Genomic DNA, 115343 nt, shown 5'->3' with positions numbered 1-115343 from the left:
TGGGCCGTTCGCTGCTCGACGCTCCCGCCAAGCGCATTCCGGTACGCCGGGAGGGGATCTCGATGATCTTCCAGGACGCGATGAGCAGCCTCGACCCGGTGTGGAGTGTGGGTAGCCAGCTCCTGGCCGTACTGCCGTCGGCGAGGCACGGGTCGCGGCGAGCGCGGCGCGGCATCGCCGAGGAGCGGCTGCGACAGGTCGGGATCACCGATCCGAGGCGCGTCATGGGCGCTCTGCCCGAACAACTCTCGGGCGGCATGCGCCAGCGGGTGATGATGGCGATCGCCCTGGCCGGCGAGCCGGAACTACTCATCGCCGACGAGCCGACCAGTGCGCTCGACGTCACGCTGGCGATCACCGTGATGGAGTTGCTGACCGGTCTGGCCGCCGACGAGGGAGCCGCGCTGGTCTTCATCTCCCACGATCTTCCGCTGTCTCGCAAGTATTGCGACCGGATGCTGGTGATGCGCGCCGGGCGGATCGTCGAGCATCTCGATCCCGAGCACGTCACTGACGCCACCGACCCGTACACCCGCGGGCTGTTCGCGTGCATGCCGACGCTCCAGTCGTGCGACCGTGACCGGCTGCCCACCGTCGACGACCTCACCCGAGCGGAGATAGTCGCATGAGCACCACCATCGAACTGGTCGGAGTCACCAAACGCTACGGCGGGGTGAGCGCACTCGACGGTGTCGACGCACGGTTCGCCTCCGGTGTCGCTACCGGGATCGTCGGCGAAAGTGGTTCGGGCAAATCCACATTGGGTCGGATGATCGTCGGCCTGTCCGAGCCGAGTGCCGGTCTGGTGCTCGTCGACGGCAACGATCTCGCCGATCTGCTGAAGTGGCGGACGCGACGCACGGAGTATCTGCAGACCGTTCAGCTCGTCGCGCAGGACACCACCACGACGTTCGATCCGCGCCACCGCGTGCGCCACGCCGTCCGGCGGCCCGCCGAATTGCTCGGTGGGATGGACCGACGGGCCGCCGACGCCGCGGTGGAGGAGATCGTCGACGAACTCGGCATCGACGCCGAACTCCTCGACCGCTACCCCGATCAGCTCTCCGGCGGTCAGCGCCAACGACTGTCGATCGCGCGGGCACTGGCGGTGCGCCCGGAGATCCTGGTGTGCGACGAGGCCGTCAGTGCACTCGACATCTCCGCGCAGGCGGTGGTGCTGAACCTCCTCAAAGGCTACGTGCGCACCCATTCCCTCGGTCTCGTGTTCATCTCCCACGGCCTGCCGGCGACCGGTTTCCTCACCGAGCAGCTGCTCGTGATGAACGCCGGGACGATCGTCGAATCCGGTTCGACCGCCACGGTTCTGAATCATCCGCAGCACCCGTACACCCAACAACTCGTCGAGTCCTACCGGCGGATCGACATGAGCGCCGCATGATCTCGCTCGTCGCCCCGCCCGGGCATCACCACACACCGCAGAAGTAAAGGAGTAGGCAATGTTTCATCTCGGATGGTTCCTCGGAGACGGATTCGGAATCCACGCGTGGAGTCCCGCCAACGGCGACGGCCCGTGGATCGGCTCCAACGCGACCGACTGGATGCGCCCCGACATCTACATCGACATGGCGCGCAGCCTCGAACGCGCCGGCTTCGACTACATCCTCATCGAGGACACGTCCATGGTCGAGGACTCCTACAAACAGTCCGCGGAGACCTCACTGCGCCGCGGGTTCATGGCACCGAAGAACGACCCGATGCCGCTGGTGCCGTTGATGACCCAGGCCACCCGGCACATCGGGATCATTCCCACCGTGTCGACCATCCAGTATCCGCCGTACCTCGCGGCCCGTGCCTTCACCACCCTCGATCACCTCACCGAGGGCCGCGTCGGCATGAACGTGGTGACCAGCGTGACCGACCGGGTCGCCCAGAACTTCGGATACGAGCGGCATCTCGAGCACGACGAACGCTACGACATGGCGATGGAGTGGATCGACGTCGTCAAGCAGTTGCAGGAGTCGTGGGAGCCCGACGCGGTCATCGCCGACCCGTACCGCGGCGTCTACGCCGATCACACCAAGGTCACGCCGATCGAGTTCGTGGGCAAGTACTTCAAGTGTCGTGGACCGCTGAACACCATTCCCGGCCCGCAGCGCACCACCCCGGTGTGCTCGGCCGGTAGCTCACCCGCCGGCCGCGCGTTGGCCGCAGCTTACGACGACACCCAGATCGCGATCGTCCGCGACGCCGAGGCCGCACGAAAGTACCGCGAGGACATGCGGTCTCGGGTGGCAGCCCTGGGGCGCAATCCCGACGACGTGAAGTTCTTGTTCATCGCCACACCCACCATCGCCGCCTCCGACGCCGAAGCGCAGGAACAGTATGCGGCGTATCAGGCGGCCCGGGCGTCGGACAAGGCGATCGAGTACAACCTGTGGAACATGTCCTACACGTCCGGTGGGCGAATCGATTTCGGCGGGATCGATCCCGACACCAAGATCCGCGACATCGATCTGTCGAAGCAGAACGGTGAGTACACCTCGATCAAGGAACTCTTCGAGGGGCACGAGGACGAGACGCTGCGCGAGGTGGTCGCCAAGAGCCACCAGGTCAAGGACATGGGGCTGATCGGCTCGCCCGCGACGGTCGCGGCGAAGATGGGCGAGATCATGGAAGAGGCCGGCGGCGACGGATTCCTGTTCTATCTGCCGACCACGCGTCACAACTTCGCGTTGGTCGCCGACGGTCTCGCGCCCGAGTTGCGGCGCCGCGGACTGATCCGTGAGGAATACACCGGCTCCACGCTCAAGGAGAATCTGCGCGCGTTCTGAGCCGGTAGGCGGTGGTCCAGCCGCTGTGAGGAGGGAGAGGGAATGGATGTCGGGCAGAACGCGGTCGTGGTCGTTGCCGACGACGAGGCCACCGGCGGCGGTCATCTCGTCGTCGACGCGGGTGAGGCGTCGGCGCAGACACTGATGGGTGTCGGTGCCGTGGGGACCGGCAGCGTCACCGTCGTGGTGACCGATGCACGGTGGCAGCAGATCATGTCCGCCGTGGCCGGTGTCCATTCCCTCGATATCGCCGGGGTCATGATCGATCTCGTGCAGTCGGGGGAAACCGATACCGTGCGCGGCCGGGCCGCGACGATCAGCGCCATCGCCGAAGGCGGGAGCGACGTCCGGTTCTCGACGCACGGCGACGTGAGGGTCCGTCACGGCGAGCGCCACGACGGTCCGTGGTCCGACCGCGCCGCCCTGATCGTCGGTCGCCGACGCTGGAAATCCGATGCGGTGGTTGTGAGCAGGCTCGGCAGTCGCATGTATCCGGGGGAGCCGGCCCGGGGGAGCGAACTCCGCGAGATCGCAGGCGATCTCGGCTGTGACGTGTGCGTCGTCGGCGACGATGCACAGATAGCTGCGGATGACGACGTGGTGGGATCTGCGGTGCACGTCCGGCTTCCGCTGCCGCACGGCGAGTTCCGCGGCATCGGCTTCACCCTGGGCGCCGACCGTGCCGAGCACCTCGCGCTGCTCGCCTGCGGTGCGCGCGCAGACAATGCCGGTCCGATGAGGGTGGTGGTGCACCGCGAATGCCCGATGGCCGACACCTTCGGCGCGCTCACCTGTGACTGTCGCGACCGGCTCGACGCCGCTTTGAACAGCACGATCGCCGGCGACACCGACGTCGTCCTGTACCTGCGCGACGCCGACTGGCGCTCGCTCACCCACACCGTTCGACCAATCTGGAACCCAGACCAAGTGTCTTCCATCCTGCGCCAGCTGGGTGTGTCCGGCGAGCATGGCACGGTCATCACCGAACCAATCAGCCCGCCCGCCTGCCGCTCCGCATAGGTCAACTCTTCCCCGATCGTCCCCCGATCGCGGTGTCGTCTTCCCCCCAATCACGGGGTCGCCTTCCCCCCTACCGCGGTGCTGCCCCTTCCCCCCGGTCGTCCCATCCGATGGTCGAGGTGCCCGAGCCCGCTAGGGCGAGGGCCTCGAGACCCGGTGAGACGAACGGCTTCGCAACGCCCGCGGAACTGACGAAACCAGCATCGGCGCAGGCGGTCTCGAGGCTCGCCGCACGCGGCTCGCACCTCGACCATCGGATGATGGCCCTTCCTCCCGATCGCGGGTCACCTTTCCCTCAATCACGGGGCCGCCTTCCCCCCGATCGCGGCCGCACCCTTCCCCCGATGGTCGAGGTGCGCGAGCCCGCTAGGGCGAGGGCCTCGAGACCCGGTGAGATGAGAGCGCCACTCACCCCAACACCTTCCCCAGTCCCGCACACAGCCAGTCGACATCGGCGGACGAGAACACCAGTGGTGGGCGGATTTTCAGTACGTTCGAGTCCGCGCCGCACACGGAGATCAGGATGCCTTCGCGCCGAAGGTCGTTCACGACACGTCGGGCGAATACGCGGTCCGGGCTGCGGGTGTGCTCGTCAGTGACGATCTCGACGCCGATGTACAGGCCGCTGCCGCGGACGTCACCCACCCTGCCGTCGTCGCGGGTGACGTCGAGGATGCCATCGAGGAGTTCGCCGCCGACGGTGGCTGCGTTCTCGATGAGCTTGTCCTCCTCGATGATGTCGAGCACAGCGGTGGCGGCCGCCGCCGCAACCGGGCTCCCACCAAAGGTGTTGAAGTAGGGGACCGCCGTCGCGAAGGGTGCGAGCACCGTTGACGATGCGGCCATCGCCGCCACCGGAATGCCGTTGCCCATGGGTTTGCCCATGGTGACGAGGTCGGGGACCACCGCGTGCCGGTCGAAGCCCCACATTCCTGCGCCGGTCCGTCCGAATCCGGGCTGCACCTCGTCGGCGATGAACACACCTCCGGCGGCACGGACCGCTGCCACGGCGGGTCCGAGTAGACGGGGGTCGACGAAGATCCCGTCGGAGGAGAACAGCGTGTCGACGATCAGCGCGCTCACCCCGAAGCCGGCGCGCTGTAGATCCGCTGCGGCCGCGGCGACGTTCGCGGCAAAGTACTGCGCCGCATCCACGGGTGAGAGCAGGTGGGTGTCGGGGATGGGCACGGTCCGGACATGCTCGCCGACGCCGATGGTCGAGCTCAGCGACGGAGAGATCTCGGTCACCGCAGCGGTGTTGCCGTGGTAGGCGTTGGCGGTGATGATCACCCCACGTGCCCCCGTGTACTGCGCCGCCACGCGCAGGGCGAGGTCGTTGGCTTCAGAACCGGTGCAACAGAACATGATCTGATCGATCTCGCCGGGCAACGTCTCCAGCAGCCTGATCGAATAGTCGACGATCCCCGAATGCAGGTACCGCGTGTGGGTGTTCAGGGTGCTGATCTGTCTGGCGACGGCGTCGGTGACCCGAGGGTGGGCGTGCCCCACGCAGGCAACGTTGTTGTAGGCGTCGAGATACTCGCGGCCGTCGGCATCGAACAGCCGGGTCCCCAGACCACGGACGAGATGCACCGGATCGTCGTAGAACAGTCGGTAGGCGGGTCCGAGGACTCGCTCGCGGTCGGTGATGAGCTCGGCGATCGTGGGATCGACGGGTTGGGTTCCGTCAAAGCTGTTGGAATCCATGATGTTCGAGTAGCCCACGATCGCCGTGCCTTTCGGGTGTTGGAGTGGATGGTGTTCAGCGTTCGTGGGCCTCTTGCAGGACGACCCGCCCGAGTTGGGAGTATCGGCGCGGAGAGCGGACCCGTAGGATCACCGCCAGCGCTATCCCGCCGATCCCCACGACGCCGACGACGTACGGGATCGCATGGAACACCCAGTCGGTCGACGCGGTACCGGCGGCGAATGACGCGTTCTTGGCGAGTAGATAGATCACGTACAGCATGCCGAGCCCGCCCAGCAGTGGGGCCACCAGCGTTCGGAACCAGTTCGCGGTTTCCGGATGCTGTTTCTGCACATGGAAATACGAGATGACCGCGAACGCGGCGAGTGCCTGGACGATCATGATGGCAGTCGTCCCGAGCAACGCCATCAAACCGTACAGCCCGGTGTAGGGGTCGCGGCCGGTGACAGCGAAGAACACCACGATCACGGTCGCGACTCCGGTCTGGATGAATCCGGCGATGTGCGGTGAGCCGTGCACCGAGTGCGCCGCGCCCAACGTCTTGCGCATGCCGGGGATGACGTCCTCACGGCCGATCGCGTAGATGTAGCGGGCCGCGCAGTTGTGAAAAGCCAAGCCGCACGCGAACGATCCGGTCATCAGCAGGATGTGGAACATGTCGACGGCCCACACTCCGAGGTGCTCACGCACCGGTAGGAAGAAGATCTCGCCGGCCGTGTTCGAATCCTGAGCCAGGGCAACGGCGTTGTCGGGTCCGGTGCCGACGATCGCCAACCACGACACCAGCACGTAGAACACGCCGATGCCGATCACCGAACTGAGCACCGCGATCGGAATGATCTTCTTCGGGTCCTTGGACTCCTCGCCGTACATCGCGCTCGACTCGAAGCCCACCCAGGACCAGAACGCGAAGAACAGTCCGACGCCGGCCGATCCGGCCACGGCGATCGGTGATCCACTGGCGCCGGTGACCGTACCGCTCAGGCTGTGAAAGCCGTTGAGCGGGTTGAGCGATCCCCACGACCAGCCTTGGGGTCCGCCGCCGGTGGCGAGGACCGACACCGCGAGAAGCGTCAGCATGGCGATCTCGGTGATCAGTAGGATGCCGAGCACCTTGGCGGCCAGGTTGATGTCGAAGTAGCTGAGGATGGCGTTCACGGCGAGCATCGCCAACGCCAGGATGATCCACGGGATGTGCACACCGAAGAACGTGTTGAGCAGGTCCTCCCCGAAGAACGAGAAGATGCCCACCAGCGACGCCTCGAACACCATGTACGCCAACGCCGTCAGGAATCCCGCCCCCAACCCGACAATCCGTCCGAGCCCGTGCGAGATGTAGCCGTAGAACGCGCCGGTGGCGGTGATGTGACGTGACATGGCCGCATAGCCGACCGCGAACAGGGTCAACACGATGGTGGCGACCATGTATCCGGCTGGGGCGTAGGCCCCGTTGCCGAATCCGACCGAGATCGGCACGTTGCCGACCATCGCGGTGATCGGTGCGGCGGTCGCGACCGCCATGAACAGCACGCCGACGAGCCCGACGGCGTTGGGTTTGAGTCGCTGGACGGTGCTCGCGTCGGCGGGTGCCGTGGAGGTGGGTGGGGAATCGACGGTGTCGCTCATCGGAGGATCTTTCGCAACTGGCCTGCCTGGTGGCAGGGCGAGGGCTGGGAGTCGAATTGGTCTGGTTAGCGACTGTGATGACCGGACCGATTGGAGGTGTCGTGTACGAGGTCGATCGACACGATCACGAATTATTGGCACAGGGTCCGGCGCTGGTCAAGTGCTGAGATCGCCGCGGCGACAGCATGTGTTACGCGCAGATTGCCGATGTCGGGTTGATGAAACGATCCGGTGAAGTGCTCGCTATTTGGTCTGTTCTCCGGTTGTCGAAGACCGCCTGCTCGCTCATGCTGAGCCGATGCAGGAGGCGACGGCTCAGATGCGCGAGCGGACCGTACTTGCCGACGACTACCGTGCGTTCGCGGTGGCGGCGGCACCGCGGTACGGGTTGGACAGGGCGGATGTGCGGCTGCTCAGCATCAGCGAGAACGGCACCTTTCTTCTTGAGCAGGACGGCCGGCGTCTGGTGATGCGCGTGCACCGACCGGGCTATCACTCGCGTGAGGCCATCGAGTCGGAGCTGGCGTGGATGGCCGCGCTCGCCGAGTCGACGACGATCTCCACACCGGGAGTCGTTGCTGCGCTGGATGGTTCGCTGTTGATGTCGATTCAGCTCGGGGCCGAGCGACGTTTCGTCAGTGCCTTCGAGTTCGTCGAGGGCGTCAACGGTGAGGACCCGACCGCCGACGTCGGTTTCCGGGATCTCGGGGTGATCACCGCCCAGTTGCACGAGCACGTCGAAACCTGGCGAATGCCGCCTGGATTCACCCGATTCCGGTGGGACCTCGACGCCACGCTCGGCCCGCAGGCGCGCTGGGGTGACTGGCGTGCCGCACCGGGTCTCACCCGCGGTCAGCAGGTTCGGATCGGTCACGCGGTCGACACGCTCTCGGCTCGGCTCGATGCCTACGGTATGGGCCGCGACCGTTTCGGGCTCGTGCACGCCGATCTCCGTCTCGCCAACCTCATGGTGCACGACGCAACGATCACCGTCATCGACTTCGACGACTCCGGATGGTGCTGGTATCTCGCCGATCTCGGCGCTGTGGTCTCCTTCGTGGAACACACTCCGCAGGCCGAGACGATGATCGGCGAGTGGGTGTGCGGCTACCGGTCGGTGCGGGCACTCGACGCCGAGCATCGTGCGATGATCCCGACCTTTGTGATGCTGCGCCGCGTCATGCTCACCGCCTGGATCGGCAGTCACCCGGAGGCTGACTCTGCGCTGGCCGCCGGTGCCGACTTCGTTTCGGGCACAGCCGAGATCGCCGACCGTTACTGCCGGGATCGTATGTGGTTGGCCGAGCCGTGCCAGCTGGTATGACGATCGTTTTCTCGAACAACTCTCGCCCGGGTGGCGAGCGAAAGGAGTAGCCGATGTTCGCGCTCGCGGGTAAGTCCGTGGTGGTCACCGGGGCCAGCAAGGGGATCGGGAAAGGGATCGCGTCGGTATTCGCCCGCGCCGACGCGAATGTCGCCGTCGTCGCCCGCAACGCCGAGCAGGTCGCTGCCTGCGCTGCCGAACTCGACCTGCTCGGCACCGGACGAGTGATCGGCGCCGTAACCGACGTGTGCGATCCGGAGTCCTGTACTGCCTTGGCGCGCACGGTGACCGACGCGTTCGGTGGCATCGACGTGGTGTGCGCCAACGCCGGGATCTTTCCGGAAGCGCCGTTGGCGACGATGACCCCGCAGCAACTCGACGAGGTTCTCGACGTCAACGTCAAGGGCACTGTCTACACGGTGCAGTCCTGTTTGGACGGTTTGCGCGCCTCGTCGGCCGGCCGGATCATCCTCACCTCGTCGATCACCGGTCCGCTCACCGGCTTTCCGGGATGGTCGCATTACGGTGCGTCCAAGGCCGCGCAACTCGGTTTCATGCGCACCGCCGCCGTTGAACTCGCCCCGCACGGCATCACCGTCAATGCCGTTCTGCCGGGCAACATCCTGACCGAAGGGCTCGTCGAGATGGGGGAGGACTACATCGCGTCCATGACCCGCAGTATTCCGGCGGGCACCCTCGGCCGTCCTGACGACATCGGTTATCTCGCTGCGTTTCTGGCGACCGACGAGGCCGCGTACATCACCGGTCAGGCGATCAGCGTCGACGGCGGACAGGTGCTGCCCGAAACCCCGGAAGCGGTGCTGCCACTCGACGCTGCGACGTCCTGATGGAGGAGACGAAGGGCGGCCCGGTCGCCGAGGACGTCCGACGGCGCATCCTTGCCATGCTCGGTCGCAGTGAGATCGGGCCGGGCTCGCGGCTCGGGTCCGAACGTGATCTGGCCGAGGCGTTCTCGGTATCGAGGTCGACGCTGCGAAGCGCGCTGCTCACGCTTGCCCAGGCGGGCATCGTCGAACGCCGTCCAGGCCGCAGTGGAGGAATCTTCGTGCGCGCCGGAGTGGTCGAACGCGCCGCGGGAGAGTTGAGCAGCCTCCCCGAGCGGCTACTCACCGGCGGACACACGAGCAGATCGCAGGTGCTGGCCACCGAACGGCGCCCGGCCACCGTGGTCGAGGCGCGGTCACTGGAGATCGGTGAGCGCGACGAGGTCCTCGTCGTGCGACGGTTACGCTTCGCCGACGGTGTTCCGCTGTCGGTCGACACCGCATGTCTCGTCGCCCAGCAGGTGCCCGACCTCCTCGACCAGCCCCTTGGCGGATCCCTGTACTCGCTACTCGAGGAACGCTATGGGTTCCGTCCGACCACCGCATGCGAGACCATCGAGGTGGTGATGGCCAATCCGCGTGAGGCGCAATGGCTGCAGATACCCCGGAATCGGCCGCTGCTTGCAGTCAGCCGGGTCACCCGCGATCAACGTGGGCGTCCGTTCGAGCACGGCAACGACCTGTTCCGCGCCGATCGCGTGCGGCTGGTCGCCGCCACCAACACCGTCCTCGGTCGCGAGAGCCTGGCCGCCGACGGCGTGGTGGAGCGGGTGGTCAGCGTCTAGTCCCCCGATCGCCGGCCAAGCCTTCCCCCCGGATGGTCGGCCCACCCGCCGGATGGTCGGCCCACCCGCCGGCCCGACCTTCCCCCCGATGGTCGAGGTGCGCGAGCCCGCTAGGGCGAGGGCCTCGAGACCCGGTGAGATAATAGGTATCGCAACCACCGCGGGACTGACGAAACCAGCATCGGCGCAGGCGGTCTCGAGGCTCGCCCTAGCGGGCTCGCACCTCGACCATCGATTAGCGGTGACCTTCGAACCCTGACCCCGCCGCCGCCGACTCCACCGGTGCCACCCGCGCTTCCGGCACACCCCACTGCACGAGACGGGGCCGCCAGCGTGGTGCGTTGGTGGCGATGGCGGTCGGTGGGACGAGTTCGCGCAGTACGTGGCGCAGGATCAGGTAGGAGACGACGGCGACGAGGATGGAGAAGACGTTGAGTATCACTCCTTCCTGCACTACATCGGTGAGGGTGAAGTCTTGGTCGGTGACGGTGTTTTTCGACCCGTGCTGGCCGAACGACCCGATCCCGTCGTGCACCGAATGCAGGAGGGCCGCGGTGAGCCATCCGAGGAAGCCGACCTTGGTGATCACCCGCCCGGATCGGTGCGCCGCGAGCCAGATCGCTGCGGCGGCAATACTCGCCCACAGCGGATGCCCGATCTCGGTCAGTGGACGCGTGACCGCTTGCAACAGATGCGAGTTGGTGCCGTTGCCGCCACCCATGTACTGGATCGCCTCGCCGATGCCGAACACCGACCCGCTGATCAGCACCATGAGCACCCCGCGGCGAGGGTCGCCGAATACCGAGCGCGCGAAGATCAACAGGATCAGCGGCACCGCGATCTTGCAGGTTTCCTCGATGGGTCCGGACAACCACAGGTCCACCGCGAAAGGGAGGTGCAGATGCGGCTCGAGGAGCCCCTCGATGGCCGTTGCGACGCCGAGGGCCACCGCCCCCGACACCACGCCGACGACGATCGTCAGAGGGAGTCGATTCAGCTCGGTGAACCGCAGGTGTGGGGCCACAAGCGTGACGATGCCCGTCATCACCAGCACGACGCCGATCGCCGCGGGCCACACCCACCAATGCCCGGAACCCGAATTTCCGATGATTCCGAAACCGACGGCCACCACCATTCCGGCGACGATCCACCAGAACCATTGATGCGTCAGAAAACGCCAGGGGCGCCGATGCCACGCAGGTGGTGAGGATACCGAAGAATCAGGTGCGGATTCGCCGGTCCATCCCATTCCGTCCCAGTGTGCAGTGGTTGATGCGGCACCGTAGGGATACCATCCCGGCGGCGGGACCAGCGAGTTCGTCATGACAGCCTGCTTTCGTCGCACGAGTGAAAGCAATTCTCGCACGCTCGTGCACGATCTGCGGAGGTATTCCCCGAACGAGGGAATAACCAGCACCGGCGGAATTCAGCTATTCGGCAATCGCGACAAGAATGTCTATCTCGTGCAGGTATTCACAATGCCTCGACGTTTCGGTCGACCAGCTCCCGCAGGTTGGTCATCACCCGCCACGTCATCACCGCGCTGATGACGCTGGTGACCTCGATCATGGCCCGGGTGGCAGGGCTGCTGGTGGCGTAACGCTCCCGCAGATGCAGCCGGGTCGCCGACGATCCGTTCGTTGTGACGGGACTCAAGCAGAACGCCCACGTGGTGTCGAAGTCCATGTCACCGGGGGCATCCGCGCCCTGGGAGGACACGACGAGCGCGCGTCCGGGCTCTACCTCGGCCACGCGCAGCGCGATGTCGGGGTGGAGTGTGAATCGGTCCCCGACGGCGACGTCCTGCCATTCCGGATGGATTCGGGTGGCGCCGGTGATCTGGCAGCCGACGAGGTTCTCCAGCCCTTCGAATGAGTAGAAGCCTGCCTTGTTCTGTCCGAGCTGGGCGATCCACGGCCACACCGACGACGGTGGCGCCGCGATGGTGCACGCGCGATCGTTCTGTACCTGCGCGCCCGGGAGCAGGTCGTCACCGGGCAATGCCGCCCGGGCTTCGTCCGCCGTCGCGCCGAGCCGGCGGTGCGCTCCGGTGACCACGACGGCGGCGAGACTTGCAGCGGCAGCCGCAATCGGCGCGAGCAGTGCGGCTGTGGCCGCTCGACGTATCGACATGATGTCTCTCCTGGGTGCGCCGTGCGTCAGATCAGCGCACAGGCTGCGCGAAGGTGATGGTCATCGAGGCCCAGTGCAGCCGGGTGATGGTCCTCATCCACTCATGATGCATCACGAGGCTAGTCGACGATCGCCTTTCCGTACCCGGCCGAAAGTCGGTGATCGCGTCCTCGCCGGCGAGCGCTCACAGCATCGCCGTCCACGGGTAACGGCAACGTCGTTCTCGCCGTTGGTGATTGCCGCATATGGCTTGATGCACCCGCTCTCGGGATCGACGAAGTCTGCGTACGCCGCGTGGCAGGAGACGGCCTATCTGTTCAGGTCACCGGCCAACGCCCGCCGACTGGTGGAGTCCTACACGCGTCCCTCCGTGGGGCAGACCGAGGTGCATGACCTCGACCGGACTGACGAGGACGGCTGAGTGCGTCTGGTCTGGGACCAATCGGCATGGGAAGACTATGTGCACTGGCAATCCGTTGACCGGCGACTACTGACGCGGATCAACACCCTGCTCGACGCGTGCCTGCGCGATGCATTCACCGGCATCGGAAAACCTGAACCGCTGACTCCAGGCCGGTGTGGAATCACCATTCCCACCCTCCAGCGAACTCCCAGCTATCTGACAGCGGGCCGTCCTACCCTGACCCCATGGCGTCACACCGGTGTCGGGGTCTGCTGTCCATTGCGGGGGTCGCAGTGCTGGGGTCGGTGATCGCCGCCTGCGGCTCGCCGGGAACGTCGGGATCGACGTCGTCGTCGGCGGCGTCGGCGGTCGCCCCCACCTATACCGTCAACGTCAACGACGCCGCGGGTGCCACCGGCGGCTACGTGTTCTTCAACGAGGGCACCTCGCCGGCGAGCGCGGTGGTCGGGCAGCGCTCGCACGACGAGCGGCGCGCGAGTTCACGGGTCGTGATCGCCGACAAGAAGGGTCGCGTGGTGTGGTCGCGGACCGCCCCGCCCGGCCAGTCGATGGCCGACCTGCAGGTGCAGCAGTTCCACGGCAAGCCGGTGCTCACCTGGTGGCAGGGCAACCTGGCGTCGGGGCAGAGCGGGGTGGACTACATCGCCGACGAGCACTACCAGATCATCGCGACCATCCCGGCCGGACCGGCCGGCGCCAACATCCACGAATTCCGACTCACCGACAACGGCGAGCATGCATGGATCACCATCTACCAGCCGATCACCGCCGACCTGACCGCGGTCGGCGGCGCCAAGGACGGCACCATGTACGACGCGGTGGTCCAGGAGATCGACGTCGCCACCAAGAAGGTGCTCTTCGATTGGCATGCCTCCCAGCATGTTCCGATCACCGACTCGTTCATCTCGCCCAAGGACACCGTCGACAACTCCGGCGGCATCTACGACCCGTACCACGTCAACGCGATCTCTCTGGCACCCGACGGTCACGTGGTCGTCTCGATGCGCCACACCTCGACCGTCTACAACCTCGACCCCGCCACCGGCGCCATCGTCTGGCAGATCGGCGGGAAACACTCGTCGTTCGCCCTCGGTAAGGGAGTGCAGTTTTCCTTCCAGCACGACGCCGAGATGCCCGACGCCACCACACTTCGGTTGTTCAACAACAACTCCGACGGTCAGACCACCAACGGTGCGTCGAGTATCGAGTGGATTCACCTCGACACCGCCACCCACACCACCACGCTCATCCGCAACCAGACCCACCCGGGCAACGTGCGAGCCACCGCGATGGGCAACGCGCAGATGCTGCCCAACGGCGACGTGTTCGGCAGCTGGGGGACCGGCAATCACATCGCCGAGTTCACCCCGACCGGGCAGATGGTCTACGACGTCACCCTGGCCCCGACGGGCAGCTACCGCGCCTACTACCAACCGTGGACCGGTGAGCCGATCGGCGTGCCCGAGGCTGTCATCGGCCACGACGGCATGACGATCCGCGCCGCCTGGAACGGCGCGACCCGCGTTGTCCAGTGGCGGGTGCTGCACGGCAGCACCGCCGCCAACCTGACACCGCTGGCGACCGCGGCGTGGAACGGCGCGTCGACGCCGATCACGCTGCCGCAGAAAGCTTCCGGCTACTACCAGGTCGAGGCACTCGACTCGGCCGGGAAGGTGATCGGGCGGTCGGTGCCGTTGTCGGCGGAGTGAGGTGATGCGAGGTGTCCTGCAGTGTTGGCGTCTGAATCCGTGTACTTGTGTCGCGTCTACGACCAAGAAGTCATCCGCAGGGCTGCGGCCGCGGTGCGAGACTTGAAACGGGTACGGGCCAAGTTTGGCGGTAGTCGCGGTAACCCGTAGTCTCCGAACCTCATTATCCCCACTTGATGCCACAGACCGGGCATTTACTGTACTTTTCGGGGTAGGCGACCTCAGATCCGCATCCACGGCAGATATACATAGCTCTTACCTTGGTAATAGCCGTCCGAAACATGATCGACCTCCTCATTTCCTGAGTTCCAGATAGTTGGCACGCGATCAGGCGAACCGACTGTATTTTAGTCCTCGTACCAGTGTTTCTTCAGTTTGATCTTGATAGTTCGGTGCCCATGGACGAAATTCACCTGTTCGTGCTACTCAAATTGTCAAGATGTCGCTTGAACGAGCGATTGACGTTGCAGCGCTTGCCCGTGACGGCTCAGGCCACGCAGGAACTGGTCATGCGGGCGCTTGGACCCACTCTGCGACAACCTCTGCCGGTCGAATCACATAACCCGACAGCTCAAAGCCATGGCGGATGCGTTCAACCACCTGAAGAGTGTCATCCTGGTTGATCCGCTCTGCGGTGCTCTTCACGACGCGGTGTCGAGCTTTGTCGACCTGCATGCCGGCGTTGCAGTCGATCGTCTCGACTCCGAAGTCTTCCAAGATGTCCAAGAGTTCATCGATCAGGCTGGCGGTCAACACCCACGGATCTGCTTGCTGCTTGCTGGTTTCCAGCTCCGCTCGGTCGATCAGCGAAGCGAGCTGGCGTGCAAGTGGGCGGAGCAGGCTCTGCGTAACACCCGATTCGGCGGCTACCGCGCGGTCGCGCAAAGCCATCAACGACTGCTCATAATTGCGCTCGACTGTTCCCATACTGGCAGTGAGGGTTTGCTCCACCCGGTCGAATCGCGCGTGGATCTCCGCGAGTGCTTCCTCGACGTTGGGAAGCCGCTCGTCCTGCTGCGACGTCGGTGGTGTCTCCGAGGCCGGTTGCCCTGATGTGCTCGGTACCGCGGCGGGCGTGAACTCTTGGCTCGCATCGGCATCGTGAGTGGGTGACGACGAATCGATCGACTCGGGCTGAAACGGCTCGGAATCAGGAAGCCCATGCCGTCCGTGTGTTCCCGACTCGACCCGTTCATCAGCAGGTTGGGAATCCATTCGATCCATATAGTCGGGGTAGCCGTTCGTTAAGGGGGGTGCGGCCGCCGGCTCCTCGTTGGGTAGGTGATCTCGTCGACTCATTGGACCACGATTTCTTTGCTCTGCTTCCGCAAGAACGTCACGTCCGCTGGCTTGAGGTTTGCCGCCCGCTCCACGACCATCTGCCCGATGAGCTTGCCGTTCGACGCGTCGTGCAACTCTGCCTCAACAGTCTGATCCTCGTTGATGACGAAAACGACGCGCAATGGCGCCTTAGCGGGAAGATCGTAGTCCAACTTGAGCAGCGATTCTCCGAGCACCTTCACGTACTGCAGTTCAGCACCGTTCTCGTCGCCTTCAGTGATCTGGAAGTTGATCTCTCTGGTTGATCCGACGGTGGAGAATGAGCTCGCCTCGATCCGGTTTGGGGCACGCGTCTGCGGCTGCACAACAAGACTGTTGAGCATCTTTGAGCCGTCATCAGCGAGGACCGCGACCCCGAGACCTTGTGCGACCACATCGGAGACGGTGGCCCGCACCGCAGGTGGTGCTCCCGTCTCAGCGGCATTGCGGATCTCCGCCACGATGGCCGCACCAAGAGCGACGGCCTCATCAGGGTGCACGCTCTTGTCTGCGGTGAGCCCAGTCCACTCCTGGACGGAACGTTCTATGATCTTCATCCGAGTGGAGCCACCGACCAGAAGAAGCTTATCGACGTCGGAGTAGGCCAGGCCAGACTGCTCCATCACGTCCTCGAGGATGTAGCGAGTACGAGTGACCAGATCGGCTACTGCGCGTTCGAACTCCTCACGCATGATCGTGATCGACTCAGTGCCGATTCGGATCTTGGCCTTGTCTGCGGTGGAAAGCCGGTGCTTGGCTCCCTCGGCTTGCTCGCGGATGAGGGCCTGCTGACTGTCGTCGCCGTGATCGATCGAGCCGCCGAGTTCGGCGTACCTGGACTCGGCGAGCTTGATGATTTCATTATCGAAGTCGAAACCGCCGAGGTTTCTGTCTCCGGCAGATGCCAAAACGGTGAAGTTGTTGTTCGAGATGTCCATGAGCGTGACGTCGAAGGTTCCGCCACCAAGGTCATACACGAGCACTTTGCCGCTGTAGCCGCCCTTGAGCCCGAAGCTCAGCGCTGCCGCCGTTGGCTCATTGATGACCTGGAGAACGTTGAGACCGGCGATCTCGCCCGCTTGACGGGTGGCCGTCCGTTCCGCATCGCCGAAGTAGGCCGGCACAGTGATCACCACGTCGTTGACGGTCTCACCGAGAAACTCTGAGGCATCGTCGACCAGGAATCGAAGGATGAAGGACGAGATCACCTCTGGGCCATACTGGTCGTCTGTACCATCAGGGATGAACTGGTAGTCGGGACTTCCCATGTGCCGCTTTACATAGCGCACAACATTATTGGGAAGAGACTTTTCCGCGTTCTTTGCCTGTTTGCCGATGGTGACCTCACCATCGTCGAACAAGACTGCCGACGGAGTGGTGTTGTCGCCTTCACGGTTGTGGATGATGGTAGGCAGGCCATCGTTTCCGAGAACCGCGATCGCTGAGTTGGTGGTGCCCAGGTCGATTCCGACAACTTTTCCCATCAGTGACCTGCCATCATGAGAGCGAGCGAGTTCTTCCGTTGAGCACTTTTCCATCTCGGTACGCGGGACTGCCAAATGATGAGACCGGCCGCAACGAGGGAACCGAGGATGAACAACACGCCGAAGCCGGAGAATCCCACGATGATCAGGCCGAGCAAGAACGCGCCGACGATACCGCCCAGCCACATCATGGGCGAATCAGAGACGGTGGTCGGTAGACACCAGACCACGTCGTTCTGCTTGTTCACATACGCAAGAATGTCGGCCGCTGCCTTCTGCACATCGGGGTCTCGAGACAGCTGCTGAGCCTCACTTGCCAAGGTACCGATTGGATGAATCTCTTCTTCCAGGGTGATTGCGTAGGAACCGTCGCGCTGAAGCCTGGGAATGGATTCCGCCTTCTCGAGTAAAGCCATTGCGAGGTAGTAGCGGACGGGTTCGGAGTTTTGATGGTTGGCAAAGACACGTCGATACATGTCGATAGCCTCGTCAAGGAGGTTATTCTGCTGCAGGACCGACCCCTGCGCGAGTGGATAGACGAAGCTGGTGGGGTCGAGCTGGGTGGCCACCTGGTACTCCTTGAGTGCCTTGACCCAGTCCTTGACCTGCTCGTAGACGTTGCCGAGATTGAAGTGGTATTCGGCGTTGTTGATTTCGATTTCGGTCGCTTGCCGCGCCTCGTAAAGAGCATCTTGAACTCGTCCGAGACCAAGATTGGCACGCGAACGCAGGCTCCACGATTCCGCATTGCCACCGAGAACTGTCGTAGCTTCCTTGGCTGCGTAAGCCGCCGAGTGATAGTCGTTGGCGGCCAACGCCGCTCGGGCAGTCGCCACCCAATCAACACCTCCTCCTGCGGTGGCTGGCTGCTGGACAGGTGCACCTGCGGGCACCACTCCCTGCTGTAGGGCACGGTCGTACGCCGCGCGCCGTTCGGGTCCGGAGAGCAGGGCCTCTCGTGCCTCACGCAGGCGTTGCATTTTGGTTTCGGCCTCATGGCGCACATCAATGTTGGGTGAGGACGCTCGTTTGGTCCACTGCCGCGTTGCTTGCCGCGACGCGCTTTCGATCTCAGCTTCACTCGCAGTGCGAGCAACGCCCAAGAGTTCGTAGTAATCGACTTCAACCATGTGGAACGTGCTCTCCAGTTCGTCCGGCATTGTGGTGGTGCGAAGTAGGTCGCCGCGTCGACGCTGCCGCGGCCACATCCGAATGTGGCCCCGACGCAACACATTCAGTGAGTGATCAGACGCTAACACCGACTGTCGTGAAGGCTTGTCGTACGTTCAGACCAACTTGATCGGTGGATGGTCCTTCAGGTTTCCTGCGTGTGGTGGGTCGAGACCGTGCTCGGTTTGCGGTCGATACGCAGCGCTGGCCTGATCGTTCGATTGTTCGGACGAATTTTCCGTACCGAGGCTGTGGTGGTCACGCGCGGCTGTCATTGAGACCGTAAAGTCCGCGGGAGGTGACTGTTTAGGTTCCAAGTCGCCGAGTACCTTGTCACCACCTCTGGAGATGCCGAGAGCAGCGTCGCATGCCGATTGACTACACACATCCCAAGCGAATTGATTATGTGCATCCGGGCCGCACCAAGCGAACAGAGGCGAGCGTGGATCTCCGTACGTCTACTGGCACCGGCGCTGACGAAGGGGACTCCCGTGAATCGGTCGTCCGACGACGCCAGCGGGGCCTACGACCCGACCGCCAGGAGGTAGCCCCGACGGCGGTCTCCGAGCCGCGACCTACCGATCCGGTTATCGGGCGTCTGCCGCTTGCTCCTCCACCCCCAGTAGATACAGGGTTCCTCGCACGGATGCAGTCCTACGATGACCATCTCCGTGGACGGCTCAACGAGATGCTCGCGTTGTCGGGTGCGGCGGTGGACGCCAGGTGGCGAGAGGTGAACGACGCCATCTTCGAGCTTCACGTGTGGGATCCGTCCGCACTCACTATCGAAGTGCTGCGTCTGAACATGATGCGGGAGAAGATTCAGGAGTGGGCGGCTCGTGGCGGCGAGGTGGACATAGCGCTGATCGGGTGGACGAAGGTGCTCGAGTTCGTTGAGCAAATCGAGTCTGTCGAGCGACCCTGTGATCGTGATTGGACCGTCGGACCCATCGAGTTGCAGTATCCCGCAGCCGTGCCCGTCGAGTTCGATCACGTGGCGTCAATGCGCAGAATCGAAGAGATGGTGACCGGTACGGGCGCGGAGGGGCGTGAGGTTGTCCTCAAACTGGCCGATGTGTTCAACGCCCACATCGAGGACTTCGCCCGTCGAAACAAGTGTGAACTCGAGGTAGTCGCCTCAGATGTGAGCAAAGCGATCACATCTCGACAGGGATGGCAGATCGAATGGGCCTTTTTGTGGCCGACCTACTTCGGTCAATTCGGGGTGTACGCCTACAACTCGTGGGTGCAGCAGCTTCCTGGGATCGAATGGCACCTGGCGAAACACATGATAGATACCTGGAAAAGCGGTCATGGGCATGGCTGACCATGTTGAACTCAGCGCGCTCGTGCGATCAGCCGAGCAGACTGCGAGTCGTATGAGAGGGCTCGATCGCCCACTACAGTTTCTCGGAGAGCGCACGCAGAGCCAAGAGGTTCAGCGGTTCGGCAAGTTCGGTCGAATGGAGACGGTCACTCAGCAGGTGCAAGTGCCGGTAACTCTGCCCGGTTGGCAACTCGGAGTCGAACGGATCATGTTGCGGTCCGGTTTGGCTCACTCCGCCGAGCAGATACTTCTCACTCCAGACGGCTTTCTGACCACCGTGCTTGTGGCGACGGACGACCCTGCGAATTTCCGGACTGTCTCTTCTCGCCCGCTGCATGCGGTGCGAGTTGCTCAGAGCATCGGGGCCACGCCTACCTGGGTGACGACCGGCAATAGTGGCGACAAAGCGGACGAAGAAGCCGCCAGGCATGATCCCGGTATCACCGCGGGTGCTGCGGTCCATCTCCTGATGGAGAGACTTTCGAGTCTCGGGTAGGTGAAGGATGAGCGGGCCGTCATCGTCTCAGGCCCGGTAGCGCTGTTCTGCACCCTAGTTCGGACCGTTGAGGGTCGGTGGTGGTGGTCTCGGACTAGACTCGACTCGTGCCGACAATCGATGAAGGTCACCGGATTCTTCGCGACCAATCGGTGCGCCTCAGCGAGGTCGCCGAGCGCGACACGATCGAGTCGGTCACGTTTGACAACTGTGTGCTTCGAGGCCCCGTGGTGATCGCGCTGATCGACGACGTGAGGATTGAGGAATCGGTGATCACCGGCACCGCAGATGGAGTCCTGTGGCCGATCGCGGCCTCCCGCGAGTTACTCATTGGCGCGATCGCGATGAATCGGTGCGTGATCACGCGATGCAGGTTGGAAGGAGTTGGCTTCGCGGTCCGTGAAGACACTCTTGCTCGAGTGCGCCGCGGACTGGGATTCGATGACTAACCCCTTGTCTTGTAAGGACTTTCGTAAGCGGTGTTGTCAGAAAGATGCAGGTTGTCTAACGTGAGCCGCGAAGTGCGGACACCCATTGGCGATCGCGGCCTGGGCCCTACCGTCGGCTGTGGATTCAGGGAACCAAAGTGCTTCAGTGTTTCCTCGCGTGCGTTGGCGCCAGGTTCGTTGGGGTCGGCATTGGGGTCGGGCATTTCCACATTGTGGCATGGTCACAGCCGCCAAGCGGTGCGTAAAGCCCAGGTGTCGGCATCCTCGTCCCAGTAGGGGATTGGCGTGAGGTAGCAGACGATCTCGCCGCGGCCATCATTTCCGATTGCCATCAGTCGGCGGCCGTACTCCGGATGGTCGTCCCACGCTGATGCACAAACGGCCGGCCACTGAATGGCGGCGCGTACGTCCGCAAGTGTCAGCCCACGATGCTTGCTGCGCAGCTTCCGCTCCACCGATGGAGTGGCGGTGACGAGCCCGAGGTGAATTCTCACGAGTAGCGACGTTACCGGAAAAACTGCTGGTCAAAAGGCTGCGGATACGGCAGTGGACGGGCTCAAAACCGCCCATAACACCGGATATGTGCCGCTGAAATTCTTGGCGACCTCGAACCGGGAGACGCCGGACAGTGGCCTAAAAAGCGTTATGGGCGCTTTCGTCGGCAGGAAATGTGAGGAGAATCACACCAGTGCGTGTCTTTTGTTGCAGCCCAAAGAAAGGCAGATCCCGATGCTCGGGTGGGGTCGTGCGTCCGCCGACCTCGTCGACGCACCGAGGTCTGGTCAGCTACCACTCGATATGTCCGAACTGTATTGGTGCGCAGAAGTAGTCGCTTTTATGGCTGTCATTCCGGCCGATGGTGTTATTCGGCAACGAATTCCAGATCGGGCCACTGCGCCAGAGTGGCCTCGATGAGTTGGCGGCGCACGTACCCGATGTCGTCGTCGAGTGTGACGCCGATGGTGTCAAGTCCGTCGGCGATGTCGCCGTAGGTCACCTCCGTCTCCGAATGCGGCGCTAGTAGTAGTAGCGCGCGGTGACGCGTCGTAGTGGATCCACTTGTCGATCACCTTCCCGGCGCGGTCCTTACGTCAGAGGAACGAGCCGAAGAACGCCGAGCCGAGGTCACTGAATACCTTCACGGTTGCTTTGCCCAACTCCTGAACAGCCTCGTCGGGGTGTTTCGCGATGTAGCTGTTGGTCTCGCCGGCGGAATCAGGATCAATGTAGGAGGCTTGCTCCCTCACATATCCCCAGGTGGTCACCGCTGCTCCCGCCAACCAAACGATTCCACTCGCTCGGGAGGCACTTTGAAGGATAGGCTTCGCCGCTGGGTTGCTCCCGAGCTGAGCCGCGATTTTGGCATATGTTGCAACAGCATTCGCGGAAATTGCGCTGCCGACTCCCTGGACAGCGAGACCGGCCACGGCGCCGAAGTTGCCTTTGTAGCCGGCGTCCGCGGCGGCCAGCCCCAGAAGGGCGTGACTCGCACGATGTAGGCCACTAAGAGCCGAGAGGTTGGACAGGATCTCGATTGCGTTGCTGAAACTCTCGCTTCGAAGAATCGAATCCCATTGTGCTATCAAGGAGGAGGTGGAGGAGTAGTCCTTGATGGGCGAATGAATGCCACGCGTCGGATCAATGACTCCGAACCCGTCGTGAATCGTTGTGGCCGTGCTCGCTGCCGAAGCTCCGGTGTAATACGAGAAAGTTGTTGACTGCCCCGGAGCCAAGTTACCGGCGTTGAAAACAATTCCGATTGCGCTATCGGATTCGTCCGTGGTCCCTCGCGCCTGGGTTGCGTTGGAGTAGACGTAAGGATCGTTGTTCGTGAATCCACCGAAGTAGACGACCGCGCGAGGATCGCTGGTGTACAGATAAACAACTGCCGGATGCCCGGTGGCAATGTTGTAGGGATCATTCGCGAGACTTGACGCGCTTACCAAGGAATATCCGTCAGTTTGGTATTGCGCGCCGATAGTGTTGTCAGTGGTATTCGAGCCGCCCTGGTACCTCGTGTTATCGGGATCGAACGACCGCATGTATTTGACGTCTGTTAGGGGTGTATCGGAGACGTTGGTGAGGGTAATTGTTGTCAGATAGCCCTGACTGTTCGGCGGGAAGGAGGTTACCTGAGTGACCTGGACCGTGTCATTGACCGTCCCTGTGAAAGTCGCTGAGAGCTGATCAGGTGTCGAGCTGTCGACCAGAGATACGTTGCTGAGCTTTCCGCCGGAGGATCCATCAAGTTGGGTGAATCCTGCGTTGTTAGTGTTGTTGTAGCCTATTGACCACCGTTCCTCCGGCGTATCCGGGGTGAAAAAGTCGATGATGTCGTCAGTGCCGCTGCCGAAACCGTCGAGATCTGTTGTGAATCCAAGCTTGCCGTCTTGGGGGTGGAACCCGACGGGTGCGGAGTTTGTGCCGAATGACCCGACTGGGCTGACACCGAGCTCGATGAACTTTCCTCCGAGGAAGACTCCGTCGCCGGTGGATTCATGCGTCGCGCGGGTCACTGGCGCGCTTGCTGCCAGGGCTGCGAGCGCTGGCGGAACGGTCGTTCTGCTCGTATCTGGAGTGGCACCTGAGAACGGGGTGGCCGAGGGAGTCGGATGAACTCGGCTGGCGCGTGGAAGCGCGATTGGAACGGGTTCCTGGCTAGTCCGTGTCGACCCAACTGCCGCTGAACTGGGAACTGTCACCGCTACAGTCGCAGGTGTGCGTGTCGACACTCGCGGGGTTTCGCTGGTTGTGGCGGGCGAGGTCACTCGGGAAACCGACGTGGAAGAGGTGACCGAGCTTACTGGTGGCTCGGGGGAGGGGTTTGGTGTCGGGTTTGCTCCTTCACCGGTCGGTTGCTGCTCGTTGTAGTCAGCCGAGCTGTCGTTCGACGCGGCGCCGGCGGGCGTCGAAGAAAGCGAGGCAGGATTCGATGTACTTGCACGCGCGACCCCTGAGCCAGAGGATGAGTCCGGTGAAGCGCTCGTCGAAGACGGCGCGTCCGCATGTGCGGCGCCCGCCCCTAGGAACGCGGCCGCGCCAATGCCGAATGTCAGCGCGCCGGCTCCGCATAATGTTCGAGCATTGAGATCGATCGCCGACGGTCGGCGATGACGTCCGCGAGCTCGACGTGACTGCGACTTGCGATGAGAACTGGAGTGCTGAGCCATTTTTGGACTCCGACGTTGAGGTGACGAGACAACGCGAAAATTATCATTGGCGGTCGGTAAATGATGCTGCAGGAAAGGGTTTTGCGTCCGTTCGGAGGACAGTTTCCACGTCGGTTGTCTCTGTACTCTCCCTTCTCTGCTGTCAACGTCCGTACGTTGGAGTTGGCCGAGCAAGGGCGGACCTTGGGATGAGGCGACACGCTCCGACCAAGCGGTTTGCGTCACGCAGATTGGCCGCCGCGGTGTTTGCGATGTGTCTCGCGTCGAGCGGAGCCGTGGTCGGTGCCGGAGCAGCGCACACGGTCGTCCCCGGTCGGCTGCGGCCAGGATGTGCGTGGCGCACCACTGAGGATCACTGGAACGGCGCGACCCGCGTCAGGTGCTGCACGGCAGCACCGCCGCCAACCTGACACCGCTGACGACCGCGGCGTGGAACGGCGCGTCGACGCCGATCACGCTGCCGCAGAAAGCTTCCGGCTACTACCAGGTCGAGGCACTCGACTCGGCCGGGAAGGTGATCGGGCGGTCGTTGCCGTTGTCGGCGGAGTGAGATCACCCGCTCGTCTGTCCACCTTTTGAGGGACCGATGTCGCATTGTCACCGCCCGTTGCGTCGGGGCCCGTACGGTGGAGTTGATGCGACAAGTGAGAGGCTCCGCATGAGGCGACACGCCACGACCAAGCGATCCACGTCGCGCCGAGTGGCCGCCGCGGTGCTTGCCGTGTGTCTCGCGTCGAGCGGAGCGGCCGTGGTCGGTGCCGGAGCTGCGCACGCGGTCGACCCCGATCGGCTGCGGCCCGGGTGCGTGTGGCGCACGGCTGAGGATCAGGCAAATCATGTGCAGACCTGTAGCTGGCACTCGGAGTCGCTGGGCCGTGAGGTCACCGTTCAGGTACGTCCGTCCGATCAGCAACCCGGCCAGACCGAACGAGGCGTGTACTTCCTCGACGGGCTCGGCTCCACCCCGGCCTACAGCTCGTGGTCGTTGCCGATCGCAGGTGCGGTCCAGAACTACAGTCCCGCAGACAATCTGGTGATGCCGACGGGCGGGTCGGGGGAGTGGATGACCAACTGGCGTACCGCGCCGACCGGTGCCGCGTCCGCGCCGCAGTGGGAGACCTTCCTCAGCTCGGAACTCCCTGCATACCTGTACTCAAATTTCGATGTCGGACAGCACAACAACGCGATCGTCGGGGTGTCGATGTCGGCGGCGCCGGCGATCATCACCGGACTCGACCACCCCGAGACGTTCTCGGTGATGCGCGCCTACTCCGGTTACTACGAGACCGACAACCCGCTCGGTTGGCTTGCGATCCCGCTCATCCAGATCAGCCGATCGGGCATCACCAATGGGCTGTGGGGAATGTGGGGTAACCCGTTGAGCCCCGACAACAACTGGGCGCACAACAGCGTGGCGCGCCGTCTCCTCACCCAGCCCGCCCCACCCCAGACGATCATCGTGTCGACCGGGAACGGCACTCTCTCACCGGCCGAGATCGACGCGCAGAACGCTGCGATGGCCACCATCTGGCGTGAGCATCCCGAACAACTCCCGGCATTCCTGCTCTCCTCGGCCGACGGTGTGCTCGTCGGCGGAGCGCTCGAATCCGCGGCGTTCGGCTCCACCCTGCTGTTGCAGGCAGCGACCACTGCTGTCGGGCTTCCGGTGCGCTACCGCTATTCGAGCGGCGGCCACAACTGGCTCGCATGGGGCGACGACGCACACGCCGACGCGCAGGAGGTCGACGCCGCGCTGGATGCGGCAGCCGCCGGTACCTCAACGACATCGACTCAATCCCCGTCAGTCACACCGACCTCGCCCACCCCGTCCAGTCCGGTGAGCCCGGCCAACGTCGAGCGCGAGCTCTCGTCGTTGCCGACGACGCTTCCCGCACCCGTGCGCGACGCGGTCGACACTGCGGCCACGGCCATCGGGTCGTTGGCTCCGCATCTGGCGCCGGCGTTCACTTCGGCGCATCGCTGAGCCGGTCGGGATCACCAGCGAAGACTGTTATCCGGCAACGAATTCCAGATCCGGCCACTGCGCCAGGATGGCGTCGATGACGCTGCGGCGCAGATACCCGATGTCGTCGTCGAGCGTGACGCCGATGGCGTCGAGGCCGTCGGCGATGTCGCCGTAAGTCACTTCCGCCGCCGAACGCGGCGCGAGAACGTAGTAGTAAGTGCGCTTGGGTGAGGCGCCGTAGTCGATCCACTTGTGGATCACCTGCCCGGGTTCGGATGCGATGCAGCGCCGTTTTGCCCGGCCGCGGACCTTCCACACCAGCACCACGTGGTTGCCCTCGGCGTAAACGTCCTGAGTCGTCTTGCGATCGCCGTCAGCGCAGAACACTCCGATGTAGGGCTTGCCGACGATGGCGTTCTCTTCGGTTGTCGCGTCATGCTTTTCGATCAGAAGGTCGCGCTCGAACTCCGCTTCGGCCGACATGTCGTCGACCGCCGACACCTGCGTGACGAACAGCTTCGACGGGCGAGGCCATCGGTGGACCTCGTGGGTCTGCTCCTCGGACACCTGCTCGTCGGGCAACTCCTCGTCGTCGGGCAGGGTGACGGTCGACAGATCGAAGATGTCGCACAGCTCGCGGACCCGGGCGATCGTCAGCGGCGTGGCCCGCTGTTTCCAGTCGGCGAGGCACGAGCGCGCTTCGTCGACCGTGTCGGGACTGTCGGTCAGCACTACTGCCTCCTGCAGCACGGCCTGCGAGCGGTCCGAGACGTTGGCCGACCCGACTGCCACGAAGGCGTCGGAGTCGTCGGTGGCCTCACAGAGCAGCATCTTGGCGTGCAGATGCGGCAGCGAATACACCCGCACGTCGGCCTTGAGCCACGCCAGCAGCGAATGGGGGTTGGTCGACTTCTGTTCCACGGCCCGGACCGTGGCGTCGACGATGATCGACGACCCGGATCGCAGCGGAAGGTGGGTGTGCGCGTCGGCGCCCACGTGGGCGATGGCCGCGGTCACCGAGTGCTGTCGAGCGGCGATGAGGGGAGTGAGTTGGGTCCACACCGAACCGGTGAGGAGTCGGGCCGTGCGGTTGGTGCCAAGTCCGAGGGTGTCCACGAGGACTCACAGTAGAGGGCCGTCGCCGTGCTCCACCAGAGCGCGGCACCCCTTCGATGGTCGAGTCGATCCCGGCGAGCCGACCCCCTCCGATGGTCGAGGTGTGAGGCGCCCCAGGCGCCGAACCTCGAGACCCCCGCAACCGATCGCTGGACCTACCCCACGACCAGGGTCAGGTACGCAAGGCGACCACATTCTGGGCGTTATGTGCGCCCCCTCCGCCCGGCACATCAATGCCCCAAACCACCCCCCGACCTGCGCCGATCCATTTTGTCAGACCCCGAATGTATGTTCGATTCATGTCCTCCGAGATCCCGCTCGACCGCGACGCTATCGCCGATGCCGTCGGCGTGCCGAGCCCGACGGATCTGTGGCTTGCGGGCGCGCATGACGAGCAGCCGAAGTCGTTCTTGGAGCAAATCCCCGATGATGAGGACCTCTCGAAGACCGATCTGGTCGAGGTCATCGCGCATAGCGCCGCGACGATCTCGGCGGCGCACTACCGGATGCTGCAGGGCATCTCGCTGCTTCATGAGGCGCACGAGGAGGAGTACGGATGCGAGGTCGCCGAGACGACCTCCGGTGAGTCGAGTCTTGCGGAAATCGCCGAGTCGGCGGCGAAGGCGGTCTGCGGAGTCGATCCGCGCGAGCAGTTCGGTCCGGACGGCTTGGACCGGACGGTCGCCGACGTCGGGGCCGTGCTGTCGATGTCTCCGGCCGCCGCCAAAGAGATGATCAAGCTGGCCGAGGCTGCCCGCTATCGGCTGCCGTCGACCGGCGCGATGCTCGGATTCGGTCGAATTGACCTGCAGCGTTTCAAGATTGTCGCTGCTGCGACCGAACTGTGTGATCCGGAGCTGCTTCCGGAGATCGACGTGAAGTTGTCCGACATGATCGGTTCCCGTGATCAGATGTCGACGCAACGGTTCACCAACATGGTCAAGCGGGTGGTCTCCAAGGTCGACCGGTCAGTGTCTCGGCGTCATCGGGAGCGGGCACAATCTGACCGGGGCGTCGCGATCGGGCCCGATCGATTCCGGCCGGGCCAGGCGCGGATGACCGCGCAGTTGCCCACCGCCGACGGCGCTCTGGTCGGCTCGCAACTCGACGCGATGGCCGAGGGCGTCCACAAGGATGACCCGCGCACCAAGAAGCAGCGGCGCGCTGACGCGTTGATCGCCCTGACACAGGGACGCGATCGCCTCGCCTGCGAATGCGAGGACTGCACCGCGGTCGCGGATGACAGCGACAGTGACGACGCACCCGACGAATCAGCAGTGCTCGATGCCGAAGCGCCGCAGAATGATCCGGACACCGATGAGGCGCAAGCTGCAGAACCGGAGCAGCTCGCAGAGCAAGAACAAACCCCAGAGGAAGCGCACACGGAGTGCACCTGCGAGTGCGCCGACCATCGCCACGAGCCGGCGGGCCCTCGAGGGACGATCTTCGTTGTGGCAAACGAGTCGACGCTGGCCGGCGAGGACGACGATGACGCGCTCATCGACGGATATGGTCCGATCGACGCCGACTCCGTCCGTCAACTCGCCGAGGCAGAGTTCACCCGCAAGGTCGGGATCTCACGGGAGTCGGCGCTCAAGGGCATCGACGGGCTGAAGTATCGACCGGGTAAGCGTCTGCAGGCCTTCATCCGGGTGGGTGAGCTGTGCTGTACGTGGCCGGGCTGCAACGAGCCGGTCTGGAAGACCGATCTCGACCACAGCGAGCCGTTCGACCATCAACACCCCGAGCGTGGTGGTCCGACCGAAGCGTGGAACATCAAGCCACTATGCCGTTTTCACCATCGGATGAAGACCTTCGGCCGGTGGCGAGACTTCCAGGACACCATGATGACCGCGATGTTCCAGTCACCGACCGGGCATTGGTTTGTCGGCAACGCCTTCCGCGGTGTCGACATGTTCCCCGGGCTGAAGGGTGCCCACAAACTGAGGTACCTCAAGAACAAACCACCCGATCATCCCGCCCGCAAAGCGATCGACGCGCGCCACGCCAAGGCACGCGCCGCGGATCAGCGTGCCCTAAAGCGTTGGGACGACGCGCATCCGCCACCGTTCTGACTCGTGCGGCGTGACGGCCGCGATGTTCGGAGCACAGAGCCCGTCGGAGACGTCGGGTTCTGTGTGGACGTCGTCACCTGTCGACGTCCGTCTGGATTGCCACCGCGTTCGGCGTCGGCAAGCCGTTCAAGCCCAGCCCTCAGGCCGACGCCACTTCCGCCGACCCGCTGACCTTCCGCCCCGCCTGCGCGCGAATCGCCTTGCGGGTGGTGGCCGGAACTGTGGTGCGCGCGTTGGCGATGGCGCCGTCGATGAGCGCGGCGAGGTAGGGGACGACGCTGTATCCCTCGGACAACGATTCCCATTGCCCGAAGACACGTGCCGCCGACGGGTGGGCGTCCATAACTGCGTCGGTGAACTCCGGTGCGGGCATGTGATCGCCGCGGCGCACTCGTGCCTCGCCGTTCCACTGCAGTTCCGAGGAGATGACGAACCACGTCGTGCGCCACAACCCGAAGGCTTCGTCGTCGTCGAATCCCAGGTCGTAGCAGGCGGATAGGAAGTTCTCGGCCTGGGACAGTGAGGGAATGCCGACGCTGGTGCCCTCGTGCAGCACGTCGGAGATCCACGGGATGTCACTCAGCTTGTCGTAGAGGTCCACCGACTGGCTCAGCAGTCGCTCACGCGGGGGACCCGAGTAGCGCGACCACACGACGCGCTGGACGACTTCACCGAGCACCATTGTGAGCAGGGCGCTCTTGTTGGGCACGTAGTAGTACACGGCCATGGGTCGCAGGTGTAGCTCGGCGGCGAGGTGGCGCATGTTGAGGGCGTCGACCCCGCCCTCGTTGAGAATGCGGATCGCCACGTCCACGATGTGCTGCCGTCGTTCGATGTTCGCGCCGTCCATCTTTGCCATTCTTAACGACGCTTCGGTCAATAGCGAGTAGGACCAAGGTCCCGATACTGTTCATTTGACTAAGGAAATACATATCAACCTGCAACTATCTCGGACGAATCCAGTCGGTATCGCACAGAGGCTCATGCGGAAGCGCGAAACAAATTCTCCGGAATGAATTCGACCACTTTCTCGATACTCGCAACCGCTGAATGATGATACTGGCGAGCACGATCCGAGAACTACGAGACGTCCAGCTCGTGGATCGGCGGCGTGACACCAGAGATCGGAACCGCAGAAGGGGTGCTGGTTACGTTCGCCCGACTCACTGCGCCATCGATCAATGCAGCAATGTGCGGTGCAATGGAGTACGTCTCGCGCAATTCGACCCACTGCTCCAAGAAATGTGCAGCCAAGGGGCGATCGGTCAATTCCTCGGTGGTGAAGTCTGGTGCCGTGCTCTCACCGGGTTGCGCGCTGTGGGTTTGTGCGCTGCTCATCAACTCCGAGGATACGAGGAACCAGATGGAGCGCCAGAGCCCGAATGACTCGACGGCGTCGAGGCCCAATTCGTGACAGGCCACCAAGAACTGTTCTGCTTGTTCGGGGCTCGGATGTGTCGGCTGGGCGCCGGCGGCCAGCAGGTCGGGAATCCACGTGATCGACGACAGTCGCGTGTACAGGTCCATCGACTGGCTCAGCAGTCGTGTCTGCGGCGGCCCGCAATAGGTGCCGCTCTCGAGACGGTCGAGGGTCTCGGTGAGCACCATCGTCAGGAGTGCACTCTTGTTGGGGACGTAGTAGTAGAGCGTCATCGGTCGGAGGTGGAGGTGGGCGGCGAGGCCGCGCATGTTCAGAGACTCGACGCCGCCGTCATCGAGGATGTCGATCGCTGCTTTGACGATCTGGTGGATCCGTGACTGATGAGTTAATGGCTCCACGATCCGATTCTGGACCAGCGCCATTCGATCTGCCAGTTATGGTCGATTCCCAATCGGTCGACGGTCGATCGCCTCGATCACCCGCTGCACCAGGCTGAAACTGCCGGGCCACATGTCGATGGTGCTGAGTTCGTCGACGTCGAACCACTTGAACGCCGACGCTTCGTCGGCGCTCCCGGGTCGCAGGGACACGCCCGTCGGCATCGTTGCCGCATAACAGGTGCTGACGGCGTGCTTGCGGGGATCGCTGCCGAATGGATGGATGGGCGCGGGCTGATCGTGCGCGAGCCCGAGCCTCGGTGGGAACCACTCGCTGACAACGGGATACCGCAACACATCGAAGTCGATAGCCGCTGCGGCGTCGGCCTCGGAGTCGTAGGTGAACGTGTCGTACGCGTGGCGGATAAGGCCGGCGCGTAATGTCTCACCGAATCGGACTCGTCCACCGACCTGACACCACACGTGGGTGGTGCGGTCGGGGTCGGGGAACGGGCGACTGATGAGCCCGACGCGCAGCACCTCGCCAGTGGCGGGATCGAGCTCCACCGGAAAGAAGTCGACGCAGCAGATCGGCATCGAGCGCTGGATGGCGTTCCATGTTTCGGGGGACAACCAGCCGTCGGTGGCTTCTGCGTCGGTCCTGTCGATCATGTGCCGACTGTATCTGCGTCCGAACTGAACTTGGCTGTGCGGGTTGTGCCGGAATTGCCGTCAACGCCTATCCTTACGCCCAGAAGTTCAGCGGCGCTGTCGAGTTACGACACCGGAAGCGGTAGCCGTTCGGGGTATCACCATCTACGGCGGGATAGAAAATGATCGAGAACACCGTGAACAGTGCAGGTCCACTCGACCGGGGTGCGACGACCTACATCGCCGGCCACCGCGGGCTGGTGGGATCGGCGCTGTGGCGTTTGTTCGAGGCGGAGGGGTTCTCCGATCTGGTGGGTCGCACGAGTAGTGAACTCGACCTGACCGATCGAAGTGCGGTCTTCGACTTCTTCGAGGAGGTTCGACCCCATACCGTCATCCTCGCCGCAGCCAAGGTCGGCGGCATCCTCGCCAACAGCACCTACCCCGTCGACTTCCTTTCCCAGAACCTGCAGGTTCAGACCAATGTGCTCGATGCGGCAGTGCAACAGCAGGTTCCGCATCTGTTGTTCTTGGGTTCATCGTGTATCTATACCAAGTTCTCCGATCAGTCCGTTCGTTGAGGGCTCGCTGTTGACGGGGCGCAGATCGTCGAGTAGGAACGTTGCCTCCCCGCGGCGCTGAGACAAGAATCACGATGTATCGAAATCCGTTAGCCATGTAAAGAGTTCTGTTCACGAGCTGGGTGCTGGGCTCAAATATTGTGAATCTCAAATTCATCTAACAGAAATGTCGACCAAGTGGACTACGCAGAAGATGAAGTGTTGTAGTCCGTTCGGGTGAATTTCTTTGCATGGGTCTTGGGACCATTGTTTCATCCGGATTTCATGCGGTAACAACGGTGTGTGCTGGGCTCCTCGTGGTAGGTATGCGCAGCTAGAGTTACCTAGCAGAATCGCTGTGCAACAACAGGATTAAGGTAATAGCTCGCATCGTCCCACTCGGAGTGCGAGATGCTCATCACACACACCTCGCAGGCGTGGTTAAGCCTCCAAATTGTGTAGAACCTGAGAGCAAGCTATCTTTTTCGTACATGTCCGAACCGGACATGACGCTGTTGCAAGAAATCGAGATCACTTTGCAGGGACGTCGGTGTCTGGGGATGGGCTACGTGCCTACGGTCGTCCCCGTTCAACACGACGGGAGGTGCGCACTGTGGGTACTGTGAGCGCGTTCGGTTGGACTCTTCGGGGGAAGTTGTGACCGCTAATCGCGATCTGAGGATCGGTCGTCGGCCGCTGGCGGCGGACGACGATAGTGACGTCCGCACGCCACAGTCGTGGGTGCTCGGCTACCTGCGTACTGTCGCCTGGGGTGACTTTGCCATCGTGGTTGCGTCGATTGTGGTAGCGCAGCTAGTGCGATTCGGCTCCGACGATCCCCTGGAAGCCAACGGCGAGTTGGGAATTCCCGCTGCATTCGTCTCAGTGGTGCTGGCAGTGGCATGGTTGGCAGCGCTTCGCGTGTTCCACACACTCGATCGCCGGGTCATCGGGTCGGGACCCGACGAGTACAGCCGGGTCGTCACCGCGTGCCTGTCGGTGTTCGGCGTGCTGGCCATGGTGGACCTCTTGTTCCGGCTCAACATCGCCCGCGGCTTCCTCCTGATTGCGTTGCCGTTGGGCACGGTCAGCCTTGTCTCGGCGCGCTGGTACTGGCGGAAGCGGCTCACACGTCAACGCCAACGGGCACGCCACTTGGAGAAGCTCCTCGTGGTCGGTTCGGTCGGTGCGTCCGCCCCCTTGGTCAAGAGGCTGTTGAACACACCCACTCTGGGCTACGACGTGATGGGTGTGTGTTTGCCGCCCAGCAGGAGGGGCACGCCCGAAGAACTGCGCATCGACGACCGCCACGTTCCGGTGTTCGGCGACTTCGACGACGTGACTTCGGCGGTCAAACACACCGGCGCGACCACCGTCGCGGTGACCTCCACCGAAGCGCTGGGACACCAAGCGATGCAAGACTTGTCGTGGGACCTCGAAGGCATGAATGTCGAGATGCTGGTCTCGCCCGGGGTCACCGACGTGGCTGGCCCGCGCATGATGGTCCGTCCAGTCGCCGGCCTGCCGTTGCTCCATATCGACAAGCCCCGGTACGAGGGTGCCAACCGGTTCCGAAAGGCTGCACTCGACAGAGCGGGGGCACTCACCGCGCTGGTGATGCTTGCTCCGATCATGTTCGCCGTCGCCATCGCCATCAAAGTCGATTCCTCCGGCCCGATCTTCTACCGGGCTGTCCGCATCGGGCTGAACAACAAACCGTTCGAGATGTGGAAGTTCCGCTCGATGGTGCAGGACGCCGACAAGCGCAAGCACGAGCTGGCGCACCTCGACGAGGGAGCGGGCGTGCTGTTCAAGATGCGCGACGATCCACGCGTGACGCGGGTGGGCCAGTTCATCCGGCGGTACAGCCTCGACGAGCTCCCGCAACTCTTCAATGTCGTGGCGGGAAGTATGAGCCTTGTCGGACCTCGTCCGCCATTGCCGGATGAGGTGGAGAAGTACGACGGGCGAGTCGCACGCCGGATGTTGGTGAAGCCGGGCATCACCGGCCTCTGGCAAGTCTCCGGTCGATCCGACCTCTCGTGGGAAGAATCTGTGCGGCTCGACCTTTCGTACGTCGAGAACTGGTCGATCATGCAAGACCTAGTCATCCTGTGGCGTACCGCCAAGGCCGTGCTGGCGAAAGAAGGAGCATACTGATGCGGATGGTTGTGTTGGGCCTCGGGTACCTGGGCGCCACCCATGCAGCGTGCATGGCCGAGCTTGGGCACGAGGTACTCGGAGTCGAGGTGGTACCGGAGAAGCGCGACAGCCTCGCTCGAGGTGAAGTCCCCTTTTACGAACCCGAGCTACCGGAGCTGCTGAAGAAGCACATCGACTCCGGCAGGTTGCGGGTCACCGGCTCGTACACTGAAGCAGCCGACTTCGCTGATGTCTTCTTCGTCGCAGTCGGCACGCCCCAGAAGAAGGGTGAATACAGCGCGGATCTGCGCTACGTAGACGCAGCGGTCGAGGAACTCGTCCCGCTGCTGACGCGAGACGCCCTGATTCTGGGCAAGTCGACGGTGCCGGTGGGAACAGCCCAACGGCTCGGTGAGCGTGCAGACGAGCTGGCCAAGGACCTTGAGGTCGAGATCGCCTGGAACCCCGAGTTCCTGAGAGAGGGATACGCGGTCAAGGACACCCTGAACCCTGATCGCGTTGTGCTCGGGCAGTTCAGCGGTGGGCAAGCCGAGACCGTATGTAGGGAGATATATGCACCGATCCTCGACGCCGGCATTCCTTTCATCGTTACCGATCCTCCGACTGCGGAGCTGGTGAAGACTTCCGCCAATGCGTTCTTGGCGACCAAGATCTCGTTCATCAACGCAATCGCAGAGGTGTGCGACGCGGCCAACGCTGATGTGACTGCCGTAGCCGATGCAATCGGATATGACGCGAGGATTGGTCGGAAGTTCCTCAATGCGGGTTTAGGCTTCGGGGGTGGCTGCCTTCCGAAGGATATTAGGGCATTCATGGCTAGAGCGGGCGAATTAGGAGCGGCCGAAGCGCTGAGCTTTCTCCGGGAAGTTGATTCAGTAAACATGAGACGCCGAACGAGAATGGTGGAACTAGCACGCGAAACCTGCAAAGGATCGTTGATCGGTGCACGTATTGCAGTCCTGGGGGCTGCCTTCAAACCTGAATCAGACGATGTGCGCGACTCCCCCGCGCTGAACGTGGCTGGACAGCTTCAGCTACAAGGAGCCGACATTACCGTCTACGATCCCAAAGCAATACGAAATTCGCGGCTCATATATCCAACGCTCGATTATGCGGAGAGTGTCGACGAAGCGTGTTACAAGGCTGACTTGACTATGGTCCTGACCGAATGGAAAGAATTCATGGACCTAGACCCAATCCACTTATCCGAAATTGTAACTAGGAAGAGCATTATCGACGGCCGCTATTGCCTCCAACCCGCAAACTGGCGAGCCGCTGGCTGGGAATACAGCGTCTGATTGCGAACCAGTACAGCGCCAAGCAGCAATATTCAGGAGAACCGCACGTGAGACCAAGGGCTAAGTTTTCAAGCGCAATAGACAGATCTCGTGCATATATGTGGAGATTTCGCCGGGGAGCCCAGATTGGCCACGCGGTAAGAATATCTCGAAAAGTGCGAATCCACAGACCGAATCCTGGTACACAGATCGAGATCAGTGACCGTGTCAGGCTGTACAAGCAGGTAGAAATATACATGGATGCCACGGGCGCGAAACTAATAATTGGAAAGAACACATTCTTGAATCGCCGCACCGAGATATGCTGTCGGGATCAGGTTGTTATTGGTGACAACTGTGCAATCTCGTGGGATGTGGTGATCACCGACACCGACTACCACAATATCGAGGGTGCTGCGCCATCGACTTCGCCGGTATCGATCGGCCACAAAGTTTGGGTCGGCGCGAGGGCGATGATCCTGAAAGGCGTAGAAATAGGAGACGGCGCAGTTATAGCAGCAGGCTCGGTCGTGACAAGAAGCATCCCGGCAGGCGCATTAGTGGCGGGGGCTCCAGCAAAGATTGTTAGGCAACAAGTATCCTGGAGCACCTAACGATGCCCGAGAAATCAAGAATACATGAATCTGGACCGAGCTATGGCTGACAGGGAAAACCCATTGGTCTATTTGGCAGCTTTGCTGTATGGGTATCCGTACTGGGCGCTAACCAGGTTGAGCCCACGCACTGCGGAGATAGTAGACTATGAATCTAAGCGGTGGGCCCACTGCCTGGGATGGCATTCTTTAGCAGGCTCTCAACCGGTAGTCCGCCTAAGCGTTCTGGCCATCAAACTGCCTGAATACCGAAGCCTTTTAGAATTTAGGATTCGGCACTTTCCTTTTCCGGTGCGGATGCTCTGCAAGATGATATGGAGGGGGGAAGCAACCCTTGACATCTACTGTGGATCTATTGACAAAGGGCTATTCATTCAACACGGATTTGCTACAACAATCACCGCCGAGTCGGTAGGAAGGGATTGTTGGATTAACCAACAAGTGACAATCGGCCATAACAGACACGGCCTCCCAAGAATCGGTGACAACGTCTCGATCGGCGCCGGCGCAGTCGTGGTGGGCCCGATCAGCATCGGGGATAACGTTAAGATAGGTGTGAATGCGACGATCGTGAAAGATGTAGCACCAGGTCAGACAATGGTTGCGCCGCACGCAGTCAACCTGGAGCGCATGGCGGAACCTCAATGGCAGTCCCAGAGCGTTCAAGACCACGGCCATGTCGACCAATAACGCGAACGTCGGCGGCGATGCGTCGAGGCGCTTCATCGCGAACACAGGATGGCTGTCAATAGGCGCAGTAGTCGCTCGACTGGCGCCGATGGTACTTCTGTACCTCGTACTATTGAAGACCCCCACCTCCGCGTACGGGCAATTTGCTATGGCAACTGCAATAGCCGCTATCGCAATCCTCGTGGCAGAAGGCGGCGTGACTCTCACCCTTACCTCAATCTCCGAGATTTCCGAGTCAAACGAGCGCGCGTTGGCGCACTACGCGTTGGTTCGCGGAACGATCGTGTATGTACTTACCCTGGCGATTGCCGCATGCTTTTCGGTTCGATCTGACCTTAGGAGCGTTCCGCTATACACAGCTGCGCTCGGCGCCGCAATACCAGTAACCGGCCTAGCATCAGTGTGTATTGCGCGAATGCAAAGAAGGGGAAGATTCCTTCAGCTGACCGCCTACCAGGCAGTAGGTTCCCTTGCAAGTACGCTTATGGGACTCGCTACTTACCTCGCAACTAGCGGATCTGGTATCGGAGCACTGCTAGTCCAGAGCTCATTCGCAAACCTAATATACTACGGGATCCTGTTGTCCACGAAAGACCGAATAGTCCCGACAAGGCGTACACAGGCCTCCGGCGAAGTTCTGAAGGCGCTGAAGAGTTCCCTGCTTGGCAACTTGGTCGGGACAGTGGGCCGTCGAGCAGATGATCTATTCATAGGCTTGGTTCTGGGGCCAGCCCCTCTGGCTCAATACGCCGTCGGTTATCGCGTGCTAACCACAATCACGGAAACTATGCTTCATCCCGCAGACAGAGCTTCGACCGCGGCCGTGGCATTAGCGGCGAAGGGCTCTTCGCACGAAGCGGGCATTGAGCTCAAGAAGAACCAGCGGAAGGTGATGGCCATTGCGGCGCCCATATTCGCTGCAGCAGGGCTTCTTTCGTATATTCTCATACCCAAATTGATTGGTGCCACTTGGCAGCAGGCTGCGAGCTGCTCTTTGATTCTCTGCTTAGCTGGCGCAGTTCAGAGTACCTATTGGTTAACTTACACTGGCCTATTTAGAATAGTAGGGCACCGCTTTGCTCTGATGTATCAATCAATTCTGGTGCCAATACTCCTTACACCAACATTAGTTGGAACGTTGGCTGGTCCAATCGGCTGCTCATGGGGTTACTTACTGGGCGCATGTGGAGGTTGGGTTCTAGCGTCGATCTGCCGGCGGCGAATCAGGCCAAGTCACATATATTCAAATGCAAGCCAACTAGCGGAAAGGTAAGCGGAAACAGGTGAAATATGTATTTGTATCCAACGCCGAAGTAGTGTGGGGCGCCGAGTATAGTATGCTGGCACTTGCTAAAGAAATGGCAACACAAGGCCTGAACGTCGGGCTAGTGGTCCCGGCAAGAAACTATTCATTGATTGCCGCATGGACAGAGAACATCGGCTCAGATATAACCAAGGTAGAAATCGGAGACCGGCGCGGCCGCACAAGATTGGGACGCACACTCTCCTTCATTCCTGCATTGCTTCGGCAACCAAAAGATCGAGTTGACATTCTCTTCGATATCGACCTGCTTCTGGTAGCAGCCGTACTTAAACCCTACTATTGCCTGCGTCGATCGTCAGTAGTTCTCGACCTCCATACGAAGACAGACTCAGTTAAAGGTGCCAAACTCATTCGTCTGTTGAGCCGCAGCACCGACGGATGTATCGCGGTCAGCAATTTCGTAACAGACCAAGTGTCTCGTAGCATACGAACCGAAGTGATATATAGGCCGATTAATATTTCAATTAAGGACAATTATCTTCCGATACCAGAGATTCCAACTGTCGGACTGATAGGGCGAGTCGACCGTATCAAGAACCTCGAGTTCGCGCTAGAAGCGCTGGCTATGGTCGATACACCAATCAAAGTGACAATGCGCGGAGGACCGTCTACGGAAGATGATCAGTATCTGGTCGCGGTGCTGGGCAAGGCAAGACAGTTGCTAGGACAGAACTTCTGCTACGACGGGGTCCTCGAGCGTGACAAAGTCTTCGATGGCATTGATTTCATGCTCTTGGCGAATGGCCAAGAACCTAGCGGCAGAGTAGTGGGCGAAAGTCAGCTCGCAGGACTGACAGCAATTGTTCCCGACTCGGGCGGCGCAGCGGAGTTCGTTCGAAGCGGCGTAACAGGATACACATACCGACACATGGACCGATTAGACTGCGCTGAGGTAATTAGCAAAGCTATCCAAGGTGAGAGAAGCGGGAGCGGCGTGCGGGTGGCAGCGCGTCGGTTCGCAGCGGACTCCTACAACGCCTCTATCCAGGGAATGAAGTACGCCAACGCGATCACCCTATTGGTGAACAGAGGCTTTCATGCTTGACGGAAGCAACTGTGGACAGGAGCCTGCCAACGTTTGGCGTCATACCGCTTCAGTTGCGCTTGCGCGAGAAGCCATAAGAAGATATCGCTGTGGCGCACCTGTAGGTATCACGTGGCTGAACCACTGGTCGGTGCAACGTACGAATTGGGAAGCCGTCAGGAGCTTGCACTTTATAGGACTCGATGGCACTCTGCTCCAGCTGATTGCGTTCGCTCTTGGGCATAGGGTTCGGCGAACCTCAGCTGACCTGTTCATTCCAGAGCTGTTGCGGGAGTTTGGTCCGTCTAGGATGGCCATAGTCGGTGGCAAGCCGGGAGTTGCAGAACGCGCGAGTGGGCTCATCGATGCCGAGGTTGTGTTCTGTTGTGATGGTTATGGGCAACTGGCGGCGCTACGAAGTAATCCTGCAGTTTTGCACAAAGAGAGGCCTGACATAGTAATCGTCGCCTTGGGGGCCGAGCTCCAGGATTTGGTTCTGGTTGAGCTGATGAGGAACGCGCCCGAAGCGATATGGATAACCGCCGGAGGTTATCTTGATCAGCTATGTGTCAACGAGAACTACTTCCCGCGGTGGGTTCACCGATTTAGACTGGGTTGGGCGTTGCGAATCATGCGTGAACCAAGACGGCTGGTCGGGAGGTATACATTGGCGGTCGTCAGGCTTGCATTTGTACTACACAATATCGAGCGTAATATCTTCTCATTAGCAGTTGTGCCTGGTGAGTCGTCCTTTGCGGGAGAAGCCTGGAGTCGATGATGAGAGTATTGCAGGTTGTGACTCAACTGGAGCCGGCCGGTGCTCAGAAGCTCGCTGCGTGGATAGGCAGCGCTTTTGAATGTAACAATCTGGACGTCTCAACTATATTCATTTACGAGAAGTCTTCAGCGGATTTCTTTCCGGATCCAGAGATAGTATCTGAGGGCCGACCTGGCGGCCTAATAGGTGCTGTTGGCATGGCTATTAGACTGAGAAGAATAATTGCAAAGCACGCTCCAGATATTATTCTCGCTCATACGCATTACTCGATACTGCTATGTGGGCTGGTGTCCGTCGGTACGAGGTCGAAGGTGGTTGCCGTGCATCATTGGCCTATCAATCGATATCCTTTCGTGTGCAGATTATGGGTGAAGGCTCGGAGGACCTTCGCTACTAATTCGCATAGCGTGTTCGTAGCCGAGTCGATAGCGACCTCAGTGGGTCAGCGTGACCACGTGATCCCCAATCCAGTCGTTCGTGCTAACTCGAATGTAATATCAAGGACGATATCCGGTGATGCCGATATCTTAGTGGTAGCTCGTCATGCTGAGGAGAAGGCAGTGGATACAGTGTTGAGGTCAATGCTGTATCTCCCGGATCGGCGGCTGACACTTGCCGGTTGGGGTCCAGACACAGCCAAGCTAAAGTCATTAGCGTGTGATCTCCAAATCAATGATAGGGTAACGTTCCTTGGTCGAGTTTCTTCGAGTGAGGTATCTCTGTTACTAGACAGCTGTAGATGTATGGTTCTTGCTTCTCGTTGGGAAGCAATGCCGATGGTTATTCTAGAAGCAATCGCCTCAGAAAGCGATATTGTAGTCTCGGATATTCCGGCGCATATTCCGTTCATTATGGGCGATGCAGCACTTGGATTCACGTGTGATGACCCGCTCGACTTGGCTCGCGCGGTCCAGGAGATCGATTCGGCAGCTGTTCGCGACCGGCTGATGCGCGGGCGATCTGAAGTAGCCGAACGTCAGTCTCCCGAGAGGGTTTCTGCCTCATGGTTGCAAGTTTTGTTTGGAGTGGGGTGATGGAAAGCGTTATGTCGTCGGCAATCCGTCAGGCCGTTCGGCCAGGCACTGACCTTCGCTGGTCGAATTTAAATTGGTATGCTTTCTCTGCTGTAGTTGTTGTCGTTACCCTTGTCCTCTTCCTGAGATGGCCAATTGTTACGTCTATCTTAGTTCTATGCGCGGGAGCGCTCCTTGTTTCCTTATTCTCTCCGTTGGTGGCGATAACTGCTACGATATTTTGGTCGACTTTTGCTCTTCCGAGCTCCACTCCAATGTATTTGAATGTGGCCGGAGTTAGCATACACATCTATCAATTGCTCGCGCTATGGGCTATTGCCCTCTACTTGTTGCGTCTAACGGTAGGTTCGCGGCATCTGGCTGTAGCACATGGAAGGTTCGATGGTGCGTCTAGGTTCGCTTTGATTCTGCTATTGGGAACGGTAGCCTTTTGTATCGCAAAGGGTCTTCTTGCTGGCGCTGCCATCGGTGTCATCGCGGAAGACTCAAGAACGTTCATCAATTTAATTCTTGGCGCCGCAGTTTGCTGGGTTAGCGTAGCTACAAAGCACGGGGTCCGCGCCTGTTTCTTGACTATTCGGCTATCGCTCGTTGGTTCAGCGATAATGACGTTTGCTGCGGTACTCGGATGGATTAATCTGGCGGGCAGAAGCGAGACTGCGCGCCTTTACACAACTAGCGGCGGGGACTTGTCATTCGCTTCTGCAGATAGTCTGAGGTACTTGACTGCGGCGACAGCGCCCGCCCTGATTTATTGCTGCTGTGTTGTCGTGGGGCTTATCGTTGGGGTGCGGTTGGGGCTACTTTCGATCATGGCTTTCGTGTGTTCGGTGTTCATCTGCTTCATGAGTTATTCGCGATATCAATTGCTAGCAGTTGTCGCCGCGTCGGTCATTGGACTCGTGTGTCTCGTGGCGCGTGAGGGCATCGTTTCCGGAAGCAGAAGAATATTTATGATTCTCGCCGTGGCGATCGGCGTTATTTTGTTGTCTTGGGTAGCTTTACGGGTTACCTCAAGTGTTGGAACTGTTTCGCAGCGCATAAGTGACACAATTGGTGCGTATGGCTCGAGAGTGGTGGGGGGCCTGTCTTCGTCGAGTATTGATCTGGACTCGTCGGCTCAAGATCGTGTGATCGAAGACCGGTACTTGATTGAGCAGTTCGTTGATGCGCCTGTCCTCGGCCACGGATTTGGTTTTGCATATCGACCACGAATAGGGGCCTCGGGGCAATTCTCTGCTAGCGATCTGGGGCAGTACTATGCTCACAACTTCTATCTCTGGTCGGCGTGTAAAGGAGGCCTAGCGCTTCTCGGGTCATTCACGGTGGTCGCTTCTATCGGAGTTGCGCGCACGGTGCGGTTTGTCCGGCATGTGGCTCAGTCGTGCTGTTTGTTGGGGGTGTACGCGGGTTTGCTGGTCTGCTTAGTCTTCGCACCATTGCTGGCCTCGGCGCCGAGTGGTCTCATCGTTGGAGCAGTTCTAGCATCTGGCCTGTTTGCGCCGAGGATCTTCGCAACGGATGAGTTAGCTGTGTGGTCGGATGAGTTTGTTCCTGCGAAGCAGCAGGTTGCAAACAGGGGTGCATCGTGATGCGCGCTCTGTGGAACTTGTTTCGGGGCGCATCGTCAGCTCCCTCAGACAGTGGTGCTTTGCGGCTTGCAGTCTTTGCTCCTGCACCAGCTGGCGGGCACCCAGAGTACGTGGACAAACTTCTCGACGGTGTGGTCGACGCTGGCGCCGATTTCGAGATCTATTGGCCAATGCGTGCAGATTGCAGTGTGGTTCCGCGTAGCTCCAGGGTGAACGTAGTTCGTGGATCTCTGCCTATGATGGATCTCAGTCTGGCGGATGGCAGTCAAGTCGTTCTATTTCTCAAGAGATTAAATATATTTCAGCGTCATGATGCCGCCTTCGTAAGATGGTGCTATCGATACCGGCCATATATTGTATTGGTGGAGGAACATCAGCGATTTACCCTCTGGATGATGGTTTGTTTCCTTCGGTTTTTCGGATGCAAAGTGGTGATGCATTTGCACAACACACGTCGTCATTCTTTTGCCGATTCACTCGGTGATCGTGTTGATGAGGTACTGCTCGGCGTTGCCTTGAGAAGATGCGATGCGGTGGTGGTGCATGATCAACGCTCGGCGAATATCGTTTCGAGCCGTTACCGCGCTCCGCATTGTTCAATCGTGCCCCATGGCGTCGACTCAAGGAAATTTGCGGAGTTGCGTCCGCGTGATCTGCGTTCGGTCTTGTTTTTTGGTGAGTATCGCAAGAATAAGGGGCTGGCGGTGCTTGTGGATGCGATGTGCCGTCTCTCCGACGAATCCTTTGATTGTGAGTTGATTGTAGCTGGTCGGGTTCTCCAGGAGGACCGCGATGAAGTTGTCGACCTGCTGAGTCGCGTTTCGTCGGTTCGCTGGATTGATCGGTTTATAGAAGACTCGGAGCTCGATGATTTGTTCTCGGGTTGCGGTGCAGTCGTGTTGCCGTATGTAGACTTCGAAGCTCAGAGTGGAATCCTTCATCTCGCGATTGCGTATGGTTTGCCGGTCGTAGTCTCCGACGTGGGCGGCATGCGCGGAGTCGTCGAGGCGTCGGATATTGGCTTAGTAGTCGGTGCCGCCGACGCGTCGGCTTTGAGTGCTGCTATACGGCAGGTCTTGTCCCCGGAAGTGAATGCGCGTTGTCGGTCTGCGGCTCGTATGCTTGCAGGCCAGTTGAGTTGGGCCAATGCGGGGCGCTCAATCTCTTCTCTCTGCGTTTCTTGCTGTTCGAAAGAAGGTTAAGGTCATGCAAACGCAATCCGCTGCCGAATCGGCGTCAGTCGCGAAAGGTGCGTCTACACGCTTTTCGACCGCGCGTGCGCTCCTGGCGACAAACTGGTGGATCGTCTTAGGGTGCTGTCTCATATTCGCCGCTACGGCTGTCGTATGGGACTTGAATCAAGTGCCGTTGTATAGGGCGACTGCTTCTTCCTATGTTACTGCTGGTTCTGGGGATGACAGTCAGAGTGCCTATCAAGGTTCGTTGGCGTCGCAGCAGAGGGTGGCTTCGTACGCGAAGCTAGTTTCTTCGGATTCCGTAGTTTCTCTCGCGCTCAAGCAATCAGGGTTGGCTCTGGATCCTGCGACGGCGAAAGCGGCGCTCTCGAGTGAGGCGGTTCCGCAGACCGTGCTTCTGAACGTATCGGCGGAACTTGCTTCTCCTTCGGAAGCCGCAGAGTTGGCCAATTCCGCTAGTCGTGCGCTGAGTGACTATGTACGCAGAATCGAAGTCCCGAGCGGGGGTGGAGCGCCTTTGGCGAAGTTGAGCCTGGTAAATCCCGCTGTGGTGCCTGATGGTCCGGTTTACCCCCGAACGCCGCTAAATATAGTTCTGGGTGTGTTAGTTGGATTGGTCGTTGGGTTGGTTTTGTCTTTTGTACGGTCGAGATTGGATCATCGCGTTCGGTCATTGGAAGCTGTCAGGGATCGAATCGAGGGGCCACTTATTGGACTAGTGCCGCTCGATCCCGATTTGTCGAGTAGAGGCCCCATTGATCTTTCTAGAACGTCGACTCAGGGTGGGGAGGCATTCCGAAAAATTCGGACAAACCTAGCTTTCGTGGGTGTGGATTCAGGGATGCAGGTTATCTCTGTCACGAGCGCTGGTCAGGGAGATGGTAAGACCTCGACTGCAATTCATCTAGCCGCATCTCTCGCCGAAGTTGGGAAGAATGTTCTGCTGATGGAGTGTGATCTGCGTCGGCCTGTGGTGGGAGAACGTCTTGGTCTTGTCACTTCGATTGGCATCACGTCCTGCATTTCGGATGGCGTGAAAGTGAGTGATTGTATCCAGGGGTCGGGCTTGTCCGGGCTTGATGTTCTCCTTGCGGGTGCAGTGCCTCCTAATCCGGCTGAATTTCTGTCCTCCGACCTGTTGGGATCGCTGATAGGTAAGCTTCGCTCTGATTACGAATACGTGATAATTGATTCGGCTCCTATCGCTCCGGTCGCAGATGGCATTCTGGCGTCGCGTTGGGCGGATGGTGTTTTGTTTGTGGTAAGGGAGGGCGTGACGCGCGATTCCGTGTTGTCGGAGGCCATCTCGGAGGTCGAGGTTGCGAATATTTGCATTCGAGGTTGGATTATGAATGGGGCTTCTGGGACGAGAACGTCGTACGGCTATTACTGACATGTGTGAGCTATCCTGATAGCGTTAACCATGCTTTGATTTCTGGCTGCTACGAGACGAAAGTCGGAGGTCTAGCGTGTGCGCCGAAGCGACTGGTGCGATTGTAGTGCGCCGGGTTATTTTCGATCTTGGTCACTGGGTGCGCTGGTGAGTCTGATGTTTCTTGATTCTTCGGGGTGGTCAGCCGGCATCCACGTGCATCTGATTCTTGCGGGCCCGATATTCAGGGTGTCGGCCCCCACCAAGCTACGGAGATCCGAGTTCGTTATAACTTTAGTCCTCGTCCCACATGCGGTAGCACTTCTCGAGATGGTCGACAGACGGCTCGGCCTTTTCGTGCAATTCACTTCGGTTGGCGACGTGCCTACAGGTGGTGAGTTTCCGGGGATGGCTGCGCTTCAGAGTGGGGGCTCATGGCGCCGCCCCTGCGGGCGGATCGGGAGTCCTGTACTTCAGCTGGGACTCGCTCAGCCCTCCGGGCGTGTGGAGAGCTATCGCGGTGGTCTGGGACGACGCTTTGGTCTTGCTTGTGACTGCTTTGTCAACCCAGCCTGCTTCAGCACCCTCGTCCCTGATCTACGCCCTCCTGAGTCGATACATCTGCGGGTGCGCACCAGCTTGAGTTGCTTATCTATCCTTGCGACCGCGATAGCGCGGGCGATGGTGGCCTTGCGAGTCCGCTCCTGGGGTGGCGCATGACTACCGTCCCGACTGACGACCGGTACGACTTCCCGCTCAACGACGCACAGAAAACGTTGCTGCAGCGGCAATCCGCGGTACCGAGCGTTCCGCTGAACGTCGCGAACTACGTAGTTCTCGAAGGTCGACTTGATGCAGCTCGATTCCTGGATGCACTGCGCGACGAGGTCCGTGTCGGTCGTGCAGCGCAGATCACCCTGCGTACATATGCTTTCGGCACGAGCGGGGTGTACGACCCGACACTGCACGATTTCGTCGAGGACATCGACCTCCGGAACGAGGAAGATCCGTTCGGCAGTGCGCTGGATATGATGCGCGAGGACGTGTGCAAACCTGTCGATCCATTCGTCGACAGACTCGCTCGCGGGATTCTGTTCGAGCTCAGCAGCACCCGATTCGTGCTTTTCCAACGGACGCACCACATCGTCACGGACGGGCTCGGTGCAGTCAACTACATGATCCGCGGGCTTGCAAGAATCGGTGAGATCCTCGACGGCTCTCCCGATGTCAGCGTTCCAACCATTCCCGACCTGCGCGCCCCCGCTCGCGCCGACGCAGGCTACCGCGCCTCACGTCGGTTCAAGACCGACCGCGACTACTGGCGCGCCATGCTCGACGGTGTTGGCGGCGGTACACCGTCCCCGTCGGTGAGGGTTGGGCCTCCGTCCGCGATCAATCGGAGGGTGTCGGCGTCGATTCCTGCGGCGACGATGGCCACGTTGCGATGTGCTGCGGAGGAGCGCACCACCACACTCCCAGCGCTCATCGCGACCACACTGGCCGCTTACTTCGCTCGCACCACCGACAGTGATGACGTCGTTATCGATCTCGCGGTCGCTGCGAGAACTGTCGCTGCTCTACGGAATACCCCGCTGCCGACACTGAACTTCGTGCCCGTGCGGACCGGGGTGGGTTCGGCGACGGCCGTTGGCGATGCACTGCGCTCCACGCAAAGCGCGCTCATGGGCGCACTGCGGCATCAGCGCTACCGGCGCGACGACATCGTCGCCGACCACGGCAGCCCCATCACCGGACCCGTACTCAACATCATGATGTTCGAGCGGAAGATCCAGTTCGGAGAGGTCACCGCCACCTTCCACTCGCTGACCACCGGACCCGTCGACGACCTGTCGCTCAACATCTATCCCGACACCGACGGCGACCCGAGCGTGGACGGTTCGCTCGTCGTCGAACTCGAAGCGAACCCGAATCGGTACGACGACGCTGACGTCGTCGAGCATCATCGGCAGATCGTCGCGCTGGTGGGGGAGGTGGCGTCGGCGTTGGTCAACGGTGGGGAGGTGGCTGTCGACGATCTGCCGATGGTGGTGGAGGAGCCGGCTGCGGTGTCGACGCCGGGCCGGCCGCGGGTGTTGACGGAGATTCTCGATGAGACCATCGAGCGGTTCGGTGATCGGATTGCCGTCGACGGCGGAGCGTGTGGCGAAGACGCGTTGACGTTCGCTGAACTCGATGAGCGGGCAACGGAGTTCGCCGAAGAGTTGCGCGGGTATGGGGCGCGCCCGGGGGAGACCGTGGCGATCACGCTGCCGCGCGGGGTTGAACAGGTGGTTGCGTGGTGGGCGGTTGCGCGGAGTGGGGCGGCGATACTGCTTGTTGATCCTTCGCTCATGCGGGTGCGGGTGGAGACGATCCTGCGGGTGGCGGGGCCGGTGTGTGTGGTGTCGGAGGAGGGAGTGAAGTTTGGTGGTGGGCTGCGGGGGTCTCGAGGCTCGGCGCCTGGGGGCGCCTCGCACCTCGACCATCGATCAAAGAGCGCCGACCAGCGGGGCGATGGTGTCGGCGATTCGGCGGGTTCCAGCGGTGGGCTGCGGCGGTCTCGAGGCTCGGCGCCTGGGGGCGCCTCGCACCTCGACCACCGGATAGAGGGTGTCGGGGACAAGCCGGGGGTGGACGACGTGGCGTATGTGGTGTTCACGTCGGGGACGACGGGGGAGCCCAAAGGTATTGCGGTACCGCATCGGGGACTGGCGAACCTGATTCGGGATGCGGAGTCGCTGCTCGACGACGGGAACGGGCCGGGACGGCTGGCGGCGGTGGCGTCACCGGCCTTCGACATCGCGCACTTCGAGATGCTCGCCTGCGCGGGACTCGGCTACACCCTGGTGCCGATTCCGTCGATCGACGCCGGCCTCGGCGCAGCACTCGTCGAGAACGCCGTCACCCACCTGTACGCCACCCCGTCGCTCATCGCGCGCATCCCCACCCATCAACTGCCGTGGGTGGTCGGCACCATCGGTGAAACACTGCCGCCGGCTGTCGCGAATCAGGTCTCGCCACAACGCATCCTGCGCAACACCTACGGGCCGGCCGAGGCCACGCTGTACGCGACCGTCGCCACCTTGGACGCACCGATCCCCACCGACCGGCCCACCCCGATCGGCGCCGCCGTCGACGGGATGGCCGCCTACCTCCTCGACCACCGGCTCCGCCCACAACCGACCGGGATGATCGGCGAAATCTATCTCGCAGGAGCGCAACTCGCGCTCGGATACCTCGGCCGCACCGATCTCACCGCCGCCCGATTCGTTGCCTGCCCCTGGCAACCCGGCACCCGCATGTACCGCACTGGCGACCTCGCCCGCATCGACCCCACCACCGGTCTCCTCGAATTCCACGGCCGCAACGACGACCAGATCTCCGTCCACGGCGTCCGCATCGAACCCGCCGAAATCGAACGCACCGCCGCCGATGTCGACGGCGTCGACGCAGCCGTCGCCATCGCCGTCCACAACACACAGGGCACCACCATCGACGTCGCGATCACCACCGACACCGACGACCCCACCGCCCTCGCCGCCACCGTGCGCCAGCACCTCTTCGCAACACTGCCGTCGATGATGTGGCCACGCCGCGTGGTCGCCGTCGACGAACTCCCGCTCGGCACCACCGGCAAACTCGATCGACGAGCCGTCGCCAACCTCCTCGCGCAGATCCCGATCACACCGATCGCCTACGAGCCACCCACCGACGCTGACGAAACTCTGGTCGCCGCAACCGTATCCGCTGTGCTGGACGTCGACGAGCCGTCGATGCTCGCCTCCGTCATTGACCTCGGCGGAACGTCGCTGTCGGTGATGGAGATCGTCGGACGCCTCGCCACCGCCACCGGCCGCGTCCTCACCATCGCCGACATCACCGCGGCCACCACACTGCGCGACATCGCCGCCCGACTCGCCGCCGCACCGACACACACCGCCCCCGCACTCACCCCGCAGACCACCCGCGACCACTACCGACCCACCCGCCCCCAACAAGAACTCTGGCTCGCACACCGCCTGAACCCCGCCGACGCCGCCTACCACCTGCCCGTCCACCTCGAGTTCGCGCCGGCGATCACCACGTCCGTGCTGACCGCAGCGCTCACCGACGTCGCCACCCGGCACGAGGCGCTGCGCACCGTCTTCGACGCCGCCGACGACGGAACAGCCACCGCGCGAGTCCTTTCCGCCGCACACCTCGCCGACCATCTACCCGTAACCACCGCACCCCTCGACGAGCCCGGCATCCACGCCGCAGCCACCGCGCCGTTCGACCTCAGCGCCGGCCCCGCCTGGCGAGCCACCATCGACGACTCCGGCGACGCCATCTCGGTGGTCCTCGTCGCCCACCACATCGCCGTCGACGGCGCCTCCCTCCCCATCCTCGTCACCGACTTCCTCACCGCCGTCGACGCCCGCCGCGACGGCCACGCACCCAGCTGGCCCAGCCCGGCAGCCCCGTTCAGCGCGTCGATCACCCCCGACCCCACCGACACGACTGCAGCGCAGAACTTCTGGAGCACCCACCTCGACGGCGCACCCGACCGATCGGCACTGCCCGAACCCGCGCGGCCCGGGCCCGTGAGCTATAGCCACCGCCACCTCGACACCACCTCTCGTGAACGCCTCGCGCAGACCGCCGCAGCAGCCGGCGGCACCGTCACAGCCTTGATGCGGGTCACGCTGGCCGCCGTACTCGCCCGGGTTACCGGGCTCGACGACGTCGTGCTGTCCCTGCCGACCAGCGGCCGCGCCACCACCGCCGACCTCGGTCGCGTCGGCATGTTCGTGCGCACCCTGCCCCTACGACACACCGGCACCCTCGACCAGCGGCTCGGCGAAGCGCTGACGCGCACCGACGCCACACTCGCCGAGGCGGTACGTCACGCCGACGCCGCACCCGCCGGTCTGGCCGACGTACTCGTCACCACAGCCGTCACACTCCCGGACGTCTCCGACACCACCGGCACCCTGCTTCGCACCGTCCGCCCCCTCGATACCGGATTCGCCCAGACCGCACTTCAATTCGCCATCACCGACACCACCGACGGCATCGACATCCGGATGACCGTCGACGAGCACCGCGTCGACCCGGCCGGCGCAGCACTACTCCTCGACGCGTTCGTCGAGGCCGTCACCCAGCTCGCCGACGCGACCGCCGACACGGTGATCGGGCAGCAGCTACCGCCGGTCGCCGCTGCCGAACCGACTCCGCGACGCACCCCCACCCTCGACCCTATCCGCGCACTCATCCCGCACACCCGGAGCACCCCGCACGCCATCGCCGTGACCGACACACGCGGCGACCTCACCTACAGCCAACTCGCCGCCCGCGCTCGCACGCTCGCAATCACGTTGCTGCGCACCGGGGTCCGCGACGGCGATTGCGTCGCCCTGCAGATGGGCCGATCGTCGGACACCATCATCGCAATGGTCGCCGTCCTGATGGCCGGCGCCGCCTACGTCCCCATCGACCCCGACCACCCGCAGTCACGCATCGACGAACTCCTTGACGCCGCAACCCCCGTCGCGATCATCGGTGACGACCTGCACGTCGAAGCCCGCGGTCCCTCGACCAGTGCCGACCATCGCGCGCCCGGCGAGGCGTACGTCATCTTCACCTCCGGCTCCACCGGAACACCCAAGGGCGTCAGCGTCAGCCGCGACAACCTCGCCACCATGCTCGGCGCCACCCTCGACGCGGTCGGCGCCGGACCCACCGACGTGTGGAGCTGGGCGCACTCCTACGCCTTCGACTTCTCCGTGTGGGAGATCTTCGGGGCGTTGGCCTCCGGCGGACGCATCGCCGTGCTCGACCGCACCACCGTCCGCGACCCACGCCTACTCCTCGACGCCCTCGCCACCCACGGCGTCACCATCTTGTCGCAGACTCCCACCGCCTTCGCCCGGCTCACCGACCCCGAGATCGTCGGCGACGACGGCGATCTGCCGGCATTGCGGACCGTCGTCTTCGGCGGCGAAGCCCTCCACCCCACCGCGCTACATGATTGGGCGGCAACCCATTCCGGCACACGCCTGATCAACATGTACGGCATCACCGAGACCACCGTGCATCTCACCGCCGCCGACGTCGACACCACCGACGCCCGCAGCATCATCGGCACACCGCTTGACGGCGTGCACCTCTCGGTCCGCGACGCCCGTGGACGCCGCGTCCCCGCCGGCGGGCGCGGCGAACTGTACGTCTCCGGGCGGCAGGTCTCCCGCGGCTACCTCAACGCGGCCGCGGCGACCGCCACCCGCTTCGTCGCCGACCCCGAACAGACCGGCGCACGCATGTACCGCACCGGCGACCTCGTGCGCATCCTGCCCGACGGCCGCCTCGCCTACCTCGGCCGCACCGACGACCAGATCCAGCTGCGCGGCCACCGCATCGAACCCGCCGAGATCGCCGCCGTCCTGCGCCGACTACCCGGCGTCACCGATGCGCGCGTCCTCGTCGAACCCGGCAATCGTGCCGGCGACGAACGGCTCGTCGCCGCGGTCACCGGCCCTGACTCGTTGGACGAGGCCGTCCTCCGCACCGAGTGCGCCGCCCAGCTCCCCGCCTATGCGGTGCCGTCGCGCATCGGCGTCGTCGCCTCGTGGCCCGTCACCGACACCGGGAAACTCGACCGCGCATCGCTCCTCACGGCGATCACCGCCACAGCCGCACCCACACGACCGCTCACCGACGCCGAACAGCAGGTCGCCGCGGTGATCGAAGAGGTCATCGGCGTCGACGTAGTGGACGCCGACGCCAACTTCTTTGCCCTGGGCGGCAACTCGCTGTCGGCGGCGCGGCTGGCCGCCAAACTCAGCGGACCGCAGCGGTGGGTCACCGTCGGCGACGTGTTCGCCCATCCGACGGTGTCGGCGCTCACCACGCTGATGGCTCGGCCCGGTGAGGTGGCGGTGGGTGAGCCGCTGGCGCAACTCTCTGCGGCACAACGGGCGCTGTGGATCCTCAACCGCGTCGAACCATCCGCGGCCTATCATCTCGCCGTGCGAATCCGGTTGACCGGCAGCGCCGGTCGGGGAGTGCTCGCGACTGCGCTGCGTGACGTCGCCGATCGGCATGAGGCGTTGCGGACGATCTACCCCGAGGTCGACGGGGAGCCTGTGCCACGGGTGCTTTCGGCGGAAGAGATCACGCCGATCACCGACCTGGATGAGCGCCCGGCGGTGCGCACCCCGTTCGACCTGAGCATCGACTGTGGCTGGCGGGCCGTGATCTCCGCGGACGGCGCCGAGCTGGTCCTGGTGGCCCACCACATCGTCGTCGACGGATGGTCGGTGCCGGTGCTGGTCACCGACTTCCTGCACGCCCTCGACGCCCGACGCGACGGCGTGGCACCGCAGTGGCCCGAGCCGCAACCGCTTTTGGCCGCGCGACGTGTGCCGGCCGACGCCGACTACTGGACCACCCACCTCGCCGGTGCCCCCACCACACTCGCACTGCCCGAGCCGCCCGACCCGCACCCCACCGGGCTGACCGCCGGACCGGCGGTGGTGGAGCACTCGACGCTCGACGCGGCCACCGCCGCCGCCCTGGCACAGCGGGCCGCCGACGCCGGAACCACCGTGTACGCGCTGCTCTGGGTGGCGCTCGCCGCCACCCTCGCCGAGATCACCGGCACCGACGACACCGTCATCGGCATCCCCGTCGCCGGCCGCGACGACCCGGCCACCCATGGCCTGGTCGGGATGCTCGCACGCACGGTTCCGCTGCGCGCCAGCGGCATTCGTTCGTCGCGTGTCGATGACGCGCTGGCGCAGGCGCACACTACATTCGCCGCGGGTATGGCGCACGCCGACACCGCACCGGTCACCGTGCCACCTGTGCTCCTCGACCACGACGTCACACCGCCGATTCCGCCGGGTATCGCCGAGTACGAGGCATTGCCCACCGGGCAGGCGCGCACCGCGCTGGACGTCACCGTCCGCGACACCGGCACCGGCATGACCATCGCGCTGTCAGTCGCGGAGCACCACGTCGACCCCGCCGCCGGACCTGTTCTGCTGCAACGATTCGTCGCGGTGCTACGCGGGCTGGCGAGGGCCGCGGATGCTCGCGTCGAAGATCTGTTGCCTGCCGCCGAGCCCATCGAGTCGCCTGCCCACACCGCCGAACCCGCCGATGTGCTCGACCTGCTGCGGAGCGTGGCCGCGCGTCATCCGGAGGCGACCGCCGTTGCGCATGAACACGGTTCGCTGACGTATGCGCACCTGCTGGCGCGGGCGAGTGCGTATGCCGCGGATCTTGCGGACAGCGGCGTGGGGGCCGGTGATCAAGTGCCGTTGACGTTGCCGCCGTCGGTGGATGCGGTCGTCGCGATGGTCGGCGTGCTGATGGCCGACGCGGTGGTCGTGCCGATCGACCCGGCCGCGCCGCAGGAGCGGGTCGCGGCGATGCTCGCGCGATGCGAGAGGGCGACGGCCCCGGGCGATGCGTACGTCATGCACACCTCCGGCTCGACGGGAACACCCAAGGGCGTCATTGCCACCCGCGCCGGGCTGGCCGCCATGCTCGCCGCCTCCCGCGACCTGATCGACCCCCGACCGGGCGACGTGTGGGCGTGCACCCATGCCCCCACCTTCGACGTGTCGGTGTGGGAGATCTTCGGGGCGCTCACCTCGGGCGGCACCGTCGCGATCGTGCGCCGCGACGACGTCATCGACGTCGAGCGCTTCGTCGACGCCCTCGACCACCGCGGCGTCACCATCCTCGCCCACACGCCCACGTCGTTCGTCCGGCTCACCGACCCGACGATCGGCACACACCGGCTACGCACGCTGCGGTGCCTGGTGCTCGGCGGCGAAGCCTTCGACCCGACCGCACTGCAGCAGTGGGCACTCCTGCATCCCGACGTCCGGCTCGTCACCATGTACGGTCCCACCGAAACCACCGTCCAGGTGACCGGCGGCGACATCGACGTCGGCGACCACCGACCCCTCATCGGCCGACCACTCGCAGGCGTCGGCGCGGAAGTCCTCGACGTACAGGACCGGCCGGTGCCGATCGGCGGACGCGGCGAGTTGTACCTCACCGGAACACAACTCGCCCGCGGATACGTCGACCCCACCGAGACCGCGGCACGCTTCGTCGCCGCACCCGACGGCACACGCCGCTACCGCACCGGCGATCTGGTGCGTCGCCTGTCCGACGGCCGACTGGCCTACCTCGGCCGCACCGACGATCAAGTGCAGATTCGTGGATACCGCGTCGAACCCGCCGCCGTCGTGGCGGTACTCCGATCCGTGCCCGGCGTTAACGACGCACGGGTCGTCGTCGACTCGGGTGCGCAGCCCGGTGACGAGCGGCTCGTCGGATTCGTGATCGGCGACGCCGACGAGTCGACCCTTATGGATGCTTGTGCCGCAGCACTTCCCGCGCATCAGGTGCCCGCGCGGATCGGATTTGTCGACCGGTGGCCGCTGACCGCACACGGCAAGCTCGATCGGGAAGCGTTGCTGCGCGGCCTCACTGCGCCCGACGTGAGCGATCCGGGGGAGCTGACCGATCGCGAACAGCTGATTGCCGACGCGATGGCCGCCACCCTCGGCGATGCACCGCCCATCACCGCCGACACCAACTTCTTTGCCGTGGGCGGCAACTCGCTGTCGGCGGCACGCCTGGCCAGCCGGTTGACCCAATCCGGGCTCGCGATCTCGGTGACCGACGTCTTCGCCGCACCCACCGTCCGGGATCTGGCCGCGCTGGATGCCGTGATGACGGACGTTGTTCCCGATCTGGATGGTGTTCGCCCCCAACCCGATCGGCTTCCGCTGGCGCCCGAGCAGGAAGACCTGTGGCTGCGGTGGCGTGCTGAACCCGACCGCACCGGATACCTCATGACCATGGCGATCCCGGTCGCCGAGATCTGGGACGGCAGCATCGACGACCTGCGCGGCGCACTCACCTCCGTCGCCCTGACCTACGACGCGCTGCGCACCAGCTTCCCGATCGCCGACGACGGCACGCCCTACCAAGAGCGCTGGACCGACGCCGACGTCCGCGCCCATCTGGGTGCGCTCGCGGTCACCGAGGTCGCCGACGTCGGCGAGGCACTCGCCGCGCTGGCCGAACCCATCGACCTGACGACCAGCCTCCCGTGGCGCCTTTCCTTCGTCGAACACGACGCCACCACATGGATTCTCGTGGTCGTCCACCACATCGTCGCCGATGGCGAAACGCTGCCGATCCTGCGGTCGGCGCTGACCGCGCCCACCCTTCCGGCCGTCGACTACCGGCGCTACACCCAGTGGCGCCTCGACACCCTCGACGCCCGCCGAGCCGAACTCACCGCCTACTGGACATCGGTGTTCGCCGAACCCGTTGCCACGCTGCAACTCCCCGAAATCGACCTCGGTGCACCCGCCGGCGGCCGGCCCCGCCACAGCGCGGTGGTGCTCGCGACCGAGACCACCGCGCAACTCGACGCGCTCGCCGCCGATGCGCGCAGCACCCCATTCATCGTGCTGCACACCGTCCTCGCGATGATCCTCGCCCGACAGTCCGGCAGCGACGTCGTCACCATCGGCACCGCACTGTCCGGGCGGGTTGACCCGCGCCTGGCCGACGTCCCCGGACTCTTCGCCCGCGCCGTCCCGCTGCACTCCCGCATCGACCTCGACATCCCCTTCACCGACCTCCTCACCAGGGTCACCGCCACCGACGTCGGTGCGCTCGCCCATGCCGACCTGCCGCTGTCGGCGATCGGCCGCATCGCCGACCCCGACCGCGACCGCGCCGGACGCCCACTGTTCGACGTCGTCCTCGGCGCCGTCCCCGACGACGTGGCGTCGCGCTACTCCGGCGCCACCGCACCACTGTTCGGCATCGATGTGATGAGCCACCGCCGCGACGGACGAGCACACCTCGACCTCACCTGCGGGGAGCGGGTCACCGACGAACCTCGACTCGATGCCCTCGCCTCGCTCCTCGGAGCCACGCTCGAACAGGCTGTGGCACAACCCGAACGGACGGGGGCCGACCTCCTCGGTGGCCCGGCAGTTTGGCGGGTGGAGCCACCACCGCCGGAGACGCTGGCCGAGCTGCTCGACGCGCAGCTCGCCACACCGTCGGCGATCGCCGTCGACGACGCCGCGCACCGCATCCCCGGATGCGGTGCCGCGCTGCGTTACGGCGACGTCGACCGCCTCGCCGACGCGCTCGCGTGGCGGCTGCGCGAGCAGGGGATCGGACCTGGACAGGTGGTGGCGTGTCACCTGCCGCGGTCGGTGTTCGGGGTGGTGGCCACCGTGGCGATCGCCCGGACCGGCGCGGCCTTCGTAGCCGTCGACCCCGCCGACCCCGCAGCCCGACGCCGCGACATACTCGACCGTGCCCGTGCTGCCGTGGTTCTCACGCTCGTCGCCGACGAGGTGCCGGATGTGGGTGCGGTGCCGGTGATTGCTGTCGACAACCCCTACTTGTACTCGCGGGAACGGCGACGATTCACCCGCGCCGACCGGGTGCGCCCGCTGCACATCGACGACGCCGCCTACCTCACCTTCACCTCGGGGACCACGGGCCGGCCCAAGGGCGTCGTCGTCACCCATCGCGGACTCGCCGGCTGGGCCCGCGACACCGTCCGACGCCTCGAGCTGACGCCCCTAGACCGCGTGATGCACACGTACGCCGTCGGTTTCGACGCGCACCTGATGGGCATCGTGCCCGTCCTTGCCGCAGGAGCCTGCGTCGTGATCTGCCCGCCGGAGGTGATCGGCGGCGACGACCTCGCCGACCACATCGCCGACACCGAGACCACTGTGCTGCTGACGACGCCGTCGGTGCTGTCGACGATCAGCCCCGCGCAGGTGCCGGAGGTCCGGCACGTCGCGGTTGGTGGGGAAGCGCTGAGCGCCCGGCTGGCCGGAACGTGGATGGCGCACGGGCACATCGTCAGCAACGAGTACGGGCCGACCGAGACGACGGTCGCCGTCACCAGCGCGCGGTGCCGCCTCGATGGCCCGATCACCATCGGCGCCACCATGCCCGGAGTCGACGCCGTCATCCTCGACGACGCGTTGCGGCCGGTACCCGCCTACACGATCGGCGAACTGTATATCGGCGGAAGTGCCCTGGCACGAGGCTATCTCGACGACCCGGCTGGCACGGCGGCCGCGTTCGTGGCCGGCCCCGATGGGACGCGGATGTATCGCACCGGCGACCTCGTCCACCGGCGCGCCGACGGCGACCTCGTCATCCACGGTCGCCGCGACGATCAGCTGAAGGTGCGCGGCATCCGGATCGAACCGGCCGAGGTGGAGGCCGCGCTCGCCGGTCTTGCGGACGTGAGCGAAGCCGTCGTCGCCGCCCGTCGCACCCCGGCCGGTGAACGGGTGCTCGCCGCGTGGGTCATTCCGGCACCGGGTTCCCCCGTGGACGGTGCGAGCCTGCGGGAACAGGTGCGTACGGTGCTGCCGCGCAGCGTGGTTCCGGCGTCGATCACACTCGTCGATCGGCTGCCGCTCGGGCCGACCGGCAAGATCGACCGCAGCCGCCTGCCCGCCCCGGACCTCGCGGCTGATGTCGCGGAGATCGTCGCCCCACGCACCGATGTGGAGCGGACGGTGGCGGCCGTGTACCGCGAGGTCCTCGGCGTCGACGAGGTGCACGCGCACGCCGACTTCTTTGCCCTCGGCGGTACGTCGTTGTCGGCGACACAGGTCGCTTCCCGGCTTTCCGAACGTCTCGGCGCCGACGTCGCGGTCCGCACCCTGTTCGACACGCGGACCGTCGCCGCCCTCGCCGCGGCAATCCCGGTGGGCTCCGATGTACCGGTCGCTGTGCCACGCCACCTGCCCCGACCCGAACGGCTGCCGCTGGCATACCCGCAGCGGCGCATCTGGATTCAGCATCTGCGTGCTCCCTCGTCGACGGCGTACCACGTACCGCTGGTGGTGCGGCTGAGCGGAGCCGTCGACGTCGACAGGCTCGCCAAGGCGATGGTCGCGGTACTCGGGCGCCACGAGAGCCTACGGACCGTCATCGACGACGGGCCGTGGCAGCGACTCGCCGACGGCGCCGACGTCCGCATCGTCCGGGTGAACGGTGATGTGGGCGCGGCGATTCGGGACGAGATCACGCGGCCCTTCGACCTGGAATGCGAAATCGGTGTTCGCGCAGTCCTGTTCGAGAGCGCCAACCACGTCGATGTGGCCGTGACCGCACATCACATCGCGCTCGACGGCTGGTCGGTGCGACTGCTCCTCGGCGAGCTCGCCCAGGCCTTCACCGGCACCGAACTGGCGGCGCCCGCACTCACCTACGGTGACTACACCCAGTGGCATCTCGCGCTCCTCGGGCGCCCCGACGATCCGTCGAGCCGCTACGCCCGCGAGATCCGCCACTGGCAACAGGTGTTGGACGGGGCCGCCCCGTTCCGCACCCCCGGCGTCGGCGGCGACGTCGGACCGGGTGGCCGTATCACCCACCGCTTCGACACCGGCGTCACCACCGCGATCACCGCTGCGGCACAACGGGAATCGGCAACATTGTTCCAGGCAGCCCATGCCGCGCTGGCATCGGTCCTCGGCCGCTGGGCACGACGCGACGACGTGGTCATCGCGATGCCCGTGCACGGGCGGTCGGCACCGCAGTGGGAGTCGGTGGTCGGGATGTTCGTCAACACCGTCGCCCTGCGCACCCGGATCGACGCCACCACGTCGATGCGGTCGGCGGTGCGGCAGGCGCGCGACGTCGCGCTCGACGCCCTCGCCCACGCCGAGGTGCCCTACGAGGCGGTGGCCGCAGCCGTCCGCCCCGGTGCTCGCGACGGCATCGACCCGCTCACCTCGATCCTGCTCGTCGGCCAGGACGTGGTGCCCGCGCTCGACGGGGCAGGGGTGTTCAATGCGGGGGTGTTCAACGCGGGAGTCCTCGCCGACGGGGTGCGCGCGGAGCCCGTGCCACTCGACGGAGATGCGGTGGCCGCCAAACTCGACGCCGAGCTGGTGATCACCATCGTCGACGGGCACCTCGAGGCGACCGCGGTGTATTCACCGCGGGTGCCGGCCGAGGTGGCCGATGCGCTGCTCACCGACGTGTGCGCGGCACTCGCGGCGATGGCCGACGACCTCGACCGACCGTTCCCCGAGCTGACGGCGCTGCCGACCGGGGTGGTGGCCGAGGAGGTGACGCCGCGGCCCATTGCGGCTGTCGGCGAGCCGAACTCGCACGATGTGGAGGCGGTGCGCGCGGTGATGGCCGACATCCTCGGCGTCGACGACGTCGCGACCGACGAGGACTTCTTCACGCTCGGCGGCACGTCGTTGTCGGCGACGCAGGTGTCGTCGAGGTTGGGACGCGACCTGGGCGTGCGGGTGCCGACCGCGCTCGTCTTCGACCACCCGACGCCGCGTGCCCTGGCGAGCGCTGTCGCGGGTGTGGTGAGCGCCGTCGGCGCTGGGGAGGGCGCTGTCGGCGGAGAAATGAGTGCTGTCGCGGGTGTGGAGGGCGCTGTCGGCGGGGAGTGGGTGCCGCTGGCGCCGACGCAACGACGACTGTGGACCGCGGCGTCCATGGCCGAGGCCGCACCCCTCTATGCGGTACCCGTCGTGGTGCCGGTACCCGACGGCGTGACCGCTGAGAAGGCGGCCGACGCTCTGCTCGCCGTGATCGCCCGCCACCAGGCTTTGCGTCTGGCCTACGGCGACACGGGGAGTGGCCCGTGCCAGCGGGTCGTCGAGGGCTGGTCACCCGATGTCGAGATCCTCCCCGCTGACTCACTCGACGCCGATGTGCTGACCGGTCTGCTGCACCTCCCGCCCGCCAACTCCGCCGGCCAACCGCCGGTGCGGGCGCTCGTCGTCGGCGTGCTCACGGACACCGGCGAGCGTCCACTCGCGATGGGCATCCTCGTACACCACATCAGCATCGACGGCGAATCCGCGGCCATGATCGCCGCCGACCTCACCGCCGCAGTGATGGGCACCCCACTCGGTCCGTCGACGGGTGATTTTCTCGGTGCCGCAGCAGAACTCGACGCGCGAGAACGTACCGAACGTGCTGACCAGCTGGAGTTCTGGGAGCAAGCGCTCGACGGATACGCCGACGACCTCGGCCTCGTCGAACACCGACCCGTCGTGCGTGACCTCTCGACGGCAACCGTGCGTCGCACCCTGACCCGCCAGCTCACCGACAAGATCCGCAGCACCGCACGCGTCCACCACGCCTCCGAGTTCCACATCCTGCACGCGGCAACAGCATTCGCGCTGAGCGTGCAGGCCGGCGCCGACGACATCGCCATAGCCACCCCCGTCTCGCTGCGCGGCGACGACCGGTGGCGGTCGGTGGTCGGCATGCTCGTGTCGACCGTGGTGGTGCGCACCCGGATCGGGGCCGTCGGTACCGTCGAGGAACTCATCAACATGGTGCGCGACGACGACCTCGCGGCCACCGACCATGCCCTCGTCGCCTTCGACGACGTCGTCGACCATCTCGGTGTCACCCGCGTCGTCGGCCGACATCCCCTGGTGCAGATCATGTTCTCGGTGGTCGACGGAGCCATGGCGTCGGGCTCAGCGGCAGCCGCCGGCACCGTGCCCGGCATCGACGAGTTCAGCCCGAGAAGCGAATTCGATCTGCAGGTGATCATCGCACTCGACCCCGAGGGACACCGCATCGACGTGATCTATGCGCGACAACTGTTCTCGGAGGCTCAGATCAACACGATCGTCCGGAGAATCGGCACCGCACTGCAGATCGTCACCGGCGACGGAACACAGCGCCTCGACCCCACCCGTCTGCTGAGCCGGCGCGAGTCGGAGTTCATCCTCGAGCATGCGGGCGCCACCCCCGACAGCGTCGAACCGCCACTGCTGCACGACATTCTCGACGCGGCCGTGCGTCGGCATGCGAACGTGATGGCCGTCGGCGACGGTGTACGGCATCTCACCTTTGCCGAGCTCGACGCCTGGGTCTCGGTGACCGTCCGCAGCTTCGCCGACCGCGGTGTGCGCGTGGGAGATCGGGTCGGGCTGCTCATCGACCGATCCGTCGAATGGGTGGTGGCGTGGTGGGCGGTGAGCCGGCTCGGGGCGGTGATCGTGGCCGTCGACGTCGATCATCCGGCCGCCCGCATCGAGAAGACCCTCGCGCTTGCGCAGGCCCGACCGGTGACCCGTCACGATATTCCACCCCAACCTCACGGTCCTGTCACACCTGTTCCAGCACAACGGGTCTCACCCGATGCGCTCGCCTACATCATCACCACCTCCGGCACCACGGGCACCCCCAGCGCGGTCGCGGTCACCCATCGTGGACTGCACCGCTGCACCAGGGTGAGCGGCATCTCGGTGTTGGACCGGGTCGCGTTCACCACCGGCCCGGCGTTCGACGCGTCGATCATGGCGATCCTGTCGGCGGTCGGAGCGGGTGCGGCACTGGTGGTTGCGCCGTCGACGGTGCGCGCCGGCAACCAACTGACCGCGTGGCTACGGGACGTCAGCGCCACCGTGATACTCGGGACGCCGTCGGTGATGCAAACCGTCGACCCCGCGGCGTTGCCGTCGATGCGTCGCGTTTTCATCGGGGGAGAAGCGTTGCCGCGCACCCTTGCCGACCAGTGGTCGGCGCACACCGAGGTCGACAACGTGTACGGTCCCACCGAAGCGACCGTCTGGGTGACCGGCGCCCCCTATCGATCCGACGAGCCGAATCGGATCGGATACCCGCTGCCCGGCATCGGAACGATCATTCTGGACCGGCGGCTGCGGCCGGCGGCGCCCGGTGTGGTCGGCGAACTGTACGTCGCCGGAACCGGATTGGCGCGCGGATATCTGGGTGATCCAGGCAAGACCGCCGCACGGTTCGTTGCCGGCCCCGGAGGCGAACGGCTCTATCGCACCGGTGATCTCGTGCGCTGGGACCGGCGCGGCGGTGGCCTGATCTATGTGGGGCGCGTCGACCGACAGATCAAGATCCGCGGGCAACGCGTCGAACCCGCCGAGATCGACGCCGTGCTCTTGGGATCGGGGGCGGCACAGGCGGCAACCGTCGTCCGGCCGGGTCCGGCCGGCGCCGCCCTGATCTCGTACGTCGTCGGTGACGCGGCCGGCGTCGAGCAGATGCGCCGCGCGGTCGTCCGCACGCTCCCGCGGCACATGGTGCCCGCGCAGATCATCGCCGTCGCCGCGTTACCGCACACCAGCGCAGGCAAGATCGACGACGCTGCGCTCCCACCGCCGCAATGGACCCGATCCGGTCGCGCACCGGCCACCGCCCACGAACACGCGGTGTGCGCGGCGTTCGAGTCGGTCCTCGGGGTGCCGGTCGGCATGGACGACGATTTCTTCGACGCCGGCGGAAACTCGTTGGCGCTGATCGCGTTACGTGACGAGATCGAGCACCGTACCGGGTTGCGGATGTCGGTTGCCGAACTGTTCGCGCACGCCACACCCGCCGGCGTCGTCGCCAGCGGTGACCGGCTGCTGGAGCACCGGGTGGTGGAGTTGTCGGCGGAGAGCGCGGCGCGCAAGGCCATGGTGGGGGAGAGCGCGCCGCTGTGGGTGGTGCACACCGTGACGGGCATCGTCACCGATTACGCCCCGCTGGCCCACGCCCTGCCGGATCGCCGCGTGCTCGGCGTCCAACTACCCGAGCTCCTCGACACCGCGCACGCGATGCCGGAGTCGTTGGCCGCCATCGCGGCACGTCACGTGACCGCGATCCGCGAGCGCCAACCCAACGGTCCGTATCGACTGATCGGCTGGTCGTACGGTGGGGTGCTCGCCCACGAGATCGCCCGGCAGATCGTCGAGAGTGGCGGAGAGATCGCGCTACTGGTGCTTCTCGACCCACGGACCCCGGCCGAAGTCGCCGCCGCCGAACTCGAGGGCGTCGCCGACGACGATGCGGCCCGGCTCGACGAGCTGCTGCAGCCCCTCGCCGCCGCCGACCCCGACCTGGCGGCCACCGTCACCCACCGCATCGGGATCGTCGTCGATGGGTTGCGCCGACATCAGCCGTCGTCGGTGACCGCAGGTAGGGTCCTGTACCTGGCGTCGAACGACGGCGGCATGGATGTGGACGTGAAGAGGCAGGCGTGGGCGCCCTATCTCGACGGTGACGTCGAGGTGATCGAGACCGGTCGTGCGCACGCCGATCTTGGTGGGCCGGCGTCGATGCGGCAGATCGCGGAACTACTCGAGGAGCATTGGTGAGCGAAGGACAGAGCGGTCCGGGAGTGGGCGACCGGCCCCAGTCGATTCTGTTCGTGTGCACGGGCAACATCTGTCGGTCGCCGATCGCCGAGCGCATTCTGCGGACACTCGCCGGTACCGCCGGGGTGTCGGTGACGGTGACCAGCGCGGGTGTCGGCGCGCAGAACGGTGCGCCGATGCATCCTCTGTCGGTCGAGGTGCTCGACGAACACGGCTACGACGCAGCCGGATTCGAAGCCCACTACCTTCGCCCGCAGATCCTCGACGGTGCCGACCTGGTGCTCACGATGACCCGCGAACACCGCGCCGCGTGCCAGCGGACGACACCCGCGCGGTGGAAGCGGATGTTCACGCTCAACGAGTTCGTGGAGCTGGTCGGCGAACTCGACGGCGCCGGCCTGTCGACGGTGATCGAGTCGCGAGCACGGATCGACACCAACGCCGAGCGCCTCGACATCGTCGACCCGATGGGACAGCCGAAGGAGGCGTTCGAGCGGGTATTCGCCGAGATCGAACCGCGGGTGCTCGACGTGGCGTCGTGGCTGGCCGGCGGTGCGGCTGTGGAGTTGCCCGGTGGTCGCGTGCCGGAGCCGGTGCCCGTCGAGCCGGTGGCCGACGACGGTACGCCGCCGCCGGAGGACCCGGGGTCGGCGTCGTCGGGTGACGAGACGCCGCGCGCCCGGTGGTGGCGGAATCGGTGGCTGTGGATCATCATCGGTGTGCTCATCTCTGTGGTGGTGATCGGTGTTGCGTGGCTTGCCTATTCGGCGCTCGCGGCGAAGGGGGAGTTGGAGTCCGCGCGCGCCGACGCGCAACGCGCGCGCACCGCGATCCTCGACGGCGACCAGAAGACGGCCAAGCAGGCCGCGCAGTCGGCGGCCGACGAGGCGGGTAGTGCCGCAGACCGCACCGACGGGGTGGTGTGGTCGGCGGCCGCGGCCATCCCGTGGCTCGGCAAACCACTCGACTCGGTGACCCAGATCAGTTCAGCGGTGTCGGATTACGCCTCCCAGGTACTGGTGCCGTCGGCGGATCTGTCGTCGGTGCTCTCGCCGTCACAGCTGCGCCGCGGCGACACCATCTCCACCGCCCCGCTGCGGCAGGCGCAACCGCAGCTCGCGGCGATCGCGGAGAAGTCCGACGCGATCGCCGCCCGCGCAGCCGGGATCGATCCGACTTGGTCGGGCACGGTCGCCGACGCCCGCAATCAGCTCGTCGACCTGCTCGACCGTGCCAACACCACCGTGCAGGGCACCGATACTGCCGCGCAACTGGTTCCGTCGATGCTCGGCGCCGACGGGCCGCGGAACTACATCCTCGCCTTGCAGACGCCGTCGGAGTCTCGGGGGACCGGCGGGCTCGTCGGCGGGTTCGCGATCATCAACGCCACCGACGGCCGGGTGACCGCGCCGACGTTGGGCGCCAACTCGGACTTCCGTAATCCGACGCGTCCGCAGATCGATCTGGGGCAGGAGTACGACTGGCTGTTCGACTCGTTCAAGCCCTACACCGATTTCCGCAACTCCAATCTGAGCCCGAACTTTCCCGACGCCGCCCGGATCTGGATTGCCAACTGGAAGTCGCAGACCGGACAGCAACTCGACGGTGCCGTCGCGCTCGACCCGATCGCGATGAGCTACGTCCTGAAGGTGACCGGGCCGGTCACGCTGCCGAGCGGGGAGAAGATCACCGCCGACAACATCGTCCCGATCACGCTGTCGACGGCGTATCAGCGTTTCGCCGACAACAATGATGCGCGAAAAGCGTATCTGCAGAGCATCTCCCGGGCCGTCGTCGGCCAGATCTCCGGTTTCCGCGGCGACACCGGCGCACTCCTCGAAGCGCTGGGTCGTGGGGTGCATGAGCGTCGGATCATGGTGTACAGCGCCGATCCCGCCGAGCAGAAGATCCTGGAGTCCACCGACCTCGGACACCAGATCCCGGACACGTCCGCACCGTATCTCCAGGTCGCGCTGTCCAACGCAGCCGGTAACAAGCTCGACTACTACCTGCGCCGGGAGATCTCGTATCAGGCCGCCGGATGCAGCGGGGACTCGCGGAAGAGCACGGTGACCGTCACGCTCACCAACACTCTCGACAACCTTTCGCTGCCCGACTATGTCGTCGCACCCAACGGCACCAACCTTTCGGTGGCACGCGGAACGAACCTCGTCAACGTCGCGATGCTGACCACCAAAGGCGCGACCGTCACCTCCCTGACCGTCGACGGCGTCGGCCCGCTCTACACCAACGAAACCCTCAACGGCCGCCCCTACGTCTCGACCCTGGTGCGCGTGCCGCCCGGTCAGAAAGTCACCGTCACCATGAACCTCGAGGAGCCGACGTCGGCGCACGGCCCCGCCGACGTCCCCATCCAGCCCCTCGTCGACACCCCGCAGATGAAGGTGGCTGTCCCGGCCTGCCGGTGATCGCCCCTTCTGGGCGACTCCCATGATCGGTCGTCGAGGTGCGACGAGCCGCTAGGCGAGGAGCCTCGAGACGCGGTGACCCGGTGCTGGGTGTCGGCCCGGTACGAATATAACTTCCACGAAATCGGCCCGAAAACCGCGATTTTCGGGGTCGGTGGTCCGCTCCGGTGGAAGTTGTATTCGTAGGGGCGGGTTCCAGCGGGAAGGGGGCGCGCTCGGCGGGCATCAAGAGACCGGCGCTCCTCGACTTGATCATCAGGGGGCCGGCCCTTGCCCCGGTCGTCGAGGTGTGACGAGCCGCTAGGCGAGGAGCCTCGAGACGTGGTGACCCGGTGCTGGGTGTGAATTTCCAGCGTCATGTTGCGGTGGTCTCGAGACGCGTCGTGCTCGCTGCGCTCGCTCGGCGCTCCTCGACCAGCGGGAAAGGGGATCGTGCTCGGCGGTATCGAAGGGTGGCGCTTCTCGACCAGCGGGAAAGGGGATCGTGCTCGGCGGTATCGAAGGGTGGCGCTTCTCGACCAACGAAGAGGCGCTCGGCGGTATGGCGGTATCGAAGGGTGGCGCTCCTCGACCAACGAAGGGGAGGCGCTCGGCGGGGATCTAAGCATTCTTGATGCCATTCTTTGATGGCGTTCTCGCCATTCATGGCGGGTTTCTTCGGCATTCTTTGGGTCGCCTGGAATCGCGGAACGGTGGATTCACAAGAATCTGGAATCCAATCTCGCAAAGCTGGCATTCGGGATCAGGGAGAAATGGCACAGAAACCCATCCTTAGCTGGTGGTTTACATAGCGGAAATACGCGAAACCATACACAAGAAAGCACTGTGAAGAGCGTCACACCCGCTGGGATCAAGCAATCTGGACTCTGGTCCGTAACGCCACGGTCGTCCTGACTAACCAGCCCGCGCATGCTGGTCACGGCGTCGCCGGCGGCGGCCGGTCGGGTATTTGTTGAGCAAAGCGAAGAATCTCCGATAATCGCGTTCGCTGCGGCTGTCAAACGGTGGGGAAGTCACAAAAGAATTCCAATCCGGCGTTGTGGTCCGGGTAAACGGGGGTTAATGTTGACCCGTGCTAAAGATCAACGGGATCTTGTCAACTGTCCCGCATTGATTGATTCACGTGAACATGGCCGAAGAGTGGTTCGGGGCGGTCATGGGCCCGCGCAAACAGCGCGCGGGTTGGCTCGGCGAAGAGGCCGAGCCGCGAGGAGGCCGGCGGTGGCGATGACGCGACCGTCGGGCCGACATCGCCCCACCGAGATCTGATCGTGGGAGGTGTGGTGAGTCCGTCAGGGCAAGCATCGGCGCTGAACGTGTGGAGTTCAGACGCAACACAAGACAGCAATCCCGACATCGGGGCACGTCGTAGTCGCCCCCAATGGAGCAAGAAGTACCTGGCCCGGCTGGCCATCTCCGACGCGGTCATCGTGATCGCCGCGGTCACCGTCGCGCACCTTCTCCGGTTCGGCACCGGCAACCCGTTCGGCCAGCGCGGACAGGTCGAGATCCCGGCCACCAGCGTGGCCCTCATCCTGATCATCCTGTGGCTCATGGCTTTACGTGCCAACCACGCGCTGGATCGTCGCGTCGTCGGGTCCGGCCCGCAGGAGTACAGCCGCGTGGCCACGGCCTGCTTCGCCGTCTTCGGCGCACTGGCGATCGTCGACCAGATCTTCCGGCTGCAGATCGCCCGCGGCTTCCTGCTGCTGGCGCTGCCGCTGGGCACCATCGCCCTGCTCGTGTCGCGATATATCTGGCGCCGCAACCTGTCTCGTCAACGCCGCAACCGGCTGAACATGGAAAAGCTCCTGGTCGTCGGCAGCCGCGACACCGCGACATCGCTCGTGCGCCGGCTCACCCACACACCCCAGCTCGGGTACGACGTCGTGGGGGTGTGTCTCCCGCGCACCGTCGCTCCGCTGCCCCCACACATCGAGGTGGGGGAGCATGCGATCCCCGTTCACGGTGACCTCGACGACGTGCTGGCGGCAGTCGACTCCGCCGACGCATCGGTGGTGGCAGTCAGCTCGGCCGAGGTCCTCGGCCCCGACGCGATGCAGGAACTGTCCTGGGGTCTGGAGCGCGTCGACGTCGACATGCTCGTCGCCCCCGGCGTCGCCGACGTCGCAGGCCCCCGACTCACGGTGCGCCCCGTTGCCGGACTTCCGTTGCTGCACATCGACAAACCCCGCTACGAAGGCGCCAACCGATTCCGCAAGGCGCTCGTCGACAGGGTGGGCGCGGCGGTGTTGATCCTGGCCCTGGCGCCGGCGATGTGCCTGGTCGCGCTGGCGATCGTGCTCGACACCGGCGCCCCGATCTTCTACCGCGCTACCCGGATCGGGGTGAACAATGCGCCGTTCCAGATGTGGAAGTTCCGGTCGATGGTGGTCGACGCCGACCGCGTCAAGGCCGATCTCCGCGCACGCAGCGAGGGCAACGGCGTCCTGTTCAAGATGCGTGACGACCCGCGAATCACCCGGGTCGGCAAGATCATCCGCCGCTACAGCCTCGACGAACTGCCCCAACTGTTCAACGTCATCGGCGGCACGATGAGCCTGGTCGGCCCGCGCCCTCCGCTACCCGACGAGGTTGAGCAATACGACGGGCGGATCGCACGACGCATGCTGGTCAAACCCGGGATGACGGGGCTCTGGCAGGTGTCGGGCCGCTCGGATCTGTCCTGGGAGGACTCGATCCGCCTCGACCTCTCCTACGTCGAGAACTGGTCGATCATGCAAGACGTCCTGATCCTGTGGCGCACCGTCCGGGCGGTCTTCGACAAGACAGGAGCCTACTGAGCGCCCCTCAACCTGGACGCCCCAAAGACCCCGGACGGCGCCGTCGGGTGCTGAGTAACCCCGCCCCCCGCGAGTACCCGCCGACGCCGTCCGGTCCATTCCCCCCCAGAAGACATACACCACCGACATCCACGACCGACGCGAGAAACGAGAGCCCGATGTCGTACCCGACCCATACCCCCCGAATCCTGCACACCACCAACGTCTATGACGGCGGCATCAGCCGGGCGGTGGAGAAGATCGTCTCGCTGACCCCGCAATACGAGCATCATCTGCTGGCCGCGGGCGGATCGGTCGGCTCCGGTGCCGCCGAGTTCGCGTCGGTCACCGAACTCTCCCGAGACCCGTTGCGCGCCATCGGCGACCTGCGCACCCGGGCCCACCAACTGCAACCCGATCTGGTGCATGCGCACTCCAGCTGGGCCGGATTCTTCTGTCGCGCCGCGGCCCTGCCGGTGCACACGATCTACCAGCCACACTGCTTCGTGCTGCAGGACCCGCAACGCGCCGGCTGGAAACAGGGCGTGTTCCGGGCCGCCGAGCAACTGCTGAGCCTGCGTAAACACACCATGGTGGTGCTGACTCCCGAGGAGGAGTCGGTGGCGCGCAGCATGATCGGCGTCCGCCTCGGCCGCGCCCACGTCGTGCGCGTACCCAACGCCGCGCACCGCGAACCCGCCGACCCGCTGCGCACCGCGACACAACCCTGGCATGAGCGGGCCCGGGTCGCGATGATCGGCCGGATCTGCCCGCAGAAGGACCCGCGGTTCTTCGCCCAGCTCGCCAAGGCACTACAGCGCAAACATGAAGACGCCGAGCTCATCTGGATCGGCGACGGCGACCCCGACGCCAGGCGACTGCTCGAACACAACGGGGTGACGGTGACCGGCTGGGTGGGCGACGACGAACTCGACGCGCTGCTCCGCTCGATCGACGTCTACGTGCACAGCGCACTGTACGAAGGGTTCCCACTGTCGGTCCTCGACGCCGCGAGCTACCGCATCCCCACCGTGGTCCGCGACATCCCCTGCTTCGACGGCACCCCACTGGTCTGCGAATCGACGGTCACCGAGGTGGCCGAACAGATCCACCACATCGTCGCCGACGACGACTACCACGACGAGGTCGTCGACCGCACCGTGCGGGTGCTCTCGACGATGAACAAGACCAAGCAGCGTCAGGCCTTCGTCGACTGCTACGACGCCTGCCTCGCCGAGGGAGCCTAGCGGTGCGGGTGGGTATGCCGAGGCGCATCCTCGACCGCCACGTCGGCGGCAACACGACCTACGCGCGGTCGCTGGCCGGGCAACTGCGCGACCGCGGCCACACCGTCGGCGGATTCGGCGGACTCGGCCACCCGCTGGCCAACACCGTGCGCGAGACCGCAGCCGGAATCCGTTCCACCGAGCTGGATCTCGTACACTACGTCGCCGATACCGGTCCACTGGTGCGCACGCGTGTCCCGTCGGTGGTCACCGTCCACGGCGTGGCCAGCAGATGGATCGACACCGGCCGCACCCCGATGGCCGAACGGATCTGGCGCACCCGGGTCGCGCGTGCCATCGACTCCTGCGACCGCATCATCACCGTCTCGCAGGCCAGTGCCATCGACGTCGCGGAAGTCTTCGACGTCGACCCGAACCGTATCGACGTCATCTACCACGGCATCGAACACACCGGCATCGAACACACCGGCATCGAGCACACCGGAATCGAGCACACCGAAACAGAAGGCCCGGCGCCCGCCCAGACCGACGAGAACGACCCACCGGTCCGCACGACCATCCGCGACCTCGACGACTACATCCTGTATCTGGGAAACCTGGAGCCCCGCAAGAACGTCACCGCGCTCATCCGCGCCATGGCCGACGTCCCCGCCGGGGTGACGTTGGTGATCGCGGGCAAACCGGCGTGGGCCGCCGACGCGATCATGGCCGAGATCGCCAACTCGCCCCGGGTCGTCCACCTCGGATTCGTCAGCGACTCCGAGCGCGAACACCTGATGCGTCACTGCCGACTGTTCGTGTTCCCCAGCCGCTACGAGGGTTTCGGGCTACCGGTCCTCGAAGCGCTGGCACACGGCTGCCCGGTGCTGTGTTCGCGGCGCGGCGCACTCGCCGAGGTCGCCGGTCCCGCCTTCGAACTCGCCGAGATCGACGAGTCGGCCATCGCCGCGGGCATCACCGACGCACTGGCCGCCGTCGCCGACGATGACACCCGCACAAGGCTCGCCGACGCCGGACGTGACTGGGCCCGACAGTTCAACTGGCAGCGCAGCGCCGAGGCGCACCTGGCTGTCTACGAGGAGTTACTGACATGAAAGTCGCTCTGCTGCACTGCTACAGCTCCGACAACCTCGGCGACGGCATGCTCGTCGACCGGGCCGTGGACCTGATCACCGAAGCACTCGGCCCCGACACCGACATCGACCTCGTCGCGGCATACCCGGAATCCTTTCAGTACCTGGGTCTTCGGTGCGTGTCGAGCAAACCGGGATCACTGGGCGAGGCGCGCCGCTACCTGCAGGTACTGCGCAACCTCGACGCCTACGACCTCGTCGTCGGAGTCGGCGGCGGGTACCTGCGATTCGGGTCGGGCGTCGAATCCGCCAAGACCGCCATCGTGCACGGACCGCAACTGCTGGCCGCCGGCCGCACCCACACCCCGACGGTGTACCTCCCGCAGAGCATCGGACCCAGCCGCGGCGCCGCACGACGCCTGGTACGCACCATGATCGGATCGCTCGACGCCGTGTGCCTGCGCGACGACCGCAGCATCGAGGAGCTCGGCACCGCCCCCAACATCGAACGCATCCCCGACGTCGCGATCATCAGCGGCTCGGTCGCCGACCGCGGCACCGACGACGCCGCCGCCCCGGGCCGCACGACCATGCCGCGGGTGGTGCTCTCGGTCCGGTCGGTCCGCGGCACGCTCCCGCGTCCGGTCACCGAACTCGCCGGGATGCTCGGCAAATTCGACGGCTACGTGCAGAGCGCGGTCGCCGGGAACAACGACACCACCGTCATGGAATCACTCGGCCCGGCCGAGATCCTCACCCCACGTGAACTCCTCGACCCGCGCGCCGAACCACGCGTGGTGGTGGCGATGCGCCTGCACGCCGCGTTGATGGCCCTCGAAGCCGGCCACTACGTCATCCACCTCGCCTACGAACGCAAGGGTTTCGGAGCCTTCGCCGACCTCGGGCTCGACGTTTACGTCCACCACTTCCGCAGCTTCACCCCGGCCGTGGTCGAACAACAGGTCGCCCGACTCCTCGACGATCCCGCCGAACGCGCGACCTACGACCGACTGCTCGCCCAGCGCGCCGACGCCCACCGCGCCCGGTGGCGCGAACTGCGGGACCGGTTGCGCACCAGCGTCGGCCTCACCCCCGAACTCCACGCGCTGGCGGGGCATCCGGGATGACGGCGCCCGACCTCGCCGCACCGCAGGCCGGCCCACCCGGGCGGGCGGAGCGGTCGCGCAGCGCGCCGGCCGGGTTGGCGCCGGGCGAACACGGCTTCCGCCTGATGATCCCGTGGTGGTTCCACCCGCTGTGGATCGCCGCGATCTTCGTTGCGCTGCTGCCCATCTCGGCTGCGTTGATCCCGACGAGCGCATTCACCCTGTGGAAGACCCCGCGCTACATCGACGCCACCATCGGGATGACCGGCTTCCTCTCCGGCCTGAGCCTGCTGGTGGGTCTGGCGGTGTTCACGCTGCGGGTGCGGCCCGGGGTGACGATCGTGCGGGTCAGTGCCTCGGCCGTGGCGCGGCTGCGGGCGATCGCCGTCGGCGCATTCGTGTTGGCGCTCTTCGGATACGGCATCTGGATCGCCCTGTCGTTCCTGCGCGGGACCACCGTCACCGACTTCGTCAACGTGATCACCCTGCAGGAGGGTGCGATCAGCGCGCTGAAGAAGATGAACCCTCCGGTCGCCGGGATCACCACCTTCACCCAGCTCGGGCCGGTCGCCGCCGGGGTGATGATGATGCTGCGCCGCATGGGTGTGCGCGCCTACACCTGGCAGATGGTGGTCCTCGTAGCCCTGGCCGTCTACCGCTCGTTCTTCTACGGCGAACGCCTCGCGATCATCGAGGTCGGTCTGCCGCTGATCTTCCTGTACTTCGCGGTGCAACCGATGCGCGCGGGCACGGCGCCGGGCGCACAGATCGCGCGGGGCGGACCCATCGAACGCGTGATGCGAAAGACCGCACCGTTCTTCGCGATCCCGGCCATCTGGGGTCTGTTCGCGGTGTTCGAATACTCCCGCAGCTGGCTGTACTACCGCAACATCGTGACGACGAGCTTCACCGAGTACATCTCCACCCGACTGGCCGGCTACTACGTCACCACCGCCAACAACAGCGCCATGTACCACGCGGCCGTCGCCGGCAAACCACACGACCCGTACTACTCGTTCGCCGCGGTGTGGGACGGGCCGGGGATGTCGATGATCGCCGGACGACCCGAGATCGCCGGCCTCGACCCGCAACAGTGGTGGAAGATGATGCTGGAGAGCAGCGCCAACCCCGAGTTCAACAACCAGGGCACCTTCCTCATCACCGACGCCGACCTCGGCACACCGCTGTCGATGCTGTACTGGTTCCTCCTCGGCCTCGCCGTCGGCTACCTGTTCTACCGCGCCACCCAGGGCAGCCTCGTGTCGCTGCTGGCCTACTCGCTGACCATCATGGGTCTGCTCGAGGTGTCCCGGATCATCTACTGGTCCCAGGGCCGGTTCATCCCGATCCTGTTGGCGCTGTTGGTGATCGCCGTCCTGCTGCCCGGGCCGAAACGTCGGGAGATCCATGCCTCCGGGTAAGTCGCTGCGGCAGAAGCTGTCCCGGCCGGGCCCACGGGCCCGGGCGATGGTTTTCGGTGCCGGTGACCAGGCCGTGGTCAGTCTGGCCAGCTTCTTGTTCCTGGTGATCGCCGCCCGCTACCTCGACACCGCCGAACTCGGCTTGTTCGCCGGAGCCATGGTGTTCTACCAGGCGCTCACGGCCATGGCGCGTTCGGTCACCGGCGAACCGCTCGTCGTCCTCTGTGGTGACAAGAACGGTGGCGACAAGAGCGGTGGTGGCAACGGCAACGGGCACAACGGTAACGGGGGCAACGGTAACGGGGGCAACGGTAACAACGACATCGACGCCGGCGAGCTCCGCCGCGCAGTCGTGTGGGTCTCGTTGATCGTCCCGCTGATCCTGGCTGTGCTCGGCGGCATCGGATTCGCCGTCATCGACAACCGGCTGGTGCAGATCTGCTGCCTGTGTCTGGTGGTCTCGCCGATCATCCTCGGCTACGACACCCTGCGCTTCGTCTACATCTCCCGGCTCGACACCGCCTCACTGCTGCTGCTCGACGTCGTCGTCGCGATCGCCCAACTGTCGCTGCTCGCCGCGACCCTCGCCGGCGGCGGCAGTGCCGATCAAGCGATCCTGGTGATGTTCGCCGCACCCGTCGTGCCACTGGTGATCCACCTGATCCGCGGCGGGATACCGGTACACCCGTTGCGCCGGTGGGTGACGACGGCGCGCCCCTATCTGGGTAGCTTCTTCTACGAGTCGGTGTGGGGTGCGCTGCTGCAATGGGCGCTGGTGTTCGTCATCGCCGCGGTGTCCGGGGTCGCCGACGTCGCCGCCTTCCGCAGCGTCATCGTCATCTACGGACTCACCAACGTCGTCACGAATTACCTGCGCAGCGTGGTGTTGTCGCACATCGTCACCCGCGGCCGGCTCACCCGCGCCGACATCGGCACCGACACCGTGGGCATGACCGCGACCATCGCCGTCACCATCGGCACCTCGATGCTGATCCTGCTGATGCTGCCCGACTCGCTGGGCCGTGCGCTGCTCGGCGACACCTGGGCGCACGCCGCACCATTCATCCTCATCGGTGGCCTGGCCCGGTTCTCCGCGGCGATGGAAGCCGTCCCCGGAGTGCTGGTACGTGCCGCGCGCCAGACGTGGTCGGTGGTGCGGGTGCGCACCATGGTCGGGGCGCTCGCCCTGATCGTCTGCCCCCTCGGCGCCTGGCTGGGTTCAGTCACCGGTGCCTTCGTCGCGATGATCGTCATGTCGTGGGTACTGATCGCGTCACTGTTCGTGCTGCTGTTCTCCCGCGTGCCCGCCGGTGCGCCCGCATCGCCCCCATCCCCACAAACGTTGCGAGCCAACCGCGATGACGCGGTCGGTCGCTTCCAGAAGAGCGTCAACCAGAGAGGTAGCAACCATGCGAGTCGAGTCGGTGTCGGTGGACACGAATGACCCAGGACGGGTCGCTCCCGTGCTGGACGCGGTACGCCGTGGCTGGTGGATCGTCCTGGCCTGCGGGATCGTGGTCGCCCTGTGCGGCTTCGGGTACTCCATGCTGCAGAGCCCGGTCTATCGGGCCACCGCGGCGGTGTATGTGACATCCGGATCGGAGGCCTCGGCACAAACCGCCTATCAGGGATCGCTGGCCTCCCAACAGCGCGTGGCCTCCTACGCTGAACTGGCCTCCTCCGACGAGGTCATCGACCGGGCCATCAGCCAGGGCAACCTCGGGATGAGCCGCGACGAGGTGCGTGAGGCGTTGCAGACCTCCGCCAAACCCGACACCGTGATGCTCAACATCAGTGCCGACGCCGGCTCGTCGGAGAAGGCCGCGCAGATCGCCAACGCGGTCGCCGACAGCCTGTCGGGATATGTGGCGACCCTGGAGAGTCCGGCGGCCGGCGGTCAACCACTGGCCAAGGTCACCCCGGTCACCCACGCCGAGAGCAAAACGCAGGCAGTGTCACCCAAACCCGTCCGGGATACGTTGCTGGCGTTTCTCATCGGCATCGTGCTCGGTCTGATCGTGCTGTTCGTCAAGAACCGCTTCGACCGCACCGTCACCTCCACCGCCGATCTCGAGGACATCGGGTCAAGCCTGATCTTCGGGTCGCTGCCGTTCTCGGCGGACCTGCGCGACACCAGTCTGGTGCCGTTCAACAAGGGGGCCTCGGCACTGGCCGAGGCGTTCCGGATGGTGCGGACCAACCTCGCCTTCGCCAACGTCGACGACCCGGTCCGGGCCATCCTGATCACCAGTGGTGGTGCGGCCGAGGGCAAGACGACCACCGCGGTCAACCTGGCACGCTGCCTCGCCGAGGCGGGCAAGACGGTGATCCTCGTCGACGCCGACCTGCGTCGCCCGGCGGTGGCCACCGCACTCGAGATCAACCCGCACGTCGGCCTCACCGACTACCTGGGCGGCGAGGGCTCGATCATGGAGTTCGTCCAGCCCAGCGGCACCGAGCGGCTCAGCATTCTCGCCGCCGGGTCGGTGCCGCCCAATCCGGCCGAACTCGTCGGCTCGCGCCGCGCCGCCGACGGTATCGCCGAACTACGCGAACGGTTCGACTTCGTCATCATCGACTCACCGCCGGTACTGCCGGTCACCGACGCCGTCGTGATGTCGCAGTGGGTGGATTGCGTGGCGCTGGTGGTGCGTTCGGGTAAGACGCTGGCTCCCGATCTGCGTGCGGTGACCAGCCAGTTCGAGGTGGCCGGTGTCGCGTTGCTGGGCTTCGTGCTCAACGGTGTCCGACGCGGCACCAGCGCCTACTCGGGTGGCTACACCTACTACAGCAACGATCTGGGCAAGCCCAACTCCACCGCATCCGTCGAGGGCTCGACGCCCCGCGGCCGCCTGGGTGCACGGCGGTGAGATGAGGGCACCCGAGGCGAGAGTTCATCGGTCCCGGCTGCGATGGCGGCGGGTATGGCTCGGCGGTGCGCTCCTGCTGGCCGCACTGGTCGCGGTGGGCTGCTATCTGGGTGTCCGCGCCGAACAGGCGCGGTCGGCTCTGGGCGACGCGCAGGACCACGCGGTGACCGCGAAAGCGGCACTGCTGTCCGGCGATTCGCGCAGAGCGTCGGGGGAGGCGTCGGCCGTACGTGACTCGGCGGCCGACGCCTACGCCGCCACCAACGACCCCCTCTGGCGGGCCGCGGCAGCGGTACCGTGGCTGGGCCGGCCGTTGGCCGGCGTGCGTGAGATGACCGACATCGTCACCCGATTCAGCGACGAGGTCCTCATCCCCAGCGCCGCACTGGCCGGCACCATCGGACCGTCGACGCTGCGCACCGCCGACAACGGCGTCGACGTCGCGGCCCTGCGCAGCGCCGCCCCGCGCATCACCGCGATGGCCGACGACGCCACCCGCCTCGCGCAGCGCGCCCGCGGTATCGACGGCAGCTGGCTCGGGCCGGTCGCGCAGGCACGCACAGACCTCGCCGCGCAACTGGACTCGGCCGCACGCACCGCGCAGGGTACGTCGGTGGCTGCGCGACTGGCCCCGGCCATGCTCGGCGCGGACGGCCCCCGAAACTACTTCGTGGCCTTGCAAACACCGTCGGAGGCCCGCGGAACCGGCGGACTGGTCGGCGGATTCATCATCATCCGCGCCGAGAACGGGCACCTGCGCGCCGCCGAAACCGGCCGCAACATCGACATGTTCCGCCCGAGCAACCCGCAGATCGACCTCGGTGACGGCTTCGACACCTTGTACTCGACGGTCGAGCCCTACACCGACTTCCGCAACAGCAACCTGAGCCCCGACTTCACCGACGCCGCGAAGATCTGGATGGCCAACTGGCAGGCGCAGACCGGCACGGCCCTCGACGGGGCGGCGGCACTCGACCCGGTCGCCCTGAGCTACGTACTCCGCGTGACGGGGCCGGTGTGGTTGCCGTCGGGCGAACTGATCACCGCCGACAACGTCGTACCGCTCACCTTGTCGCAGGTTTATACTCGCTTCGCCGACGACAACACCGCGCGCAAGGCCTACCTGCAGACCATCTCCCGCACCGTTGTCGCCGACGTCCTCGGCGCCCACGCCGATGCCGGCCGGCTCCTCGAAGCACTCGGCCGCGGCGTGGCGGAACGTCGGATCATGCTCTACAGCAGCAGATCCGATGAGCAGGACATCATCGCGTCCACCGCGCTGGCACATCAGTTACCCGACGATTCGGCCCCGCTGATGGACGCGACCATCACCAACGCGGCAGGTAACAAACTCGACTACTACCTGCGCCGCGAACTGAGCTACACCGCAGGTGACTGCACCGCCGGCATGCGCGATGCGACCGCACGTGTGACGCTGACCAACACCGTCACCGATCTCTCGTTGCCGCAGTACGTGATCGGTTCGATGGGAGCGGTGGGCAGCGGCCTGCCACCGGGCACCAATGCGGCCGGCGTGCAGATCGCGCTGACCCGCGGCGCGCAGGTCCGCAAGGTCACCCTCGACGGACAATCGGTGCTCTACGGCACCAGCGAACTCCACGGTCATCCGGTGGTCCGCACCCGCGTACCACTGGCACCCGGTCAGCGCAGTGTCCTCGAGGTGACCCTGACCGAACCCACCTCGGCCCGCGGCGACGCACAGGTGCCCGTGCAGCCGCTCGTCGACACCCCGCCCGTGCACGTGTCGGTGCCGTCGTGCGGTGCGGCGACCGGGCAGAGGGCACAGGGATCGCCATGACCGAGAAGATCCAGGTGACCGAACTGACCGCGGCGCAACGCTTCTTCTGGTTGCGGCAGCAGGCGATGCCGTCGGTGCCGTTGAACATGGCGCAGGTGACCGACATCGAGGGTCCGCTCGACCGTGAATCCTTCCTCACCGAACTCGCCGAGCAGGGACGCCGAGCGCGAGTCATGCAGCTGCGGTTCGAGGAGGGCCCCCGCGGCCCGGTGTGCATCTACGATCCGTCGTTGCATGATCACGTCGAATACGTCGATGTCGGTGACCGACCGGATCCGAATGGGGCTGTGCAAGACATCATCGACGCCGATTTACACCGCGCGGTCGATGTGACCGCCGATCGATTGGCACGGGCCGTCCTGTTCCGGTTGTCAGATCACCGACATCAGCTCTACAACCGTGCGCATCACCTGACCACCGACGGGGTGGCCACTCGCGACAACCTGGTGTGCGCGTTACGTCGTTGTCTTTCCCGCGACCCGAGCGCACCGTCGGTGCCCGTCGCCGACCTCTCCGCCGCACCCGCCGCCGACCACGCCTACCAGAGCTCGTCGCGCCGCGCCCGTGACGCCGACTACTGGCGTGAGGTCCTCGCCGGCCGCGACCCCGCGACCTCACCGGCGCACCGTTCGGGCGGGCCGGCCTCCCGCAATCACACGGTGGCGGCACCGATCCCGATGGCGACGATGGACGCGATCCGCACGCTCATCACGGCCATGCCCACCAGCCTGCCGACACTGATCGCGACCGCCGCCGCGGGCTATCTGAGCCGTCGCACCGGCGACGCCGACGGTGCGCTGACCCTCGCGGTAGCCGCACGGACGACGGCCGCACTGCGCGCCACACCATTGCCGACCATCAACTTCGTGCCGCTACGCGCCGGCGTCGGCCGACGCGCCGAGATCCATGCCGCCGTGCGCACCACCGAGCGGGCGATGCTCGGCGCACTACGTCATCAGCGGTACCGGTTCGAGGACATCGTCACCGAACACGGCGATCACACCGGCGGACCGGTCCTCAACCTGATGCTCTTCGACCGTGAGATGCGATTCGGCGAGACGACCGTCCGATTCTCCTCGGTGACCACCGGACCGGCAGAAGACCTGGCCATCAACGTGTTCCCGTCCGGAACTCTCGCCGAATCCACCGACAGCGGCACCTTCATCGTGGAGATCGAGGCCAACCCGCGCCGCTACGACCCGGCCGAGGTGACGGCGTTCCACGACGGACTGCTCGCGATGCTCGGTGCACTCGCCGACGCACTGACCGCCCCAGGGTCTGCGCACGTCACCATCGACGACCTGCCTCTGCCCGCGCGCACCCCCGAGGTGCCCGGCACCGAAAGTCCCATGGACACCCTGCCGGACCTCATCGCCGCCACGGTCGCCCGCGCCGGAAACGACGTGGCCGTTGACGGCAGCCTCCTGGGCGAGCCCGTGGTGACCTTCGCCGATCTCGACGCGCGCACCGCCGACCTCGCGCGCCGGCTCTCGGCGCTCGGAGCCCGGCCCGGCACCCGGGTCGTGGTGCTGATGCGCCGCAGCGTCGATCAGGTCATCGCCTGGTGGGCGGTCGCGCGCAGCGGTGCGACGATCGTGCTGATCGACCCGACCCAGCCGACCGCGCGGATCGACCGGATGCTGGCGACAGCCGCTCCGGTCCTCATCCTCGCCACGAGCCCCGAACATGGTGCGCGGACGGGCATTCCGTCACGGCCCCTTGACGATCTCACCGATGTCGCACCCCATGCCGGCCGGCTACCGGCACCGCTTCCGTCCGACGCCGCCTACATCGTGTTCACCTCGGGAAGCACCGGCGAACCCAAGGGCGTCGTCGTCCCGCATACCGGGCCGGCCGCCATCGCGCCCGACATGTGGGCCCGATTCGGGGCGGGTGACGGGATCGATGTCGGGGCGCGCTGGCTCGCGGTGGCATCACCGATGTTCGACATGGCCCACTTCGAGATGCTGGCGTGTGCCGCGCTGGGCCACACCCTGATTCCGGCCGCCGGACTCGACGACGACCTCGGCCGCGCGCTGCTCGATCACCGCATCACCCACCTGATGGCCACCCCGACCGTCCTGAATCGGATTCCCGCGCACACACTGCCGCCGACCGTGTCGGCGATCGGCGAGGCACTGTCACCGGCGCTCGCGGCCCGCATCACGCGTCGACCACCGGGAGGGGGCGGCGCGCGGCGGGTGTTCAACACCTACGGTCCCGCCGAGGCGACGCTGTATGCGACGGCCGCGCCGATCACCGCCGACGTCCACCTCGACCGGCCGGTACCCATCGGCCGACCGGTCCCGGGGATGGCCGCGCTGGTCCTCGATCACCGGCTGCGACCGGTGGCCGACGGGATCATCGGCGAACTCTATCTGTGCGGACCACAACTCGCGCACGGATACCGGGATCGGCCCGGACTCACCGCGACGAGATTCCTCGCCTGCCCGTGGCGCGACGGCGCCCGGATGTACCGGACCGGTGATCTCGCGCGCCGCGACCCGACCACCGGTGATCTCGTCTTCGGCGGCCGAGCCGACGGGCAACTCTCGGTCCGCGGGGTCCGCGTCGAACCGGCCGAGATCGAGAACGCCGCCACGGAGGTCGACGGTGTCGGCGCCGCGGTCGTCGTCGCCGGCCACGCACCCGACGGCGACCTGGCGCTCGACGTCGCCTGCGTGGCGACCGGTGCCGCACCGGGCGGCGACGGACTCGAACGGGCGGTGCGGGCACATCTCATCGCGACCCTGCCATCGGTGATGTGGCCGCGGCGTGTCCTGATGCTCGATCAGTTGCCGACCGGCCCGACCGGCAAGATCGATCGCGACGCCGCGGCGCGCGCGGTGGCCGGGATCGCGCTGCACGAACCGGAATTCGTGGCCGCCACCTCCGACGTCGAATGCGCGCTCGGCGAGATCGTCGCCGACGTGCTTCGGGTGGAACGGGTCTCGATGGCCGCCTCGGTCATCGACCTGGGCGGCACCTCGCTGACGATGCTGGAGATCATGGCGCGCCTCGGCGCACGGGTGGGCCGTCCGCTGCGCATCGGCGAGCTGACCCCGGCCACCACCCTGGCCGAGATCGCCGCACGCGTCGACACCGGTGACCTCACGGCCGCCACCGCACCGGTCACCGCGCCGGTCGTGACGCCGGCACAACACCAGATCTGGGCCTTGAACCGCTCCGACCCGGCCGACCATGTGTACCACCTCGCCGTGCGGGTCGAGTTCGCACCGGGTACGGGAACCGAACCGGTGACCGCGGATCTCGTGACTGCGGATCTCGTGACATCGGCGCTGACCGACCTCGCCCTGCACCACGACGCGCTGCGCCGCGTCTTTCCCGCCCGGCCCGACGGCACCCCGACGGTACGCCTACTACCCACCCAGGCGATGGTCGACGCGCTGCCGATCGCCCGGGATACGTTGAGCCCGAGCATGGTTCGCGCAGTGGTGGCTGCGCCCTTCGATCTCACCGTCGACCCTCCGTGGCGTGCCGTTCTCGACGACAGCCGGGGTGCGGTGTCGATGGTGTTCGTGGTCCATCACATCGCGGTCGACGGCTGGTCGATCCCGATCCTGGTGCGGGACATGCTGATCGCGGTCACCGCACGCACCCGCCACCGACTGCCGGAGTTCCCCGGGCCCGGAGACTTCCGCGGTGGGCGACCCGTCGCCGATTCCGATGCGGGACACAGCTACTGGCGGGACGTGCTCGCCGGTGCCCCGACGCGACTCGCGCTGCCCGAGGCACGTACGGTCCGCGACGGGTATACCGAAGCGGTTCATCTGGACCGGGTCGTCGACGCGAGGCTCTCGGCGGCGGCCACCGCCCAAGCCGCCGGCGCCGGTGCCACCCTGCAGGCGCTGGTCCGGGTGGCCGTGGCCGCCGTCCTCGCCGGTGTCGTCGGCGACGACGACGTCGTCATCTCGGTGCCGACCTCCGGGCGCTGGAGTTCCTCCGACCTCGAGCGGGTCGGCATGTTCGTCCGGACGGTCCCGGTACGGTCTCGCGCAGTCGCGTCGCAGACCGTCGCGGAGGCGCTCGCGGGATCGGTGGCCGCGCTACAGGCCGGGATGCGCCACGCCGACACCGCACCCGCACAGCTCGCCGATGTGGTGCTGGCGCAGGCAAATACGATGGACGGTACCGAACTCGGTCGGGAACCCGTACTGCCGGGGCGCGCGGTGATCCGCTCGGCCACCCCGATCCGCACCGGGAGAGCCCGCACCGCACTGGAGTTCGTCGTCGACGACAGCGGAGACCAGCTGCGGTTGGCTCTGACGGTGGCACCCGATCGCGTCGACCCCGACGGCGCCGGGATTCTCCTCGACCACGTGGTCGACACACTGACCCGGCTGGCGCTCGCCGACCCGGCCACCCTCGTCGGGTCGTGCACCCCGACCGGACGTGGCGTCGCCGCGGAATGCCCGGTGGCCGGCGCCGACCCGATCCACGCACTACTCGCACACGTCGGCGCCACCCCGCACGCCATCGCCGTCACCGACGCCCGAACATCGATGACCTACGAGCAATTGTCCACGCGCGCATTCGAGATGGCGATGGATCTGCGTCGGGTCGGGGTGCGGGCGGGTGACCGGGTGGCATTGCTGCTCGGCCGTGGTGCCGAGACCGTGGTGGCGATGGTCGGGACCCTGATGGCCGACGCCGCCTACGTTCCGCTCGACCCGGAACATCCGCCCGCGCGCACCGCGGAACTCATCGCCGCGACTTCCCCGGCGGCGATCGTGGGCGACGGCCTGTTGATCGAACCCGGCCCGGGCCTCGGGACCGCGCCCCGCCGACCGGGGATCGCCTATATCATCCACACATCCGGATCGACCGGACGGCCCAAAGGTGTTGCGGTGCCGCGTACCGCGTTGTCCGCGATGCTCGGTGCCGCCCTCGACGTCGTCGACGCCACCCCCGCCGACGTGTGGAGTGCGACGCACTCGCACACCTTCGACTTCTCGGTGTGGGAGATCTTCGGCGCACTCTGTTCCGGTGGCCGCGTGGTGATCGTCGACCGCCCGGTGAGCCGGGACCCGGTGCTGCTGAGCGCAACCCTGAACGATTGTGGCGTCAGCATTCTCTCGCAGACCCCGACCGCGTTCGCGCGGCTCGCCGCACCGGATGGTGCCGGTTCGTCGAGTAGTGGTGGGTCGCGGTTGCCAGCCTTGCGGTGCGTCGTGTTCGGCGGCGAGGCGCTGCAAGCACCTGCGCTGCACGATTGGGCGCAGGCCAATCCTCGTGTGCGCCTGATCAACATGTACGGCATCACCGAGACCACGGTGCACCTCACCGCCGCCGACGTCGACACCACCGACGCCCGCAGCCTGATCGGCGCCCCGTTCGCCGGAGTCGGCTGGTCGGTGCGCGACCGGCATCTGCGTCCGGTGCCGGTGGGCGGACTCGGCGAACTGTACGTCAGCGGCGCGCAAGTCGCCGACGGCTACCTGCACGCGCCCGCCCTGACCGCGAGCCGCTTCGTCGCCGACCCCGACGGCTGCGGCACACGGATGTACCGAACAGGCGATGTGGTGCGGTTGATCGCGCCGGATCGGCTTGCCTACCTGGGCCGGTCGGACGATCAGATGCAGGTGCGTGGTCATCGCGTCGAGCCCGCCGAGATCGCCGCGGCTCTCGTCGAGGCGCCCGGCGTCCGCGAGGCACGCGTGGTGATCGCCGGCGGGACACAACCCGGCGATGAACAAATCCTCGCCTTCGTGATCGACGACGACACCACCGATAGCGACGTGTCGGCCCAGGAGCGCGAAGCCCTTCTTCAGCGCGCGTGCGCCACGCGGCTGCCCGGGTACCTGATGCCCACGCGCATCGGCGTCGTCGAGCGCTGGCCACTCACCGACAACGGCAAACTCGACCGGCACGCCCTGATCGCGGGACTGCCCGCGGTGACCGGCACCCCCGCCCCGCTGACCGCGGCACAACGTCGCGTCGCCGATCTCGTCGCCGAGATCGTTGGGCAACCCGGACCCCAGGCAGCCGGCCGCGCGACGCACGGGGACGGACCCGAGTTGTGGGGACCTGACGTCAACTTCTTCTCTGTCGGCGGAAACTCGTTGTCGGCGGCGCGACTTGCTGCACGGCTGTCGGGACCGGGTACCCAGGTCACTGTCGCCGACATCCTCGCCGCACCGACAATCCGCGGACTGACCGAACTGGTTGCCGCCGATGCTCGCACACCGTCGGTACGGCCTCGTGACGTCCTGTGGCCGGCGCAGCGCGCCCTGTGGGATGCCCATCGCGGACAGCCCGATTCGGCCGCATACCATCTGGCGTTGCGAGTCACGGTGCGTGCCGAGGTGCCCGTGGTGCGGGCAGCGCTGCTCGATCTCGCCGACCGGCATCCGATGCTGCGTGCGGTGTTTCCCGATCGCGGGGACGCAACTCCGGAGATCGTGGTTCTCCACGCCGACGCTCTCACCGGGAATCCACCGATCACCCAAAGCGATACGGTCCCCGACGCCGGTCAGGTCACCGAGATCGTCGATGCCCCCTTCGATCTGACCACCCGACCGGCATGGCGTGCGGTACTCGCCGACTCACCCGCGGGCACCGGCATCGTGCTCGTCGCCCACCACATCGCCGTCGACGGAGCATCGGTACCGATACTCCTCGACGACCTGCACACAGCGCTGACGGCACGCCTGTGCGGACGCAGCCCACGCTGGTCCGAGCAGCCCGACGAGCTGCAGGTCTCGGTACGCGACGACGACACCGCCTATTGGAGAACGGTTCTCGACGGCGCACCCGAACACCTCGCCCTCCCGGAACCACCCCGACGGCACCCGGCGACCGAGAAACCCGCAGTGGTCCACGAGCGCCGTATCGACGCCGACACCGCCGCTGCGGTCAACGACGTGGTGGCCGGAGCCGGCACCACGCTGTACTCGGCGCTGTGGGTGGCACTGGCCGCGACACTCGCCGCCGTCACCGACTTCGACGACGTCGTCGCGGCGATCCCGGTTGCCCTTCCTGGCGGACCCCGCGTCGGTATGCGCGCCACCACCGTTCCGGTGCGGTGGTCGGCGGTGACGGCGGACCACCGGCCCGTCGTCGCGCTGCCGATCGACGAGGCACTCGTGCACGCACACCGCACGATCGCCGATGCCGCCACTCACGCCGCGTCGGCGCCGGCGACCCTGCCCGACGTGCTGCTCGACCATGCCGCCGCGCTGCCTGACTCACCGGGACTGCTGATCACCGACATCACGCCGATCGATGTGGGAATCACCCGCACCGCACTCGAATTCACGGTGCGTACGGTCGACGACGGAGCGCTGTCGGTGCAGGTGACGGCGTCACCCGCCCGGGTCGACGCCGCAGCGGTGGAACCGATGCTCGAGTATTTCGTCGCCGCCCTGACGGCCCTGACCGACTCGTCGACACGGTGTGTGGCCGAGTGCCTGCCTGCCGGTGTTCTCGCCCAGCCCACTTCTGTTCACCCCAATGTTTCTGCGCAGTCGATCGATCCCGTCGACGCGGTGCGTGCCATGGCGACGCGCCAGCCCGACGCTGTGGCAATTGTCGCCTCCGGCGAGGTCGCGCTCGTCGACTCCGACGATGTGCTCACGTACCGCGACCTGTGGTGTCGTGCCGAGCAGGTGGCCGAGAAGTTGCATGCGGCCGGGACCCGCCCGGGGACCACGGTCGTGCTGGCATTGCGCCGGGGGAGTGAGGCGGTCGTGGCCGCGCTGGGTGTGCTCGCCGCGGGCGCGGTGTTCGCGCCCGTCGACCCGGACCTGCCACCGGCGCGACAACGGTTGCTGTACCGCCGAATCGGGCCCGGTGCGACGATTCGCGAAGGCCTCGAGATCAGCCCCGCCCACAGCGGGACCGGCCCCGCGATGCCCGGCGCCGCCTACGTCATCCACACGTCGGGATCGACCGGCGCACCCAAGGGCGTGGTCGTCGACCGGACCGCGATGGCCGCGATGCTCGGCGCCTCACTTTCCCGTCTCGGGTGCACCGGTGAGATGGTCGGGAGCTGGTCGCACGCATTGGCCTTCGACGCCTCCGTGTGGGAGATCTTCGGCCCGCTCGCCGCGGGCGGACGGGTCGTCGTCTTCTCCGACGACGACGTCCGCGACCCGGCACGCTTCGCCGCCGGCCTGACCCGTCACCGCGTGACCCACTGCGCACAAACCCCGAGTGCGTTTGCGCGACTGACCGATTCCTCGGCGCTCCAAGCGCTCGCCGGCACTGCCGACGTGTCACTGGCGTCGCTGCGAACAGTGATCCTCGCGGGTGAGGCCGTCGACCCGGCGCGGTTGCGCGGATGGGTGTCGGCGCACCCCGAGGTACGGCTGCTCACCATGTACGGGCCCACCGAGACCACCGTGCAGGTGCTCTGCGGGGAGATCGACCTCGACGACGACCGCCCGATCATCGGCACACCACTCGACGGCGCCCACGCCGAGGTCTGCGATCGGCACGGGCGGGCCGTACCGCTCGGTGGACGCGGCGAACTCCAGCTCTCCGGGCCGCAACTCGCGCTCGGCTATCTCGGTGACCCCTCGACGACCGCGACGCGATTCGTGGCCGGCCCCGACGGCATCCGCCGCTACCGCACGGGTGATCGGGTGCGGCTGTTGCCCGATCGGCGGATCGCCTTCCTCGGGCGCGTCGACGACCAACTGAAGATCCGCGGATTCCGCATCGAACCGGCCGAGATCGTTGCCGCGCTCACCGCGGCGCCCGACGTCCTCGACTGCCGGGTGCTGCAGGACGGAGTCGCGAGTGCAGCGCGTCTCGTGGCGGCCGTCCGCGTGGGCGCCGCAGCGCAGGCGGTACCCTCTGAGTCAGCCCTGATCTCGTGGTGTGCGGAACGACTGCCCGCCTATGCGGTGCCCAGCCGCATCCTCGTCGTCGACGAGTGGCCGCTGACCGCCAACGGCAAGATCGACCACACCGAACTCCTCCGAAAGATACACTCCTCCAACGGTATCGGCCGGCCATTGACACCGCGTGAGGAGATGGTGGCCGCCGCGATTCGTGAGTGCCTCGACAGCGGCGAAGACCAAGGGGCATCGGCACCGCTCGACCCCGACACCGACCTCGTCACCCTCGGCATCAACTCGTTGACCGCCGCGCGCCTGGCCGCCCGACTGTCTTTGCACGGCAGCAGAATCGGTGTCACCGAGGTGTTCGCCCATCCCACCATCGCCGGGCTGTCGCAGTTGTTGTCGACCTCGCCGATCGTCGACGACGACGCGGTCCCGGACCTGTGGGAGGTCGAGGACAGCGCCGACCCCGATCACCCAGGGCTGACACCGGAGCAACTCGATCTGTGGCTGCGCTGGCGCGCCGACCCCGACCAACCCGGCTACGTGCTCGCCGGCATCGTCCCGGTACCGGGCACCGACGCCCGCGAGATCCGGCGTCGGGTGGCCGAACTGGTCCGCCGACACGACTGCCTGCGCACCGGCTTCCCGGAACTCGACGGGGTGCCCTATCAACGACTGTGGACCGACGACGAGGTCGACGCCTACCTCGGTGCGCTCGATCCCCTCACCGACGTCGACGCCGACGAAGTCCTCGCCGAGATCGCCCGCCGCCCCATCGATCTCACCGTGTCCCTGCCGTGGCGGGCGCGGCTCGTCGACACGCCGGGTGGGTATCGGCTGGTGTGCGTGATCCACCACATCAGCGCCGACGGCGAGACCGCTCGCATGCTGCGCCGAGAACTCACAACCGGTCCACCGACCGACTCCGCGCGTCGTCTCGACTACCGGCAGTACAGCAGATGGCGACAAGCGATGGTGCGCAGCCACCGCGACCGTCTCACCGGCTACTGGTCGCGGGTGTTCGCCGAACCCATCGTGCCGCTCACCGTGACCGACATGGACCTCGCCGCGACGGGATCGGGAGCCACACATCACGGGCGAGTGGTGTTTCCGACGGAGTTGACCGCGCGGATCGATCGGTGCGCGGCCGCGGTCGGGAGTACCCCGTTCATCGTGGTGCACACCGCGATCGCCGTGGTCCTGACTCGCCAGGCCGCTGCTGCGGAACGCGTCATGACCGCCGGCGGTGCGTCGGAATGCACCGTGGGCACGGCGGTGTCGGGACGGGCCGATCCTCGATGGAGCACGGTCTGCGGGCTCTTCGCGCGGGCCGTCCCGCTGCGCACCCGCATCGAACCGGACGACACCTTCGCCACACTGTTGCGCCGCAACACTCTCGGCGTTCTCGGGGCGATCGACCATTCGGATCTGCCGTTGGCCGAGATCGCCGCGATCGCCGACCCGGAGCGTGAACGCGCGGGCCGATCCCTCGTCGACGTCGTGGTCGGTGAGATACCACCGGACTTGAGCGTGACCGGGCCGGATACGACCGGACTGGATACGACCGGGCTGGGCACGACCGGCAGAACCCAGGCCGCGCTGGACATCATGCTCGGCCGCGACGGCGATCGGACGTATCTCGTTGCCGCATGCCGGGACTCGGTCACCGATGCCGGCCGCCTCGAGGCGCTCCTGACCGCCATCACCGAGACCCTGGAAAGCGGCACCGCCGATCCCGCGCTGCCGGTACGCGCCCTGACACGCACACCGGTGCCGCAATCGAGCGTGGAGACGCCGGTCATCTCCGCCCGCACGCGTGCGCCCCAGACTCTTGCCGAGCTCCTCGATCGTCAGCCCGTGCCGGACGCCACGCGGCCGGCGATCATCGATGTGACACATCGCTTTCCCGGATACGGCGAGGTCCTGTGCCACGCGGACGTCGAGCGGCTGGTGCGGATTCTCGCGTGGGCGTTGCGGGATCGCGGCCTCGGGCCCGGAGACGTTGTCGCGAAGCATCTACCGCGATCGTGCTTCGATGTCGTCGCGACGATGGCGCTGGCGCGTGTCGGTGCGGCATTCGTCAACCTCGACCCCGCGGACCCACCCCGGCGCCGGGAGCGGCTGATCGAGCGCTCCGGGGCGCGCACGATCCTGACGCTGCGCGCCGATCGTCCGCCCCGACTGCCCGTCAGGATCGCGGTCGTGGCACTCGACGACCCCGACCTCTACCGCTCCCGCCGCGTCACCGAGTTCGAACCCCGACATCGCACCCGCACACTGCAACTCGACGACGTCGCCTACCTCGCGTTCACCTCCGGGACGACCGGGACACCCAAGGGTGTTGAGATCACCCATCGCGGGCTGGCCGCGTGGGCGCTGACCACCGCCGAACGACTCGGACTCGACGCCACCGACCGGGTGATGCACACCCACACCACGGCATTCGACGCCCACCTGATGGGTGTGGTGCCGGCGCGCGCGGCGGGCGCATGCATCGTCATCTGCCCACCCGAGGTGATGGCCGGAACCGAACTCGCCACCGAGATCACACGGTCGGCGGTGACGGTGCTGATGACCACGCCATCGGTGCTGAGCACCCTCGACCCGGCCCAGGTGGCGCGGCTGCGGCATGTGGTGGTGGGTGGAGAAGCGTTGCCGCGCACGCTCCTGAGTCGGTGGACGTCGTCGGTGTCGGTGACCAACGAGTACGGGCCCACCGAGACGACCGTCGCGATCAGCAGCGCCACGTACCGTCAGGACACCGCCGGTGCCGTGAGCATCGGCACCCCCGTCCCGGATATCGAAGCGCTGGTGTTGGATTCGTCGCTGCAGTCGGTTCCCGACTACACCGTTGGCGAGTTGTACGTCGCCGGAGCCGCATTGGCGCGCGGCTATCTCGCGGACACCTCCACCACCGCCTCGCGATTCGTCGCGCGCCCCTTCGGCGACGGTGATCGCATGTATCGCACCGGCGATCTGGTCCACCGGCGCGGCGACGGCTCGTTGGTGATCCACGGTCGCGCCGACGACCAACTCAAGATCCGTGGTGTGCGGATGGAGGCCGAGGAGATCAACGCCGCGCTCGCCGGATTGCCCGGGGTGGCGGCCGCCGCCAGTGCGGTGCGTACCAACCGGGCCGGTGAGCCACTGCTGGTCTCGTGGGTCATCCCGGCGCCCGGCGATCGGCCGCGTCCCGAGCGGTTGCGTGAACAAGCGCGGACCGTGTTGCCGCGCACCATGGTTCCGGCCGCGATCGCGGTGGTCGACCGCTTCCCGACCCGACCGAGTGGCAAGATCGATCATCCCCGGTTGCCGAATCCGGTTGCCGCGCAGGAGCCGGTGTCGGGAGCGGAGCGAGCGGGCCGAATTGTGCCCGCGAACACGCCGGTCACCACTTCCACCGAACAGCTCGTCGCCGAGGTCCTCGCGGAGGTTCTCGACTGCGCGGGCGCCGAGATCGGCTCGGACACCGATTTCTTCGCGCTCGGCGGAACGTCGCTGTCGGCGGCGCGGGTCCGGTCCCGACTCAGCGCGCGGACCTCTCGTGACCTCGACGCCGACGTCGTGTTCCGCGCGCGTACCGTCGGCGAGCTGGCCCGACGGATCGACTGCGCGGCAGACCTCACCGGCCCGATACCGCACCACGCGCCGCGTCCCGAGCATCTTCCACTGGCATATCCGCAGCGGCGCATGTGGATTCACCACCGCTTCGATCCCGAGGACACCACCTACCACATCCCGCTCGTCCTTCGGATTCGCGGATCCTACGATCCCGCGCGGGTCGTCCGTGCGTATCGCGCGGTCGTAGGTGCGCACGAGTCGCTGCGCACCGTCTTTCCCGATACCGGTCGCGGACCGGAACAACGTCTCACCACCGACGTTCCCGACCTCGTCGTGCAGTCGGTGAGCACTGCGGCGGTCCGCGACGCCATCGCGGCGGAAGTCGCACGTCCCTTCGACCTCGAACGCGAGACGGCCATCAGGGCACGGCTGTTCGTCAGCGGCGACGACCGTGACGAGGGGGAGACCGGCCTCGGCGGCGGCTACCTGGTGCTGACGCTGCACCACATCGCTGTCGACGGATGGTCGATGCGCATCCTCCTCGACGACCTGATGTCGGCCTACCGGACGGGACTACCCGCCGCGTCGGCACCCGACTATGCCGACTACACCCGGTGGCAGCGCGACATCCTCGGCGACCCGGACGATCCCACCAGTCGCTTCACCCGCGACATCGACTTCTGGACCACCGAACTCGGTGATGCGGGCGCACCCGTCGCGCTGCCCGGACCGCCCGGCGACAGCGGGGGCCGGGTGGTGCGGGACGTCGACGCGCACGTGATCACTGCTCTGCGGGAGCAGACGTCGGCGTTGGGCGCGAGCGTCTTTCACGCTGTCCACGGCGCACTGACCGCGACGTTGGGACGGCTGACCGGGGAGTGGGATGTCGTGGTCGGTGTCCCCGTGCACGGGCGCTCGGCGCCGCAGTGGGAGCGCGTTGTCGGTATGTTCGTCAACACCGTTGCGGTGCGCACCCGGCTGCAGCCGGGTGCGACTGTCGCCGACGCGGTGGCGTGTGCGCGGGAGGCGCATCTGCGGATCGCAGACCATCAGGAAGTGCCGTACGAGTCGGTGGTGCGTGCGGTGTGCCCGAATGCCCGGTCCACCCACGATCCGTTGACGTCGATCTTGTTGGTGGGGCAGGACGTGGTGCCGGAGCCCGACGCGAATATGCCCGGCGCCGGGAGCGAAGCGAGCGGGCCGAATATGCCCGGCGCCGGCGCCGGCTCCGGGAGCGAAGCGGTGCGTGCTGAGCCGGTGCAGGTGGTGCCCGAGCGTGAGGCTGCCGGCCATGATCTCGAGGTGATCGTCGGCGACCGTGACGGGGCGCTGGTACTGACGGTGGTGTATTCAGCCCGGGTGAGTGACCGGACGGCGAGCGCTGTGGCCGACGCACTCGTCGATGCGCTGGTTGGCTTCGCGGGCGCGGGTCGTGGGCTCGTCGGTGAGGAGACCGTGGCCGGGACGGACACCTCGGAGTCGGTGGCGGCGGCGTTCGCGGAGATCATGGCGGTCGATCGCGCGTCGGTGCGTGCGGATACCGACTTCTTCGATCTCGGTGGCACCTCACTGTCGGCGGCGCGGGTGGCCTCGCTGCTCACCCGGCAGCTCGGGTGGACGGTGTCGGCGAAGTGGCTGTTCGACCATCCGACCGTCGGTGAGCTCGCCGCCCGGCTCGACCGCCGGATCGCCGAGAAGGCGAACGACGGCGAGGTGGGTGTTGCGCCCGACACCGAACAGATCGCGACCGAGGGGGGCGACGTCCCGCTGACCGGGCCGCAACGACGGATGTGGATGGCGGCCGAGCTCGGCAAACCCGGTTATCACGTGCCGGTGCTCCTGCCGATCCCCGGTGGGGCCGGCGCCGGGAGTGGAGCGAGCGGGTCGAATTTTCCCGGCGCCGGGAGTGAAGCGAGCGGGCCGAATTTTCCCGGCGCCGGGAGTGAAGCGAGCGGGCCGAATTTTCCCGGCGCCGGGAGTGAAGCGAGCGGGCCGAATTTTCCCGGCGCCGGGAGCGAAGCGAGCGGGCCGAATTTTCCCAGCGTGCTGGACGTGCGAACTGCGGTGCGTACGTTGATCGGTCGGCATGCCGCGTTGCGCACCGTGTATCCGATGTCCGACGACGGGCCGCGCCAGCGGGTGCTCGACACCTGGGAGCCGACGATCGATCTGCTCGACGCCGGTGCGGTCGGCGAGATGCTCGCGACTCCGTTCGACTCGCTCGCCACCTCTCCACCGGTTCGGGTGGGCCTGATCGCCTCCGAGGAGCAGACGGTGTCTGCGGTGCTGGTGGTGGCGCATCACATCGCGCTCGACGGTGAGTCCGCGGTGGTCTTGCAGCGGGAACTGGCCGCGCTGCTCAGCGGGCCGAATCATCCTGGCGCCGGGAGCGCAGCGAGCGGGCCGAATCATCCCGGCGCCGGGAGCGCAGCGAGCGGGCCGAAGCATTTCGGCGGAACGCTTGCGGCGGCTCCGTCGGCCGCGCGGGTGAGCGGCCGGTTGCTGGCTGCCGAGTCCGCTGCGCGTGACCGCGAACTGGCGTATTGGCAACGTGTGCTGGCCGATCCGCCCGCGCCCCTCGTCCTCGATCACCTGCCGCACGCCGAGGGCAGGATCGTCCACACTCGTCGCGCGCTCCCGGCGGAGCTGTGGCCGCAGCTCGACGGGGCCGCACGGAGCCTGCGCGTCAGCCGATTCCACCTTGTCCACGCAGCCTTGGCGTGGGCGCTGGCCGTGCAGTCGGGCACCGATGACGTCGTCGTGGCGACCACCACGTCCCTGCGGCGAGACCCCGATCTGTCCGACGTGGTGGGGATGCTGGTCGCGACCGTCGTGCTGCGGACACGTCTCGACCCACGAATGACATGCGCAGAGTGGGTGAATCGGGTTCGAGACGACGATATCGCGGCGCTGGAGCACTCGTGGGTTCCGTTCGACGAGGTGATGCGGGAGATCGGGGTCACCGGCGGGTCGGTCGCTCCCTCGTTGGCGGAGGTGGCGTTGACGGTCGGTGCCGACGCGTCCGATCACACGCTCCTCGATCCGGCCACGATGGGTGACGTCGACGAGTCCCTCACGCCGATGGGGGATTTCGCGCTGCGCGTGATCGTCGAAGACGGAAAGTTACTTTGCGCGCATCGGGCGCAGTGGGCGGCTCCTGCGACCGTCGAGACCCTGATGGCACGCATGGAGACGGCGCTGCAGCTCCTCGTCGATGAGGCCGGAACACGCATGGCCTCGGTCGATCTGCTGTTGCCCGACGAGCAGACCCTGATCGAGGCGAGCGCGCACGGCGCGCCGTACACCGATCCCGCGACACTCGGTGACATGTTCGCCGAACCCGCTGCGCATCAGCCGGATCGCATCGCCATCGAGGACGGCACGACGCTGCTGAGCTATCGGCACCTCGACGACTGGGTGGCGGTGACCGCACACGCGTTGCGCGCGCGAGGTATCCGCAGTGGTGAGCGGGTGGCGATTCTCATCGAACGGTCCGTACGCCAGCAGGTCGCCTTCCGCGCCGTCACCCGGATCGGCGCGGTGCCCGTCCCCGTCGACGTGGCACATCCGCCGGCGCGGATCGACGCAGTTCTCGAGCGAACCGGCGCATACCCGTTGTACGACAACGATGTTCCGCCGCGCCCCTCCACGTCGGGAGCGTCGGTGACCGAGGTGCCGGTCGCGCGGGTGTCGCCGGCATCCGCGGCGTATGTGATCACCACGTCGGGTACCACCGGCACACCGAATGCGGTGGTCGTCGGGCACCGCGGGTTACGGCGGCTCGCGACCATCGCCCCGATCCGATCCGACGACCGGGTGGCGGCGATGGTCAGCGTCGGCTTCGACCCGTCGATCATGGAAATGGTGCTGCCGCTGGCGGCCGCCGCGCGGTTGGTGGTCGCACCCGCCGGGATCACCGCCGGGACGGAGTTGACCGAGTGGCTTGTCACGCAACGGATCACGGTGTTCATCGCAACGCCGTCGGTGCTCGCGACGCTCGACGTGCAGCAACTCACATCGGTACGACTGGTCTTCGTCGGAGGTGAGGCGCTGTCACCGTCGATCGCGCGTGCGTGGGCTGCGCGCTGCGAACTCGTCAACGTGTACGGCCCGACCGAGGCCACGGTCGCGGCAACCTTCGCACCCGTGCGCCCGGACGGGGCGGTACGGATCGGCAGACCCATCGACGGCACCACCGTCGCCGTCCTCGACCGTTGGTTGCGACCGGTACCGCCCGGCGTCGACGGCGAGCTGTATCTCGCGGGAGATGCACTGGCACAAGGCTATCTGGGTGATACTGCATTGACGTCGGTGCGCTTCGTGGCTTGCCCCGGCGGCGGCCGCATGTATCGCACCGGCGACCGGGTGCGTCTCGAGGGTGACGGTGCGCTGACATATGTGGGCCGGGCGGACCGGCAGATCAAGCTTCGGGGGCAGCGGGTGGAGCCGGCGGAGATCGAGGCCGTCCTGATGGGCGCGGGCGCCACCCAGGCCGCGGCCGTCGTGCGGCCGGGACCCGCGGGGCCGATGCTCGTCGCCTACGTGGTCGGCGTCGGCGGTGCCGAGGCAGAGCGAGCGTGCCGGCAGCGACTACCGCGACACATGGTGCCCGCCCAGGTGATCGTGGTCGACGAGATCGCACGCACCGTGACCGGGAAGATCGACACCTCCCGGCTGCCCGCGCCTGCCGGGCCGTCGTCGCACGAGCGTGATTCCGGAAGCTGCAGTGCCACCAACGATCTGGAGCGCCAGGTGATCTCGGCGTTCGATGCGGTGTTGGGCTGCGAACCCGGCGTCGACGACGACTTCTTCGCCCTCGGCGGGCATTCGCTTCTGCTGCTGCGGCTGCATGCCGAGATCGTCGATCACACCGGGCTGCGTCCGGATCTGGCCGATCTCGTGGCCCGTCCGACCCCGCGCGGGGTGGCCGCCGCAATGGCGCGCGTCGGTACCGACCAGGAGCGCGTCGTCGACTTCGACTGTGCCGACAACGATCCCGGACTGCCGCTCCTGTGGGCGGTGCACGGCGTGAGCGGCATGCCGACACCGTTCCGCCCGTTGGCTGCGACGTCGGGACATCGGGTCGTGGGACTGCAACTCCCCGAACTGCTTTCCGGTGATATGCCCGACAACATGGCCGAGATCGCGCGGCGTCACGTTGACGCGATCCGCCGTCGGCAGCTGTCGGGACCCTACCGGCTGATCGGGTGGTCGATCGGCGGGAACCTGGCCCATGAGATCGCCCGCCAACTCACCGACCTCGGTGAGCGGGTCGAGCTGCTGGTGTTGATGGACGCACGGACCCCCGACGAGCTGGCGCAGGCTCCGGCACACGAGGGCACAGCGGCCGATGTGGTTGTCGCCGAACGGTTGCGGGCTCTCATCGCTGCGGTGCGTGCGCATCGGACCGGTCGCGTCGAGGTCGACGAGGTGCTCTACGTGGCGTCGGCACAGACCGGCGACATCTCCGGGTGGGAGTCGTTGGTGAGTGCGACGCCGCGGGTGGCACGGCTCGACGTCTCCCACGCCGAATTGGGGGAGCCGGATGTGATGGCGCGGGTCGCGCAGTTGGTGGCCGACCGTGCCGTCGCGCGAGGGCACTGAGGCCCGACCCGTCCCTCGCGTCTTTGCCGACGCGACCAGGAGCATCGGTACAGCAAAGTCGGCGTTTGTGCTGCGTAGAGGGTGTGCTGTCCGTAATGTTCCCTGCGGCAACGAGACGGTGGTTGCCGTCGATCCGGGTCGGGGGAGATCTCGGAAGGCTCAGTCATGCGTGGTGGGGGATTCGGTGTGCGGCGGCGCGTGGTCACCGCACTGGTGGTGGTGACGTCGACGGCCGCGGCGCTGATCGGGGTGGCGGGACAGGCGCGTGCGGTCGACCCGGATACCCTTCGTCCGGGATGCGAGTGGCGGACCCCGGACGAGGAGGCCCAGCACATCCAGACGTGCACCCTCTACTCGGAGGCGTTGGGTCGCAACGTCGTCGTGCAGGTGCGGGCATCGGATCAGGCACCGGGCCAGACCGAGCAGGCCGTGTACTTCCTCGACGGCCTGGGCTCGAACGACGAGTACAACAACTGGGCGACGCCGACCTCGGGTGCGGTGGCCGCCTACAGCACCAGCTACAACCTGGTGATGCCCGCCGGTGGCAAGGGCGAGTGGGACACCAACTGGCAGTCGGCGCCGACCGGCAGTACCACTGCACCGCAATGGGATACCTTCCTCGGTGAGGAACTGCCCGCCTACCTGAACGAGAACTTCGACATCGGGACGTCGGACAACGCGATCGTCGGTGTCTCGATGTCCGGGGCGCCCGCGGTCATCGTCGCGCTGAACCACCCCGAGGTGTTCGCCGTGGCGCGCTCGTACTCGGGTTTCTACGAGACCAACAACCCGCTGGGGTGGGTACTCATCCCGATCATCCAGACCGCGCGCGCCGACATCGACAACGGTCTGTCAGCGATGTGGGGACTCCCGCTGAGCGAGGGCAACACCTGGGCCGACAACGACGTCCTGAGCCGGATCGCCGAGGCGAAGGCCAACGGGCAGACCATCATCATCTCCACCGGCAACGGCATCCCGTCGGTCGGTGAACTCCAGCTCGCCTGGCAAACGCTGCAACAACAACCACTTGTGTTGTGGCCGATCCTCATTCCCGGCGCCCTCGTCACCGAGCTACTCGGCGTCGGATTGGAGGTCGGTGCGCTCACGTCGACGGTGATCCTCAACGCCGCCGCCCAGCGGATGGACCTGCCGGTCCACTTCACCTACTCCAACGGCGGGCACAACTGGTTCTCCTGGGCATCGACCCAGCCGTCGGACGCCGCCCAGATCGAAGCGGATCTGGCGGCGGCTGCCCAGAAATCGGCAGCGCAGAAGTCCGCAGCGCAGAAGTCGGCCGCCCAGACATCGGCGGCCCAAGAGTCGGCGGCGCAGCGGGTGATCGCGCCGCAGGTGCAACAGCAGGCGGCGGCCGCCGAGGTGACCACGTCCCAGCCCACCCCGACTCCCGCTGCGGCCCCGGCTGTCGAGGTGTCCCCGTCGGAGCCCACCCCGACTCCCGCTGCGGCCCCGGCTGCCCAGCCCACCACCACAGAGCCCACGACCCCCACCGAGGCCCCGGCTGCGCACCCCACCACAGCTGCAGATGTAACAGAAGGTGCCGCCGAGGCGACACCTTCTGCTACATCTGCGCCGGCGGCGACGCCGGTTGTGGCGGCTACTGCCGGCTGAGGCCGAGTTCGTTGAGCACGTCGGCGGGCCACTGCGAGATCGTGGTGCCGTGATTGGTCAACAGTGCCAAGGCGATACGTTCCATGCCGAAGCCCACGCAGGCGCTGTGGGCGACCTCGCCGTCAGCGGTGTGAATCGCGAAATTCTCGCCGAAATGCTCGCGGTGGCAGTTGCACGAGACGACGGCGGTGCCGTCGTCGAGGTCGCCGTAGAGGCGTACCACGAGTTCGGTCTTCAGGTTCTCCTCGATCTGGTTGGTGGCCAGCAGGCGTCCCGCACGACCGAAGAACGGGTCGTTGGCCGGTACCGCCTCGGGCTTGAGACCGAGGCTGGTGAGCACGTCGAGGCCTCGCGGAATCCACGAATCACGATGTGCTGCAGCAGAATCGGGGTCGCCGACGTAGACGTACTCGTGCATGCGGAAGGCCTGCATGCGAGCCGGGTCGATGGCTGGCTCGTGCCGGAAGCAGTAGCCGTACACATCGAAGCGTGAACCGCCATCGGGGAGCTCGCCGGAGATGGTGTTGTAGAGCGGATGACAGGCCGCCGACACCAGCATGGTCCCGGCGGACGCCAGGTGCCCGTCCCACGGCCGGCCCTCGTCACGGTCGGCCAGCAGCGCCCGGTGCTCCTTGTTGTCGCCGAGGAAGGTCGAGATGGCACCGGTCAGCTGCGGGAACGACGCGATGTAATCGGTCTTCTCGAAGGATGTCCGGGGGAACACCGGGGGAAAGCGCAGGCGTTTCGCACCGTCGGTGCCGTACACCGACCGGCCGGTGCGCCGGACGACGCCGTCGATTCCGTCGATGATGTCTTCGAACGTTCCGCTGCGGCCGTACAGTCCGTCGACGCCGGTCGGGATGAGTAACCCCTCCGCGATCAGTCGATCGCGGAACTCGGCACGCGCGTTGTCGAGTTCATTCACCTGTGGTGCTCCATTTTCATTACGGGGACGTAGGCATTCTGCCCGTGTGCATCAATGCCCATCATGGTCGCTGAAGTCATGGCTGTGCGTGCGCTATTTGCGCAATGCCAGGACCAGCTGCGAGTTATTGGCGCGAATACGCTCGTTGGACACCATCAGTGCCGGCCCGTAGGCGTCGCGCAGCAGTCGGCCCATCGACGCCGGGTGGTCTTCCCGGTATCCGTTGATCCCGCAGATCGCCAGTGCGCCGGCCACCACCTCGACGACGCGCGTCGACGCCATGATCTTGAGATTGTTCATCGCCAGGGCGAAGCCGATCGTCGTCTCGTTCTCGTCGCTGTCCAAAAACGTCTGGTACCGCCGGATCTCGTTGGTCACCGAACTCTCAAACGACTGATGCTCGACGAGCAGATCCGCGAATTTCAGTGCCTGCGGCGGCGGGGTGCCGGCGCTCTTGCGGGCCGCGGCGCGCACCTGGTCGCGAGTCTTGGCGATCGCGGCGTCGGCAATACCCAGCCACACCGACGACCACAAGGTGTGCGAACCGGGCAACATGGTGTGCGCGGAAATGGTTGCATAATCAACCGGCACGATATTCGTGACAGATGTCTCGGTTTTCAAGATGAATCCCGGGCTGCACGTGCCGCGGAATCCCAAAGTGTCCCAAGAAGATGTGGGCTCGAGGGTGGTCTGGTCCTTCGGACAGACCACAAGAACCTGGTCGCTCGGCGGGCTGTCGGGGGAGCGACGGGCGGTGGTGCAGATGTAATCGGCGAATTCTCCGTAGGAGATCACCGGGGCGTTTTTCTCCAGGCGAGCACGGTCACCGTCGACCTCGACAGCGCACGTCGACGTCCGGACGTCACCACCGGTGGTGATCTCGGTGGTGGCCGATGCGAGGAGCGATTCGTCGGTGGCGACCTGCCTCGTCAGCTCGGCGATATCACCCTGGGCACCGTGAAACCGCAGCGTAAGGGCCTGAGTGTGGTGCATCGCGAAGATCATTGCCGCAGAACTGCAGGCGGCGCCGATCTGGCGTGCGACGGCGGCGAGCTCGGTGATCGAGGCCGACCGACCACCGAGTTCGGTCGGCAGCGAGCACGACAGAAGTCCTGCATCGCGCATGGCCTCGACGGCCTCGTGAGGGAATCGGGCGTTCCGGTCGACATCATCGGCGGCCGGGGCAGCGGCTTTGACCACGGCTGACGCGTCGAGCTGGGCAGATTGCGCGGGCATGGGTGTACTCCAGAGAAAAATGGTTATGGATGAGAAAACGGTCCCGCAATCCCCACGTCGCGGTCGTTGTCACAGCGCGAGTAGGACTGCGCAGCGATGGTTAGTGTATCTTCTACCTGCGACATCGGCAACGATTGCCAAGGTGACGAAGGCTTTTGGGGACTTTCGGCACTGGTCTTGCCGGAATACATTTCGGCTGTGGCGTGGAAAGTAACGTAATCGTCCGCCGAATCGACAGTTGAAGCGCAGCCACGCTCCCTAACCCAGAGGACCACAACAATGGAAGAAAAGATCCGCGAAATCCTCGCGGCACACGGCAAATTGGCCGTCGCCGCGGATTCTTTCGGAACCGCCGACGACTTGTTCACCCTGGGCTTCACCTCGCACGCCAGCGTGAACGTGATGCTCGCTCTCGAGGACGAGTTCGACGTCGAGTTTCCCGACGAGACGCTGAAGAAGGCCACGTTCACCTCGATCGACTCGATGGCAGCGGTCGTCCGCAAGTTGGTGGCCGAGGCGGCATGACCGCCGAGGCACCCACTCTGCTCGACGTCGTCGAGGATCGCGGTTCGCATCCCAGCCACTCCGGGGACCGGATCTGGCCGGAGACGAACTGCTACCTCGATCTGTGGATCGAGCTCCTGCACACGCTCGGGCACGACCCGGTACCGATGTACGCGTGTGCGCTCTCGGCCGATCACGACGGCGAGCAGTGGACCTTCGTCAAGCCCGACCCCGCCGACATCCGCGACCTCTACGGCCTGCAGGTCGCCGAGGAGACCCTGTGGCGGCCGGTCCTCGACACCGTCGAGAGCGGCCGTGCGCGGGGGCTTCTGCACACCGTCGAGGTCGATAGCTGGTGGTTGCCGGACACCGCGGGCACCGACTACCGCTCGGGCCACGTCAAGACGACGATCGTTCCGCTGCGGGTCGATCGAACCGCAGGGCAGATGACCTACGTGCACAACAGTGGCGTGCATCAGCTCGAGGGCGACGACTTCGTCGGCGTGTTCAATCTGGGCCCCACCTCGGAATGGGTGCTGTTGCCCTACGTCGAGCAGGTGCGCAGGATCGGCCCCGCCGACGCTGCAGTCGATGCGTTGACGATCGTTCGTGCCCACCTCGACCGTCGACCCGCCGCCAATCCGGTCAAGGCGCTCACCGAGACGGTCGCCGCCGCGGTGGACTGGCTGCCCGACGCCGGTGTCGAGGTGTTCCATGTCTGGGCGTTCGCGACGCTGCGGCAGTCCGGCGCCACCGCCGAGATCGCCGCAGACCTCGCCGACCGGTTGCCCGACTTCGGCGCCGAGGGCGGCGAGCGTGCGGCGCCGTTGCTGCGTGAGGTCGCCTCGAGCGCGAAGGCGGTGCAGTTCAAGATGGCTCGTGCCGCCCGCGGACGCAAGGTCGACGTCTCCGAGACGATGGCCACGATGGCCGACAACTGGCAGCAGGCACTGGACATCATCGACGCGAGCGTGCGCCGCTGATGGTCGAGGCACGGTGGCGGCTGGTTCGTGGTGTGCCGTCCGCCGAGCCCGATCCGGCGGTCCTCGACGACGCAACCCTGCCGTCGATGGAGATCGCCGCACCCGGTCCGGTGGGTCACCTGGTGGCCGGTTCCGAGCTCGAACCGGCCGACCCCGACACCGTCGACGACTCCGACTGGTGGCTGGTGGCAATGGTCACCGTCGAGCGCTCCGGCGTCGTCGACTTCGAAGGATTGACGCCGCCGGGCGCGGTGTTCGTCGACCGCGTCCACGTCGCCGACGTCGAGTCGATGTTCCTGCCCGTGCGGTGTCCGATGACGGCGGGCACCCACGAGATCGCGATCTGGTCCGGTTCGTTGCGCACGTGGCTGTCGCGCAGACGCCCTCGCGGACGTTGGCGTTCCACGCTGGTCTCGGCGCAGGGAATGCGTTGGGCGCGAACATCTTTGATTGGACGGGCTCCGGTCTACGGCGGGGTGCCGCCGGTCGTCGGCGCGTGGCGTCCGGTGGTCGTGCGACCTGGGCCGCAAGTGGAACTGTGCTCGGTCGGCGTCGACTCCGATACCGGCCGCGTCGACGTGTGTGCCCGGTGGACGGGTGCGGAAGCCCCCGACGTGGCGACGGTCGAGGTGCTCGACGAGGCGGGAGCCACCGTCGCGGTCGGTGATCTGTGCGCCCGTGTGGGGTCTCCGGCCGAGCTGGTCGGTCAGGTGGCGCTGGCCGAGCCCCGACGCTGGTATCCGCACGGCTACGGTGACCCGGCCACGTACCGGCTGCGGATCACCGCGGGCGGGGTGTCCGCCGAACGTCGCATCGGATTCCGTACCGTGCGGGCCGAGCGTGCCAGAGGTGCTTTCCGGTTGTCGGTCAACGAGATCGACGTCTTCTGCCGTGGTGCGGTGTGGGTGCCGCCGGACCCGCGGGCGATGACCGCCGACCGCGAAATGATCCGCGAGCAGCTGCTCGTGCTGCGCGACGCCGGCGCGAACGTGGTGCGGGTGATGGGTGGCTTCACCCCCGAACAAGCCGAGTTCTATGAGTTGTGTGCCGAACTCGGCATGCTCGTGTGGCAGGACGCGATGCTGACCACCTTCGATCCGCCGGAGGATCTCGACGACGTGGTGTGCGCGGAGGTCGATCACCTGCTGACCCGGCACGCGGGCAACCCCGCGCTCGCGGTGGTCAGTGGTGGTAGCGAAACCCTGCAGCAGCCCGAGATGATGGGCGTCGCCAGCGAATCCCTATCTCTGCCGCTTATCGAGACGAAGCTGCGCGGCGTCGTCGAGCGCGTCAGCGGAGTTCCGTACGTCGTGGCGAGCCCGTCGTCGTGGTCCGACGACACCGAGGCTCCGACGCCGCTGGCGATTCGCTCCGACAACGGGATCGCCCATTGGTTCGGTGTCGGTGGCTACATGAACGGGCTCGACGACGTCCGTACCGCGGGTGTGCGTTTCGCCGCCGAATCCCTGGCGTTCGCCATCCCGGCGTCCGACGAGGCCGTGGAGTCGGACTTCGGTTCGCTCGGCGCCGCCGGCCAGCACCCGGACTGGAAACGTGGGGTTCCACGGGACCGGACCGCCTCCTGGGACTTCGAGGATGTTCGCGACTTCTACGTCCGTGAAGTGTTCGGTGTGGATCCGCTGCAGGTCCGTCGCGTTGATCCCGGACGCTACCTGCAACTCGGCCGGCTCGCCGTCGCCGAGGCGATGGTGAACTGCTACCGGTTCTGGCGACGCCCGGACTCGGGATGCGCAGGGGCACTGGTGTTGAACGCCAAGGACTTACGCCCCGGGGCGGGGTGGGGGCTGCTCGATCACCGGGGAACCGCGAAACTGCCGCTCGCCGCGCTGGCCAGGGTCTGGGCGCCGGTGGCGCTCACGATCGACAACTGCGGTCAGCGCGGACTGCGCATCGACCTGCACAACGACACCGCAGACGAACTCGCCGGCATCGTGCGGTTGCGTGCCGTCGACGACGCGGGGCGGGTGGTGGTCGAGGGCGAGTCCGCGATCGTCGTCGAACCACGGTCGTCGGTGACGAGAGCCGACGCCGACCTCACCGGTGCCTTCACCGATTTGTCACACGCCTACCGGTTCGGGCCGCCAGTTGCCGCGGCGGTACTCGTCGAGTTCGTCGTCGGGGAGCAGGTGATGCGTCGCGATGCGCTGATCGTGGCGCCGCTCGCCGCGCCCATCCGGTCGGGGTTGAGAGCGCAGGCCCGCACCGACGACGCCGGCGGATGGCTGATCGACGTCCGAGCCGAGACCAGCCTGCGCTACGTCTGTCTGAACGTGCCCGGATGGGTGTTGTCGGACAACTGTTTTCACCTCGTCGCCGAGCACACCCACACGATCCGCGCCACGCCGGCGGACGGGACGGCACCGCAGGCGTCGGGGCCCCGGGGCGCAGTCTCGTCGATCGATGCGCGGGAGACCGTGGCCGTCGTGGCCCCTGCAGTCGTGGCGTCCACTGCTGTCGGCCCTTCTGCGGCGTCATGAGGATCTCCGTCGGGTGCGATCTGGTCGACGTCGCCGACGTCGCCGAGTCGGTCGCGCAGTTCGGCGACCGTTACCTGCGGCGCATCTACACCGAACGGGAGATCGCGGCGTGTGCCGGGCCGGCGTTCGCCGAACGTCTGGCGGCGCGGTTCGCGGCCAAGGAAGCGGTGATCAAGGCATTGACGATCGTCGACGCCCCAACGCCGCTGACCGAGATCGAGATCGTCGGCGCCGGTGGGGTGCCGAGGATCGAACTCACCGGCAGCGTGGGAAGGCTCGCCGAACAGCGTGGCTGGAACGGCGCATCGGTGTCGTTGTCGCACACCGCGACCCAGGCCATGGCGATGGTCGCGGGCTTCGTGAGTGATCCACCCTCCGACGCCGTCCCGACGTAGCAGAACGTCACGCCCTGGGCGAACCTTCTGCTACGTCTGCGGCGTCAACCGGGTGCGGAGTGTGCGTCGATCAACCTTACCCGGGCCGCGGGTGGGCAACTCTGCCACGACGATCACCTCGCGCGGTGCGGCGTAGCGATCGAGCCGCTCGGTGACCGCGTCCCGAAGGCGTTGTGCGTCCACCGCACCCGAATCGGACTCCACCACGACGGCCACCACCTTCTCGCCGAGACGCGCGTCGGGCAGCCCGATCACGGCGCATTCGGCGACCGCGGGGTCCTCGACGATGACTGCCTCGACGACCTGCGGGAGGATCGTGAGCCCGCCGGAGGAGATGGCTTCGTCGGCGCGGCCGATGATCCGTAGGACGCCGTCGTCGACACGTCCGAGGTCGTCGGTGCGGAAGGTGCCCGGCGTGGCGAAGGCCGGATGGTCGGGGAGCAGGCGATAGCCCTGCGCGACCATCGGTCCGGTGAGTTCGACGCGCCCGACGCCGTCGGCGCTCGCCCCGTCCAGGGTGATCTGCATGCCGTGCAACGGAATACCGTCGTAGACGCAACCGCCCGCGGTCTCACTCATCCCATAGGTGCGCACGATCGGGATGCCCGCGTCGATCGCTTTGTGCAGCAACGGCTGTGGAGTGGCTGCGCCGCCGACGAGCAGGGCGTCGACGTCGGCGAGCGCGGCCGTCGCGCGCGGCGAGTCGAGGACCTTGACGAGTTGGGTGGGCACCAGTGAGGTGTAGCGGCGCGGACCCTCGAAACGATCGAGGGTGTCGGCGAAGGCATCGGGATCGAAACCCGCCGACAGATCGAGGACGGCCGGGATGTGCCCGGCGGCCAACGCGCGCAACAACACCTGCAATCCGGCGATGTGGTGCGGCGGCAGCGCGAGAAGCCAATTGCCCTCGCCGCCGAGATGGTCGGCGGTCGCGCGGGCCGAGGCGGCGAGGGTGGCGGGCGTGTGCTGCGAGCCCTTGGGGGTGCCGGTGCTCCCGGAGGTCGCGATGATCAGCGAGACGTCGTCGACGACGTCGGACCCGATTCCGAAGGCGTCGTGCAGGATTCGCGACTCACGATCGGACTCCGGGACCGGCGCGAAGGCCGCCGAGCCGTCGAGGATGGCGCGCAGGTCGTCGAGATGGTCGAGGACCTGCGGTCCGGACGGCAGGGGGAGAGGACGCAGTACCAGAGGACGGAGGGGTTTCAGGGCTGGTCCTCGTCGGGGGTGGGCGGGTCTCGAGGCTCGTCGCTGGCGCTCCTCGCACCCCGACCATCGGGGAACGGCTCGTCGCTATCGCTCCTCGCACCTCGACCATCGGGAGAAGGTTCGTCGCTGGCGCTCCTCGCGCCTCGACCATCGGGGGGAGGGGAGGGCGGGTTCAGCGGGGAGTCGTCGAAGGGGAAGCCGTGCTCTTCGAGGTACTGCTGCACGCGCGCGAGGTCGGCCTCGTGTGGGAGTTCCTGGGTGACCGCGGAGATCTTGACCCCGGCGTCGATCTTCGAGATGGGTTCCGGTGGTGGGGCCGCCTCGTTGATGAGTTCACCCGACACATGCTCGACCTCGTCCTCGGACAGTTGTCGTCGGAGGATGGCCAGGAGCGGTACGTAGTCGTGGTCGGGCACGCCCTGTGGATATCCGGCGCGCAACCACGCGATGATCCTGGCGACCAGCGGTCGATCGGACATCACGCACCCCCTTCTCGTATGCGGGCCCAACCCTCCGCCGATTGTAGGACGCAAGCTGAGTGGGCCGATTGATGGATATGCAGCGAACAACCCGGCGCCTGGCAAGCAGGTCGTCCGGGTTGTTCGGCGCCCCATGGGCGCTGGATCGAACTCAGGCTGTTGCCGGTGAGGCGGCCAGGGGCCAGCCGACGGCGGCCAGCCGAGCCGCCACCTGGTTGATCTCCGCATCGGTCGGCTGAGCCTCGGTGACCTCGAGGATCGCCTGCTTGATGCGCTCCGGGGTCACCGGGGAATCCGAGGAGCCTTCCTTGGCCAGGACGAGTGCCACGTTGGTGACCTCTTCCTCGGTCAGGGTGCGCATCAGCAGGGCGAGCAGGGGCGGGAAATCGGTGGGCGGAATGCCTTCCGGATACCCCTTGCGAATCCAGTTGATGGCTGAGTCGAACAGTGAAGAGGACATGATCGCCTTTCTCGGTGTGGACGAGATGTCTGGAGGATCAGCTGTAGGCCCAGTCGGGGAAGATCTGCCAGTCGAAGTAGTAGGAGAGTGTCTGGCGGGTGACCCACAGCAGACCGACCACGATCGCGGCGACGACGATGGCGAAGAACAGATAGCCCAGGGCCTTCAGGGCCGGATTGGGCGCGCTGACCGTGCCGTCGGCGTTGGCGTCACCGGCGCCGGCCGAGTGCAGCCGCATGCCGATGGCGAAGAGCGCGGGCAGTCCGGCACCGAAGATCATGCCGATGACGAGAACCTTGAGGATGGCTTCGAGGATGTCCATGAGTGTGAGGTCCTTCCCAGCCGTCAGGCGAGGGTGGCGGGCTTGTCGGCGGAAGCGTCGTCGGCCGGGATGATCGAGTTGGTGGACTCGTCCCATTCGGCGTTGACGTTGTTGGAGTCGACCTTGTTCTGCTGTGCGCGCCAGTACATGTAGCTCGAGGCGGCCACCAGCAGAATGAAGATGACGATCGCGCCGGTGACGTCACCGAGCAGATGTCCCAGGCCGTAGCAGACGGCGCCGACGATGCCGGCGGCCGGCAGCGTGGTGACCCAGGCGACGACCATGCGGGCCGCGACCGACCAGCGGACCTGCGCGCCCTTCTTGCCGACACCGGAACCGAGGATCGAGCCGGTGGCGACCTGGGTGGTCGACAGTGCCATGCCGGCGGCGCTCGAGGTCAGGATGATCGCGGCCGACGAGGCCTCGGCGGCCATGCCCTGCGGGGAGGTGATCTCGACGAGTCCCTTGCCCAGCGTGCGGATGATGCGCCAGCCGCCCAGGTAGGTACCGAGGGCGATCGCCGCGGCGCAGCTGAACACGACCCAGATGGGCAGGCCGTGCTTGACCGAGGAGGCGTCGAGGTGGTTGGTGGAGATCAGAGCGAGGGCGATGACACCCATCGTCTTCTGTGCGTCACCGGTGCCGTGGGCCAGCGAGACCAGCGAGGCGGTGACGATCTGGCCGGAGCGGAACCCGCTTTCCTGGCGTGAGACAAGCACTTTCGCGGTGATCTTGAAGACCAGCCAGGTGCCGACCGCGGCCACCGCGCACGCGATGAACGGAGATGCCAGCGCCGGGATGATGATCTTGGAGAGCACGCCGTGCCAGTCGATGCCGCTGGTGCCCATGGCTGCGATACCGGAGCCGATGAGTCCGCCGAACAGGGCGTGGCTGGAGCTCGAGGGCAGGCCGAACAGCCAGGTGAAGAGGTTCCACAGGATGCCGCCGATGAGGCCGGCGAAGATGATCAACAGGGCTTCATTGGCGCTGATGCCGCCGACGAGTCCGCCCGACTTGCTCTGCAGGTGTAAGACGTTCTTGGTGATGGTGGCAGCGACCTCGACAGAGAGGAACGCACCCACCAGGTTCAGTATCGCCGACAACCCGACGGCGACCTTGGGCTTGAGTGCGCCGGTGGCGATGGAGGTCGCCATGGCGTTGCCGGTGTCGTGGAATCCGTTGGTGAAGTCGAAGCCCAGTGCTGTGATGATCAACAGCACGAGAATCAGCATCTCTCCGCTCATGGGCAATATCATGCGTCCGCGGGTGCCGATCTGCATAAATTTCGCTCAGGCAACCATTGTGCAGATCGGCATCATGACCTGCGTGTTTGCCCTCTTCGTCGGGTTGTTCATCTACTGTTCATCCAACTGCACCCACGGGTACACCGAAGCCGGCGCGAGCGAACGATCGCACGGGCCTCTGTGGACGGGTCGCGGTGTGGAAGAATTCGGCGTCATGACGTCGATGAAGCTGGGCATGCCGATCAACTACGCCGGTGATTTCCGCGAGACGATGGACAATCTCGCCGACTTCGAGAAGGCCGGCGTCGCCCGGGTCACCGTCCCCGAGGCGTACAGCTTCGACGCGGTCAGTCAGCTCGGTTACATCGCCGCCAAGACCGAGAAGATGGAACTGCAGACCGGCATCCTGCCGATGTTCTCGCGTACCCCGTCGAATCTCGCGATGACCGCCGCGGGAATGGATTACATCAGTGGCGGGCGGTTCATCCTGGGCATCGGGGCGTCGGGGCCGCAGGTGATCGAGGGCTTCCACGGCGTCAAATATGACTACCCCGTCGGCCGGGCCCGGGAGAACGCCGAGATCTGCCGGATGATCTGGCGCCGGGAAAAGACCGACTACCAGGGCCGTCACTACACCCTGCCGCTGACGAAAGAAGACGGCGGCACCGGATTGGGCAAGGCCCTCAAGATCATCAATCACCCTGTGCGTGATCGCATTCCGATGCTCCTTGCCGCGATCGGACCGAAGAACACCGAGCTGGCCGCCGAGCTCTTCGAGGAGTTCCAGCCGTTCCTGTTCCACCCCGAGTACGTCGAGGCGGCCTTCGGTGAGCCGCTCGCGGCCGGCAAGGCCAAGCGCGATCCGTCGCTGGGCGAGTTGGGGATCGTGGTGCAGGCGAGCGCACTGATCTCCGAGGACGCCGAGCAGATCGAGGTCGCGATGCAACATGTGCGCAACCACGCCGCTCTCTACATCGGCGGGATGGGTGCACGTGGCAAGAACTTCTACAACACCCTCGCGGTGCGCTACGGCTACGCCGACGAGGCCAAGCTGATCCAGGATCTCTACCTCGACGGCAAGAAGGCCGAGGCCGCGGCCGCGGTGCCCGACGACCTGGTGCGGGCGATGAGCCTGATCGGTCCGCGCTCGCTGGTGGCCGAACGCGTCGAGGCGTTCGCCAAGTCGGGTGTCACCGTGGTCCTGGCGGGGCCGCTGGCGCCCACGCACGCGCAGCGGGTGGCGACCATGGAAGGATTGTCGGAAATTCTCGGGTAGCAACCCGGGCGGTGGTCGAAAGGGATCTCGTGACGGCGACAGTGCGCGCTGATGTGGACATCGTCAGCTCGGCAACATATTTCGGAGATCCGCAGGCGCCGCTCTTCGGTGTGGTGTCCCGTCCGGCCGACGACCTCGTGCGCGGCGGCATCGTGGTGTGCGGCTCGCTGGGCAAGGAGCATGCTCAGACACCGCGTGGGATGAAGTATCTCGCCGAGCATCTCGCCGCCCGCGGCTTCCTGGTGCTTCGCTTCGACTATGCGAACACCGGAGAATCGGCCGGACCGCAACAGGATCCGCATGCGGTCGACCGATGGATGGCGAGCATCCGGACCGCGGTGGACACGGTCCGGGAATTCGGTGTCCCCGACGTCGGGGTGATCGGGCTCCGAGCCGGCGCACTGCTCATCACGCAGGACGCCGAGCTGGTCGCGGATCTCGACACGTTGGTGCTGTGGGATCCGGTGGCCAAGGGTAGACAGTTCGTCCGCGCCCAGAAGGCGCTGTACACGGTCATCAGTTCGGCCGACGCCGACGCATCGGTCGCCGACGTCGCCGAGGATCCCGACCGTGATCTGGTGAACCTGGCAGGCCAAACCCTGCATGCCGACGCGGCGGCGCAACTGTCGGCGATGCGACTGCGGACCGAGCCGGTGACGGCACGTCCGGCCGGGACGACTGTCGCCTTCCTCCGCGAGACCGATCAAACCGGCGCGGTGGCCACCGCGCTCACCGACGCAGGCACGCCCGTCGAATCCTGCGGCGACCCGACATATTTCCTCGAGCCGATGAATCCGTCCTATGTCTCGATCCCCGAGGAACTCGACCAGATCGTCGAGTGGTTCGACCAGCGATATGCCGACGCCGCGCCCCGTGCGGTCACCGTGGATACGCAACCGCAGGCGATCGTCGCGCACACCGTGGATGGCCGGCCGATCGAGACGCGGGTCTACACCGCCCCGAGCGGTGCGGTGGTGTGGGACACCGCGATCGCCGGCCATCACGACGCCGCCGACAAGGTGGTGATCAGCCACTCGATCGGGCATGACAGTCGTATCGGACCCGCCCGCCTGTGGGCCGAACTGTCCCTGGATGTCGCAAGCCGTGGCGGGCGGATGCTGCGCTTCGACCGTGTCGGGGTGGGTGAGTCGGGTCGCGCTCGCAAGGCGGACGTCTTCATCGACCTCTACACCGACGGCTATGTGGCCCGCGGAGTACAGATCATGGAGTCGCTGCGGCTTCCCGCCGGGGCGCAGGTCGTACACACCGGTATCTGCGTGGGGTCGTGGATGTCGGCGCATGCGGCGCTGAACACGCGAGAAGTGTTGGGCCAGAACGTGTCACCGACTGCAGTCCTGGTCAACCCGCTGATGTGGCGGCTTCGTCCGGGCATCACCTACAGTCCGCGCGCACTGGAGTTCAACACGTTTGGTAGTCGGGCCCGGCGGCGGCTGATCCAACTCGTCGGCGAGTACGCCACTCCCACGATTCGCCGACTGACGCCCCGACGATGGCACGACACGATCGGCCGGGCGCCGATTCTCCAGATGCCCGAGGCGTTGTGCGACTCGCTCTGGGCGCACGGCGCGCAGCTCGCACTGGTACTCGGCCCCGAGGACTATGCGTACTTCGATTCGCTCGGTGGTCCGCGGGCACTGGCCACCGGTCGAGCGCAGGTTCGGATCACCCGGTCGTCGGAGGGTGACCACTCCGCCTACAACGCGAGGCTGCGGGCGGCTGCCAAACAGGCGTGTCTGGACGCGCTCGATCTGACGTCCTGACGCTGTGCGTGTCAGCCGTCCAGGTGGGCGGCGACAACGGTGAAACCTGACTTGGCTCATTTTTCGTGATTTCGTCGATCGCGGGGCTGTGACCTGGGGTGATGGGTGTCGGGGTGGACACTAACGGCGGGGGTTTTAGGCTGCTGGGGTGGCGTTTGTGCGGACGGTGAAGACCAAGTCGGGGGCGACGGCGGTCCAGATCGTGCACTCCAACCGTCGTGGGTCCCGACAGATCGAGCACATCGGCTCAGCTCATACCGATGCGGAGTTGGCGGCGTTGAAGGCCGCAGCCGCTGATCGGTTGGCTGCCGGGCAGCAGCAACTCGACCTCGGGCTGGTCTCGGCGTCGGGAGCAGGACCGCTGCCGATCACCAGTTCCCGGATGGCGGTGTTGCTGGATGCGATCACCGCGGTGTACGACGAACTCGGATTCTCCTCGATCCCGAACTCTGACAGCGTATTCGGTGATCTGGTGGCCGCAAGGATCATCGAACCCACCAGCAAACTCGATTCCCTGCGGGTGCTCGCCGAAGCCGGTGTCACCCCGGCCTCATACGCGACGGTGAAACGACGTTTACCCATCTACGCCGATACGGCGTGGCGTCAGGAGCTGGCGAAAGCATGTGCCGCGCAATCGAATCTGGGACCTACCACGCTGTGTTTGTACGATGTCACCACCTTGTACTTCGAGACCGACAAGGCGGATGGGTTCCGCGAACCCGGATTCTCCAAGGAGCGGCGCCTCGAACCGCAGGTCACCGTCGGGTTGCTCACCGACGCCACGGGATTCCCATTGATGATGGAAGCCTTCGCCGGGAACAAAGCCGAGACGTTGACGATGATGCCCACCCTGACCGCGTTCATCGCCGCCCACCAGCTGACCGATGTGACGGTGGTGGCCGATGCCGGCATGATCTGCGCGGCGAACATGAAGGCCATCGAAGAAGCTGGGTTGTCGTTCATCCTGGGTGAGAAAATCCCCAGCGTCCCGTACCAGATTCAGAAGTGGCACAGGAACAATCCGAACTCCACCCCCGAAGACGGACTGACGCTGACCCAGCCACTGCCGGCGAACTCCAAGACCAGCTACCGCCGACATCGGGTGGTGTACTACCGCTACAGTGCCGATCGGGCGCGACGCAGCATCCGGGGTATCAACGAACAGATCGCCAAAGCCGAGAAGACAGTGGAAGGCAAGATCCCGGTCAAACGCAACCGGTTCGTCAAGCTCAAAGGCGGTGACCGAACTGTCAACCGGGAGCTGGAAATCAAGGCACGCACCCTAGCAGGATGGAAGGCCTATGCCACCAACATCGACTCCCCGACACCCGAATTCGTGATCGGCTCCTACCACCAACTGTGGCGGATCGAGAAGAGTTTTCGGATGTCGAAGTCCGATCTGTCCGCACGCCCGATCTTCCATCACCTCGAGGACTCCATCCGGGCCCATCTGGCTGTGGTATTCGCCGCGCTGGCCATCACCAGGATCATCGAAACGCGCACCGGCTGGTCGATCAAGAAGTTCGTCACCACCGCCCGCCGCTACCGCACCGTCACCATCCAAGCCGGCGAACAGACCCTCACCGCCGCCGATTCACTACCCGACGACCTCCGCGACGCAATCATCGCGATCCGAGGTGGACACTAAATTGAGCCAAGTCAGGCGAGGCTGCGGGCGGCTGCCAAACAGGCGTGTCTGGACGCGCTCGATCTGACGTCCTGACGCTGTGCGTGTCAGCCGTCCAGGTGGGCGGCGACAACGGTGAAATTGTCGGCCCCGGTGGTCTCGTCACCCGCGTGGAGGAGGCGTCCGTCGGTCGCGAAGATGGCCTCGGCGCGCAGACCGGCGGCCGTGAGTGACGCGGTGATGTCGTCGAGAGTGGTGAAGTGCACGATCAGCCCGTAGTCGTGGGCGGCGAGCGGGCCGATCGCCCATTGTCCGTTGTCGGTTCACGAGTGAACCCGGCCGCAGGACCCGACGAGCCACCGCGGTGGCGATGGCACGTGGTGATCGGTCGATGGGGCGGGTGGGGCGATGCAGTTGCCCGGGATGCTCTCCGAACGACGGGCCGTACCGGTTCAGGGTGGAGAAGACGATCCGCCCGTCGTGCTCGAGATGGTCGGCGAATTGCGCGAGTGCCACTATCCGGTCGTCGTGCGCAAGACTGTCGATGCCGTTGTTGCTGAACATGATCAAGCCGAAATCGCGGCCCGACAGCGCGGTCAGGTCCCGGGCGTCGAGGCATTCCGCCTCGATTCCCGGATGGTGCGTGCGGAACTCATCGAGCATCGCCGACGAATAGTCGACGGCGAGGTAGCGATCGCTCAACAGGCGCAGCATCCCGGTCGTGCGACCGGCGCCGACGCCGATGTCGAGAATGGGACGTCCGCGGCAGACCTCGGCGACCCACAGCAGTGCCGCGCGTTCACCGGCGTCGAGAAACCCGGTCGCGCTGACGAATTGGGCGCCGTAGTCGCCGACGATGCGCGCCGCGGAGAACGCCCCCCGATTGTGTTGCGCAATGTCCATGTGTCCTCGCAGAGCCGTGTTGTCGGCTCGCCGACCGACTGAATCCCCTGCGCGAGGATACGCCTCGGAATCGGGCTGTCGCCGTACAGAAGTCCTGCGAAGGTCGTTCAGTCTCACTGTTGATTTGCTGTGTGTCAACGTATTTGCGTGAGAAGGGTGGTTGCGAGAGGAGCGGTCACCCGTCGTTGCAGCCGAGCACCCACGCCTTTGCCAGCGCGATGTACTGGTACGGATACACCGTGAACCAGTCCACCGGACCCGAGGGATAGACGCGCGGCACACTGTGCATCACGACGTCTCCGGAGAAACACTGACCGAAGATGTAGCGCGCACGGACGAGGTGAAAACGCCAGCTCACCACGATCACGGTGTGCCACCCGTATTTCTTGGCCATGTCCTGGACGTACATGGCCTCGCCGCGGGTGGTCGAGGGGTTCGGGACGAAGCAGATGACCTTGATCTTCGCCGTGCTCGAGTCGCAGTAGTGCTGCATCATCGTTTTGTCGCGGTCGTAATTGGGCCAGCTGCTGTCGTACGGGTTGGACAGCAAGACGGTGTCGGCGTAGCCCTGCCGCGCGAGATCGATCCCGTACTGTTCGCGACCGTCGTGCTCTCCGCCGAGGACGACGATCGCGTCGGCGTGACGCAGCTGATCGCCGTGGTCTCGGTCGAAGAGTTGGTGGCCGACGATCAGATAACTCGCGAGCAGCACGAGGACGACGAGCACCGTGGGCACGACGACTCGTCGGCGTCTCAGGCGCGCCAGTCGCCTCCGCTTGGCGGGGGGTTGATCGGGAGTCGGTGTGTCCGGACTCACGTACGCAGCGAGGTGATGTTGTCGCGATACCACTGCACCGTATCCGCGATCCCGTCTGCCAACTCGATCTGCGGGGACCATCCACTCGCGCGCAGGGTGCTCACGTCGAGGAGTTTGCGCGGTGTCCCGTCGGGTTTCGACGTGTCCCACTCGGTCTCGCCCGTGTACCCGACGGCGTCGGCGACGAACCCGGCGATCTCGCGCAGGGTGTGATCGACGCCGGTTCCGACGTTGACCTGCTGGGGCCCGTCGAAGTGATCGAGCAGATGCAGACAGGCCGAGGCCATATCGTCCACATGGAGGAATTCTCGGCGCGGAGTGCCGCTGCCCCAGTTCGTCACGCTCGGCGTCCCGGCCAGTCGCGCGTCCTCGTAACGACGGATCAACGCGGGCAGCACGTGGGAACCGGTCGGGGAGAAGTTGTCACCGGGACCATAGAGATTGGTGGGCATCGCCGAGATCCACGGCAGTCCGTACTCGCGGCGGGCCGCCTGGATGTGCAGGATGCCGGCGATCTTGGCGATCGCATACGCATCATTGGTCGGCTCGAGCGCCCCGGTCAGCAGGGCGTCCTCACGAATGGGTTGCTCGGCGAACTTGGGGTAGATGCACGAGGAACCGAGGAACAGCAGCCGGGGCGTGCGTTGGGCCACCGCGGCGTCCAGCACACTGGTCTGGACCTGCAGGTTCTCCGAGAGGAACTCAACCGGGTAGGTGCTGTTGGCCAGGATGCCGCCGACTCGTGCCGCGGCGAGGATGACCGTCTGCGGCTGGTGCTGGTCGAAGAAATCGAACACCGCGGCGCGATCGGTGAGTTCCAGTTCGTCGTGCGTCGCGCCGATCAGGTCGGAGAATCCCGCCTTCTCGAACTGCCGCCAGATCGCCGACCCCACGAGACCCCGGTGTCCTGCGATGTAGGTCTTCGCGTTGCGGTCGAGGGGTCCGATACTCTGCTCGCCCATCGATTCAGCTTCCCCAGCTCGCGAGGACCGGCTTGTCGATCCATGGTTTGCCCTCGCATTCGAGCGCCGCGATGTCGGCGTCGACCATGATCCGGGCGAGGTCGGGGGTGTGGACGGTCGGGCGCCATCCGAGGACACGGTCGGCTTTGGACGCGTCACCGACCAGTGCGTCGACCTCGGTGGGACGCAGATAGCGTTCGTCGAATCGCACGTGCTGCTCCCAGT

Annotated in this window: 70 protein-coding genes and 1 pseudogene (1 of these 71 running past the window's edge); 45 read left to right on the top strand and 26 right to left on the bottom strand. The window is 65.6% G+C overall.

The features are described from left to right. The 4 genes in view from GOPIP_RS17600 to GOPIP_RS17585 are tightly spaced (at most 58 nt apart) and all read left to right on the top strand, a layout consistent with a single transcriptional unit that may run on beyond the window. Positions 1–629, top strand: partial view of an ABC transporter ATP-binding protein gene (locus tag GOPIP_RS17600; protein ID WP_006371111.1) — the 3' portion only. 289 nt of this gene lie to the left of the window's left edge; only the last 629 of its 918 coding nucleotides appear in the window; its start codon lies beyond the left edge, outside the window; it ends in the stop codon at positions 627–629. After that, positions 626–1399: an ABC transporter ATP-binding protein gene (locus GOPIP_RS17595; protein ID WP_006371110.1), complete on the top strand. Its 774-nt coding sequence runs from the start codon at positions 626–628 to the stop codon at positions 1397–1399. Before GOPIP_RS17600 ends, GOPIP_RS17595 begins: the two co-directional genes overlap by 4 nt. 58 nt (positions 1400–1457) lie before the next feature. Further along, positions 1458–2792 (top strand): NtaA/DmoA family FMN-dependent monooxygenase, encoded by a 1335-nt coding sequence (locus GOPIP_RS17590; protein WP_006371109.1) that lies wholly within the window; start codon positions 1458–1460, stop codon positions 2790–2792. Between the two features lie 42 nt (positions 2793–2834). Further along, positions 2835–3812 (top strand): GTP cyclohydrolase II, encoded by a 978-nt coding sequence (locus tag GOPIP_RS17585; protein ID WP_006371108.1) that lies wholly within the window; start codon positions 2835–2837, stop codon positions 3810–3812. A 408-nt stretch (positions 3813–4220) separates the two neighbouring features. Here the strand turns inward: GOPIP_RS17585 and GOPIP_RS17580 are convergent, their stop codons facing one another. Next, positions 4221–5537 carry an aspartate aminotransferase family protein gene (locus GOPIP_RS17580; protein ID WP_006371107.1) on the bottom strand — a complete coding sequence of 439 codons (1317 nt, stop codon included), beginning with the start codon at positions 5535–5537 and terminating at the stop codon, positions 4221–4223. A gap of 37 nt (positions 5538–5574) precedes the next feature. Continuing rightward, entirely contained in the window at positions 5575–7146 is a 1572-nt protein-coding gene (locus GOPIP_RS17575) for an APC family permease (protein WP_006371106.1), read from the bottom strand. A gap of 319 nt (positions 7147–7465) precedes the next feature. On the opposite strand from GOPIP_RS17575, the gene GOPIP_RS17570 reads away from it, so the two are divergent. Genes GOPIP_RS17570 through GOPIP_RS17560 form a run of 3 tightly spaced genes read left to right on the top strand, consistent with a single transcriptional unit; the run spans position 7466 to position 10100 of the window. Continuing rightward, positions 7466–8470, top strand: a complete 1005-nt coding sequence (locus GOPIP_RS17570) for a phosphotransferase enzyme family protein (RefSeq protein WP_006371105.1) — start codon at positions 7466–7468, stop codon at positions 8468–8470. A 53-nt stretch (positions 8471–8523) separates the two neighbouring features. Then, on the top strand, positions 8524–9318 hold the full coding sequence (gene fabG / locus GOPIP_RS17565) for a 3-oxoacyl-ACP reductase FabG (protein ID WP_006371104.1): 795 nt from the start codon (positions 8524–8526) through the stop codon (positions 9316–9318). Next, positions 9318–10100, top strand: a complete 783-nt coding sequence (locus GOPIP_RS17560; RefSeq protein WP_006371103.1) for a GntR family transcriptional regulator — start codon at positions 9318–9320, stop codon at positions 10098–10100. Before fabG ends, GOPIP_RS17560 begins: the two co-directional genes overlap by 1 nt. A 235-nt stretch (positions 10101–10335) precedes the next feature. Here the strand turns inward: GOPIP_RS17560 and GOPIP_RS17555 are convergent, their stop codons facing one another. Then, positions 10336–11424, bottom strand: coding sequence for a PrsW family glutamic-type intramembrane protease (locus GOPIP_RS17555; RefSeq protein WP_006371102.1), 1089 nt, complete (start codon positions 11422–11424; stop codon positions 10336–10338). 149 nt (positions 11425–11573) lie between these two features. Continuing rightward, positions 11574–12233: a hypothetical protein gene (locus GOPIP_RS17550; RefSeq protein WP_006371101.1), complete on the bottom strand. Its 660-nt coding sequence runs from the start codon at positions 12231–12233 to the stop codon at positions 11574–11576. A gap of 421 nt (positions 12234–12654) precedes the next feature. Here GOPIP_RS17550 and GOPIP_RS29925 point away from each other — a divergent pair, with 421 nt between their 5' ends. Together GOPIP_RS29925 and GOPIP_RS17540 are read left to right on the top strand one after the other, a co-directional pair. Continuing rightward, complete coding sequence (locus GOPIP_RS29925) at positions 12655–12945, top strand: type II toxin-antitoxin system YoeB family toxin (protein ID WP_006371099.1); 291 nt, start codon at positions 12655–12657, stop codon at positions 12943–12945. Continuing rightward, entirely contained in the window at positions 12882–14366 is a 1485-nt protein-coding gene (locus GOPIP_RS17540) for an arylsulfotransferase family protein (protein ID WP_035728331.1), read from the top strand. The genes GOPIP_RS29925 and GOPIP_RS17540 overlap by 64 nt, the downstream gene beginning before the upstream one ends. Positions 14367–14873: 507 nt before the next feature. Here the strand turns inward: GOPIP_RS17540 and grpE are convergent. The 3 genes from grpE to GOPIP_RS17525 form a co-directional block, all read right to left on the bottom strand. Beyond that, a complete protein-coding gene (gene grpE / locus GOPIP_RS17535) occupies positions 14874–15581 on the bottom strand; it encodes a nucleotide exchange factor GrpE (RefSeq protein ID WP_244421171.1) in 708 nt (235 codons plus the stop codon). A gap of 80 nt (positions 15582–15661) precedes the next feature. Next, a complete protein-coding gene (locus tag GOPIP_RS17530; protein ID WP_006371096.1) occupies positions 15662–17170 on the bottom strand; it encodes an Hsp70 family protein in 1509 nt (502 codons plus the stop codon). Next, positions 17170–18330 (bottom strand): tetratricopeptide repeat protein, encoded by a 1161-nt coding sequence (locus tag GOPIP_RS17525; protein ID WP_006371095.1) that lies wholly within the window; start codon positions 18328–18330, stop codon positions 17170–17172. The genes GOPIP_RS17530 and GOPIP_RS17525 overlap by 1 nt, the downstream gene beginning before the upstream one ends. 656 nt (positions 18331–18986) lie before the next feature. Here GOPIP_RS17525 and GOPIP_RS17520 point away from each other — a divergent pair. After that, complete coding sequence (locus tag GOPIP_RS17520) at positions 18987–19667, top strand: hypothetical protein (protein WP_035728329.1); 681 nt, start codon at positions 18987–18989, stop codon at positions 19665–19667. A gap of 73 nt (positions 19668–19740) precedes the next feature. Here the strand turns inward: GOPIP_RS17520 and GOPIP_RS29160 are convergent, their stop codons facing one another. Continuing rightward, on the bottom strand, positions 19741–20130 hold the full coding sequence (locus GOPIP_RS29160; RefSeq protein ID WP_168436237.1) for a hypothetical protein: 390 nt from the start codon (positions 20128–20130) through the stop codon (positions 19741–19743). A gap of 185 nt (positions 20131–20315) precedes the next feature. Between GOPIP_RS29160 and GOPIP_RS17510 the strand changes: the two genes are divergently transcribed. Then, a complete protein-coding gene (locus tag GOPIP_RS17510) occupies positions 20316–20612 on the top strand; it encodes a hypothetical protein (protein ID WP_035728326.1) in 297 nt (98 codons plus the stop codon). Between the two features lie 221 nt (positions 20613–20833). On the opposite strand, the gene GOPIP_RS17505 is transcribed toward GOPIP_RS17510, so the two are convergent. From GOPIP_RS17505 to GOPIP_RS17500, 3 genes are all read right to left on the bottom strand, one after another. Next, a complete protein-coding gene (locus GOPIP_RS17505; RefSeq protein WP_006371091.1) occupies positions 20834–21106 on the bottom strand; it encodes a hypothetical protein in 273 nt (90 codons plus the stop codon). A 368-nt stretch (positions 21107–21474) separates the two neighbouring features. Further along, on the bottom strand, positions 21475–21609 hold the full coding sequence (locus GOPIP_RS29725) for a hypothetical protein (protein WP_280110124.1): 135 nt from the start codon (positions 21607–21609) through the stop codon (positions 21475–21477). Between the two features lie 94 nt (positions 21610–21703). Continuing rightward, a complete protein-coding gene (locus tag GOPIP_RS17500) occupies positions 21704–23128 on the bottom strand; it encodes a hypothetical protein (RefSeq protein ID WP_006371090.1) in 1425 nt (474 codons plus the stop codon). A 1033-nt stretch (positions 23129–24161) separates the two neighbouring features. Between GOPIP_RS17500 and GOPIP_RS28820 the strand changes: the two genes are divergently transcribed. Both GOPIP_RS28820 and GOPIP_RS17495 read left to right on the top strand, forming a co-directional pair. After that, positions 24162–24332 (top strand): hypothetical protein, encoded by a 171-nt coding sequence (locus GOPIP_RS28820; RefSeq protein WP_006371089.1) that lies wholly within the window; start codon positions 24162–24164, stop codon positions 24330–24332. A gap of 108 nt (positions 24333–24440) precedes the next feature. Next, positions 24441–25766 carry an alpha/beta hydrolase gene (locus GOPIP_RS17495; protein ID WP_244421170.1) on the top strand — a complete coding sequence of 442 codons (1326 nt, stop codon included), beginning with the start codon at positions 24441–24443 and terminating at the stop codon, positions 25764–25766. Positions 25767–25793: 27 nt separating this feature from the next. Here GOPIP_RS17495 and GOPIP_RS17490 read toward each other — a convergent pair whose 3' ends face one another. Continuing rightward, complete coding sequence (locus tag GOPIP_RS17490) at positions 25794–26864, bottom strand: phospholipase D-like domain-containing protein (RefSeq protein WP_006371087.1); 1071 nt, start codon at positions 26862–26864, stop codon at positions 25794–25796. Between the two features lie 299 nt (positions 26865–27163). Between GOPIP_RS17490 and GOPIP_RS17485 the strand changes: the two genes are divergently transcribed. Continuing rightward, complete coding sequence (locus GOPIP_RS17485; protein ID WP_006371086.1) at positions 27164–28939, top strand: HNH endonuclease signature motif containing protein; 1776 nt, start codon at positions 27164–27166, stop codon at positions 28937–28939. A gap of 139 nt (positions 28940–29078) precedes the next feature. On the opposite strand, the gene GOPIP_RS17480 is transcribed toward GOPIP_RS17485, so the two are convergent. From GOPIP_RS17480 to GOPIP_RS17470, 3 genes are all read right to left on the bottom strand, one after another. Next, positions 29079–29789 (bottom strand): TetR/AcrR family transcriptional regulator, encoded by a 711-nt coding sequence (locus GOPIP_RS17480; protein ID WP_006371085.1) that lies wholly within the window; start codon positions 29787–29789, stop codon positions 29079–29081. Between the two features lie 230 nt (positions 29790–30019). Continuing rightward, positions 30020–30718, bottom strand: coding sequence for a TetR/AcrR family transcriptional regulator (locus tag GOPIP_RS28030; RefSeq protein WP_244421169.1), 699 nt, complete (start codon positions 30716–30718; stop codon positions 30020–30022). Between the two features lie 36 nt (positions 30719–30754). Further along, positions 30755–31369: an NUDIX hydrolase gene (locus GOPIP_RS17470; protein WP_006371083.1), complete on the bottom strand. Its 615-nt coding sequence runs from the start codon at positions 31367–31369 to the stop codon at positions 30755–30757. Positions 31370–31530: 161 nt separating this feature from the next. On the opposite strand from GOPIP_RS17470, the pseudogene GOPIP_RS17465 reads away from it, so the two are divergent. The 24 genes and pseudogenes from GOPIP_RS17465 to GOPIP_RS17380 all read left to right on the top strand — a co-directional run. Beyond that, positions 31531–31948, top strand: a pseudogene (locus tag GOPIP_RS17465) (NAD-dependent epimerase/dehydratase family protein); the annotation flags it as partial. A 617-nt stretch (positions 31949–32565) separates the two neighbouring features. Next, complete coding sequence (locus GOPIP_RS17460) at positions 32566–34068, top strand: sugar transferase (RefSeq protein ID WP_006371081.1); 1503 nt, start codon at positions 32566–32568, stop codon at positions 34066–34068. Continuing rightward, entirely contained in the window at positions 34068–35369 is a 1302-nt protein-coding gene (locus GOPIP_RS17455) for a UDP-glucose dehydrogenase family protein (protein ID WP_006371079.1), read from the top strand. The genes GOPIP_RS17460 and GOPIP_RS17455 overlap by 1 nt, the downstream gene beginning before the upstream one ends. Before the next feature lie 98 nt (positions 35370–35467). Further along, complete coding sequence (locus tag GOPIP_RS29720; RefSeq protein ID WP_081482530.1) at positions 35468–35962, top strand: acyltransferase; 495 nt, start codon at positions 35468–35470, stop codon at positions 35960–35962. A 24-nt stretch (positions 35963–35986) separates the two neighbouring features. Next, on the top strand, positions 35987–36652 hold the full coding sequence (locus tag GOPIP_RS29920; protein ID WP_081482529.1) for a serine acetyltransferase: 666 nt from the start codon (positions 35987–35989) through the stop codon (positions 36650–36652). Continuing rightward, the gene (locus GOPIP_RS29915) at positions 36639–37925 is read left to right on the top strand and encodes an oligosaccharide flippase family protein (RefSeq protein ID WP_006371074.1); all 1287 of its coding nucleotides are present in this window, start codon (positions 36639–36641) and stop codon (positions 37923–37925) included. Before GOPIP_RS29920 ends, GOPIP_RS29915 begins: the two co-directional genes overlap by 14 nt. 10 nt (positions 37926–37935) lie before the next feature. Further along, positions 37936–39021, top strand: coding sequence for a glycosyltransferase (locus GOPIP_RS28360; RefSeq protein ID WP_006371073.1), 1086 nt, complete (start codon positions 37936–37938; stop codon positions 39019–39021). Next, positions 39014–39778, top strand: coding sequence for a WecB/TagA/CpsF family glycosyltransferase (locus GOPIP_RS29910; RefSeq protein ID WP_081482527.1), 765 nt, complete (start codon positions 39014–39016; stop codon positions 39776–39778). The genes GOPIP_RS28360 and GOPIP_RS29910 overlap by 8 nt, the downstream gene beginning before the upstream one ends. Further along, the gene (locus GOPIP_RS28350; protein ID WP_006371071.1) at positions 39775–40812 is read left to right on the top strand and encodes a glycosyltransferase; all 1038 of its coding nucleotides are present in this window, start codon (positions 39775–39777) and stop codon (positions 40810–40812) included. The genes GOPIP_RS29910 and GOPIP_RS28350 overlap by 4 nt, the downstream gene beginning before the upstream one ends. A gap of 722 nt (positions 40813–41534) precedes the next feature. After that, positions 41535–42404: an O-antigen ligase family protein gene (locus tag GOPIP_RS29150; RefSeq protein WP_168436241.1), complete on the top strand. Its 870-nt coding sequence runs from the start codon at positions 41535–41537 to the stop codon at positions 42402–42404. Then, entirely contained in the window at positions 42404–43606 is a 1203-nt protein-coding gene (locus GOPIP_RS28340; protein ID WP_247608765.1) for a glycosyltransferase family 4 protein, read from the top strand. The genes GOPIP_RS29150 and GOPIP_RS28340 overlap by 1 nt, the downstream gene beginning before the upstream one ends. Continuing rightward, entirely contained in the window at positions 43551–44993 is a 1443-nt protein-coding gene (locus GOPIP_RS29715) for a tyrosine-protein kinase domain-containing protein (RefSeq protein ID WP_081482524.1), read from the top strand. Before GOPIP_RS28340 ends, GOPIP_RS29715 begins: the two co-directional genes overlap by 56 nt. A gap of 695 nt (positions 44994–45688) precedes the next feature. Then, positions 45689–63145, top strand: a complete 17457-nt coding sequence (locus tag GOPIP_RS17435; RefSeq protein WP_006371068.1) for a non-ribosomal peptide synthetase — start codon at positions 45689–45691, stop codon at positions 63143–63145. Then, positions 63142–65574, top strand: coding sequence for a DUF4012 domain-containing protein (locus GOPIP_RS17430; RefSeq protein WP_006371067.1), 2433 nt, complete (start codon positions 63142–63144; stop codon positions 65572–65574). The genes GOPIP_RS17435 and GOPIP_RS17430 overlap by 4 nt, the downstream gene beginning before the upstream one ends. 1283 nt (positions 65575–66857) lie before the next feature. Beyond that, on the top strand, positions 66858–68378 hold the full coding sequence (locus tag GOPIP_RS17425) for a sugar transferase (RefSeq protein WP_006371066.1): 1521 nt from the start codon (positions 66858–66860) through the stop codon (positions 68376–68378). 158 nt (positions 68379–68536) lie between these two features. Next, positions 68537–69604, top strand: a complete 1068-nt coding sequence (locus GOPIP_RS17420) for a glycosyltransferase family 4 protein (protein ID WP_006371065.1) — start codon at positions 68537–68539, stop codon at positions 69602–69604. A gap of 14 nt (positions 69605–69618) precedes the next feature. Next, on the top strand, positions 69619–70698 hold the full coding sequence (locus GOPIP_RS17415) for a glycosyltransferase family 4 protein (RefSeq protein WP_050955285.1): 1080 nt from the start codon (positions 69619–69621) through the stop codon (positions 70696–70698). Continuing rightward, positions 70695–71804 (top strand): polysaccharide pyruvyl transferase family protein, encoded by a 1110-nt coding sequence (locus GOPIP_RS17410; protein WP_006371063.1) that lies wholly within the window; start codon positions 70695–70697, stop codon positions 71802–71804. Before GOPIP_RS17415 ends, GOPIP_RS17410 begins: the two co-directional genes overlap by 4 nt. Continuing rightward, a complete protein-coding gene (locus GOPIP_RS17405; RefSeq protein WP_006371062.1) occupies positions 71801–73204 on the top strand; it encodes a hypothetical protein in 1404 nt (467 codons plus the stop codon). Before GOPIP_RS17410 ends, GOPIP_RS17405 begins: the two co-directional genes overlap by 4 nt. Continuing rightward, the gene (locus GOPIP_RS17400; RefSeq protein WP_006371061.1) at positions 73191–74648 is read left to right on the top strand and encodes an MATE family efflux transporter; all 1458 of its coding nucleotides are present in this window, start codon (positions 73191–73193) and stop codon (positions 74646–74648) included. Before GOPIP_RS17405 ends, GOPIP_RS17400 begins: the two co-directional genes overlap by 14 nt. Further along, positions 74614–76074, top strand: a complete 1461-nt coding sequence (locus tag GOPIP_RS17395) for a tyrosine-protein kinase domain-containing protein (RefSeq protein WP_210738848.1) — start codon at positions 74614–74616, stop codon at positions 76072–76074. The genes GOPIP_RS17400 and GOPIP_RS17395 overlap by 35 nt, the downstream gene beginning before the upstream one ends. A gap of 1 nt (position 76075) precedes the next feature. After that, entirely contained in the window at positions 76076–77893 is a 1818-nt protein-coding gene (locus GOPIP_RS17390) for a DUF4012 domain-containing protein (RefSeq protein WP_006371059.1), read from the top strand. Continuing rightward, on the top strand, positions 77890–95868 hold the full coding sequence (locus tag GOPIP_RS17385) for a non-ribosomal peptide synthetase (protein ID WP_006371058.1): 17979 nt from the start codon (positions 77890–77892) through the stop codon (positions 95866–95868). The genes GOPIP_RS17390 and GOPIP_RS17385 overlap by 4 nt, the downstream gene beginning before the upstream one ends. A gap of 165 nt (positions 95869–96033) precedes the next feature. Continuing rightward, entirely contained in the window at positions 96034–97497 is a 1464-nt protein-coding gene (locus tag GOPIP_RS17380; RefSeq protein WP_006371057.1) for an alpha/beta hydrolase, read from the top strand. Here the strand turns inward: GOPIP_RS17380 and GOPIP_RS17375 are convergent. After that, positions 97484–98422, bottom strand: coding sequence for an amino acid--[acyl-carrier-protein] ligase (locus GOPIP_RS17375; protein ID WP_006371056.1), 939 nt, complete (start codon positions 98420–98422; stop codon positions 97484–97486). The two genes, GOPIP_RS17380 and GOPIP_RS17375, sit on opposite strands and share 14 nt — an antisense overlap. Before the next feature lie 93 nt (positions 98423–98515). Then, on the bottom strand, positions 98516–99658 hold the full coding sequence (locus GOPIP_RS17370) for an acyl-CoA dehydrogenase family protein (RefSeq protein WP_006371055.1): 1143 nt from the start codon (positions 99656–99658) through the stop codon (positions 98516–98518). A 279-nt stretch (positions 99659–99937) separates the two neighbouring features. On the opposite strand from GOPIP_RS17370, the gene GOPIP_RS17365 reads away from it, so the two are divergent. The 4 genes from GOPIP_RS17365 to GOPIP_RS17350 are packed head-to-tail and all read left to right on the top strand — an operon-like array spanning position 99938 to position 104038. Further along, the gene (locus GOPIP_RS17365; protein WP_006371054.1) at positions 99938–100183 is read left to right on the top strand and encodes an acyl carrier protein; all 246 of its coding nucleotides are present in this window, start codon (positions 99938–99940) and stop codon (positions 100181–100183) included. After that, entirely contained in the window at positions 100180–101145 is a 966-nt protein-coding gene (locus GOPIP_RS17360; RefSeq protein WP_006371053.1) for a DUF1839 family protein, read from the top strand. The genes GOPIP_RS17365 and GOPIP_RS17360 overlap by 4 nt, the downstream gene beginning before the upstream one ends. Next, complete coding sequence (locus GOPIP_RS17355) at positions 101145–103643, top strand: glycoside hydrolase family 2 protein (RefSeq protein WP_006371052.1); 2499 nt, start codon at positions 101145–101147, stop codon at positions 103641–103643. Before GOPIP_RS17360 ends, GOPIP_RS17355 begins: the two co-directional genes overlap by 1 nt. Continuing rightward, positions 103640–104038, top strand: coding sequence for a holo-ACP synthase (locus tag GOPIP_RS17350; protein WP_006371051.1), 399 nt, complete (start codon positions 103640–103642; stop codon positions 104036–104038). The genes GOPIP_RS17355 and GOPIP_RS17350 overlap by 4 nt, the downstream gene beginning before the upstream one ends. Before the next feature lie 30 nt (positions 104039–104068). Here GOPIP_RS17350 and menE read toward each other — a convergent pair whose 3' ends face one another. From menE to GOPIP_RS17325, 5 genes are all read right to left on the bottom strand, one after another. After that, positions 104069–105208, bottom strand: coding sequence for an o-succinylbenzoate--CoA ligase (menE, locus tag GOPIP_RS17345; protein ID WP_081482523.1), 1140 nt, complete (start codon positions 105206–105208; stop codon positions 104069–104071). 35 nt (positions 105209–105243) lie between these two features. Continuing rightward, a complete protein-coding gene (locus GOPIP_RS17340; RefSeq protein WP_006371049.1) occupies positions 105244–105726 on the bottom strand; it encodes a DUF3349 domain-containing protein in 483 nt (160 codons plus the stop codon). Between the two features lie 151 nt (positions 105727–105877). Next, positions 105878–106186 (bottom strand): DUF3349 domain-containing protein, encoded by a 309-nt coding sequence (locus GOPIP_RS17335; RefSeq protein WP_006371048.1) that lies wholly within the window; start codon positions 106184–106186, stop codon positions 105878–105880. A gap of 37 nt (positions 106187–106223) precedes the next feature. Beyond that, on the bottom strand, positions 106224–106508 hold the full coding sequence (locus tag GOPIP_RS17330) for a hypothetical protein (protein ID WP_006371047.1): 285 nt from the start codon (positions 106506–106508) through the stop codon (positions 106224–106226). A gap of 23 nt (positions 106509–106531) precedes the next feature. After that, a complete protein-coding gene (locus tag GOPIP_RS17325; RefSeq protein ID WP_006371046.1) occupies positions 106532–107752 on the bottom strand; it encodes an inorganic phosphate transporter in 1221 nt (406 codons plus the stop codon). Positions 107753–107966: 214 nt separating this feature from the next. On the opposite strand from GOPIP_RS17325, the gene GOPIP_RS17320 reads away from it, so the two are divergent. From GOPIP_RS17320 to GOPIP_RS17310, 3 genes are all read left to right on the top strand, one after another. After that, positions 107967–109028, top strand: a complete 1062-nt coding sequence (locus tag GOPIP_RS17320; RefSeq protein ID WP_035728334.1) for an LLM class F420-dependent oxidoreductase — start codon at positions 107967–107969, stop codon at positions 109026–109028. A 29-nt stretch (positions 109029–109057) separates the two neighbouring features. Further along, on the top strand, positions 109058–110809 hold the full coding sequence (locus tag GOPIP_RS17315; RefSeq protein ID WP_006371044.1) for an alpha/beta hydrolase family protein: 1752 nt from the start codon (positions 109058–109060) through the stop codon (positions 110807–110809). A gap of 148 nt (positions 110810–110957) precedes the next feature. After that, on the top strand, positions 110958–112457 hold the full coding sequence (locus tag GOPIP_RS17310) for an IS1634 family transposase (RefSeq protein WP_006371043.1): 1500 nt from the start codon (positions 110958–110960) through the stop codon (positions 112455–112457). Between the two features lie 141 nt (positions 112458–112598). Here the strand turns inward: GOPIP_RS17310 and GOPIP_RS28330 are convergent, their stop codons facing one another. The 4 genes from GOPIP_RS28330 to GOPIP_RS17290 all read right to left on the bottom strand — a co-directional run. Continuing rightward, complete coding sequence (locus GOPIP_RS28330; RefSeq protein ID WP_081482522.1) at positions 112599–113339, bottom strand: class I SAM-dependent methyltransferase; 741 nt, start codon at positions 113337–113339, stop codon at positions 112599–112601. Between the two features lie 175 nt (positions 113340–113514). Continuing rightward, positions 113515–114075 carry a YdcF family protein gene (locus tag GOPIP_RS17300; RefSeq protein WP_006371040.1) on the bottom strand — a complete coding sequence of 187 codons (561 nt, stop codon included), beginning with the start codon at positions 114073–114075 and terminating at the stop codon, positions 113515–113517. A gap of 77 nt (positions 114076–114152) precedes the next feature. Continuing rightward, the gene (locus tag GOPIP_RS17295; RefSeq protein ID WP_006371039.1) at positions 114153–115118 is read right to left on the bottom strand and encodes a GDP-L-fucose synthase family protein; all 966 of its coding nucleotides are present in this window, start codon (positions 115116–115118) and stop codon (positions 114153–114155) included. Positions 115119–115122: 4 nt separating this feature from the next. After that, positions 115123–115343: GDP-mannose 4,6-dehydratase (locus tag GOPIP_RS17290; protein WP_006371038.1), on the bottom strand; the 221-nt coding region annotated here is incomplete at its 5' end.

The organism is Gordonia polyisoprenivorans NBRC 16320 = JCM 10675 (assembly GCF_000241325.1).
In the GTDB taxonomy this organism is placed as follows: domain Bacteria; phylum Actinomycetota; class Actinomycetes; order Mycobacteriales; family Mycobacteriaceae; genus Gordonia; species Gordonia polyisoprenivorans.
Note: the sequence above shows the minus strand (reverse complement) of the source record. Positions and strands in the feature narration are given on the sequence as shown.

What these genes read in the sequence shown, in the direction of transcription:
- GOPIP_RS17595 (WP_006371110.1), top strand. Translation starts at nt 626, where the DNA reads ATGAGCACCACCATCGAACTGGTCGGAGTCACCAAACGCTACGGCGGG.
- GOPIP_RS17590 (WP_006371109.1), top strand. Translation starts at nt 1,458, where the DNA reads ATGTTTCATCTCGGATGGTTCCTCGGAGACGGATTCGGAATCCACGCG.
- GOPIP_RS17585 (WP_006371108.1), top strand. Translation starts at nt 2,835, where the DNA reads ATGGATGTCGGGCAGAACGCGGTCGTGGTCGTTGCCGACGACGAGGCC.
- GOPIP_RS17575 (WP_006371106.1), bottom strand. Translation starts at nt 7,146, where the DNA reads ATGAGCGACACCGTCGATTCCCCACCCACCTCCACGGCACCCGCCGAC.
- GOPIP_RS17570 (WP_006371105.1), top strand. Translation starts at nt 7,466, where the DNA reads ATGCGCGAGCGGACCGTACTTGCCGACGACTACCGTGCGTTCGCGGTG.
- fabG (WP_006371104.1), top strand. Translation starts at nt 8,524, where the DNA reads ATGTTCGCGCTCGCGGGTAAGTCCGTGGTGGTCACCGGGGCCAGCAAG.
- GOPIP_RS17560 (WP_006371103.1), top strand. Translation starts at nt 9,318, where the DNA reads ATGGAGGAGACGAAGGGCGGCCCGGTCGCCGAGGACGTCCGACGGCGC.
- GOPIP_RS17555 (WP_006371102.1), bottom strand. Translation starts at nt 11,424, where the DNA reads ATGACGAACTCGCTGGTCCCGCCGCCGGGATGGTATCCCTACGGTGCC.
- GOPIP_RS17550 (WP_006371101.1), bottom strand. Translation starts at nt 12,233, where the DNA reads ATGTCGATACGTCGAGCGGCCACAGCCGCACTGCTCGCGCCGATTGCG.
- GOPIP_RS17540 (WP_035728331.1), top strand. Translation starts at nt 12,882, where the DNA reads ATGGCGTCACACCGGTGTCGGGGTCTGCTGTCCATTGCGGGGGTCGCA.
- grpE (WP_244421171.1), bottom strand. Translation starts at nt 15,581, where the DNA reads ATGGATTCCCAACCTGCTGATGAACGGGTCGAGTCGGGAACACACGGA.
- GOPIP_RS17530 (WP_006371096.1), bottom strand. Translation starts at nt 17,170, where the DNA reads ATGGGAAAAGTTGTCGGAATCGACCTGGGCACCACCAACTCAGCGATC.
- GOPIP_RS17525 (WP_006371095.1), bottom strand. Translation starts at nt 18,330, where the DNA reads ATGCCGGACGAACTGGAGAGCACGTTCCACATGGTTGAAGTCGATTAC.
- GOPIP_RS17520 (WP_035728329.1), top strand. Translation starts at nt 18,987, where the DNA reads ATGCAGTCCTACGATGACCATCTCCGTGGACGGCTCAACGAGATGCTC.
- GOPIP_RS29160 (WP_168436237.1), bottom strand. Translation starts at nt 20,130, where the DNA reads ATGGACCGCAGCACCCGCGGTGATACCGGGATCATGCCTGGCGGCTTC.
- GOPIP_RS17495 (WP_244421170.1), top strand. Translation starts at nt 24,441, where the DNA reads ATGAGGCGACACGCCACGACCAAGCGATCCACGTCGCGCCGAGTGGCC.
- GOPIP_RS17485 (WP_006371086.1), top strand. Translation starts at nt 27,164, where the DNA reads ATGTCCTCCGAGATCCCGCTCGACCGCGACGCTATCGCCGATGCCGTC.
- GOPIP_RS17480 (WP_006371085.1), bottom strand. Translation starts at nt 29,789, where the DNA reads ATGGACGGCGCGAACATCGAACGACGGCAGCACATCGTGGACGTGGCG.
- GOPIP_RS17470 (WP_006371083.1), bottom strand. Translation starts at nt 31,369, where the DNA reads ATGATCGACAGGACCGACGCAGAAGCCACCGACGGCTGGTTGTCCCCC.
- GOPIP_RS17455 (WP_006371079.1), top strand. Translation starts at nt 34,068, where the DNA reads ATGCGGATGGTTGTGTTGGGCCTCGGGTACCTGGGCGCCACCCATGCA.
- GOPIP_RS29720 (WP_081482530.1), top strand. Translation starts at nt 35,468, where the DNA reads ATGTGGAGATTTCGCCGGGGAGCCCAGATTGGCCACGCGGTAAGAATA.
- GOPIP_RS29920 (WP_081482529.1), top strand. Translation starts at nt 35,987, where the DNA reads ATGAATCTGGACCGAGCTATGGCTGACAGGGAAAACCCATTGGTCTAT.
- GOPIP_RS29915 (WP_006371074.1), top strand. Translation starts at nt 36,639, where the DNA reads ATGTCGACCAATAACGCGAACGTCGGCGGCGATGCGTCGAGGCGCTTC.
- GOPIP_RS29910 (WP_081482527.1), top strand. Translation starts at nt 39,014, where the DNA reads ATGCTTGACGGAAGCAACTGTGGACAGGAGCCTGCCAACGTTTGGCGT.
- GOPIP_RS28350 (WP_006371071.1), top strand. Translation starts at nt 39,775, where the DNA reads ATGATGAGAGTATTGCAGGTTGTGACTCAACTGGAGCCGGCCGGTGCT.
- GOPIP_RS28340 (WP_247608765.1), top strand. Translation starts at nt 42,404, where the DNA reads ATGCGCGCTCTGTGGAACTTGTTTCGGGGCGCATCGTCAGCTCCCTCA.
- GOPIP_RS29715 (WP_081482524.1), top strand. Translation starts at nt 43,551, where the DNA reads ATGCGGGGCGCTCAATCTCTTCTCTCTGCGTTTCTTGCTGTTCGAAAG.
- GOPIP_RS17435 (WP_006371068.1), top strand. Translation starts at nt 45,689, where the DNA reads ATGACTACCGTCCCGACTGACGACCGGTACGACTTCCCGCTCAACGAC.
- GOPIP_RS17420 (WP_006371065.1), top strand. Translation starts at nt 68,537, where the DNA reads ATGTCGTACCCGACCCATACCCCCCGAATCCTGCACACCACCAACGTC.
- GOPIP_RS17415 (WP_050955285.1), top strand. Translation starts at nt 69,619, where the DNA reads ATGCCGAGGCGCATCCTCGACCGCCACGTCGGCGGCAACACGACCTAC.
- GOPIP_RS17410 (WP_006371063.1), top strand. Translation starts at nt 70,695, where the DNA reads ATGAAAGTCGCTCTGCTGCACTGCTACAGCTCCGACAACCTCGGCGAC.
- GOPIP_RS17405 (WP_006371062.1), top strand. Translation starts at nt 71,801, where the DNA reads ATGACGGCGCCCGACCTCGCCGCACCGCAGGCCGGCCCACCCGGGCGG.
- GOPIP_RS17400 (WP_006371061.1), top strand. Translation starts at nt 73,191, where the DNA reads ATGCCTCCGGGTAAGTCGCTGCGGCAGAAGCTGTCCCGGCCGGGCCCA.
- GOPIP_RS17395 (WP_210738848.1), top strand. Translation starts at nt 74,614, where the DNA reads ATGCGAGTCGAGTCGGTGTCGGTGGACACGAATGACCCAGGACGGGTC.
- GOPIP_RS17390 (WP_006371059.1), top strand. Translation starts at nt 76,076, where the DNA reads ATGAGGGCACCCGAGGCGAGAGTTCATCGGTCCCGGCTGCGATGGCGG.
- GOPIP_RS17385 (WP_006371058.1), top strand. Translation starts at nt 77,890, where the DNA reads ATGACCGAGAAGATCCAGGTGACCGAACTGACCGCGGCGCAACGCTTC.
- GOPIP_RS17380 (WP_006371057.1), top strand. Translation starts at nt 96,034, where the DNA reads ATGCGTGGTGGGGGATTCGGTGTGCGGCGGCGCGTGGTCACCGCACTG.
- GOPIP_RS17370 (WP_006371055.1), bottom strand. Translation starts at nt 99,658, where the DNA reads ATGCCCGCGCAATCTGCCCAGCTCGACGCGTCAGCCGTGGTCAAAGCC.
- GOPIP_RS17365 (WP_006371054.1), top strand. Translation starts at nt 99,938, where the DNA reads ATGGAAGAAAAGATCCGCGAAATCCTCGCGGCACACGGCAAATTGGCC.
- GOPIP_RS17360 (WP_006371053.1), top strand. Translation starts at nt 100,180, where the DNA reads ATGACCGCCGAGGCACCCACTCTGCTCGACGTCGTCGAGGATCGCGGT.
- GOPIP_RS17355 (WP_006371052.1), top strand. Translation starts at nt 101,145, where the DNA reads ATGGTCGAGGCACGGTGGCGGCTGGTTCGTGGTGTGCCGTCCGCCGAG.
- GOPIP_RS17350 (WP_006371051.1), top strand. Translation starts at nt 103,640, where the DNA reads ATGAGGATCTCCGTCGGGTGCGATCTGGTCGACGTCGCCGACGTCGCC.
- GOPIP_RS17340 (WP_006371049.1), bottom strand. Translation starts at nt 105,726, where the DNA reads ATGTCCGATCGACCGCTGGTCGCCAGGATCATCGCGTGGTTGCGCGCC.
- GOPIP_RS17335 (WP_006371048.1), bottom strand. Translation starts at nt 106,186, where the DNA reads ATGTCCTCTTCACTGTTCGACTCAGCCATCAACTGGATTCGCAAGGGG.
- GOPIP_RS17330 (WP_006371047.1), bottom strand. Translation starts at nt 106,508, where the DNA reads ATGGACATCCTCGAAGCCATCCTCAAGGTTCTCGTCATCGGCATGATC.
- GOPIP_RS17325 (WP_006371046.1), bottom strand. Translation starts at nt 107,752, where the DNA reads ATGAGCGGAGAGATGCTGATTCTCGTGCTGTTGATCATCACAGCACTG.
- GOPIP_RS17320 (WP_035728334.1), top strand. Translation starts at nt 107,967, where the DNA reads ATGACGTCGATGAAGCTGGGCATGCCGATCAACTACGCCGGTGATTTC.
- GOPIP_RS28330 (WP_081482522.1), bottom strand. Translation starts at nt 113,339, where the DNA reads ATGGACATTGCGCAACACAATCGGGGGGCGTTCTCCGCGGCGCGCATC.
- GOPIP_RS17295 (WP_006371039.1), bottom strand. Translation starts at nt 115,118, where the DNA reads ATGGGCGAGCAGAGTATCGGACCCCTCGACCGCAACGCGAAGACCTAC.